We start from the raw sequence: 115,343 nt of genomic DNA, 5'->3' as shown, positions 1-115,343 counted from the left end.
GAGCCGAGCGCCTGCGCCGCCTTGACGGCCTTCGCCTCGGCCGTGGCGGGCCGCACCTTCGCGGTGGTGCTCGCGACCTTCAGCTGGGAGCGGACGGCCTTGGTGACGCCCTTGAGCTTGCCGGCCTTGCTCTCGTGCACCACGAGGTCGCCGCCGAGGACGGGCAGCCCTTCGTAGGTCCGCTCGTAGCGGGTGTGCACGGTGCCGTCGACGTCCTTCGAGACGTCCTTGACGACCAGCTTCTCCTTCGCGCCGAGCTTCAGCTGCCGCGCGGTCTCGGCGGTGGTGGCGCCGGCTGCCCGTATCAGCTCCGCACGCTGGGACGGGGACAGCTTGGCCGGCAGGGCGCCGGGATCGGGGGTGGCATGCGTGCTGCCCGGCCGCGGGGCGGCCGCCGTGCCGGTACCGGCCTGAACACCGACGGCCAGCATCGCCGTGACGGCGACGAGCGCGCCGGTCGCGACGGCGCGTCCATGGGGGGTGCGTCTCACACTGACTCCTTCTGCGGTGGCCGCCGTCTGACGCTGCGGCCGGAGGGGGACCGGGCGGCGAAGCGGCCGTCCGGGCAGAGCGAGGCAGAACTCTTGGAGCGTGTGGGGGGAGACGTACGGGAGGTGCTGGGTGTGCGCGTGAAACGGGTGGTGCGGATGGAGCCTCCGGCCGCAGGGAGTTGGTGCTGTGGGGGTCCGTGCGGCGGTTGCGGGGAAGAGTCCCACCACCGGTGGCTTGTTGTCAGGCTCCGTTCAACTAATTGGCCGGAAACCGTCCGTTGCCCGAAATCCGTGTCCGGAAGCCGGACGGCCCGTGATCGGCGACGCAGGCCGCCCCCGCCCCTTCTTCCCACCGGAAACCGTCGGACGGCAGTTGACGGCCGTCCGGATCGCGGCCCTGTACGGCGGGGGCCCGGGGCGCTCCGGCCCGGGCCCGCCCGGACGCCGGACTCCCCGCGGCAGACGGGACTTTGCACGCCTTGGCTGCGCCAGGAGCGCCACAGGGGGGCACCGGCTCCGTTCGCCGCCACCAGGGAGCCATGGGGGCCGAGTTCGGTCAGTCGGCCCCGTCCTGCCCCACGCTGTCCCGCCACGCCTGATGGAGCTGTGCGAACCGGCCCCCGGCGGCGATGAGTTCGTCCGGCGGGCCGTCCTCGACGATGCGGCCGCCGGCCATCACCAGGACCCGGTCGGCGATGGTGACGGTCGAGAGGCGGTGGGCGATCACCAGCGCCGTACGGCCCTCCAGGACGGTGTCCATGGCGCGCTGCACCGCCCGCTCGCCGGGTATGTCCAGGGAGCTGGTGGCCTCGTCGAGGAGGAGTACGGCCGGGTCGGCGAGCAATGCCCGTGCGAAGCCCACGAGTTGGCGCTGCCCTGCGGAGATGCGGCCGCCGCGCTTGCGGACGTCGGTGTCGTAGCCGTCCGGCAGCGCGGCGATGAAGTCATGGGCGCCGATGGCCTTCGCGGCGCGTTCGATCTCGGCGCGAGTGGCGTCCGGGCGGCCGAGGGCGATGTTGTCGGCGACCGTGCCGGAGAACAGGAACGCTTCCTGGGTGACCATGATGACGGCACGGCGCAGCGCGGTCGTGGACAGCTCGCGCAGATCGACCCCGTCGAGCAGCACCTGTCCCTCGGTGGGGTCGTAGAAGCGGGCCAGGAGCTTGGCCAGGGTGGACTTGCCGGCGCCGGTGGCGCCCACCACGGCCACGGTCGTCCCGGCTTCGAGCGTCAGCCCGAAGCGGGGCAGCACCTCGCCGCCGGTGCGGTAGGCGAAGCGGACGTCGCGGAAGGTGACCTCGCGCCCCGGCCGGCCGGCGGCGACGGGCGGCAGCGCGGCGGACACGGCGGGCTCCGGGACGCCGGGGCGCCGGGCGAGCAGTCCGGCGATCTTCTGGAGGGAAGCGGCCGCGGACTCATAGGAGTTGAGGAACATCGCGAGCCGGTCGATGGGGTCGTACAGCCGGCGCAGATAGAGCACCGCGGCGGCGAGGACACCGAGCGCCAGACCTCCCGTGGCCACGCGGTAGGCACCCCACAGCACGAGCGCGGCGACCGCGGTGTTGGCCACCACTCGGGAGGCGACGACATAGCGCGCCATCTCCAGGAGGCCGTCGCCGTTGAGCCGCTGGTGGCGGTGGTTCAGCCGGGCGAAGACGGCGTCGTTGGGGCGCTCGCGGCGGAACGCCTGCACCGGGCGGATGCCGTTGAGGGTCTCGGTGAACTTCACGATGACGGCCGCCGTCGCCGTGGACTTCGCGCTGTAGACGCGGTGCGAACGGTGCCGGAAGGAGCGCACGAGGAGGGCCAGCGGCCCGGCGGAGACCAGGGCGGCGGTGCCCAGGCCCGGGTCCAGCCAGAGCAGGGTCACGGAGATGTAGACCGTCGACAGAAGGGTCGTGATCAGCTCCTGGAGGCCCTCTTCGAGGAGTTCGCGCAGCGACTCGACGTCCGTGGTGGCCCGGGAGATCAGCCGGCCGGACGTATAGCGCTCGTGGAAGTCCCGGCTCAGCGCCTGACCGTGCCGGAAGATCCGGCCGCGCAGGTCGAGCAGTACGTCCTGGCTGACCCGCGCGGACACTTCGATGAAGCCGAACTGCAGCCCGCCGGACGCCACCGCGCACAGCACCGCCGCCACCGCCACCGCGAGCAGCGGCCCGTGGTCGCCGGCCCGCAGCGCCGGCACCGCGCGGTCCAGCGCGAACGCCACCAGCAGCGGTCCGGCCTGCACGGCGGCCTGCTGGAGCAGCAGCAGGACGGCCACCAGCCCGACCCGGCGCCGGTGCGGGGCCAGCAGGGAGGCCAGCAGGGAACGCGCGGCCCCGGGGGCGGCCGGCGCGTCATCGGCGAGCGCGTCGGGGGTGAGGTCCTCGGGCTCCGGGGGCGGCGGCGCGGGCTGCTTCCGGGGGCCGGGGCGCTCCTCGGGACCGGGGCGCTCCTCGGGGCCGTCGGACGGGCGGCCGGCCGTGGTGGTGGTCATCGGGCGGCCTCTTCCTCGCCGGACATCAGGGTGGCGTACTCGGGGGCGTCCCGGAGGAGTTGGTGGTGGGTGCCGACGGCGGTGATCCGGCCGCCGGACAGCAGCGCCACCCGGTCGGCCAGCAGGACCGTGGACGGCCGGTGGGCGACGACCAGGGCGGTGGTGGTCGCCAGGACCTGGCGCAGCGCCGCCTCCACCAGCGCCTCGGTGTGCACATCGAGGGCGGACAGCGGATCGTCGAGGATCAGGAAGCGCGGCCGGCCGACCACCGCACGGGCCAGCGCGAGCCGTTGCCGCTGCCCGCCGGACAGGCTCAGGCCCTGCTCGCCGACCTGGGTGGCGCCGCCCTCGGGCAGCGCGTCGACGAAGCCGTCGGCCTGCGCCACCTCCAGTGCCCGCCGGAGCTCGACCTCCCCGGCGTCCTCGCCGCCCATCAGGACGTTCTCCGCGGCGGTCGCCGAGAACAGCGTGGGCTCCTCGAAGGCCACCGCGACCAGCGCCCGGACCTCCTCCCGGCGGAGGGTCGCCAGATCCCGTCCGTCGAGGGTGATCCGGCCCGCGGTGGGGTCGTACAGCCGCGGAACCAGCGCCGTGAGCGTGGTCTTGCCGCTGCCCGTCGCCCCGACCAGCGCCATCGTCTCGCCGGGCCGGATGTGCAGGGTGATGTCCCGGAGCAGGGGAGGGGAGTTGGGTGGTGCGTCCGGGTAGCGGAACCGGACGCCGGAGAAGACCAGTCCGCCCGTGGGCGTGGGCGTGGGCGTGGGCGCGTCGGGGGCGGGTGCCTTCGGGGGCGCCACGGCTCCGGCCGGCGTGTCCGCGGCCGTCGTGTTCCCGCCCGCCGCCTCCCGGTCCGGCTCCGCCGGGACCGGTTCGTCCAGCACCTCGAAGTAGCGGTCGGTGGCCGTCGCCGCCTCGTTGCTCATGGCCAGCAGGAAGCCGATCGACTCCACCGGCCAGCGCAGCGCCAGGGCGGTGGACAGGAAGCCGACGAGGGTGCCCGCGGACAGTGCGCCGTCGGCCACCTGGAGGGTGCCGAGCACCAGCGCGGCGCCGATCGCCAGCTCCGGCAGGGTGGTGATGCTCCCCCAGATCCACGCCAGCAGCCGCGCCTTGCGGAGCTCGGACGCACGGAGCGCCCGGGTCAGCCTCCGGAACGCGTCGGCCTGACTGCGGTGGCGGCCGAAGCCCTTGATGATGCGGATGCCGAGGACCGACTCCTCGACCACCGTCGTCAGATCGCCGAGCTGGTCCTGCGTCCGGCGCGCCGCCCGCCCGTACTTCGCCTCGAAGACCGAGCACAGCACGATCAGCGGCGGCACCGGCGCCAGCAGCACCAGTCCCAGCGACCACCGCTGGGCCAGCAGCAGCCCCGCGCCCACCAGGATCGTGACGCCGTTGATCAGCAGGAAGGTCAGCGGGAAGGCGAGGAACAGCCGCACCAGCTGGAGATCGGTCGTGCCGCGCGACAGCAGCTGGCCCGACGGCCAGCGGTCATGGAAGGACACCGGCAGGCGCTGCACATGGTGGTACAGCGCCTCGCGCATCGCCGCCTCGACCCCGGCCAGCGGACGCGCCACCAGCCACCGCCGCAGCCCGAACAGCAGCGCCTCCGCGAGCCCGAGCAGCAGGAGAAGCCCGCCGCCCCGCCACGCCCCGCCCGGATCGCGCGCCGCCACGGGCCCGTCCACCAGCCACTTGAGCACCAGCGGAATGACCAGGCTGACGCACGAGGCGAGCACCCCCACGAACGCGGCGGTGAACATCCGCGCCCGCACCGGCCGGGCGAACGGCCACAGCCGGAGCAGCGAGCGCACGGCGGAGCGCCGGGGCAACTCGGGTAACCGGGATAAGTCGCTTCGGCCGGGAGGGTGCGTCGTCTGCGCGGTATCTGCCATCACTCGCGAGCGTAAGGCGCGGCACTGACAACGCTCATCCGGGTTTCCGCCGGCGGGCCCGCCCCCGCGCCCCCGCCCGTATGCCTCAGCCCGGCACCGCCCGGAACAACAGCACCGACCTCCCGGCCACGGTGACCGGTGCGTCCGCCGCGTACGGCGGTTCCGCCGCGTCCGGCTGCTCCTCCCGCACGGTGTCGACGAGGAGTTCGTACCGCTGCGCCCAGGGCGCTCCGGGGAGGGTGAAGGGTCGCGGCCGGGCGTCGGCGTGGAGCACCGCGAGGAAGCTCTCGTCGGTGATCCGGATGCCCCGGGCGTCGCGCTGGGAGATGTCGTTCCCGGAGAGGTACATGCCCAGCGTGGCCCCCGGGGTGTACCAGTCCTGTTCGGTCATCTCCGTGCCGTCCGCGGTGAACCACGCGAGGTCGCGCAGACCGCCCTGCCCGTGCGGCCGGCCGGAGAAGAACGCCCGGCGGCGCAGGACGGGGTGGGCGCGGCGCAGCGCGATGAGACGGGCCGCGAGACCGGCCAGCGGGCGCCACTCCGGATCGTCCAGCAGCGACCAGTCGACCCAACTGGTCGCGTTGTCCTGGCAGTAGGCGTTGTTGTTGCCGTGCTGGGTGCGCCCCATCTCGTCGCCGGCCACCAGCATCGGCACGCCGGTCGACAGCAGCAGGGTGGTCAGCAGGTTGCGCAGCTGGCGGCGGCGCAGCGCGGTGACCGCCCGGTCATGGGTCTCGCCCTCGGCGCCGCAGTTCCAGGACCGGTTGTCGTGGGTGCCGTCGCGGTTGCCCTCGCCGTTGTCCGCGTTGCGCTTGTGCTCGTAGGTGACCAGGTCGCGCAGGGTGAAGCCGTCGTGGGCGGTGATGAAGTTGACCGAGGCGTACGGGCGGCGGCCGCCCCAGGCGTAGAGGTCGCTCGATCCGGAGAGCCGGTAGCCCAGATCGCGGACATCGTGCTGGGCGCCGCGCCAGAAGTCCCGGACGGTGTCGCGGTAGCGGTCGTTCCACTCCGTCCACAACGGCGGGAAGGCGCCGACCTGATAGCCGCCGTTGCCCACGTCCCAGGGCTCGGCGATCAGCTTGACCCGGCGCAGCACCGGGTCCTGGGCGATCACCGCGAGGAACGGGGAGAGCATGTCGACGTCGTGCAGGGAGCGGGCCAGCGCGGCCGCCAGATCGAAGCGGAAGCCGTCCACGCCCATCTCGGTGACCCAGTAGCGCAGCGAATCGGTGATCAGCCGCAGCACATGGGGCTGGACGACGTGCAGGGTGTTGCCGCAGCCGGTGTAGTCGGCATACCGGCGGGCGTCGGCCGCCAGGCGGTAGTAGCCGCGGTTGTCGATGCCCCGGAGGGAGAGCGTCGGGCCCAGTTCGCCGGCCTCCGCGGTGTGGTTGTAGACGACGTCGAGGATCACCTCGATCCCGGCGTCGTGCAGCGCCCGCACCATCCGCTTGAATTCGCCGACCTGTTGCCCCCGGGTACCGGTCGCGGCGTATCCGGCGTGTGGCGCGAAGTAGCCGATGGAGTTGTAGCCCCAGTAGTTGCGCAGCCCCCGGCGCACCAGGTGGTCCTCGTGCGCGAACTGGTGGACGGGCAGCAGTTCGACGGCGGTGACCCCGAGCCGGACGAGGTGCTCCAGCGCGGCGGGGTGCGCCAGCCCGGCGTAGGTGCCGCGCAGCCGCTCCGGGATGCCGGGGTGGCGCATCGTGAAACCGCGTACGTGCAGTTCGTAGAGGACCGAATCCGGCCAGGGCGTCTTGGGCCGGCGGTCGTCCCGCCATTCGTCGGCCGCGCCCTCCTCCCCGGTGTCGTCGCCGACCACGACGCCCTTCGGGACGTACGGCGCCGAGTCCCGGTCGTCCCGTACGGTGTCGGCGCTCTGCTGCTGCGGCCAGTCGCGGACGTGCCCGTAGAGCTGGGCGGGCAGCGCGGCCCCGGAGCCGGACGTCTCCGCCCGCGCGGCGAAGTCGCCGTCCACGGCCCTGGCGTACGGGTCGAGCAGCAGCTTCGCCGGATTCCAGCGGGCGCCGGACCAGGGGTCCCAGCGGCCGTGCACCCGGTAGCCGTAGCGCTGCCCGGGGCGGACACCGGGCAGGAAGCCGTGCCAGATCTCATGGGTGAGCTCGGTCAGCGCATGGCGCGTCTCGCGCTCCGCGTCGTCGAAGAGACACAGCTCCACGGCCTCGGCGCCGCCCGCCCAGAGGGCGAAGTTGGTACCGGCGAGACCATCGGGGCCGGTGCGGTACCGGGCCCCGAGGGGCGTGGGGCTGCCGGGACGGATGTCCGCAGGTGGGGCGAGTGGTTCGTCCGCCACTGCCTCCTGCTCGGGTGCGCTCGACACGTGCCCGCCTCCTGCGGCTCATGGCTCGGTCGGGCGGTGGGTCCCGGCAGCGGGGACCTCCCAGCGTGCGCTGGGGTCCGGCCGTGCAGGTGTCCGCCCTCCCCGTTGTTCTTCCCGCAACCGGGCGTTGCCTCACGCTTCCCGCGGGAGGCTCCGGGCGCTGCCCCTTCCGCCGGTGACATTCCGTTACGCGACATACCTCCCAAGTAGGGCATCATCCAGCACAATGCGGTATATGACCGCCCATCAGCAGGAACGTGCAGGGGACCGAGCCACGCGCCGCGGCGGCGCCCGGGTACGGGACCGGCTGCCGGGCCCCTCCCCGGCCCGCCGCAGCCGCGTCGCGCTCCTGGTGCTGGCCGGGCTCACCGGGGCGGTGGCGCTGGCCGGCTGCGGGGATCCGGAGACCTTCGTCGGCGGCGGACCGCGCTCCCCGGAAGGGACGATCGGCGTCGTCCCGGACGACGGCGCACACGGCGTACGGGCGGACCGGCGCTTCGAGGTCCGGGTCCCGGCGGGGCGGCTGGAGCGGGTCGCGGTCAGCCGGACCGGTTCCGCCGGCCGGCGGCCCGTCGCCGGGCGGATCTCACCGGACGGCATGGTCTGGCGGCCCGCGTCCGGCCGCCTCCAGCTCGGCGCGAGGTACACCGTCGACGCGGTGGCGCTGGACGGCGCGGGCCACCGCATCGCCCGCCACACCACCTTCACCACCGCCGCCCCCGTCCACCGCTTCGTCGGCCACTTCTCCCCGCAGCGCGACGCCACCGTCGGCACCGGCCTGATCTTCTCGATGGTCTTCAGCCGCCCGATCGCCGACCGCGCCGCCGTCGAACGCGCCGTCCGGGTCGCCGCCCGCCCCGGCGTCGAGGTCGCCGCCCACTGGTTCGGCCGCCGGCGCCTGGACTTCCGGCCCCGGGACCGCTGGCGGCCGGGCACCCAGATCACCGTGCAGCTGCGGCTGCGCGGGGTGAAGGGCGCGCCGAACGCCTATGGGACCCAGCACCGCACCGTCCGCTACCGGGTGGCCCGGGACCAGGTCAGCACCATCGACGCCGCCCGGCACACCCTGACCGTGCGGCGCAACGGCCGGGTCGTGGCGGTGCTGCCGGTCACCGCGGGCGACGCCGAGAACCCCACGTACAACGGGCGGATGGTGATCCTGGAGCGCGATTCGATGACACGGATGGACGGCGACACGGTCGGCTTCGGCGGCGAGTACGACATCCCGGACGTGCCGCACGCCATGCGCCTCACCAGGTCGGGCACGTTCCTCCACGGCAACTACTGGGCGCCGCCGGAGGTCTTCGGCGGTGTCAACACCAGCCATGGCTGCGTCGGGCTCAAGGACATCAGGGGCGGCGGCCCGAACACCCCGGCCGGCTGGTTCTTCGGCCAGTCGATGGTCGGCGACACCATCGTGGTGCAGAACTCCCCGGAGCGCACGGTCGCGCCGGACAACGGCCTCGGTGGCTGGAACATGCCGTGGGGGTTGTGGCGGGCCGGGTCCGCGCTGCGCTGAACCGGCTCCCGTCCGCCGGGACAAGTACCCCGCACCACCCCCGCACTTGGGACTGAACAGTGACATTCAGGGGGAGTTCACTGTCACCGCGGTGTGGTTATCTAACGGCAAGCGCGCGGCTGCCCGCATCCGCGTGCGGGGGACCGCGGGCCGTGCGAGGGGAAAAGGGGCCAGTCGTGAACGTCCAGCCGAATTCGGGGGTGCCGGCCCGCCGGCGTCGGTGGCCGCACGGTGGCGGGGGCCCGCTCGCCGTGCTGCTCGCCGCCACGCTGCTGTTGGTGGCGGGGTGTGGCGGCGATGACGCTGACGGGAAGAAGGGCGGCAAGGCGGCCGGGGACAAGGGTCCCTCGCAGGCCGCCGTGACGATAGCGCCCAAGGACGGCGCGGACGGCGTGGCCACCAGCGGCGCGCTGAAGGTGACCGCCCAGAAGGGCAAGCTCACATCCGTCAAGGTCAAGGACGGCAAGGGCAATGCGGTCGACGGGAAGATATCGGGCGACGGCGCGGTGTGGAAGCCGAGCGGCCATCTGGGCGCCTCGACGAAGTACACCGTCGACGCGATAGCGGTGGACCGTCAGGGCCGGGCGGCAGCCGAGCACTCCGGCTTCACCACCCTCGTCCCCAAGAACACCTTCATCGGCCAGTACAGCCCGGAGAACGGCCAGAAGGTCGGCGTCGGGATGCCGGTCTCGATCCGCTTCACCCGCGGCATCACGCACCCGAAGGCCGTTGAGGACGCCATCAAGGTCAGCGCCGAGCCCTCGGTCCCGGTCGAGGGCCACTGGTTCGGCAACGACCGGCTCGACTTCCGCCCCGAGAAGTACTGGGCGCCCGGCACCAAGGTCACCCTGGAGCTGGACCTCAACGGCGTCGAGGGCCGGCCCGGTGTCTACGGGACCCAGGCCAAGAAGGTCTCGTTCACCATCGGCCGCAGCCAGGTCAGCACGGTCGACGCCAAGTCCAAGCAGATGACCGTGGTCCGCGACGGGAAGAAGATCAAGACCATCCCGATCACCGCGGGAGCCCCGGGCACCGAGACGTACAACGGCAAGATGGTCATCAGCGAGAAGCACCTCGTGACGCGGATGAACGGGGACACCGTCGGCTTCGGCGGGGAGTACGACATCAAGGACGTACCGCACGCGATGCGGCTGAGCACGTCCGGCACCTTCATCCACGGCAACTACTGGTCGGGCCGCGCGGCCTTCGGCACCCGGAACGCCAGCCACGGCTGTGTGGGCCTGTTCGACCAGCGCGGCGGCGGTGACGGGTCCACCCCGGCGGCGTGGTTCTTCCGCAACTCCGTCATCGGCGATGTGGTCGTCGTCAAGAACTCCCATGACGAAACGATCCAGCCGGACAACGGCTTCAGCGACTGGAACCTCTCCTGGGAGAAGTGGAAGGCCGACCAGTAGGCCACCCCGTGGGAGCCGGCGCGCAGGACGGCCGGAAGGCGACCGGGCCCGCTGCACTGTGACCGAGTGCACCGGGCCCGACGTCGTTAACGCGTACTAACCTTCCGGCATGACTGTGAATTTCGAGGTCGCCGACGGCGTCGGCACCATCCGCCTGGACCGTCCGCCGATGAACGCGCTCGACATCGCCACCCAGGACCGGCTGCGTGAGCTGGCCGAGGAGGCCACCCGCCGCGACGACGTCCGCGCCCTGGTCATCTGGGGCGGCGAGAAGGTGTTCGCGGCCGGTGCGGACATCAAGGAAATGCAGGTCATGGACCATGCGGCGATGGTCGTACGGTCCAAGGCGCTGCAGGACTCGTTCACCGCCGTGGCCCGCATTCCCAAGCCGGTGGTCGCCGCGATCACCGGCTATGCGCTGGGCGGCGGCTGCGAACTGGCGCTCTGCGCCGACGTCCGGATCGCGGCCGACAACGCCAAGCTCGGTCAGCCGGAGATCCTGCTCGGGCTCATCCCGGGCGCCGGCGGCACCCAGCGGCTGGCGCGGCTGGTGGGCCCGTCCAAGGCCAAGGACCTGATCTTCACCGGCCGTCAGGTGAAGGCCGACGAGGCGCTCACCCTCGGTCTGGTCGACCGGGTGGTGCCGGCCGCCGAGGTCTACGAGCAGGCGCACGCCTGGGCGGCGCGGCTGGCGGCCGGTCCGGCGCTGGCGCTGCGGGCCGCGAAGGAATCCGTCGACGCGGGCCTGGAGACGGACATCGACACCGGCCTCACCGTCGAACGCAACTGGTTCGCCGGGCTGTTCGCGACCGAGGACCGGGAGACCGGCATGCGCAGCTTCGTCGAGGACGGTCCGGGCAAGGCCAAGTTCCGCTGAAACGACTGGTGTTGACGGGGCATCTGAGGTTTGGCCGGGACGTGCTGCCCCTTGTGGGGGAATGCGGGAAAACTTAATTGTGCCTTAAGGCAACCTTGTTGAGGTCTTCCGCCGGTCCGCCGGAGGCCGGGCGTCATCGCAGGTCAGCGGGTGCGACCCGGAACCTTAACTGCCGTTGGCATATGTCTCGGCGCGGGGAGGGAACCGACGATTCCGGACAGCGGATTCCGTCGGTTCCACCCCCGTGACCGTCAAGTAGCAGCCATGATGGGGGGCATGGCGGGCCTCGAAGGAATGGAGCAGCCGCGGCCGCGGAGCGATCCGGCCGCCGCGCGATGGGGCGTCCCCGACGAGGAGCGGGAGCCGGCGCCGGCTCCCCGCAGACCGCTGTCCGCCGCGCCCGAACCGGGCGGCGAGCCGGCCCTCGGCGAGGTCCGGCTCCCCTCGCGCCCCCAGTCCGCCGGGATCGCCCGCCGGCTGACCGCCGCCGTCCTCCTCAAGCAGTGGTGCCTGACGCCGCAGCTCGCCGAGCAGGCCGTCCTGCTCGTCTCCGAACTCGTCGGCAACGCCGTACGGCACACCGGGGCCCGCACCTTCGGGCTGCGGATGCTCCGCCGCCGTGGCTGGGTCCGCATCGAGGTGCGCGACCCGTCCCGCGGTCTGCCGTGTCTGATGCCGGTGCAGGCGATGGACCTCAGCGGCCGCGGGCTCTTCCTCGTCGACATGCTCTCCGAACGCTGGGGCGTGGATCTGCTCCCCCGTGGCAAGACCACCTGGTTCGAGATGCGGATCGCCGACCGCTGAGCGCCGGGACCGCGGTCCGGCCGGGACCGCGGGCCCGCGACAGGCGCCGGGCCCCGGCGGTGCTCCGCCCGCGCGGTGACCATCCGTAGGATGGGTTGTTCATGCTCGCGCCAGGTACGGAGAGGGAAGGACATGCACCATGTGCGCCGGTCGGCCGCGCTGACGCTGCTGCTCCTCCTCACCATCGCCTTCGGCCCGCTGCTCTGCCGGACCGGCGGCGACGAGGCCTGGCTCGCGGGCCGGGCGGCAACCGCCACCGCGGCCTGGCGGACGGCTGACGTGACACCGGCCGCCACCCCGGACACCACGGGCCCGGCGGACCGGACCACCACCGGGCGGCCGGCCACCGCACACGGCGCCCCGCGGCTCGACTCCGCCGCACCCCTCGCCGTCGCCCAGGCCCCCAAGCGCTGCCAGGGCCGTCATGCGCCCGCGCCCGACGAATCCGCCCCGCTGCCCGCACCGCACCGCGGTGAACCGCTCGCCCCCGCCACCACCGGCGCCGGGCCGCTCACCATGGACCTGCCCGCGCAGTGCGCACTCGCCCGGCCGCCGACGGACAGCGCGTCCGTCACCGACCCCACCGCGCTCCTCCCCGTACTGCGGATATAGGCCGCTCCCCGACGCACCCGGCCTGAATTCCCCCCCGTACGTCTGGAGCTTCCGCATGCCCGTTTCCGCTTCCCCCACCCGCAAACTGGCCGCCATCGGCGCGGTCATCGCCCTCGTCGTCGCCGTGATCGCCATCGCCGTCGCCGTCGGGGCGTCCGTCGAGGGCGACCGCGACACCGGCCGCGGCGACAGCCCGGAGGCCGCCGCCTCCGCCGGTCCCGAGGAGGACCCCGCACAGCAGAAGATGTTCGACGACCTCGCCAAGCGCACCAGCCGCCGCGCGGACGGGGACCCGCTGGCCATCGGCAAGAAGGACGCCCCGGTGGTCCTGGTCGAATACGCCGACTACCAGTGCTCGTTCTGCGGTCGCTTCACCCGCGAGACCCAGCCCGACCTGATCAAGAAGTACGTCGACGCGGGCACCCTGCGCATCGAGTTCCGCAACTTCACCGTCTTCGGCGCGCACTCCGAGCGGGCCGCCCGCGCCTCCTGGGCCGCCGGACAGCAGGGCAAGTTCTGGCAGATGCACGACGAGCTGTACGCCAAGACCCGTAAGGGCGCGGCGCTCGCCGAGGACAAGCTCGTCGACCTGGCCCGCAGCAGCGGTGTGCCCGACCTCGACAAGTTCCGTGCGGACCTGAAGAGCGACGACGCCGAGCGGGCGCTGAAGAAGGACCAGGACGAGGGCTACCAGCTCGGTGTGCAGTCCACCCCGTCCTTCCTGGTCAACGGCCGGCCGGTGGCCGGGGCCCAGCCCTACGAGGTCTTCGCGCAGGCCGTCGAGCAGGCCGCCGAGAAGGCCGGGCACGGGGCGGGGGCCAAGGGAGGCGGCAAGTGAACGACATCGGCTACCTCGCGGCGTTCCTGGGCGGTGCGCTCGCCCTGCTCAGCCCGTGCAGCGCACTGCTGCTGCCGGCGTTCTTCGCGTACTCGCTGTCCACCCCCGGCCGGCTGGTGGCCCGTACCGGCGTGTTCTATCTGGGACTGGCCACCACGCTGGTGCCGCTCGGCGCGGCCAGTACGGCGGCCAGCCGGCTGTTCAACGGCCACCGCGATCTGCTGATCGCGGTCGGCGGCTGGGTCGTCATCGCGATGGGTCTCGCCCAGATCCTCGGCCTGGGCTTCGCCTCCCGCCGTGCCCAGGCCGCCGCCGCCCGGATCACCCCGCGCTCGGCCGTCTCCACATTCCTGCTCGGCTGTGTCTACGGCCTGGCCGGCTTCTGCGCGGGCCCGATTCTGGGCGCGGTGCTGACGGTGACGGCGGTCAGCGGCTCACCGGTGTACGGCGCCTCGATGCTGGCCGTGTACGCGCTGGGCATGGCGCTGCCGCTGTTCGTGCTGGCGCTGCTGTGGGACCGCTGCAAGCTCGGCACCCGGGGCTGGCTGCGGGGTCGCGAATTCACCCTCGGCAAGCTGCGGTTGCACACCACCTCGCTGCTGTCCGGGGTGTTCTTCATCGGTATCGGCGTGCTGTTCCTGCGCTTCAACGGAACCAGTGCGCTGCCCGGAATCCTCGACGCGGACTCCGAGTTCCGTGCCGAGGAGTGGGCGACCCGGCTGGGCAACGGCGTCCCCGACGCGGTGCTGATCGCGGTGGCCGCACTGGTCGTCGCCGGGGTGCTGGCCCGGTTCGCGCTACGGCCGGAGAAGAAGCGGGAGGACGGGGCGGAGTAGCGGGCGGCGGCGGGGCGGGACCCGCGGGGCGGGGGACGGACAAAGCCTCACCTGCCGGTCCTTCCGCGCCCCCGTCCGCCCCGCCGCCCGTGCCCCGTTCCCCGCGCCCCGGGCTCACCGTCCCGGGGCGCTCCCGGCCTCACAGCCACACGTTGTCGTTGACCGAGCCCAGGCCCGTGCCGGACAGCCGCCGGTGGAGGGCCAGCGCCTGATCCTCGGTCAGCGAGGCGACATGGTCCGCGGCGGCCCGCAGCCGGTCGCCGTGCAGCGCCAGCTCCTCGGCGCGGTCCGGCGGCAGCAGCTCGGGCGCGTCATGGCTCCAGCGCAGCAGCTCGCTCACCACCCGCCGCTTGCCGTGCTGCTGGGTGGCCAGCGCCGGGCGGTCGATGACATAGCACCACACCAGCTCCTTGAGCAGATCACAGGCGGCCCGCCGCTCCGGCGGGATCACCAGCCGCGCCCCGTAACGGATCGCCGCGGCGCCGCCCACCTCCAGCTCGATGCCACGGGTGAAGTACGAGATCAGGTCGGCGGTGCGGCGGTTGACCGCCACCGCGTCCTCGTGACTGCCGCTGTACGGGGCGGGTACCGCCAGCCGCTTGCCGATGTCCTCCATCATCACCAGCGCGGCCGCCCGGTCGAAGGCCTCGCCCGCCCGCGCCCGCTTGGCCTGCACATAGTCCAGGAAGCGGCGGGTCTCCCGCTCGGTGTCGCCGCCCGCGGCACCGTCCGGCGGGAACAGCGCGGCCAGCGGGATCAGGCCCGTGCGGTAGAAGTCCTCCACGTCATGGCAGGCGTAGGTGACATCGTCCGCCCAGTCCATGACCTGCTCCTCGACCGGTACGGCGGTGTCCGTACGGCCGGCCCGCACCCAGGAGAACGCTTCCCGGTCGGCGACGTACACGCCCCACTTCACATGCCGCGCCGGGTCCTGGTCGACGGGCGCCCGCTCCCACGGGTACTTCGTGGCGGCGTCCAGACAGGCGCGGGTCAGATGGAGCCCGCGATGCCCCGGGTATTTGTGGGCGGCGAGGAAGGTCAGCACCCGCAGGGTCTGGGCATTGCCCTCGAAGCTGTCCAGCACGCCGTCCGCGAAGTGCAGTTCGTCCATCGTGGCGCGCAGCGCCAGCTCACCCGCGTGTCCGAAGGGCGGATGGCCGATGTCATGAGCCATGCACGCCGCCTCGACGAGTGCCGGATTCGGCCCGCCGTACTGCCGCTCCAGCCGCTCCGCCATCCGCCGGCCGAGCTGCGCCACCTTCATCGAGTGCGTCAGCCGGGTGTGATACGCGCCCAGTTCGGCGCTCGCCACCACCTGGCTCTTGCCGGCCAGCGCCCGCCACTGCGTCGAGTACAGGATCCGGTCGACGTCATGCTCGAACCCGGACCGCTGCCCGTCGTCGGGCACCCGTCGCCGCAGGGAGTGCTGCTCTAGATCCTCATCGCTGTATCTGGCAGGTCGCATGCGCGGATGGTAGTCCTGCCGCGCCCGCCGGGGCCCGTCGCGGGCGCTCGGGCCCGCGCGACCAGGCGTTCCGGCGTCACGGCCAGGGACCTGTGCGACCAGGCGTTCCGGTGTCCGCCCGGGGACCTGCGCCGCCGCTCGCACCGGCCTCACGCGCTGAGGCGTCGGCGCCAGCGTGGATGCGGACGGGCACAGGGGCGGATGTGCGGAGGGTGGGCGTCCGCACGGCGGCGGCGGTCGTTGCAGAGCAGGCACTTCCCGTAGCCCGGCGGAAGAGGATCTTCCGGGTCGCCGTACAACGGGTCGACCGCACCGTGCGGATGCAGGGCGCAGCCGGTCGGGCCGGTCTCCGCGCCCAGTGAACTGGCGGCGGTGAGCGCTTGTCGGAGGACGTCGACGAGCTGGTCCGCGTCGCGCCGGGTGGGGGCGGACTGCAGGGCCGAGGCAAGGTCGGAGGCGGTGGTCAGCGCGGTCTGGAGTTCGCGCAGGTTTGCGTAACCCATGTCCCGGAGCGTAGGCGGACCCACTGACAGTTGATCTTCCGATCGCACTTCGCGGCTTCCCATGGCGGGATGCATGCCCGCTCGGACCCACGATTTAGCACCGGGACGGTGACGGTCCCCTGGCCGGGCCATGACATGACGGGGTGGGCTCGGCGCGAGGCCGCTGCTCCCCCCACCCCCGAACCCACCCTCTCCCCCTCCCCCGAAGGGGGAGAGGGGGAGGGGGCGGGGGAGAGCTTTCGAGGCCGCGCCCCGCACGCTCAAGGCCGCGCCCCGCACCCCTCACAGCGCGGTCCGCCCCGCGAGCACCCCTCCGGGGGCTGCTCTCAGGGAGCGATCGGCAGTGCCCGCTTGTGCTCCGTGAGGCGGTAGCGGCGGACGATGGCTTCGGCGGCCGCGGCGTCGACCGGCTCGCCCTCCAGGAAGTCGTCGATCTGGTCGTAGCTCACCCCGAGCGCGTCCTCGTCCGGCTTGCCCGGGTCGAGCGTCTCCAGGTCGGCCGTCGGCACCTTCTGGACCAGCTCCTCCGGCGCGCCCAGCGCCGCCGACACGGCACGTACCCGGCGCTTGGTCAGCCCGGTGAGCGGCACGACATCGGCCGCGCCGTCGCCGAACTTGGTGAAGAAGCCGGAGACCGCCTCGGCCGCGTGGTCGGTGCCCACGACCAGGCCGTCGTGGGCGCCCGCGACCGCGTACTGCGCGATCATGCGCTGCCGGGCCTTGATGTTGCCCTGGACGAAGTCCTGGTGGTGGGCGTCGCGGAAGGTGAGCCCGCCGTCCAGCGCGGCCTGCAGCGCCGCGTCGCTCGCCGGGCGGATGTCGACGGTCAGCTCCCGGTCGGCCCGGATGAACTCCAGCGCCCGCTGGGCGTCCTTCTCGTCCGCCTGGACGCCGTACGGCAGCCGCATCGCGTAGAACGTCGCGTCGTGCCCGGCGGCGCGGGCCCGCTCCACGGCGAGCTGGCAGAGCCGGCCCGTGGTCGTGGAGTCGACGCCGCCGCTGATGCCCAGGACCAGCGAGCGCAGGCCCGTGGAGGTCAGCCGCTCCGTGAGGAACGTCACCCGGCGCTCGATCTCCTGCCCGGCGTCGAAGGACGCGGTCACCTGGAGATCCCGGGCGATCTCCTCCTGCAGGGCCTTGGACGCCGGGTCGGTCACAGCTGCTCCTCGTGGTGTTCTCGTGCCGCGTCGTGCGGTGGCGGTGACGCGCTGTTCCTGTGCCGCGTACGCAGGGTTCCTTTGCTGTACGCAGCGTTCCGGTGCCGCGTACACAGCGTTTCTCCGTCGCGCGCCTGCGGTTTTGCGGCGGCGCGGAAACAGCGTGCCGGTAGGAAACCTTATGCCGGGTGCGCCCACTTCTTGAGGGCGGCCTTGCTGGAGAAGTCCGCGACGTCCTTGTCCAGCGGCCGGTCGGTGTACTGGTGGATGCGCCACTTCGCCTTGATCCGCGGATGCCCGGCGGTGACGTAGTCGGCGATCCACAGGCCGTCGGCCGCGTAGGAGGTGGTGTCGTGGTGCAGCCAGAAATCGCGGTTGCAGTAGAGCATGACGCGGTGCGTGGGACGCAGCCTCTTCACCGCTTTCAGGAACTGGTCCTTCTGTGCATTGCTCGCATAGGTCCCCTCGCCGGTGCGTTCCCAGTCGCAGGCCAGAATGTCGCCCTGGATGGAGGCGCACTTCTCGACGAAGTATTCCGCCTGGGCGGAGATATTCCCCGGCCACAGAAAGTGGTAGAAACCGACCACGCAGCCCGCTTTACGCGCCTTTGACGCCTGTGCGGACTGGTGCGGGTTGATGTAGGAGCGGCCTTCTGTGGCCTTGACGAAAACGAAGTCCAGCCCCGCGGTGGAATACGAGGTGTTGTAGGAGCTGACATCGACACCGTGCAGCATGAGTGGCCTCCTGCCGGTCGGACCTGCGGATTCGAAGCGTCAACTGCTCGAAGCGCGCACTGCGTTGCCGAGTTCCGGGCCTCCGGTGATCGGCATTTTCGTGATCCGGTGCTGTGATCCAGCGATTCTGCGTTCCGTGCGATTCAGTTTCGTTTCCAGCAGTTCAGCATGTTCTCCACCGGAGACGCCAGAGAGAGGACGGGAAGTTCCTTGTACCGCGGTCAAGTTGGGGCCGTTCCGGTCTCACCGGCCGGAACGGCCCGTCAACCGATGGGCGGCCGTTTCAGCGCCGCAGGGCGCGCCGCAGCAGCCGTCGTGCGCGGGCGCGGGCCCGTCCCACGGCGCGCTGCCACGCACGACGGCCGCGCGTCGACCCCAGTTCCCCGAAGAGGAGTTGATAGCGCTCGGCGATCGGCTCCGGGTCGTAGCGGTGCGCACTCTCCCGCGCCCGCTCGGCCATCGCGCGGCGGCGCTCGGGGTCCTCGACCAGGGTGAGCAGGGCAGCGGTCAGCGCCCGGCCGTCGCCGCGCGGCACCAGCAGCCCGTCCGTGCCGTCGTCAATGATCTCGGCCGGGCCCAGCGGGCAGTCGGTGCTGACGACCGGCACCCCGCAGCGCATCGCCTCGACGAGGGTCATGCCGAACGACTCGGCGTCCGAGGCCGAGGCCACGATCGATGCCTTGGCGAACTCCGCCTCGATCGGTGAGCGTGGCCCGGTCAGCTCCGCCTGCCCGCGCAGCCCGAGCCCGTCGATCAGGCTCTGCAGCCCGTCCCGTTCGGCACCGCCGCCGTGTATCCGCAGCCGCCAGTCGGGGTGCTTGGCGGCGACCGCGGAGAACGCCTCTATCAGCAGGTCGAAGCGCTTGCCGCGGACCAGCCGGCCGGCCGCCGCGATCACCTTCGAGGTGCCCTCGGAGGGCGGTCCGTCCGGCGCCGGCACGATGTTGGGCACCGCCAGGACCCGTACGCCGGGCAGCGGCATCCGTGCGCGGTAGACCGCGGCGTCCGCCTCGGTGGTGGTGACCACGGCGTCCAGCGTCCGGTAGTGGCGGGCGAGTTCGGCGCGGAGCCGTTTGCCGTGGGCGTCGTGCCGCAGATGTTCCTGGGCGATCCGCAGCGCGCGGCGGGGACCGAACCGGGCCAGGTAGACATTGATGCCGGGCCGGGTGCCGATCAGCACGTCCGCGTCGGTGGTGCGCAGCAGCTCCGCGGCGCGCACGTCGACCAGCCGGCTGTACTGGTGGTGCCGCTTCTCGGAGGCCGGGAAGTCCTGCGCGGGCTCCGAGAACAGCGGATCGGCCATGTCCTCGCTGCCGACCCGGGTGTCCACCAGCGGCACCAGCCGCACCCGCGGGTCCACGGTGAAGCGCGGGACCTCGCGGTGCCGCAGCATCGACACGATCTCGACGTCGTGCCGGTCGGCGAGCGCGGCGGCGAGGTTGAGGGTGGTGCGGACGGTGCCGCCGATGGCATAGGCGTTGTGCAGCAGGAGGGTGATCTTCATGCGGTGTGGTGTCTTCCCCGAGGTGTGCCAGTCATTCCGACCGGCCGGTACCCGCGGCCGGTCGGCGCGACCGGCCCGTCCGGCACGGGAGTCACCGTGGCGGCACGGGGTAAGCCGATGGCGTGGCCGGGGTGAGAGACCGGTAAAAGCCGGGGTGAGAGCCGGGTAAGAAAGCCGCCCGCCGCACCGGCCGCCGGTCATTGCGCCGCCGCGGCCTTGGCAGACTTGCCGGGTGACCCACTCCGTACTGCTCGCCGAGGACGACCGCCCCATCCGCACCGCGCTGGAGCGTGCGCTGACCCTGGAGGGATACCGGGTCACCGCCGTCGCCGACGGCATCCAGGCGCTGGCCGCCGCGCACCGCGAGCGGCCGGATGTGATCCTGCTGGACGTGATGATGCCGGGGATCGACGGGCTCCAGGTGTGCCAGGTGCTGCGGGCCGAGCAGGACCGCACCCCGATCCTGATGCTGACCGCCCGGGTCGAGACCGCCGACCGGATCGCCGGTCTGGACGCCGGGGCCGACGACTACGTGGTCAAGCCGTTCGAGGTCGAGGAGGTCTTCGCCCGGCTGCGGGCCCTGCTGCGGCGGACGACGGCCGGCCCGGCCGGGGCGGAGGACGGTGCGGGTGCGGCGGCCGGTCCCGACGCGGCCGAGGAGCCCGGCGGGACGGGCGGGGCCGCCGAAGCGGGCGGGGCGTACGAGTCCCGGGTGGCGGACAGCGGTGTCGTCGAGGCCGCGGATCTGCGGATCGACGGCCCCTCGCGCCGTGCCTGGCGCGGCGAGCGGGAGCTGGAGCTGACCCGGACCGAGTTCGAGCTGCTGGAGCTGCTGGCCCGGAACGCCGGGATCGTGCTGGACCACTCGACGATCTACGACCGGATCTGGGGCTACGACTTCGGGCCGGGCTCGAAGAACCTCGCCGTGTACGTGGGCTATCTGCGGCGCAAGGTCGATGTCCCGGGCAGCCGCCCGCTGATCCACACGGTGCGTGGCGTCGGCTACGTACTCCGGGAGGACTGAGATGTCCGGGCCGCGCGACCGCACCGGGACCGGGCCCCGCGCCGGGCGCCCCCTCCGGGCCCGGTTGCGGGCCCGGCTGCGCTCCTGGCGGCGCGGCGGTTCGGCGGCCTGGCTGCGCACCCGCCGGCCCGCCAGTCTGCGCACCGCCTTCGCGGTGGCGTTCGCCGCCGGGGCCGCCGCGGTGACCGTCCTCGTCGGATTCCTCAGCTACGACGCCGCGGCCCGGCTGGTACGGGTCGATGAGAAGTCGGTGTTCTCGCAGGTCGTACGGGATCTGCGGGTCCAGGTCCAGGAGACGCCGTTCAAGCCCGGCGACTATGCGACCTCCGACCCCGACCACGACGGGCCGCGCGACGAACTCACCCGGCCGTCCCGGACCGATGTGCAGATCCTGGGCGCCGGCGGCCGGATCGTGGAGACCGGGAGCCCGGTGCTCCCGGCAGGTGCCGCGGAGCGCCGGATCGCCGCCGACGAACGGGCCGGCCAGTACGCGGAGCGGGAGGCGGACATCGGCGACGAGGAGTACCACGTCGCCACCGTCGCGCTCGGCGGGGGCCGCGGGGCGGTGCAGGTCGCCCAGAAGTTCAGCGAGACCGAGGACCTGCTCTCCGCGCTCCAGCAGCGCACCGCCCTGCTGGCCGCCGCGGTCATCACGCTGGCCGGAGCGGGCGGCTGGTGGCTGGCGCGCCGGATCACCGGCCGGCTGGTGCGGCTGACCGCGGTCGCCGAGAGCGTGGCGGAGCACGGGCGGCTGGACGTCCCGGTCCCGGTGGCCGGCCGCGACGAGGTGGCCCGGCTCGGGCGGGCCTTCGACGACATGCTCGGCCGGCTGGCCAGCGCGGTCCAGGACCAGCAGCGCCTCGTCCAGGACGCCGGCCACGAGCTGCGCACCCCGCTGACCTCGCTCCGTACGAACATCTCGCTGCTGAAGCGGTTCGACGAACTGCCGCCGGACGCCCGCGAGGAGCTGCTGGCCGACCTGGCGGGCGAGGCCCGCGAACTCAGCGATCTGGTCAACGAGCTGGTGGACCTGGCCGCCGGACAGCGCGATGACGACCCGCTCGCCGAGGTGGGGCTGGCCGAGGTCGCGGAGAAGGCGGCCGCCTCGGCCCGCCGCCGCACCGGCCGCGAGATCACCGTACGGACCGTGCGCCCGGCGGTGGTCGAGGGCCGGCCCGCGGCGCTGCACCGTGCGCTCACGAATCTGCTGGAGAACGCCGCCAAGTTCGACGCGGGCGGCACGGAGCCGATCGAGGTCGTGGTCACCGGCGCCCGGGTCGAGGTCCTGGACCGCGGCCCCGGCATCGCGGACGCCGACCTCACCCGCGTCTTCGACCGCTTCTACCGCGCCGCTGCCGCCCGCGGCCTCCCCGGCTCCGGCCTCGGCCTCGCCATCGTCCGCGAAATCGCCACCGCCCATGGTGGCCACGCCTTCGCCACCCACCGCTCCGGCGGCGGCGCCACCCTGGGCTTCACGGTCAGCACGGGGACGGGGTCGGGGTCGGGGTCGGGAACGGGGAAGGGCCGGGGAACGGGGGCGGGTGCCGGCGACGGTGCGAGGTCGGCGGATACGGCGTAGACGGGGGCTGGTTGAGCGGTTCACCGCAGCGCGCGACGCGGACCGGTCCGGGCAGCGGGGCTGTCCCGGCGCCCGCACCGCGCCGGACGGGCGCCGGCTCCCGGCAGCAGGCCGGGCCCCGGAACCGACCCCGTCAGCGCGTCACCTCGCCCTGGGCCACTTCCACCGTCGTGTGCAGGTCGGCCGCGGCGTCCAGAGCGGACGCGGCGGAGAAGGTGACACAGGCGAGCAGGGCCACGGCGATCAGTCGGCGGCCGGCGGAGCCGGGGCGTATCGGGGGGTGGCCGGGCATCGGCTCGGGCGTCAGCAGGGCGGCGACCCGGCGGGGGACCGGGCCGGTGGTCGCGGCGAGGACGGTGCCGGGGCGGTGCGGCCCCGCAGCGGACGGGGCGGCGGCCAGTGCGGCGCGGCCGATGGCACGGGCCGTGACCCGGCGGTCGCCCACCCGGGACGCGGCCGCCTCATCTGCCCAGCGCTCCAGCGCGTACGCCAGAGGGGCGCGCAGGGAGCGGAGCAGGGGATGGCAGGCCGCGGCCAGCGCGGCGGTGAGCGCGAACAGATGGTGGCGGCCCGCGAGATGGGCGCGCTCATGGGCGAACAGCGCCTCCCGCTCGTCCGGGGAGAGTGCCCGCAGCATCCCGGCGGTGACCACCACCCGGCCCGGCCGGCCCGGCAGCGCATAGGCGTCGGGCGCGGGGTCCGGGAGGACGCACAGATCGCCGGCCGGGGCGTGGGCGTCGGTGGCCCGGCGGGCGGTGCGCAGCTCGGCGCGGTGGCGGCGGGCGCGGTGCACAACGGTCGCCGCGCACGCGGCGAGCGTTGCGGCGGCGGCCCAGGCCGCGGGCACCGTCACGGCGGGATCGCCGCCGAGCAGCGGCGGGGAGAGATGGCCCAGGGCCGCGACCGGGGGCAGCCGGAGGGCCCCGGCGGCCAGCAGCAGAGCGAGCGCGGCGGCCGTACAGGCGGCCAGCGCGACGGCGCAGCCGGTGAGCAGCCAGGCCGCGGCCCGCGGCGGCAGCGACCCCGCCAGCCGGCGGGCGGCCGGCACCGCGAGCAGCGGCATCAGCAGGGGAATCCAAACGGCGAGGATCACGGTCCGGTCCCGGGTCCGGACCGCGGTCCCCGCGGCTCCTCGGGGGCGCCGTCCCCGGCCCCCTCCAGGAGGGCCCGCAGCAACTGCTCGTCCTCACTGGTCAGCTGGGAGACGAAGCGGGCGAGCGCGGTGCCGCGGTCATCCTGCTTGTCCAGCTCACTGCGCATCCGCCGGGCGGTCAGCCCCGCGGAGTCCTGTATGGGCGAGTACGCGAAGCCGCGGCCCGCCCGGGAGCGGGACACCGCCCCCTTGTCGTGCAGCCGGCTGAGGATCGTGGTGACGGTGGTGCGCGCGAGCCGACCGCCCAGCGCGCTCTGCACCCCGGCGGGGCTCAGCGGGCCCTCGGCCGCCCAGAGCGCCGCGAGCACGCTCGCCTCCAGCTCGCCGGCCGGGCGTCGCTGCACGGGTGATGTCTCCGACATGGAACGCCCCCACCTCTTCGTCGTCTACAGTGCCGTAGACCGTCTACGTAACTGTAGTCGGTCGGGCCGGTCGCACGGCAGGCCCGCAACCCATTATGGGAGGGGCCGCCGACATGCCCGTGGCCACCGCATCTACGCAGGTGACAGGGGTCGCACGGGCCGTGCGCGGCGGCGGCTCTCCGCCCCGTGGCCGTCGGCCCGCCGACGCCGTGGCCGGTCTCCCCGCCACCGTCCGGCTCCGCACCGTCGCCCAGCCCCCGCCCACTCGCCCTACGACTCGCACCGCCACCCAACTCCCCGCGACCCCACCGCGTCCCCTGGAGCCCGCGCCGTGACGCCGCCGGGGCCGGAACCGGAACCGGGGCCGGCGGAAGAGGAACCACGGCCGGAAGCGCAGCCGTTCAGGCGGCACCCCGGCGCGGACCGCCGTCCCGGCACCGCCGCGCTCCTCACCTTCGCCGCGGTCTGCGCGATGCTCTTCGCCGCCGCGGCCGTCACCGTGTCCGTACGGCACGGCGCCCCGTTCGCCACCGAAGAGGCCGCCGTTCGCTGGTCCGCCGCGCACCGCGGGGAGCCGTCACGTTCCCTGACCCGCGTGCTGACCGCCACCGGCAGCGGCCCGGTCCCGTACGCGATGGCGGTGCTCGCCGGTCTGCTGGCCGGGCGCCGGGTGCGGGGGCGGCTGCGCGCGGTGGGCTGGGCCGTCCTCGTCCTCGCCGCCGGCCAGGCGATCCGCTACGGCCTGATGGAGCTGCTCGCCCGCCCCCGCCCGCCGGTCGCCGACTGGGCCGGGCCCGCCACCGGGTACGCGTTCCCCTCCGGCCACGCCACCACCTCGGCGCTCGCGGCCGGCATCCTGGCCTGGGGCATCGCCCGACGCGCCCGCCCCGCCGTGGCCCGCACCTGGTGCGCGGTGCTCGCCCTCTGGGCCGCCGGAGTCGGGCTCACCCGCGTCTACTTGGGCGTGCACTGGCCCGGCGACGTCCTCGGCGGCTGGTTCCTGGCGGCCGGACTGCTCGCCCTCGCGCTCCTGTTGGAGCCGTTCGCCCTCCGCCGCCGCGACGGCTCCTGACGGCCGCTCCCGCGCCGCCCCGCCGGGCTCGCGGGCGGCCCGTACCGTCCATTCCCATGAATAGCTGACGATCGGACCAGGTCTTCCCCAAGGCCGCATGGACGCGTCCCGCACCGAGCAGCACTGTCCTGGGCACCGGGACGGCAAGGCAATCCCGCCACGGCGCCGCCCACGAACACGTACCACCGCACCCCCAGAACCCACCACGGCACCAGGAGCACCCACCACCGCACCGCCGGCACGCACCACCGCACCACCAGGGGGAACACACCGATGAACCAGCCGCTCAACACTCCGCCACCTCGCCGGGTCCCCCCGGCCCCGACCGGTCTCGGCGGGTCCGCAGAGCCCGCCGGGCCCACCGGGCCCGCCGTACCCCACAGCCGCTGCCCGGCCGCCGCCGCCAAGGACCCCACACCGTGTGAGGGGCCGCGGGACGCCGCCACCATCGTCGACCGCCATGGCCGGGAGGCGGCCGGCTGTGTCCACCACTGCGCCCGCCTGCTGGCCGGCCTCGAAGGCGCCCGGGTCCACCCCTTCGTCCCCGCGCCACAGGCCCTGGACATCTACTCCCGGGCCCGCGAACTGCCGCCCTTCGCCTGGGAGATCGGCAGATAGTGTCCCAAGTCGCCCGATCGCCCTGCCGTAACGGTACGGTGCCCATCACTGCCACCACCAACAACGGCACGGTGCATCACACGCAGGAACACCAGCCCCTCGCCGGCCCTCTGACCAGGCGTTAGCCGAACGTAAGCGAAGCGTCAGCGGCGTACGCTTGAGTAACATCATCCGACGGGGGCCGCCGGGGCTGCGCCCCGGCCCCTTCAAGTTTGAATGCAACGAGGAGCAACCGTGAACCGCACCTACACCGCCCGCATCCGACGTGTCGCGCTCACCGCGGCTGCCGGGGTGGCGCTCGCGGCGAGCCTCACCGCCTGTGGCCCGGATGACGCGGAGGGCGCGGGCTCGGGCGGCGGTTCCGCGGCGTCCGCCGGGGCCGATGCGCCGTCGGCGAGCGGTGCGCCCGACGCCGGCTCCGGCAGCGGCAAGTCGGCCGGATCGTCCTCGAACGGGGGCGCGTCGGCGCAGGAGAGTGCGTCCGCCTCGGGCGGCAAGTCGGCACCGTCCGGCGACAAGAAGGGCTACGGGCAGGCCTGCGGGGCCAACGACCTGAAGTTCTCGGCCCGTTCCGAGACTCAGGCCGGCGGCTACATCCTGCTGTCCGCCCGCGCCAAGCCCGGCATCACCTGCACGATTCCCAGCGCGCTCCCCTCGATCTCCTTCGGCTCCAAGGGCATTGAGGCGGGCCCCGCCGAGCAGTCGGTCGGTCCGGCCGTCAAGCTCAGCGGTGCCAAGACCGTCTACGCCGGGGTCAACCCCAAGACCACCAACGGCGACAACGGCGTCGAGTTCACGTCCCTGATCGTGGCCATCGGCGGGTCCGACCCGAACCCGGCGAGTGTCTCCACCGGCGCCGTCACCATCGACCGGCCCATCGTCACCAACTGGCACACCGCTCCCGGCGACGCCGTTCCCGGCGACGGCACGGACAACTGACCCAGCTGTCACAGAGGACACAGCCGAGACAGCCGAGACAGCTGACAGTCCTCAAAGGCGACGGCCCCGGCACGGCGAACCCGCCGGCCGGGGCCTGCCAAGTCGCCTCAGCACTCGATGATGTTGACCGCGAGCCCGCCCCGCGCCGTCTCCTTGTACTTGACGTTCATGCTGGCGCCAGCCGCGATCAGGTCCTTGACCTGCGGGTTCAGGGTCATTTTCTTGATCCACTCGGCTGCCGGGGACTTCTCGGGGACAATCCGCGGTTGATCTTGCTCCAGCCATGCGTCCATCGCGGCCAGGCCGCGCCGGCCGGCGCCGGGCATGAAGTGAGCGTAGTGGTCGAGTGTGATCTTCGGCGAGGAGTGTCCCAGCCATGTGGACAGGCTGACGATCGACTCGCCGGCCTCCAGCTGCACGCTGGCGTAGGTGTGCCGCAGGACATGGAACATGTCCTCGCGCTGTGCCGCGTAGACGGGAGTCCGCCGGATCCGGCCGCCGTCCCGGCGGACCTTCTCGCCCACGGCCGTGATGAGACCGGCCGCTGCCAGGGCCGGCTTCCAGCTCCGGTCGTTCCATGTCCGGTAATAGATGCGGTTGCCATGCGACGTCGTGAGCACCAGCTGCACGGTGATCGGCTTCCGCTGCCGGGCCTCCAGGGCGTTGGTCGGGGGCTCCGGGTTCCGCCATGGCAAGGTACATGGGGTGGACGGGAAACGCCGGAAGTGGTCACGCGCTCGAGCAGCGAGGTTGGGGGACAGAGGCACCTCCCGAGTCTTGCCTCCCTTCGGCAGACAGAAGTACGGCCGGCCCTTGCTGTCCCACCGGAGCTGACGCCGAATGCGTACGACGCCCGCCTCGAAGTCGAAGTCCTCTTCGGCCAGGCCGAAGGCTTCGCCTTGGCGCAGACCGAGGCCGAGCCCGAGGTCGACGGCGAACTCGTAGCGGTCCTGGAGGTGGAGGCGGACGGCGTCGACGACCGCCCGTGTCCAGGCCTTCGCCTTCTTCTCTGTACGCCGTGGAGCCTTGACGCTTTTGTGGACCTTGATGGGGTTTCGCAGCAGTCGCTGGTCGTCGACGGCGCTGTAGAGGATGGACGAAAGGTGGCCCCAGATCACCTCGGCCGTCGAGCCCTCGACCCGGGCCAGCAACTCGGCGGCGAACGAGCGCAGCGCGGAGGCATCGATCTCCCGGAGGGCGAAGTCGCCCAGGATCGGGATGATGTGGTTCCAGATGCGGCTGCGCATGGGATCCGCAGTCGACGGCTCGTCCGTCCGGCTCGGCCACCAGTGATCGACGATGTAGTCGGCGAGGGAGATCTCGCCGTCGCGCGGGTCGACGAACTCGCCCCGCTTGGTGTCGGTGTTCGCGGTGGCGAGCCACTGCTTGGCGTCCTCGCTGGTGTCGAAGGCACGGTCCTGGACGCCAGGAATCCCCTTCACGCGGTAGCGCTTGCCCTGCCCATAGCGCGCAGTCCGCTCCCTTTTGCCGGTTCGCTTGTCCGGCCGCTTCTTGAGCCAGCGGTCTTCTATGTAACCGGCCACTCTTGAGGTCCTCCTGAGGTGCGTCGATCTTCAGCACGAGTTGTGTGTTGGTAGCGCTCCCGGCGGCCGGTTCTTATCCCGGGTGCAGAGTTTTTCTTCGCGGGGAGCGCTTTGGCCCTAGGTGTCCCTACCTGCGGACCTTCGATCGACGCTGCGGCTTCTGAGCCAGCGGGTTGAGTGAGCGGTTGGTTCGGGAGTCGGCCTTTTCCTGGGCGTGAACCCATTCATCCAAAGTAGTTATGCGGTACATCACGCGTCGGCCCATACGGAAGCTGGGAGGGCCCTGCCGCCGATGACGCCATACATAGAGCGTGTTGGGGGAAAGCCCCAGATATTCGGCAGCCTTCGGGAGGTTCAAGAAGGCCGACTCGTGCTTTTGGCTGGCCTGATGCATCGCTGGACTCCTGTCCCTGGGAGGTTGAGTGACAGGATGAGAATCCAGAGAAAGTGCGTTTTGGTCGGGCCGGTCTTTTTGTGTTAATGGAGGGCCCAGCTGTGTCGCGAAGGCGCGGCGGCGGATCCTGGGAGTTCTCAGCGGTAGGCACTGACGGCGGTCAGGTACAGACTACCCGCCGCGCCCGCGGTGCTCCCGCCAATCAGGAGGGCGGCGCCGGGGCGGGCGCCCTCGCGCCACGCGACGAACGCGGCCGCGCACCCGAGGTGGAGGGCGGCGGACAAAGCCAGGAGCAGGGCCAGGAGCTGCTGTTGGGTCATCGGGACGATCCGTTTCTCGGGCGGTGGCCCCGCCGGACGGCGGGCCTGGCGGAGACCCTGTCCGTCCGACGGCGTGTCCGGCGAGGTTCTGCGGCAGATCGATCACGCGACGCCCGGGGCGCTGCTCCGGGTTGTTACGCTCCCGGGTGTCCGATGGCGGCCGATCGGACACCCAGCCCGCCCGGCCGGGCCGCAGGCGGTCGGTGAGGAGCGGGTACATGGGTGACGTGTTGGCAGATCTCCGGCGGGTGGGGGAGTTCAAGCGCCGTGCGCTGCGCGACTGTCCGTCGAACCGGGAACTGGCGCGGCTGGCGGAGGTTGCCCCCGGCACGCCGGGCACCTGGCTCGACGGTGCGAACCTGCCGCAGGACCTCGGGAAACTGATCGTCGTCCTCGACGCGATCCGTGCCGAAGCCGCCCACACGGGCGTCCTGGACAGCCCCGTCGACGACTCCGGGAAGACCGCTGCCGAGCTGCTGGATCCCGGGCGCTGGCGCGCGGCCTTCACCGAGGAGCGCGAGCGCCGGGCTGAGGACACCCGGTCGGCGGTCGAGCGCCGGCAGGCGCGGGCGGCCTTGGCGGAGGACGAGCGGCGTGCCCGGCAGGCCGCGCTCGCGGACCGCCCGCGACCGGTCGGGTCATGGAGTGCCCAGCGGCTCGGTGTGCACCCGGCCATCCCCGGGCGCCCTGTCGGCGACGGCTTCCGCGACGGCGTCGGCGGCGGACCGGCCTTCGTCCTGCCCCGCTACGTGCTCCGCCCGCACGATGAGCGGCTGCGCGGCCTGCTGTCGGAGGCGGTGGCGACGGGGGCGCGGCCGAGCCTGATCGTGGTGGAGGGGGGCTCCTGCACGGGGAAGACCAGAACGGCCTTCGAGGGGCTGCGGGCGGCGGTGCCGCCGGACGTCCCGCTGCTTTTCCCGGCGGACGCGGCTGGTCTGCTGGACGTCCTGGCGGCGGAGGCCCTCGGTCCGGGGAGCGTGCTGTGGCTCAACGAGGCCCAGGACTACCTCACCGGCCCGACGGGTGAGGCGGTCGCCGCGGCGCTGCTGCGGCGGCTCGACGGCGAGGGGCCGCTCGTGGTGGTCGCCACGCTGTGGCCGGAGCATCTCAAGACCCTGCGGGACGCTGGCCACGGCAACGGCGGCGGGTTCCGCCACGGCAGTCCCGATCAGCACCGGCTATCCCGCGCGCTCCTCGCCCAGGCCGCGTACGTCCACGTGCCCCGGACCTTCGCCGAAGCCCTGGAGTCCGCCAGGGAACTCGCCTGCGAGGACGGTTCGTTGGCCGTGGCTCTGGACTCCGGCCTCGCCGATCTGACCCAGGTCCTGGCCGCCGGTCCGGATCTCGTCGACATCTACGAGCACCCAGTCGGCGAGGCGGGGCTCCACTGCAGGGCCGTTCTCAGCGCTGCGATGGACGCCCACCGCCTCGGCGTCACCGGACCGTTGCCGCTCGCCTTCCTGGAGGCCGCAGTCCCGGGCTACCTGGACGACGACGAAAGAGCCGTCGACCCCGGGTGGTTCACCCGGGCGCTCGCCCGCGCCCGTACCGTCGTCAAGCAGACCACCAGCCCGCTACAGGACGTCGCCCGCCCGGGCCGGATGGGCGTTGTGTCGGGCGTGGTGCGCCTCGCCGACTACCTGCAGCAGCACGGTGACCGGACACGCCGAACCGTCTGCCCGCCGGCCTCCTTCTGGGACGCCGCGGCCGAGCACCTTGCGGACGCCACGGACCTCCACCGCCTCGCCTACGCCGCCGAGCAGCGGGCGAGGCTGCGCCACGCCGCCGTCCTGTACGCAGCCAGTGCGGACGCCGGGGACCCGTCTGCCCTGTTCGCGCTCGCAATACGGATGGACCGGGCCGAAGACCAGGAGACGGCGCACCGGCTCCTCGAGGCCGCCGCAGCCGCGGGCGACGGGCAGGCGGCGGGCGAACTGGCGTGGCGGCGAATGGAGGCGGGGGAGTCTGCGGAAGCGGACCGGATCCTCCGGGACGCCACTGATGCCGCGCGCCCGGATGCCCTGGCGAGGCTGGCACTCAGGCACGAACTGTCCGGGGACCGAGCCCAGGCCAGACAGCTGTACCTAGCCGCAGCTGAGCTGGGAAACGAGTCCGCGCGAACGTACCTCGATTGGGATGCGCGACGGGAGGCGGATCGGAATGCGGAGCGGCGGGAGGCGTCGGAGCCCTCGCCCTCCGAGGCCGAGGAAACGGCCCTGTTCGTTCTGGACGACGTCGATTCCTATGTGCTGCGCCACAACAGGCCGGACGTCGCTCCGCTGACCCGCTGGTTCCTGGAGTACGGCAATCTGCACGAGCTGCTCGCGGAGGCGCACGAACGTCAAGGCAACCGCGAGGAGGCCGAACGCCTGTACCAGGCGGCCGCCGGGTTGGGGAACCCCAGGGCGTTGCGGAAACTGGCGGAGTGGGCAGCCGAGTCGGGGCACCATGAGAAGGCGGAGCGGCTGTACCTCGCAGCTATCAACACCGGAGACAGCTGGCGGTTCGACCTCGGGGACCTGGCCTCTTCCCGCGGAGAGCTGGTGGACAGCTACGAGCGCCACGGCATCGAGGCCGACGGAACGCTGTCCGAGTCGTGGCCTTGGCCCGTCCCGAGAGCGGTCGATCCTACGACCTCGATCGAAACCGAGCTCGAGGGGTAGGGTCGGCCCGGGTGACAGCACCGCCCGGGTGTACCCGGGCGGTGGCGTCACCCCTGGCGGTAGCCGCGCCGGAGCAGCGCTCGTCATCTGGCTCCACACATGATCGCCCGGACAAGTCCTAGCCGGCTCTGGGCTCAGAGGTCAGTGAATGGCCCAGCTCTTCGTACGGTCGCCGCGTTTCAGAGTGTCCAGCCGGAAGGCGAGCTGGGCAGCTGCCTCACGGTCGCCCTGGTCGGCGCGGCGGATGAAGGAGCCGAGCGTGTGGAGGTCCCGTAGCTCGGTGAGCACCGAGAGCCCTTGCCAGTCCGCGAGGTCGTAACCGTATGCGTCTGAGAAGGCGCGTAGTTGGGCAGGCGTGCGGCCGAAGCGGACGCCCTGGAAGGTGTTGGCGAGGTCAGTCTCCCGCGGGCCGATGGCCGCTTCGTCCCAGTCGCCGAGCCTGGCGGCGTTGCCGTCCCAGAGAGTGTTGCCCGGGTAGGCGTCACCGTGGACCAATCCCCGGCCGAGGCGAAAATCGAGATGCGCGTAGGCGTCCAGGAGTTTGTCGGAGCGGTGCAGTATCCACTCGCGATTGCTGGGCTCAAGGACGGTGCTGGACTCGACGACAGGGCGCAGAGCCAGATGGGGACGATAGGCAGGCAACTCGATGGGGGGCTCAGGGAGCCGGTGCAGTCGGCTGAGCAGACGGCCAAGGTGTTCCGGACCGGGGGGCGGGCCATCCGGCTGTGGGTAGTGCCGCCACAGGGTGATCACGTATCCGTGAACGTCCAAGGGCTGCGGTACATCGAGCGGCTCGGTGACCTCAAGCCCATGGCCGGCCAGCCAGCGGGTGAGGTAGATGGCTCGTTGAATCGAGGCGCGCTGTTCGTTCCGACTGACTCGGACAACGGCGTCGGCCTGGGGCAGTAGATAGACGGACGTGGCGTGGGTACGCAGGGGCGAGAGGCCGCGTGCCGAAAGCCCCCAGACTGTGCAAGCACGTTGTGCAGCACCCTGAGGCGTAATAGATGTTGTGGTCATCGCTCCGACCGTAGCGCGGCCGTGCCGTCGATGACCTGGTAGCCGTGAATGAGGTCGGCCAGCTGCCCGATGGTCCGGTTGCCCTTGAGGTCGGTTCGGCGCATGAGGCTGCCGAGGCGATCCATGGCGCTGCCGAGCTGCCGGATGCGCATCTGCGGGGGCAGGTCCAGGACATGCTGGAGGGCGGTCGTCGCGCCCTCGGGGTCTCCCTGGAGGATGCCGGCGGTGATCAGATCGATATGGGCCAGGGCCTCATCACCGTACGAGCGCTCCTCTCTCGGGCCGCTGCGGTACGCAGCGATTGCGGCGGTGGCGTGCTGGCGGGCCTCCTCGTACATCCCGAGCAGCGTGTAGGTGCCGCCGAGGTAGTAGTCCTGCTTCGCGAGGGGAAAGGTCATCAGGCCGCCGAACTGTTCGACCTCGTCATGGAGCGGTGTCTCCTCTCTGGCATGCCGCATCCGGTCGATCGCGGCCAGGGACAGTTCGTGATCGCCGATTCGGGCCGCCGCGCGAGCTTCGATCGCGGCGATACGGATACGGGCCTCGCCGGCCGGCGCGAGCTGGGCCGCGTGTTCCGTCAGCCTCAGCGCCATCCGATTTTGTGGCGACCACTCGGTGATCAGCGCAGCCGTGCCCGCAGCCCACGCCCGCAGCCCGGTGTGATCCGCCTGTTCAGCGCACATGCGCGCGGTACGGATCTGCGCCATCGCGGATGCCTGTTCGCCGAGGTTCTGTGAGGCGTGCGCGAGGAGCAGGCACGCGGTCCCCGCGAGCATGAACAGCTCGCGGCTCTGCTGGGGGCGCTGGCGGCCTTGCAGGCGGTCGAAGAGCTCATCCCGCACCGTGACGAGCTCGGTGAACAGCGGGAGTAGCGGTGCGTGGACGTAGTCGGTGGCGATGCGGGCGAGAGCGAATCCGAACTGCTCAAGCTCGTCTGTGCTGACATTGCTGGAAGACATGAACGCAGCGAACTCGCTGGAGGACTGCGCCGCCCCTGTGGCGAGTGAGCGCAGGTGATCGGCTTCGTCACGCTCGGGCTCCGATGCCTTGCGCACAGGCGCACTGCCGGGAGCGAGCGGGCGGAGTTCGGCCGGTACATCCAGGGCGTTCAGGAACGCCTGGGTCTTGTCGAGGCGCGTGAGACGACGGGTTCCGGATTCGAGCTGGGATAGGTAGCTCTGGCTGAAGCCGGTGAGGTGAGCGAGGTCGTCTTGTCGCAATCCGGCGTATTGCCGTAGGAGACGGCTCACTCGCCCGAAGTCCATTACTCCGAGGGCTTCTTGGATCCCGGCATCTGACCATATGCGAGTCGGGATTGAGGGAAGACCGGGCTCTGTTGTTGTGGGGGTGCTTCGTGCGCACGCCCCACACAGTTCTCGTTCGTCCGGGTTGTAGCGGCTGAGGCGGCACCCGCACTTCAGGCAACGACGCTCACCGCTCACTGCCCCTCCCGACCTCGATCGACCCATACGGACGCTGATGCTCATGCTGGCATTGCAGTTGCCATATTGCAGCCCAACTTCCCTTATCGCTCCGGTGATATGCGATCTCCAATGCTCGGTGGCAGCGTGTGCCGCCAGCCGTTGCCGAGGCGAATCGACCTCGGTGTGGCAGGGACCTTGGGAGGTATGTCCATGGCGGCGAACCACCAGATAGCGTTCCGCATCCACTGCGAGGAACCGGCGGTTGTCGGCTCCCGGCACACCGGCCGCTGCCGAGTCCGTGGCGGACCCCGGCGGATGGTGTGAGGGCCGGCATGAACATCGCCCTGGCCATGGAGGCCGTCATCGAGCACGCCGAGCTGCAATCGCGGATTTCCCTTTCCGCCGACGACCTGGCTCCCCGTCGGGCCCGTGCATTCACGCGGATGAAGCTCACCGAGTGGGGCCTGGAGGCTCTGGTCGATCGCGCACTGCTCATTGTCAGCGAGCTCGTCACGAACGCACGTCGCCACGGCAGGACCAAACCCGAGGGCCTGTTGGAGGAGATCACCCTGACGATCTCCTACCAGAACGCAGTCGTGGGGATCGAGCTGGAGGACAACTCTCGCCAGCTCCCTGCACCGCGTAAGGGGTCGATCGGCGCGCTCGATGGCCGGGGCCTGCGCCTCGTAGCCGCTGAGGCGGACGCCTGGACCTCATGCCTGAAACCAGACGGCACCGGCAAGCGGGTCCTTGCCTTCTTGCGCTGGCCGTCGACGCCGCCGGCCGTCTGACCGCAGCCAGTCCTCACCACTCAAGCGTCCGATCAGATCTTGGAGCTGTTCGTCATGCCCGCACACTCACCGCCTGCCCTGCTGACCCTCCTTACACCGCGGGAAACCGCGAACCTGGGCCTTGTCGCCGATGGCTTGGGGAACAGCGAGATCGCGGCCTGCATCGGCTTGGCCGAGGACACCGTCAAAGGTCATCTGCTACGCCGACGAAGGAGCGCGACCCGATGACGGCGTCCGGGCTCAGGCGTGCGCTCATCCTCGATCTCGACGGCGTCCTGCTCGATACGCGGCCGGTCATGCGGAAAGCCTGGCGCGAGGTACGCGAACGCCACAGCATCGACGTGCCGTTCGAGGCGTACGAGCAGTACCTCGGCCGTCCCTTCGACGACATCATGGAACTGCTGGGCCTCACCGAGGCAGACCGGATCCACGAGACATACGCAGAGGCATCTCGGCGCTGCTGCGAGCTGGCCCGACCGTTCGATGGTGTGGAGGAAGTGCTCCACGCATTCGCTGCCGCTGACTGGCTGCTCGGAGTCGTCACGTCCAAGCCGTTGGAGCGGGCTGCTCCATTGCTGGCTCGGCTCGGGTGTCCTTTTGCCGCGGTCCGGACTCCCAGCGGCCAGGGGCGGGGTAAGCCGGCGCCGGATCCACTGATGCTCGCGCTCGTTGATCTCACCACTGATCCCGTGTCCGCGGTGTTCGTGGGCGATATGGCGGTCGATCGCGAGTGCGCCCGGCGGGCCGGTGTGCCGTACGCGCATGCCGCCTGGGGCTACGGCGAGCCTGGCAGTCCGGCACCTGAGATCGCGCGTGATCCGCAGGACCTCCTCCGGTTACTCGACACAAGCTGCGAGTCAGGCCCGTTTGTCGCAGGGAGCCTGCTGTGAGCGTCTCGAAGCGGAGTGCCCTCGGCCTCGTGCGAACTTCGGTGGGGGAGCAGGCCGTCTGGGCGCTCGTCGGGGAAGGGTCTCTGCGGCACATGACGGCCTCCTGCATCACCACGCTGGAGTTGGAGGCTCTACCTGTCGACCGAGCAGAGGTCAGCAGCTACGTCGCCGACGTCATGTCCGGCCTGGAGGCGTACAGCTCTCGATGTGCTGAGACGCCGGGTGGTGCCTCGTGGCTGTATGTGCAGCATGTTCCGGTACGGCGTCTGATCACGCAGCTGGTGCGGAAGCTCCTGGCGCTGAGCGCGTGGCCCGAGTTCGCTGCGGCCCCTGGACCCGTGGCCCTTGCTCCGTACGAAGGACTGCTCGGACTGCGGGACAGCAGCTCACGCGAGTACCGCGCCTACACGGTCACCTGGTCGGGTGTCGCGTACGCCCTTGGTGCGCAGGCGTCGCACAATCCGGCGCGCTCTGCTCGGCTGCGACAGCTCACGACTCTCCATCCTGTCCGTGATCTCGCGCATGCCCCGACGCCTTCCGCTGTGTCTACCGCCGAGGTAGTGGCACTTTCCTGGTCATCCCGGCACGCGCAGACCCTGCTGCCGGTGCTGGAGCAACTCGCTCGCGAAGGACGGCCCAGCGTGCTGGTCGATCTCGCCACAGATCCGATGGAGCGCTGCCCCACCCCGGCGGGCGGATCCATCACGCTGTGCTCAGCGCCCCTCGAAGCCCTTACCGCAGCTGGAACGGTACCTGGACTGCATCTGGATACCGAAGAACCCACCGGAGCCGATGGCACGGTCCAGGTCGGTGTTCACACCGTTCGGTTGGACCGACTGGAGCGACTCGCCGCCGCACTTCTGGAAGGAAGTGGCGGGTGTACCCAGCCCTCCTGGCGAGCCGTGGTGCGAGTGGAGGAGTGGTTCCTCGAACTACTCGCCGCGGTACGCCCGCACACTGTGCTGCTAAGCAACGACACCAGCCCGCTCGGAGCCCTCGCCGCTCACGCCGCCGAGCGGCACGGTGCCACCACCGTGACTGTCCAGCACGGGGCGTGGATACCAGAGGCGGTCGCCTGGCCGGCACTCCACAGTCGGCACATCGTGGTGATGGGTGACCGCGACGTTGCCCCGGCGAGGGAGTGGGTTCGGCACCCGAAGGCGGAGATCCACGTCCTGGGGCAGCCGCGCTTCGATGCGCTCGCCGGCCTCGGGCGGGAAGCACAGCATCGCTATCTCCAGAACTTGCTCGGCGCCGGCAACGAATCCGGCCCGGAGCGGATCGCGGTGTGGGCCTGCCAGCCGTTCGGCCCGCAGCGCCTGCAGGCTCAGGCGGACATCATCCTCGATGGTCTGAGGAGGGCCCGGGGGCGCTGGGGGTTGGTCATTGCCCCGCACCCGGCCCAAGGGGGTCGCGTCTTCAACCGCTTGCTGCGGCGGGACGGAGAGCCTCGCATGGCCGTGGCCGACCCGCGCGTTGGAGCGCGAGGCTGCCTGGCAGGTGCGGACGCAGTGGTGAGCGTGTCCTCTACGTGCGGCATTGAGGCCGTACTCCTCGACGTGCCCGTCCTCGAACTGGACCGCCCTGGTGACCGCACGCTCGGTCTCGCAGAGCACGCCGCCGCCCATCGCTGCCGTACGGCTGTCGATGTCGCGGCCGCGCTCGACCTCGTGAGCCGGGGGAGCGCCCGAGTACCGCGAGAAGCGTGCGATGCGGTGTGCCGCTGGCGAGGCCACAGCGCTGCCGACGTCGCCCAGCTCATCATCCGCCGGGCCGAGCCCGACATCGCGCCCACCGACCTAATCGACCACCAGCCCGCGGGCGCCGAGTCCGGCTTCCCCTGGGGCGAGGGAGAAACCATCCGATGACGAACCTATCCGCCGACAACGTCGCCGAACTCTTCACCGGGGCCGTTGCGTTGGCCAAGAACGGGGCGAAGGTCAGTCCACGCGGGATGGCCACTCGCGAGGTCCTGGACCTCAGCATGCGCCTGACCCAGCCCAGGGCACGGCTCCTGTACGCGCCGCCCGCCCGCATCTTGAACCCCGCCTTCGCGGTGGCCGAGACCGTCTGGCACCTTTCCGGCTCCGACGACCCGTGGATCTTCGACTACAACGCGCAGCTGTGGCAGTACGCCGACGATGGCGTCCTCCGCGGCGCGTATGGCCCCAGGATGCGGAACTGGGGCGGCGAGGTCGACCAGATCCACCGTGTTGTGGAGATCCTCAAGGACGACCCCGACTCCCGACGGGCGACCATCCAGCTCTACGACCCGGCTCGCGACACCGTCGGCCACAAAGACGTCCCCTGCACACTCGGCTTCCGCTTCCACCTGCGTCGCGGGCATCTGCACATGTCGACCACGATGCGCGGCCAAGACGTGTGGATCGGCATGCCGTACGACCTGTTCTTCTTCACCACGCTCCACGAGCTGGTCGCTGGATGGCTGGACGCCGACCTGGGCGAAACCCACCACCACGTCGATTCCCTCCACATCTATGAGCGCGACATCGAGAACGCCGAGGCGCTGACCGGCGTGGCAGCGAGCCCCGTGATGCCTGAACTGTCCACGCCGTGGGAGGGGTTCGAGAAGCTCCTCGACCGGGTGGGAACCGGTGGCGAGACGGGACACCCGAGCTGGGATGCCATGGCTGCGACTATGCGCAGTTACCAGCTGTGGAAGGGCGGAGAGCGCGAGCAGGCTTGGCGTAGCGCCGCCGCCATCGACGGGCCGCTCGGCGAGGCCCTGACCGCCTGGTATGCCGAGCTGACTCGTCGCGTCGGCGCCACGCCCGCTTCCGCACCAGCGGGGACGAGGTGACCATCACCGTGGACCACGTGCCGTCCGTCGTCCTGGGCGTGTGCTCCTTCACCCACGACTCCGCCGCCGCTCTCCTCATCGACGGTGAGCTGGTGGGCTTCGTGGAGGAGGAGCGCTTGTCCCAGCAGAAACACACACGTGAATACCCCCGCCAGGCCGTCGGGTGGCTGCTGGAGGAGGCCGGCATCACGCCTGGTGACGTCGATGCCGTCGCGTACAATTTCCAGCCCGTCCGCTACCTTGCCGAGATCCCCTCCGCACTGCGGATGGCCCTGCTGGGTACGACCCGCTCACGGGCCATACCGCGCGCGGCTGGGTTCGCCAAGGTGGCCGTGCGTACCCGGCGTCGCCTGCGGCTCCTCGCGCAGTACTTCCCTGACGCCCGCGTCACCCCCGTACTGCACCACCGCGCGCACCAACTGGCCGCGTTCACTGCGTCGGGGTGGGAGGAGGCGGCTGTTCTCGTCGTCGACAGCCTCGGCGAGCGGCAGACCACCACCACCGCCCACGCTCGACAGAACGCACGCCCACGTGTCCGCATGCTGGAGGAACTCACGGACCCGGCTTCGCTGGGCTATGTGTACGGGGCGGTCACCGAGCACCTTGGCTGGCGGCGCGGCGACGAAGAAGGCACCGTCATGGCCCTCGCAGCGCTCGGCGACCCCGCTCGATTCCGGCACGTCTTCACCCGCGCAGTCCACACCACAGCCACCGGCTTCGCCGTGGACCCGGCGTACTTCCCGCCCCGCGTGCTCACCTCCGGCTACCCACGCACTTCCCCTCGGTTCGTTGCCGAGACCTGCCCGCCCCGGCAACCGGACGAGCCGGTCCAAGACATCCACCAGGACCTGGCCGCCGCCCTCCAGGAGCGCACCGAGCAGATCATGATCCACCTCGCGCGCCGGGCCCGCTTGCTGAGTGGCTCGCGCAGGCTGTGCGTGGGCGGTGGCGTGGCCACCAACTGCGTCAGCATCGGACGGATCAGCGAAGCGGGCATCTTCGACGAGGTCTTCGTCCCGCCGGCCCCCGGCGACGCGGGCACGGCGATCGGCGCCGCGGTCGCCGTGCACACCGACAGCGGCAGCCGACGGCCCTTGTCCGGGATCGCCCGTACCTGCTACCTCGGCCCGTCCTTTCCGGAGCCGGTGCTGGACCTCACCCCGTGGCCCGGACTGAAGCAGAAGCCCCTCGGCGCGGACGCCGCGGAGTTTCTCGCGGACCAGCTGGCCCACGGGATGATCGTGGGGCTGTTCCAGGGCCGCGTCGAGGCCGGCCCCCGTGCCCTGGGGAACCGGTCGATTCTCGCTTCGCCTCTCGAAGCCGGGGTGGTCGATCGGCTGAACGCCACGGTGAAGTTCCGCGAACCTTTCCGTCCGTTCGCCCCCATGGTCGCCGCCGCCGGTGCCGGTGAGTTCTTCACCCTCGGTCAAGACGCGCCGTACATGTCCATGGCTTCCCAGGTGACTGACGCTGCCCGCGAGCGCATCCCCGCGATCGTCCATGCCAACGGCACCGCCCGCCTCCAGACCGTCACCGCGGTACAGAACCCGTTCATGCACGAGGTCCTGGAGGCGTTCGCCCGCCGTACGGGAGTCCCTGTCCTGATCAACACCTCGCTCAACGTCAAGGGAAAACCCATCTGCGGCACCCCGGAGATGGCGTTGGACTGCCTCGCGAACTCCGGGCTCGACGCCCTGCTGCTCGAAGGGCGGTGGATCACCAAGTGAAGATCGGATACAGCTTCTGGGGCTTCCTCGGAAACGGGGTCACCGACACCCCCGACGGAGGCCGCAGCCACCGCCGGCCGTTGATCGACGCGCTTCTCCGGCGTGGTCACGACATCGTGTTTCTGCAGGCTGACCGCGATCGGCTCGAAGCGGGCGACGCTCTCGGCGGCGTTTACAACTTCGACTCCGGCATCCCGGACATCGACGTGCTGTTCCTCGAATGGCGCTGGTCCATCGAAGGACGCAACACCACTGCCTGCGGCACCCAAGGCCACACCTGTGATCTCCACCGTCAGGCGGAGCTGCTCCAGCACTACACCGTTCGGCGCCGTACTCCCACCGTGATCTGGGACAAGGACCGGCAGCTGCGCGAGGACAGCATCTGGCGGCGGATCCGGAACGTCGAGGTGTGCGAGGCCGCGCTCACGCCCAGCCCCGGTGCCCACCGCCTGCTCTTCCCGGTCGACGATGCGCTCCTAGACGGTGCCGACCCAATCGCCCTGGCCAGCGAGGACCGGAGGACCCCGCTCAGTTACGTCGGCAACCAGTACGACCGCGACGACGAGTTCGACCGCTTCTTCGCTCCGGCCGCCGCCCGCTTTGAGCACCGGGTGGGCGGCAAGTGGACCAGTACCGAGCGATGGCCACACGTCACCTTCCTCGGCCGAATCCCCTTCAACGCCGTCTCCCGGCTCTACAGCAGCACACTGGCCACGGTCCTGCTCCTGCCCGAGCGGTACGCCGCGGTCGGACAGATGACCCAGCGGATCTTTGAAGCCGTCCTCGCCGGGTGCCTGCCGCTGGGGCCGGCTGGCATCCGGCACGTCGAGCAATTCGTTCCCGAGGACCTGGTGGTCCAGACGGGCGGCCAAGCGATCCGGCGGATCGAAGATCTCCAGAAGATCGCGGGCAGTCAGCAGCACGCCGAACTGATCTCGGAGTGCATCGGCCGGCTGGAACTGTTCCGGCTCAGCCACCAGGTCGACGAGCTGGAGTCCGTGCTGGACATGGCCACCGCTGCGGTGCCGTCAAGGCAGGGGGCCGCGTGATGAACCGCCTCGCTCGGGCCAGCAGGCCCCGATCATCCGTATGTGTTCCGGCGGCTGGGCCGTCCGGGCACCCGAGCACCTCTAGGCTGGAGCACCATGAAGAAGGTCGCCATCGTCGGCTGCGGAGGCAGTGGCAAGTCCGATCTTGCCCGCAAGCTGGCCAAGATCCTGGATGCTCCGGTGACGCATCTGGATGCCGCGTTCTACGACGACGAGTGGAACGCCCTGCCCATGGAGAAGTTCGCCGAGGTGCAGCGTGGCCTGGTCGCGCAGCCGACGTGGATCATCGACGGCAACTACAACTCCACGCTGCACATCCGGCTGGAAGCCTGCGACACCGTGGTGCTGATGGACGTCTCGACACCGGCTGCACTGTGGGGGATCTTCTCCCGGCAGATCCGGCACGGTGCCGGGCACAAGGGCAACGGGGTGCACAACCGCATCACCTGGGGCGTGATCAAGTACGTGGCGACCTACCGGCGCAAGATGCGACCGCGGGTCATGGCCAAGATCGAGGAGTTCTCCGCCGGGCACGCCGAAGTGGTGCTCCTCACCAGCCGCCGGCACACGCGACGCTGGCTGCAGCAGGTCGCCGCACAGCACACCTGAACACTCCGCGCCCCGAGCGGGGGTACGGCTCGTGATCACCAACCCGTTTCTCGACCCCGACCGGCAGGGCGAGCTGTATGGCCACACGGCCCGGCTGGCCAGCCGCTCCAGCGCGCTGATGCGGGCCAAGACCGCAGGTCGTTTCGTTCCCGAGGCCATCGTCCAGCTGGCTCAGGCGCACCGAGCAGGGGCCGATCGCCGTCTCGACCTGGTAGCGGACATCGGATGTGGTCGGGGCACCAGCAGCCGCGTCCTGGCCAAGCAACTTAAGCCACAGCGGCTCGTGGGAATCGACGCTTCTCCCGCCCTGGTAGCCGCCGCCCGCAGTTGGGCCGGCCATCACCCCGGAACCCAAGTCGACTTCCACCAAGGCGACTTCCACCACCTACCCCTGCCAGACGAATCGTGTGAGCTGGCTGTTGCGGCATTCTGCCTTTACCACTCGCCCGAACCAGGCCGAGCCATCGCGGAAATCGCCCGCTGCCTGGTGCCCGGCGGGCTCGCCGTGCTGGTCACCAAGGCACTCGACAGCTACAGCGACATGGACGCCCTCGTTGCCGCTGCCGGCCTCGACCCACGAGCCGAGCGCCACGAAAGCCTCTATGCCGCAGCGCATGGAAACAACCTCGCCGACCTCACCAAGCCGTCGATGGACGTGGTGGCAGTCGAACACGAGGAGCACCGTTTCGAGTTCTCCGGTCTCGACCACGCCGCCGAGTACATCGCCACCAATCCCAAGTACGACCTCGCACCCGGTCTGTACGGCAACCCGGCCGCCCTGGCCGCCGCGCTCCATGAGTGGCACCCGGACAAGCCGATCACCACCACATCCGTCATCACCTATGTCGTGGCGCGGTCCGAAGAAGGGGGAACGTGATGCCTTTCCAGTTCACCAAGCACTACGAGTCCCCGGCAAAGGCCGCGACCGCAGCCCGTCACTACGCATGGCTCGCCAGCCATGCGAAGCCCCTGCGGCAGCCAGCGCTGACCGTGGTCCGACCGACCAGCCTTACCTTTGAGTACATCGACGGCCGTCACGCCCGGACACAGGACCTACCGCGACTGGCCGAGCTCTTGGGCGACGCGCACGGCGCTGCCTGGGCAAGCGACCTGCACCGAGCACAGCTGGACACGCGGCACGAATTCCGGGACCTCACGCTCTTCGAAGACTTCCGCTCCTGCCGGGCAGTGGCCCTGCGCAACCGGCTGGAACAGGGCTTTCTGCCCGACACATCCGCTCTGAAGGCGATGCTGACGCTGCTGGAGCGCTCCACGGAGGGCCCTGCCGCCTTCTACAAGGACTGCAACCTGCGGAACTTCCTGATCACCGAGGGCGGCACGGTCTTCAGCGTCGACACGGACGACCTCACCCTCGCGCCGTTCGGATACGACCTGGCCAAGCTGATCACGACGCTGATTATGACGCACGGCCCGATCGACCCACCCGATATCGAAGCGGCCCTGAACAGCTACAACCACGCCGCCGCCCGGCATGACGCCCAGCTGGGGGCGACGAGCCGAGAGCGCCTTGGTGACTTCCTCGCACTGCATGCCGTACTGACCGCGCCGTACGCCGGGCGTCACGGCTACCGCTACGGCTGGCTGCGTCAGCTCCGACAAATCCAAGGCACATCATGATCACCACAGAACTCGTCTTCGTCCGCCACGGTGAGGCCCGGTGCAATGTCGACGGTCGCGTCGGCGGACCCGCAACCTGCACCGGGCTCACCCACCTCGGATACCTCCAGGTCCAGAGGGCCGCAGCCCAGCTGGCCGCCGAGCACCGAGCGCAGCCCTTCACCGCGCTCTACGCCGGCCCCCGACTGCGCCTGCAGCAGAGCGGTCAGATCCTCGGGCAAGCCCTCGGCTTGGAGCCCCTCGTTGAACCTGGCCTCGATGGACCCGTTCACGGTGAGGCCGACGGCAAGCCCTGGCACTACGTGAAGACCGCAGCCGACGGTGGACCACATGCCCACCCAGACCAACCTTGGGCCGCGGGATCCGACACTTGGAACGGTTACCTCCAGCGAGCCGAGGCGTTTCTGCACGAACTCATCGCCCGTCACGACGGGGGCCGAGTCGTGTTCGCCGCCCATGGCGAAACGATCCTCGCCGCACACGCCCTCCTACTCGGACTCGGGCCGATGACGGAAGCCGGATTCAACGTTTCCCACGCCTCCGTAACCCGTTGGCAGCACCACCACAACCGGCTCGGCCAGCGCCGCTGGATGCTCGACCGGCACAACGACACCGCCCACCTCGCCGCATTAGCAGCGGGAGCGACGCCATGAGCACAGCGCACGCCGACCCGCGCATCCAACTCGCGCGCCACACGGTCGGAGCTGTCAGCATCGTCGCTGACCCGACGCTCCCACCCCACCTCCTGCAGCTCATTGACACCCGGGGCATCACCTACTTCGCCAAGCAGCACAGAAGCCAGGCCCGATACGTCCAAGAGACGCACGCCTACCTGACGTGGAGACGCCATCTCCAAGACCACGCCCCCGAGTTAGTCGGTCACCAGGACTCGACGCACACCCTCCTGCTCACCGCAGTGCCCGGCCGAAGCGGTGACGCACTGCTGCCCGGTTCGGACGAGGAGGAGCGAGCACACCACGACGCCGGAGCTGCACTTCGCGGTCTCCATCGCGCGACAAACCGTCGTGGCACCGGAGACATGGGAGCCGCGCTGGCAGACCGTCTCCGAAGCTGGGTTGCCAGGGCCGACAGCACGGACCTCCTCTCGGGCACCCAGCGGAGTCTTCTCCTGCAGACCGCGGACGAGCTGGCCGGCACGTCCATGGACAGCGCCATCAGCCACCTCGACTACCAACCCAGAAACTGGCGCGTCGGAGACGGCTTCTGGGCCTTCGACTTCGAGCACATGCGACGCGACGCCCGCATCCGGGACTTCGCCCGCCTCGAGTTCCGCCACTGGCAGGCGGCCCCTCGACTGCGTGAGGTGTTCTTCATCGGATACGGCAGTCACCTCACGGACACCGAACAACGGCTCCTGGAGCGCTTCGGCGCCATCGAAGCCGTCACAGCAATCGTCCGCGGTCACGAACAGGGCGACGCGGTCCTGAGCGCCCACGGGCGCACCGTCCTGTCCCGACTGAGCTGACCGCTCCACCGCCACCCCATCACTGGAGATTTCCGTGTCAGACCGCCACTCCGCCGCAACCGCATCGAGCCCTCGGCGCGCGCTGGTGACCGGCGCGGCCGGCTTCATCGGATCCCACCTCGCGCACGCCCTGGCCCAGACAGGAACCACGGTCATCGGCGTCGACCGCCGCGACCCAGCAAGAGATCAGACAGCCGCCGCCAACATGGCCGCTTTGCACGGCCTCCCGGGCTACATGCACATCACCGCGGACCTCCTCACCTGCGCGATCGATCCGCTCCTCATCGACGCAGACGTGATCTTTCACCTGGCCGGCATCCCCGGTGTACGGCCCTCGTGGGGACCGCAGTTCAACGAGTACGTCAACTCCAACATCCTCGCCACCCAGCGGCTCATGGACGCCGCCACCCGCATGCACGTCCCCAGGCTCGTCGTGGCCTCCTCCTCCAGCGTCTACGGCCCCACCAACGGCGGCGCCAGCGTCGAAGGCGATCACCCCCGCCCGGCCTCCCCGTACGCCGTCACCAAGCTCGCCGAGGAACAGCTCTGCCTCGCCCACGCCTCCCGAGCCGACTGCCCCACCAGCGTCATCGCCCTGCGTTACTTCACGGTCTATGGCCCCCGCCAGCGCCCCGACATGTTCACCCACCGCGCCCTCCGCGCCGCCATGACCGGGGAACCACTGCGGCTGTACGGGGACGGACACCAGCGCCGCGACTTCACGTACATCGACGATGCCGTCGCCGCCACCATCTCCGCTGCGGGCGCCCCTATCGACACTGGCATCGTCAACGTCGGCGGCGGAGCCAACGCCTCCTTGATCGACGTGATCAACATCGCCAACAGCCTCGTCGGCCGGGAGATCCAGATCCACGTCGATAACGCGCACAACGGAGACGTACTGACCACCCGCGCCGACCCCCGCCGCGCCCAGGCCGTGCTCGGCTGGCAGCCCACGGTCGACCTGCCCACCGGCATGCGCGCACAGCTACGAGCCTTGACCCAGCCCGCTCACCGAACGGCCGCCTGACCACCTCGCGACGAGAGAGGAGTTGCTGTGGAGAGCCCAGAGAGAGCCCGGCTGGACGCCTTCTTCCGACGCATCACCGAGCGCTTCCCCGCCGCCGGCCAGGCCACCTCGCTGATCATCACGCACCTGCTCCCCGAACGCCCAGCGTTTCTACGCGCGATGGCCCGCTCGACCACCGTCGCCGCCGTTCTCCCCAAGCCCAAGTCCGTGTGCGAGGACACCCTGGCAGAGGTCCGCCGCACACACGCCGTCCACACCCTCACCCGTGAACTGTTCGCCGATCCGACCAGCGCCCTGGAGTACCTCGAAGACACCGCACCCGGTTGCGACGTGGTCCTTCTCGACATCGGCGGCTACTACGCCCCCAGTCTCGACACGCTGGTCGACAAGTTCTCCGGCCGCATCCTGGGAGTCGTCGAGGACACCGAAAACGGCCACCAGCGATATGAGGCTCTCGGCCAACTGCCCTGCCCCGTGTTCTCGGTGGCTCGCTCCCCGCTGAAGGACTGCGAGGACCACCTCGTCGGGCGGTCCATCGTCTTCTCCACGGAAGCCCTGGTCCGGACCCGAGGGGACATCCTCACCAGCCGCGACGCCTGCGTCATCGGATTCGGAAAGGTCGGCCGCAGCATCGCCCAGACCCTGCGAGCCCACGACCTGCGCGTCGTGATCTACGACAACGACCCCGTCAAGCGGGTGCAAGCCCACGCCCAGGGCTTCCGTACCACCGCCTCCTGCACGGAAGCGATCGACGAGGCCGGCCTCGTGCTGTGTGCCACCGGCAACCTGGCCCTGCGGCAGAGCGACTTCGCAGCCTTGCGCAACGGCGCGTACGTCGCCTCGGTCACCTCCTCCGAGGACGAACTCGAACTCGACGCGCTCGACGACCTCTACCGGCGCACCCCGGTTGGGGAACAGCTGACTCGCTACGACGTGACCGGCCACTACTTCTACGTGCTCGCCAACGGCAACGCAGTCAACTTCCTGCACGGCGCCGCCGTCGGCACATATATCCACCTCGTCCAGGCCGAGATCCTCGCCGCCACGTCCGCCCTCAGCCGTGGCGCGCACGACCCGGGCCTCCACGAGATGCCCTCAGACGACCGCCAGGCCATAGCCGGAGTCTGGCTCGACCACTTCACCAGGTGAACCACATGCCCCCGTCCCGCAGCCACATCCACCACACGACCGAGGCGTACCTTGGGCGCCACCCCGACGAGCGGGAAGCGCTCGCGCCCCTCCTGAGTGCCCTGACGCGCCCGGACGACGCGACCAGCCGGAAGACCTACCCCGGCCACGTCACCTGCAGCGCCATCGTGATCGACCGGCACGACCAGGTGCTACACATCCGCCACAAGATCCTCGACAAGGACCTTGCCCCCGGCGGGCACATCGAGCCTGCCGACACCGCTCTCCCCCGTGCTGCCCTGCGCGAACTGCAGGAGGAGGCCGGTATCCGGCCCAGCGCCGTGGTGCCGCTGATGGGCTACGAAGAAGTCCCACTCGATATCGATGTGCACGAGATCGCAGCCAACCCCGATAGAGGCGAACCGACACACCAGCACTACGACTTCCGGTTCGCTTTCCGGCTTCTCGGCGGCCGGGAGATCCACCTCCAAGCAGATGAAGTCACCGACTACCGGTGGCTGCCCTTCACAAAGGTCACTGCACCGACCATCGCAGCCAAACTCACTCTCCTGCCCAGCTTCACGAGTCTCTGACCTGCCTACCGACCGGAGAACACCGTGGCCGCCACCACAACGAAGTCGAAGGACACCCCGCGCCGGCACATAGCGGTGATCCCATGCCGCTGGGGCGCATCACGATTCCCGGGTAAGCCTCTGGCCATGCTCGGCGACAAGCCACTCCTGTGGCACGTCCACCAGCGATGCCAAGAAGCGAAACATCTCGATAATGCCATCGTCGCCACCGACGACCGTCGCATTGCAGAGACGTGCAGGCGGCTCGACATACCCTGTGTGATGACCGGCGAGCACGCTACCGGTACCGACCGAGTCGCCGAATGTGCCCAGTACCTCGACGCCGACGCGTACATCAATGTCCAGGGCGACGAGCCGTTCATCAACCCGGCCGCGATCGACGCAGTCTCGGAAGCCATCGCCCATCTCGACGCTACTGTTCTAGCGGTCAACGCCTATACGCGCATAACCGATGCCGCAGCTGCCATCGATCACAACGTCGTCAAAGTCGTCGTCAGCACGGCCAACAACGCCCTGATGTTCTCCCGTCAGCCGATCCCGTATCCCCGGAGCGATCAGCCTGTCTACTTCCGTCAGCTTGGGCTGTACGGATTCACGGCAGAAGGACTGGAGATCTTTCGGAACCTGGGCCAGGGGCCGCTCGAACGCGCCGAGGGCGTCGAGATGCTGCGTTTGATCGAGCACTCACGCAACGTACGGATGTTGCCCGTGGTCGACGCTGGCCTTGCAGTGGACACCCCCGAGGACCTCGATCGGGCATGTCTTCTCCTGGGACAGGCGCAGGCCAGTTCGGCCACCTTCTGACAGCCCCGGTCGCCACGCAGGGCAGCTCCGCAGGGCTCAGCGCCGGACCGTCTTGCCGCCTGCGACAACGAGGCGGACTTCGCGCAGCGCACCGAGGTCGGACAGCGGGTCTCCATCCACGGCGATGATGTCTGCACGCTGGCCTTCAGCAAGGCGCCCGGTGTCGGTGATGCCCAAAGCTCGGGCCGCATCCACCGTGGCCATGTCGAGGATCTTGTCGTTGGGAATCCCGAGGTACTGGTAGAACTCCAGGCTGTTGACCAGTTTGTCGAAGACCGCGCGAGTGACTCCGGCATCCGTGCCGGCGATCAGGGGTACGCCCTTGTCGGCCATCCAGCGCATGGAGGAGAACAGGTACTCCGCGCGGTCGTGGCCAACCCGTTCGGCGAACGCCCTCCAGTTGGGACTGGTCGCAGTGCACACGTAGATGCCCTGGGCCTTGATTTCGGCGAGGAGATCGTCCCGGAGATCGAACTCGCCGCCTTCGGTCATCCAGGTGCAGTGCTCGATGGTCTTCACGCCGGCGGCTACGGCGGCTGCAATGCCGTCGGTGCCGTGGGCGTGGACGGCGACGGGCAGGTCGAGGCTCTGGGCTTCCTCGACCACGACGCGCAGCTCGTCCTCGGTGAACTGGTTCTGCCAGATGGCAGGGCCGCCCTTGGTCATTCCACCGCCCGTGCCCATGACTTTGATGACGTCCGCTCCGAGACGGGCATTGCGTCGCACCATCTCCCGGATGGCCTGCTCGCCCTCGACCTCTCCGCCGAAGAAGTTGCAGTGGCCCCCGGGGGATGTCAGCGGTGTTGCCGCCGAAAGGATGCGCGGTCCGGGCAGGGTCCCCGAGGCGATGGAATTGCGCAGGCGGATGGCGAGACCGTTGCGGTCGCCCAGGTCCCGAACAGTTGTTACGCCGCTGCGGACCAGTTGCTCAGCGCGCTTGGCCATGCCTTCCAGCAGTTCCTCGTCGCTGCTGTCCTGGACGGTAGCCACAGGGTCGGCACTCGCATCGAAGATGAGATGCGTGTGGGCATCGATCAGGCCCGGCAGCACGGTGCCGTCCGGAAAGGACACGGTACGGATTCCGTGGGGTGCTAGCTGCTCGAGTTCCTTGCGCGGGCCGACCGCGGCGATCTGGTCGCCACGGACGAGCACGGCGCCATCGGTAACGGTGGTGCCGTTGGGCCCGGTGATGACCCGGCCGGCCGTGATCAAAGTTTCCGTCATGGTGCCGCTCCTCGTCGTGGGGTCGCTTGTCGGGCGGGTCGGGCTGCATGCCCTGGTGTCGGCTACCGCGCGTGTGCGTGCGGCTTGAGCGCATCCGACAGGGAGATCAGCTGCCGTACGTCGGCATCGAGGCTGTCCTCGCCTGGGAGCGCCACGGCAACAGCTTGCTCCGACACTGCTTCGCCGTTGGCCTGGGCGCGCAGCGCGTGTCGCAGGTGGCCCGCCAAAGACGCATGCGGCGTGCCGTCGTTCACTCCTTGCTGTGCCAGGTACGGGCTGATTCGCACCAAGCCGTCCCGGCATTCGATCGCCCGTCGGTAGTAGCGGTAGTGGGTGCCGCGCAGGGACAGGAACTCCCGCCAGCCGCTGGCGGGTACGCGGCTGAGGGCGTCCTGCGGAAATGCCTCGTGCAGTGCTTCCCACAGTGGGCGAAGACGCCGGTACGCCTTGCGGTGACACAGCCAGACTCGCGCGCTCGCCAATCGCATCGCGGCGCCGGAATAGATGACGCCGACGATGAACACTGGGACTGCAAGCGCAAGGAGGCCCTGCGTGCCGTGGTTCAGCCACGCCGGGACGTTCGCACCACGCCATCGTGTGACGTCGATAGCGAGGCGGCCGATGTTGGCCATCACCATGCCGGCCAGGGCCCCCACGGTGAGCCACAGCCCCGTGGACAGCGGGCGGAGGGACATCCGCGCATGCCGCCAGGTCCACCACAGCGCCGCAGCGAGTGCGTAGATCAGGTAGAGAAGCGCGGCCATGAAGAACAAGGCCACGGGCGTTGCCGTCACGTCAGCGGTGGCGAAATCTCGGCCCCTGACACTGACCGGCGTGGCGACCGTCGTCAGTGCGAGGACGGTGATGGCCGATGCCAATGGCAGGGCATCCCATCGGGCCCGTCGGATAGCACGCTCCCGCTCCTCTGCGGAGAAGAGGTAGACGCACATCAGGCAGTAGACCGCGCCGAGCAGCAGGGCGTTCTGCACCAACCGCGCGGATCCTGGGCCCATGAGGTTGTCCACGAGACGGGCCGCGGAATCCAGGCCGAGGGCAAACGAAGCACGGGTGCAGATGAGACACAGGGTCACAGCGCGGAGAGGGAGATCGCGGGGATCCCGGGCGAGCTGAATGAGCTTCCACACCACGGCCAGGTCGAGGATGAAAGCGGAGAAGAGCAGGCCGGTCACAGCCACCCCTGCCGGTCACCGAGGGCTGCCTGCACGCGACGCAGGGAGGGCGTGGAGGCCCGCCGCGGTGCGACCCTGTCCAGAACCGAAGCCCACTCCAAGATGATGGTGGCGACCAACTCAGCCTGACGTTCATGCTCTTCGTCGTACGACGTCCGCCGCAGGAGCCGCTTGACCGATCCTGACGAGAGGTCCGGGACCGCCCCTTTCCACAGCGCGACATCGTCGATTCCTTCGCTCTGGTGGTCCGCCAGGATGTGGCCCACTTCGTGGAGGATGATGTGCCGCTGATGACTCGCGGTGGTCTCCTGCTGGTACAGGATGTAATCGGTGGACGGGGTGGCGATCCACGCACCGAACGGCCCTGGCACCGGCATCGGGTGCGACACCAACCGGATGGGGCGGCCACGCCGCTCCCCTAGCTGCTGGCAGAGCAGGTCCACCTGCAAGGGGGGCTGGATATCAAGGGCTCGCAGTTCACGTTTACAACGCCTGCGAAGCTCTCGCTCTTTCACGGTCAATCTCCCGCACACGACTAGTGTCGCGGCAACAGCACCCCCTCGCCGCGGAATCACGCCGTTGACAGCGCGTCATTCGCGGTGCTCTGCCTGCTCCAACTTGTAGACAACGTCAAGCAGGTCCATTACCTGCTTTCTTCGCGCTTCCGACAGCTCGCCGGCGCGCATTGCCATCAACTTCACATCGCGGTCTTCGAGTGCCTCATCGACCCCCGCGCGCTCGGCTTCCAATTGAGCCAATCGGCCATGGACTTGCCCAGCTACGGCGTCATCGAAAAAGTACGAGATCGGCACACCGAAAAAGTTCGCCAGACCCTGCAGGTGGCGCACGGTCGGGTTGTCCTTCTTCCCCTTCCGTAGCTGCCAGATGTAGCTCATGGAGATGTTGATCCCCGTCTGGCTGATGGCGTTCGCCGCGTAATCGTTGCTGTATTCCCTACCGTCGTCGTCCTTGATCGTCGCGAACAGATGGTTGATCTTCTCCGCCAAAGAGCGGCCTGTCTCCTCGCTCACCACTTCCCCTCCTCTCGCCGAGAGTCCATCGGCCAGCGTACACGAGTGGAGGCTGCGCGGATCGACCCCTTCACCTCAGTTGAGCGGATGGCGGTCCAGGTATAGGGTCCCCATCAGCGTTTTCCACTGAGGTGAAAGATCAGGAGGTGATGGCCTTGTATGTGAGTGAAGATCTTGATCGATTCGAGCGCCAGTGCTCGATGCGGAGCAATCCAGCCTCGATGGCCGGCTTCCGCTCAGGCCGCTCTCGGCGCCCCGATGAACACTTTGCCACCGTTCGCCCGTCGGGCGGGTTCCGGTCGGCCGTGGACAGTCGGCGCAAATCGCACGTTTCGCCCGCACTTGGCGGCGAGGAATCCCGGTGCGAAATCGCTACGACCAGCGCCGCAAGAAGATCGAATTACTTTCAGAGGTTGCACGGGAACTCTGCGCGCTGTGATGGACCCCTCGAAGTTGTTCGTGACCCGTCAGTCCACCTGCAGGTGCGGGTGGCGGAGCGGTGGTGTGGCCTCTCGCTGGGTGTTGTGGAGGACCTTCCAGCTATCTCTGGATCTTGGCGCGGGAACTGCATATGTTGCTGGTCCCTCGGCGGGACAGCCGAAAGGGAAGCCAATGAGCGGGAAGGGGGGAGTGGGCTGAGTAAGCGTCAAATCCCAGATTGCCAAGGGGAATGAAGAAGGCGCCCAGAAGTTAGCAGCTTCCGGGCGCCGAACCCGCCACCCCGAAGGGGGGCGGATACATAACCGGGGCGAGTCGGCTGACCTTTTCGACGAGAACGGCCGTCTCACCTCGCCTACGAGTGAGGAATTCTCGCATGCCCAAGTCCGCGAGCGGAAGGGCCCTCCCTGCCCCGCAGGCCAAGGCCGACGCACCCTCCGCTGACGCCCGCCGGCACCGCCTGGCCGCGCTTCTTGCCGACATGGTGCCCGGAGCCTGCACCATCCGCGTCTCGCAGCGCCAACCCGGCCAGAACTGGCCGAGCCCCTACGCCCGCGCGTATGACGCCCAGGGGCAGCTCATAGCCCTCAGCCGAGCCCAGCGTGTGACGGTTGCCCGCTGGGTGATCCGCGTACACCCCGACGTTTCCTGGGACGAGACGTACGACCTCGACCTGGCCACCGGCACCCTTCGGTTTGCCGCCGCGGTATACGCCGCAACGGGCGGAGGCCGCTGACCATGGCCAGGATCCGCACCATCAAGCCCGAAGCCTTCACCAGCGAGTCGCTCGCCGAGGTGAGCGTCCATGCCGAACGGACCTTCTTCGGCCTCCTCACCCAGGCCGACGACCACGGCCGCTTCCGCGACAACCCGGCCATCATCGCCGGGCTGCTCTGGCCCCTGCGCGCCGAGCACACCCCTGTCCACGTCGAGGACGACTTGCAGCAGCTGGCCGATGCCGGGCTGATCTGCCGGTACACCGGCTGCGACGGCCGCCGCTATCTGCACATCGTCACCTGGTTCGAGCACCAGAAGATCGACAAGCCCTCGCAGACGCGCATCCCCACCTGCCCGGACCACCACGCCACCCAACGCTGCGGATCCTGCAAGGGCACCTGCACCGTGCTCACCGAAAGTCGGGCGAACACTCCCCGAGGACTCCCCGAAACTTCGGCGAAGACTCCCCGCACCCTCGATCGGCCGTCGAAGGCTCCCGTGACGACTCCCACCGTCCGATCCAAGAGCAAGAGCGGCCAGCAGGCGACGCTCGACGGCGCCACCGATGCTCCCAAGCGAACCGCGAAGAAAACCGCAGGTCACAAGCCTGTCAGGGAGGACTCCCCGAAGGCTCCCCGAACCCTCTCCGAAGACTCGGCGCCTGGATCTAGGATCTTGGATCCTGGATCTTCTTATCCTTCGGGGCGCACAGCGCCCGCACCCAGCCCATCGGCGCAGGACCTCCTCGGCGAGTACGTCGCCGCTTGCACGCAACGCCCGCCGGGCGACGTGATCGGCCACCTCGGTCGCATCACCAAGAAGCTCCTGGACGAGGGCATCGCCCCGGAGCACATCCGGGGCGGACTGCAGCGCTTCGCCGCCAACCCCAAGCACCCCAGCGTGCTGACCAGCATGGTCAACGAGGCCATGAACGCCTCGTCGGCCGGTTTGGTGCGGCCGGAATCGCGGTCTAACCTGCCCGGCCACCGGGCCTGGGCCAATCCCGCTGACCCTGCCGCCGCCTACGCCGAGGAGCTGTAATGCGCGACCACGACGCCCAGCCCGTCGGCAGCATCGCCCGCCGCCTGGCCCACATCCTCACCACCCGGGGCATCGACCCGAAGGCCCAACTCACCGATCCGGCCGAGCCGATCCCGGCCCTGCAGGCGGCGCAGGCCCGCATCCCAGCCCGCTACCAGGACGCCGTCGCCGACCACCCCGCGGTCGCCGCCTGGGTCCGCGAGGTTGCCCAGGCCGGACGCCCCGGCCCCAAGGGGGCTCCGGGCATCGCCCAAGGCCGCTCACTACTGATCGTCGGCACCACCGGCACCGGCAAGACCCACCAGGCATACGGCGCCGTCCGGTCTCTGCTCCTCGCCGGGGTCCGGCTGCGCTGGAAGGCGATCACGGCCGCCGACCTGTACGCGGAGCTGCGGCCCCGCCCCGGCCACGACGGCGAGCGGGAGCTGATGGACCTGGCCCGCTGCCCGCTGCTGATCATCGACGACCTCGGGGCAGCCAAGAGCAGCGAATGGACCGAGGAGATCACGATGCGGCTGATCAACCGCCGCTACAACGAGATGCTCCCGACCCTCGTCACCACCAACCTCGGCATGGCCGACCTGCGCGCCCACATCGGTGACCGCGTCGCCTCCCGCCTGACCGAGATGACCGACAAGGTCATCCTCGACGGCCCCGACCGTAGAAGATCCCTCGCAGCCAACCGCCGCAGTTTCGCCGCCGCCATGCCGCCCGCATGCGCCGAACCAGCTGAGCTGGCAGCCCCCATGGCCGCAGCCCCGGCTCGCCGACACAGCCGCTGAGAGCCCGCTCGCGACCGCCGCCACCGGCCCGCCTTACGCACCAACCCCCAGGCCGCGCCTGCCCAAACGCGCCCGGGGGTGAACGGAGACACCCATGAGCACCACCGAAGACCTCACGCCGCGCACCCTCGGCGACATCTCCTGGCACGATCGCGCCGCCTGCCGCTCCACGGTCCACGACCAGGACGACCCGGACCTCTTCTTCCCCGAGCCGGACGAGATGGACCGCATCCAAGCGGCCAAGGAACTGTGCGGCCAGTGCCGCGTCCGCACCACCTGCCTCGACGCCGCCCTCGAAAACGGCGACCAAGACGGTATCCGAGGCGGCATGACCGAAGAGGAACGCCAACCCCTGCATCGCAGGTTCCAGCACCGCCTCGACTACGCCCGCGTCAACGCCACCCTGGCCGGCAGCGACATCCATCTCACCGCCGCCGAACGCCGGGCCGTCGTCCGCGCCGCCTACCAGGCCGGCACCCCGGCTGAAGAGCTCGCCCGGCTGCTCAAGTGCACCAAGGAGCACGCCCAGAAGCTCTACCGCAAAACCCGCCGCCAGATCCGCAACCGGGCGGTTGGCCAGCAGGAGAAGGCCAACGAGGGCAAGCAGAAGCCCAAGAGCCAGACCGCGGTGCTGAAGAAGCCGTCGGCACAGACCCCTTCCCGCGACGACCTTGGGACGGCTGCGTGAATCACATCGCGCCGATACCGGCCCGGATCACAGGCTGGGATCGCGCCGCCATCGTCGCCCTCGGCGGTGCCGGTTGCGCCCTCTCCTACGACGCCCTGCAGCAGATGGCCATCGCCATCCACATCCGCGGATTCCTCACCTACGTTTTCCCCCTGGTGATCGACGGATTCATTGCCTACGGAGTGCGTGGCCTCCTGGTCTTGCGCGCCGCACCGCTTGCCGCCCGCTGCTACGTCTGGATGCTGTTCGGCACCGCGACGGCTGCGAGCATCTGGGCCAACGCCCTGCACGCGGTGCGCCTGAACCAGCAGCAGGTGCAAGGCGCAGGGCTGCGGCTCGGTGACGTCACCGTCGGCATCCTGTCCACCCTCGCCCCGCTCGCCTTGGCAGGAGCCGTCCACCTGTACATCCTGATCGCTCGGCGAGCCGCCGAGCCCGCTGTCCTCGGACACCCGGACACCGTGGGTGTCCGGACTGACCGGGTGACCGCTGACCGCCAGGGCACCCCCGTCGGCCAGGACGAGCACCGGCCGACCTCGGTCACCTCCGGACACCCGGCTGCGCTGTCCGCCCCGGAGACCAACCGCCCGACGGCACCGGTCAGCCAGGGCACCCAGGAGACGGCCGCCTCGGAGGACCTGTCCGGACAGCGGGAGGACCTGGCCGAGCCGGAGCCGGAGCACGATGGCCGAACCGCTGACCTGGACGGACACCCAGCCAGCAGACCCGCCACGGTCACCCTCCTCCATCTGGCCGCCCCGCCCTCCGCAGAGCCGGAGGCTCACCCGGTCACCGATCCGGAAGCCTCGGACAACGACACCCCGGACACCGATCCGGTGACCGACAACCTCCTGCTGATCGCCCGCCGGGCGGTCGCCGAGGCGGGGAAGGCCACCCGCCAGGTCGTCGCGGACGCCATCCGCGGACAGAACCTCCCGCTCGCCAACGACCGTCTGACCGACCTGATGCAGCAGCTCCGCGCCGAGGCCAACGAGGGCTCGGTCACCAGGACGGGCTGACCGAACGAGCCACGCCGAGCGGGTGACCCGGCCTCTCCGTAGCGCCGGGTCACCCGCCCCGCACACCCACACTTCGACTTCTCCACACAGCGGAGGCACCACGATGCGCAAGACATTGGCCACCCACGCCGAGGCCGACGCCTGGATCACCGTGCTTCGCGACCACGGACACCTCCACTGCGCAGAACCCGGGCCCGACGGGAGCTGGACCGTCCAGCGAACCCCGGCAAGCACACCCCGAACCCTCCACCACCCAGTCCTCGCGCTCGACTACGTCGCTGAAATCCTCCGCGCCGTACGCGGACACACGACGGAGACGCCCCGATGACCTCCTCCGAACCGTCCGGCACCACCTCTGAACCGCAGCAATGCCACTGCCTGGCACGAGGCCGAGCAAGCTGTAGCTTCCGAAACTCCTCCGCAGCCACGGGCAGCGGAGGAGTTTCGGAAGCGCATGCCCCCGCCCCAGAAGGGGCGGGGGAGACCCGGCACCAGGGGGTGCCGGGCTCTGGGGCTGCGACCGAGGGCGGACCGCAGCCAGGAGGGGAACTGAACGCGATCGTCGCGACGCGTACGCGCCCTCGCCTGCGCCAGAGCGTGCAACGCGATCAAGTCCGCAGTGTCCGCCTGACCCAAGTCGAACTCGACACAGTCAAGCGCGCCGCCGAAGCCGCCGGCCTGAAGACCGCAGGGTTTCTGGCCGACGCCGCGGTTGCGGTCGCCCAGGCCCAAGGCGGTTCCAGGGCATGGCTGTTGGACCAGCGAGGCCGGGTGGAAGAGCTCATGGCTGCCAGTGCGCAGCTCGCCCGCGTCGGCAACAACTTGAACCAGGTGGCTCGCGTTCTCAACTCCGGTGGCCAGGCCGACCACGTGGACGAGACGGTGGCTCGCGTCCTGCGTGCCGCCACCCGTGTCGAGGACGCCGCCATCGAGATCGCGAGGCGCTGACGGTGGTGCCCGACATCTCCACCGGCAGCCGCACGTACGGACTGCTCAACTACCTCTACGGGCCCGGCCGCAGGGAGGAGCACACCGACCCGCACCTCGTCGCGTCTTGGATGCCGGGCCTTGCCCCCGACCCCGGCCGTGACCCAGTCGCCACGCTCAAGCAGCTCACTGACCGGCTCGACCTCCCCGTCCTCGCGCTGCCGAAGAACCGCCGCCCGGCGCGGCACGTCTGGCACTGCCCCGTACGCACCGCACCCGGCGACCGCCACCTCACGGATGCCGAATGGGCCGAGGTCGCCCGCCGTATCGTCCACGCCACCGGCATCGCCGAGGAGGGCGACGACAAGGCATGCCGCTGGGTCGCCGTACGCCACGCTGACGACCACATCCACCTCGTCGCCACCCTCGTCCGTGAAGACGGCCGGCGGCCGCGCCGTCACGAAGACGGCATCCGCGCCCAGGCTGAATGCCGAAAGATCGAAGCCGAGTTCGGCCTGCAGATCCTCAACGGCGGAGACCGAACCGCCGCCCAGCGCCCCACCAGCGCCGAACGCGCGAAGGCCGAGCGCGCCGGACGAATCGAGACGCCCCGCGAGACTCTGCGCGAGAGCGTCCGCCAGGCCCTGGCCGGAGCCGCGAGCGAGGAGGAGTTCTTCCGCCGCCTCGCCGAGGCCGGCCTTCGCATCGAGAAGCGCATCGCCCCCTCCGGCGACGCCCTCGGATACAAGGTCGCCCTCCCCGGCGACCGCAACCGCGACGGCGAACCCATCTGGTTCTCCGGCTCGAGGCTCGCCCCGGACCTCTCCCTCCCCAGGATCCGCCAGCGCCTCGACGCAGGGCCTCCCGACGGGGACGCACCCCTCAACGACCGCTCCAGCGCACGAGAGCCTCGCACGGCTCGCGCTCGACGCGAAGCAGCCCACGTCGCCGAACGGGCAGCATCGGCACTGAGCGGAGACGACGACGCAGACTCCGCTGCACAACTGGTCGGCGTCGGCGAACTGCTCGATGCGGTCGCCCAGACCTCCCCTGCCTCGACCCGCAGGGAACTCGCCGAGGCCGCCCGCTCCTTCGAACGCGCCACCCGATCCCACACCCGCGCCGAGCACGCCGACAACCGCGCAATCCGCTCCGCCGCCCGCGGCATCATCCGCGCCGGCAACTCCCTCGGCAAAGGCGAGGACGGCGGCGCCACCGCGATGCTCCTGTCCACCATGGTCCTCGTCACCATCGCCGCCGTGCGCTGGCACTCCGCCCGCGGCCACGCCCAGCAAGCAGCCGCTGTCCAACAGGCCGCCCAGCACCTTCGTGCTGCTTACCGGTCCGCTGCCGCCGCCCCCATGAACGCCATGCGCGAGCAAGGCCGCCACCTCCCTGCACCTGTACGGCAGCGGTACGCCGGCACCCTCGAATCCACCCTGCCCGAGCAGGCTGACCGCCTGCTACGCGAACCTGGCTGGGACGCACTGGCCGCCACGTTGGACCAGGCCGAGCGAGCTGGCCACGACCCCGAAGCCCTGCTCCAGCAGGCCATCGAACGGCGTGAACTGGACACCGCCGACAGCGTCACCGACGTACTCGTCTGGCGACTGCGACGCCTGGCCAAGCTGCCCGCGGCGGTGACCCAACCCCATGCGCGTGAGGCTCGAAAGACGCCCCCGGCTGAAGACCGCTCGATCCGGCCAACGCCGAGCATGCCCCCAACTCGCGTGGTGCAGCCCGATCTGCGCGCGCGTTCGCCGAGGCGCTGAACTGCACAGCGAAGGGCTGGACACACAACAGCGGCTGCTGCGAGAGGTGATCACGGAGACAAGAACGAGAGCTACGGATGCTGAGTGAGGACGTCCGAGCCCACTGAACCGTGCCCCGCCGGGCACCCTCGCTGACGATCCGTTGTGTTTCCGGGCCGAGACGCAGCTGGCTGACGAGTACATCCCCGTACCGGGAATGAGTCGAATACGCCCGTCCGGGTGAATGTCGCGCTTATGGGTAACGGCTACCGACTCGAAAACTTCCTGGTCAGTGGCCTATTTCTCGTGAGCAGCGCGGCGCGCCCGGCAGCTCGCCTGCATCTGGGCACTGGCACCTGCAGACATCATCACGTTGTCACACAGGGCTCTCTGTCAAGAACACTCAGTAAAGTGAGATGGAGGAGTGACGGTGCTTGATGCCGTCTTGAGTCGGCGCAGGACCATGCTGGTCAGCGCGGCAATTCGTATGGGGTACGCCTGGACGGTCCGGCGCGATGAACCACGGGCCTGGCGCGAAATCATGAGTATGGCCGGAGTCGTCAATGCGATCCTGGGCCCTGACCGGGAAGCCCTGAGGCCGTCTGAGCTGGTCGATCAACTGTCTCGGTATCCGCTGCGGCGGATTGCCCCTGAGGTGTTCCAGGACGATCCCCTCGGACGGCTGACGGTGCTGGAGTGGGACGAACTGAGCGACGACGTCTACTCCGACGGTTGCTCAGCGATCGTTGAGCTGCTGGAACAGGGCGATCGGGGACGCGGCTGGATGCCCAGCTGGACCTGGCTCCAGCAAGAGATCGTTCAGAACGAGGCATTCCTGAAGATCAAGACCGGTGCGAGCGACGAGGACTACGTGGCTCGGCGGCGGTTCGTGATCGACACACCGGCCGGTCCGCTGGAAGAGATCGCCGATCAATGCTGCGCTTTGGGGATCCAGCCCCCGGTCCGATACGTACCGCTACCGCCCGACCGCGTTCATCAGGGGCGGTATTGGTGGCCGTGTCCAGTGTGCCGGTGGCCCATGCGGGTCAGCGGAGTGGCCGTTCGCTGCAGTTACCCATCACACAACGCTCGATACGCCATCCGGAGCCTGGAGGACGGACGGGGACCGAAGCTCCGGCCAGTCGATGACACAGTCCGCCGCCAACCTGCGGCCCGGCGTGTGCAGTTCGAGGGCGACCGGCGAACAGTGTGCGTGGAACTGCCGGCGTGGCGATTCATCGTCGTGCCTGGGGTTGATGAGCTCGCTCTGTACAAGAAGTGGCACGGCCAGGAGCCTCTTGAGGTCAGCCTGTGGCCTCATCAAGACGCGTATGACCTGAAGTTCGCCATTGCGTCGCTGGGCTGGGCGCTGGCGATCGATCTCAAGGATGTCGCTAGCGCCAGTGCCCTGGCCGACGAGATCTCAAGGAAGCCGCTCGCCGTGAAGACCGTCGTCCTTCCGGACTACCGGGGGATGGCTCAGCGCCAAGAGCTGCAGGATCTGCTGCCTGACTACACCGTGTTGCTCGTCGACGACGTGAACAAGATCGTCAAGAAGAAGCTGGCCGAGGCGAGGCGGGCGCAGTGACCGACGAACGCGATGGACTCAGCGAGCGCGAGAGGAAGCTTCTGCCCCGCCTCGTTGCGTGTGCCTGTGCCTGTGCGCAGGCGTATTTTCCGGCGGACGGCCAGGCAGTCGCTTCGCTGACTGCCGCGCACTTCTTGCTGACCGGGAAGTATGACCGGTGGGACGGTTACGACGACCTGCCCCTGGAAGACCAACTTCGGCTGAGCCGGCTGCTGCACCATCGGCCGAACCAGCTCGCCAACGACACTGCATTCCGTAGACACGCCAGCGATTACTTCGATCAAGGCAATATCCCTGGGTTCCGACTGCTCGACGGCGCAGAGCAGGTGAGCGCTCACCACGGCCTTCCTCCTCGCGACTGTACTGACCGGCTGTTGGCCGAGATGGACACAATCCGGGCCGAGCACGTCGTCCCGAGGCCGATGGCGAAGCCAGGGGAGCACACCCATACGCTGCGTGTGCCCATGGCTGGGCGGCAGAACGCTCCAGTGCTGGCCTACTACACCTTCGAAGAGCACGACGTACCTGCGTCACCCCCTCAAGCCACCCGTTTGAGCACTGCCCCAGAGCTCACCGAGGCAGTGCTCAAGGTCCAGGATTTCTTGCAACTGAACGCTGAGCTCGACGAGCAGACGGCTGCGGCTTTCCGGGTGGAGACGCTTACCCCGTTCTTCCGGCGCATGCGGACTGCGCAGGGGCAACCTGTCGGAGACGCCCTGCGGCTCGACGCGGGACCCACCCGGGTCCTGAGCGCTCCCACAGGGTCAGGCAAGAGCGTCCTGCTCCGTAGTTACGCCTCCTCGGCGGTGCAGGAAGGCCACACAGTGGCTCTGGTGGTCGACACCAACGCGAACGCACTCAAACTCGCGCATGCCATCGAGCAAGACCTGGAACGGTCGGGTATCGCCAAACGCCTGGGCGTGGAAGTGTCAGAGGTGGTCGTCCCACTGATGTCACCGAACAGCTTGATGCAGGAGCTGGAACGGACAGTCAAGGGGAATGAGAACCCCGCGTACGTCGACTGGGTCTTCGCGCGGATCGGCTATTCCTGCCAAATGCCCGCGCTCGCCTCGGTGGACGAGGCCGTGGACACGTGGGTACCGGGTGGAGAGCCCTGCACAGATCTGACCCAGGTGCGTCCAGAGCGGGGCAAGCCTTACCGAAGCATGCCCGCCCCGAAGGTCTGCCCCTTCAAGCAGGGGTGCGGCAAGTTCCGACTGGCCCGCCAAGCGGCCTCGGCCCGGATCATCGTCACTACGCACGCCAATCTCTACGGGGGCCGGATGCACATCCCCTTTGAGCTGGATGACGGGACGGTGACCGAGAACGTCAGCGTGGAAAAGTTCATCATGCGGCACTGCCAGATCGTCCTCGTCGACGAACTCGATGCCTTCCAGTCGACGGTGACGGACCGTTCAGGACGCGGCCTGACTCTGGCCTGGGGAGATCGCGGTCACGATCGCCCCCTGATCGACGTGGACACGCAAATCGTCAGCGCCTTTTACCGCCTGCCCGCAGCCTTGGAGGAACGGGCACGCTCGAACATCTCAGAGTGCCGGCGCCTGGCAGAGACCTACACGATGCACCTGGCTCGGGAAGAGCTGTCCTTGAGTGACCAGCTTCCCGACGAACCGCGCCAGCGGCCGCACCGTCACGGGAGCGCCAGACGATGGATCGTGCCGCAGCGATGGGACGGCTGGCTGGTCAAGCACTTGGACGCATTCTTCGCGAACGATCCAGCCCGGGTTTCCACCGAGCCTGGACCACCGGCCTCTGCAGGGCTGATGTTGCTGGAGGCGGTCTGCGACCGAGGCGTTGCGTCATATCTCCTGCCGGAGCACGTCCGGGAGTTCGCGCACTCAGTACGTGAAATCACGGCAGCGTCAGATGCGGCCGGGATCCTGGAGCATGTGCGCGGTCAGCTGTTCGAGATGCTCACGCCATGGATTCCGTCGGCCAAGACCCGTGCGGCAGTCATCGACCGCTTGGTTCGTAGGAAGTTCCTGGTACCGCTGAGGAAGATGCTGCACAGCTTTGTCCACGATGCTCCACAGCTGAAGCTCGCGGGAGTGCCCGCGGCTGAAGAGATCGCACGGGCACTGGGCGGCTACGAAACCTGGCGTGCAGTACCGCATGGGCCGCTCGGACGGCTCGTGTTCGCATTCACGGAAGACCACAACCCCAAGTCCCCGCACGACACCAAGCTCTGTGTGGCCGCCTTCGGTGGCGACCCCCACAGCTACATCGCATCCCTCGGACAGGTCACTGCTCTTGCCCAAGCGGGGCATCGGCGCGTCGTACTCGGTATGTCGGCAACCGCCTACATGCCCGGCGCGCACCGACATCACATCCACACCCTCCCCTCGTTCATCGTCCCCGATGAGGGCTCCGAGGTGGAGATCGATGCGCGCCCCATTCCAGGGCTGGAGGGCGAACTGATTCGGATCTCGGGTCTGTCCGGCAAAAAGCGACGCGAGGCCACAAGAATGCTCGGCGCGAAGCTCTGGAGTGAGCTATCCCGCGAGCTCGAGGACCTCGCCGCGCAGAACACGCCCGGCGTCCAGGACGCGATCTTGCTTGCCACGACGTCCTACGAAAGCTGCCGTGACCTGGCCGAAGGAATGCGCGCGGCCGGCGCGCCACCGGGCTTGATCGCTGTCGCGGTACGGGCCGACCCCGAGGCCGCAACGGACTCTGCGCAGCAGCTCGACGACCGACCCTGGATCGAGATCGCCGGAGACCAGCTCGAGGAATTCGGCGCCCTTGCCCACGCCCGTATCCTCATCGCCCCTCTCAAACGCGTCGAGCGCAGTCTCAATATCCTCGCGCCCGGCCAGCGTCGCTCCCGCATCGGTTCCATCTGGCTCGCTGTACGTCCGATGTCGATCGTGGACGACCCCGACGAGCTGCTCGCTCATATGGGGGCCCGAGCGTTGGACGACCGCCGTTCCCATGACCGGCCGTGGATCGAGCTGGAGCGCTCCATGAAGGCAGCCGGGTCGTACCTCGACGAACTGCTCAGCAGCCGTCGCTACTTCAGCGCACTTCCCCATCGCGCGAAGAAGGCCATCGCTGCCGAGCTGATCGCCTCCATCATCCAACTGGTGGGTCGTGCCCGACGCGGTGGCACTCCCGGACGACTCCGGCTCGTCGACTACGCGTTCCTGGACCCCAAGGGCAACTCCGACCTGCCCAACCTCATCCGCGAACTTCGCGCCGACTGGGCTCGCACCGGCGAACTCGACGTCCTGCTCACCACCAATGGCGCAGCGCTCCGGGCGTTCTTCGCCTTCGCCGACAACCACAACGTCACCCGCGAATCCCTGGACACCGAATGCTGACCACTCTGGCTTACCTCCTGGACCCCAAGCGCCTTGGCCCCGCGGTGTTCTACCCACTGACCAAAGAATTCGGCCAAGCGTGGAGCCGGCTGCCTCGCTACCGCGACAACGACAGCTCCAAGCCGCTGCGCCCCGCCTACGCCGGGCTGGCCACGGCGCTCTCCGCTGTCACCAACCAGCCGGTCGTGATCATGCCGGATACGATCGACCCACCCGAGGACGATCTCGACGTCCCCGCCGTCCTGGTCACTACCGCCCCCATCAAGCCGCGTCTACTCACCCGAGCCGTGCGGAGCTGGGAACGGCATATCCGAGGCGGCGCTGACGACGACACCCTCGCCCCGCTCCTGGCTCAGGCCGTGAGGACCAAGCGCCAGCTGGGCTCCTTCGTACGCAATGCAGCTTCGGGGCGGCCGCGCGCACCGCAGTGGTTCTATCGGGTGGCCGCTTGGAACTTCGCTGCAGAACTAGCCCGTGTCCCGCTCCAGCTCCCCGGCTCCACTGGCACCCCCGGGCAGCGTCTGAACTGGCTCATGGACACCAACGGCAGCCTGCTCGCCTGGGACCACGTCCTGAAAGGAGAGACCGAGAGGCCGGCCAGGACCGGCTATGCCATGCACAAGCTCGACTTCCGTGTCGTCACCTTGCCCGGCGAGCCCAGGATCGGTATCCATGTCATCCCGACCTTCAGCCGACTCGCCACCCACTGGGCGAGCACTCGCACGGCATTCGTCGCTCGCGGCAAGGAAACGGCGCTGCGCCTGCCCGTCGGCCACCGCCGCACCGAGGAGGGATGGGAGCCATACGTGCGCAACTTTGCCGCCCAGGTCGTCGCAGCCTGCAACGTCGAGGCCATCGAACTCGGCACCAACGAGACCTTGGCGACCATGAGCGGACCGACGCGCGCTCTGGTTCCCGGCCCCACCGAGCACCCGCTCGGCAAGGGAACCGGAACCCGTTTCAACCTCGCCCTCGCGAATCACATCAAGCAGGTGACGGCCAAACTCGCACCGACACAGGTCACCTACGAACGCACCGAGGTGGAGGTCACCCGCACGACGAAGGGGCCCGTAGCGCGCGAAGACCTCGACCACGCACTCAGCGGCACGGGACACGATCGGGTCCGCATCCTCGCCTTGTACGACCACGAGTACACCCGCGAACGCATGGTCACCGCCCTGACCCCTTACCTCGACGAGCCGGACCAGGCAGCAGGCTGGGACGACTACCGAGATCATCGGCTCACCGATCGACTCAGCGTCCAGCTGCGACGCCTGCCCGCTCTGGTCTCCCCGACGTGGGTCAACTGGGCCCACGAACTCGCCTTCCTCAACGATCTCAACAAGACCGCCCTCACCGGCGTGTGGGTAGAGACCATCTGGAACCCCAAAAAGCGCACATCCCGTAGGAACCAGCAACCCGATCGCTACGACCCCAAACGCGATCTCCGCCGGCACTTTCACCAGCACGGCATGGTCTCCCAGTTCATCGCCCAGCGGCCCCGGCCCAAGCCCCGCAGGCCCGAAGACGCGGAGGAGACAACTCCGGGCTTGGAAAATCTCCAGATCTTGGAGGCGGAAGCCGGAGCCCAGCCATCACGAGCAGTCAACGACGGAGAGTCAGCGCCTGAGGAAGGCGAGGGTGCCAAGAAGCCGAAGCAGCACCGCCCGCGCCTCGACTACCCAGCAATCAACGGGCTACGAGATTTGGTCCTCCGCCTTGGCGCCGTCGACCGACGCCTAGCACAAGGATTGCTCCTGGATCGCCCCACAATCCTCGTCGGCCTGCACCTGCGCCAGCAGCGGGTCAGCACGCGGACATTTGGCTCTGCCGACAAAACGCAGATGGTGGAAGTCTTCACCGCCCTGCACACCCACCCGGACCCAGAGCGCCCTTGGCGCATGGAGATGTACAGCCACCGCCACCATGCCTGGCTGCCCCTACCAGAGGGCGAGGCCGCCTTCGGTGCTGGACCCATCGGCATGGACGGGCATGCCCGCCACAAGGAAGGCGCTGAGCTGGTACGCGCCCACGTCAAGGCAGCGCTGCGCATCCTGCCCAAGGAGAGTCCCCTCATCATCTTCATCGACACCGAAGCTGGCCGGACCATCTGGCCTGGCCTCCAGCACGCTCAACTGGGCGAAGGCATGGTCCCTGGGGACGATATCGACGACGGCCGCTCGATCGCGGTCGTCAGTATCAACACCTCGTACGGCGAAGTGCCAACGCCTGTCGATCGCTCCGACGCCCGACGCCGCGATCAGACGCGTCCCGCAGCCCCGGATGACTGGCTCCACCAGCGAGCGACGGCCACGGGCGTGACGAGCTGGTATTTCGCCCAAAAATCCCGCAGTTACGACGGCTTCGGTCAGACCAGCATCAACGGGAGCACCTACACCCGCTTCACCATTCCAAAGGATCTTGAGAAGGCGCTGCTACGCAAGGACTGGCACAGCTTTACCGCCACTCAAATCACCGTCCCTCGGCCAGGAGAGCACAAGCAGGAGGCCCTTGCCGCACTCGCGGCCGCTCTCTGCCATCAATCCCTCGCTTGGGATGCCCGCACCCGGCACCCCGTTCCCCTCCATGTTGCTGGTGCGATTGACCGGAACCATCCCGAGTACCGCGGTGCCAGCTTCGAAGCCGAAGCCGGCGAGGCCAACGAGGGCAACGCGTGACTGTTCTCGGGGGAGTCAGCGGCGGGCGGCAAGGTGTCAGCCATACGACAGGCTACGAATGATTGATCCCCCCAGGGACATCGTGCTGCTCTCGATCTGGTCGGGCTCAGTACCTTTGGTTCGTTCCTGCCCTAGCTCCCCCTATGTCCTGAGTTGGTGGATGGGCAGGTCAGCCCTTGGCCGAATCGGGCCGCTCAGCTAATTGTTCCATCCCACTTGACGCTTTAGGCTCCTTCTGCTGTGCGCTCACAGCGACTTCGGCCTGCACTGTCACGGGGGGAACCGCATGACCTACGACCAGGATTGGGACCGCCGTCTCAATCCCTTCCGCTACAACGCGGACGGCTCGCTCACAGACTCCGCCAAGCGGCAGAACGTGACGATGGAGCTCAACTCCGCTGGGGGTAGCGGAGGAACAGGTGGTGCAGGCGGGCAGGTATCGGTCCAGAAAGCCGTACTGAATAAGGCATCCACCGCGCTGGACGATCTGCGCACCGACACGGACAAAGTGGACCAGAAGGCCATAGATGAAACCTCTGATGCCTCGGCGAGTGCGCTGGATGACTGGCAGTACGGCCTCGGGCTGGACAGCATGCTCAAGCGATGGGGAGACGGGGCCAGCAACCTCAGCGTGATGTTGTCAGATGCTGCCAGCAAGCTGCACAACACCGCCGCGTTTTACATGGACACCGATCACACCGAGAAGTCCAGGATGGACTCGCTCAATGGCCGGAGGAGCTGATCATGGTCACATTCTCTGCTCTCCTCCACACTGATCTCGGGAAGCTGCAGGCTGCAGCGGACGAGTGGAAGTTGCTCCCGAAGAAGTACCAGGGTCTGCAGGAGCTCTTCGAGGCTCGTGTCGCCAAGCCTGTGAAGTCCGGGTGGTCGGGCAACGCAGCTGAGGAAGCGCAAAAGTCCCTCGCCAAGATCAAGCAGCAGTACCAAGGGGCGGCGGTAGAGGCACAAGCCACCGCGACGCTGCTTCGCGATGTACATGCGGAACTCAGTAGTGCGCAGAAAAAGCTTCGCCGGATCATCGATGAGGAAGCGCCGTCGGAGCACCTCGAGGTGCTGGGAGACGGGACAGTTATCGATGTGAAAGAGCTGCCGGATGACTATTTGGGCCCTTCCTACATGAGGCCTGACCAAAAAGAGCGCGACGCGGCGGTCGATAAGATGAAGCACCGCATCGCGAAGGTCCTGCGGGAAGCCACTGAAGCAGACGAAGCTGCGAACTGGGCGATGCGCCAGGACCCCAATGGCAAGAACAACGACTCGTTCAACAAGAAGATCTACACGTCCTTGGACGCGGCGCGGGGAGCTCAGAAGGACTACGCCGAGGCACTCAGGCTCGCCAAGAAGGACGGAGGGGAACTGTCCAACGACGAGCTGGCTCGCCTGGGAAGCATCCTTTCGAAGCGCAAGAACGACATGGTCTTCGCCGAGAAGTTTGCTCTGTCCATGGGCCCGAAGGGAGCATTGGAGTTCTGGCGTGAGGCGTCCGGGCCGGCTTCCGGTGAGAGGGGTCTGGAACGTAACGCCGCTCTCAAGAAGTTGCAGTCGGGGCTTGGTGCCACGTTCGGCATGGCCACCCAGAGCGACAGCGTCGCGATGGACGGCTGGAAAGAGAAGATGCTGGCGCTCGGACCCCAAACGATCCACCCGGACAGCGGTCTAAGCGCCAAGGGCTACCAGCTGATGAGCAGTCTCATGCGAAGCGGTAACTATGACACCGACTTCCTTCACCACTACGGCCGAGATCTCATCAACTACGAGAAGAATGCAAGCAACCATTCGACGACGCCGAAGCTTTTGTGGGCTCCGGACGCCACGATGCCAATGATCGACTACATCGGAGGCCGTCCGGGCGCCGACCCCATGACGGGCTACATGGATGCCCTGAGCAAGAATCCTGAAGCCGCCACCGGCTTCCTCGATCCGGGGGACGATCTACACAAGAACGGCAATCTGAAGTATCTCGTGGATGACCGGGAATGGGTGGAAGACGGTTTCGACAAGAAGACCGGTCAGGGTTCGTTGGCGCTGGCCATCGAAGCCGGCTCCACCGGGCATCAGCCGGGGCAAGAAGACGCGGTCCGTGAGCACACTGAGTCGCAAGCCAGGATCATGCGCGACAGCATCAAAATGCTCGACGGAGGCCCGACGAACGAGACCCTGCCGGAAGGGATGCATCGTCCGATCGCCAATGCTCTGGGCGACTACGTTTCCGACACGCAGGACATGCTTTCGAGCTTCAATGACGAATCAGCGGGTCACTCTGGTGAGAATGCATCGGGGGTGTGGACGGACAAGAAGACCGGACAGGTGCGCATGGCTGTTGATCCAGGGTCGTTGATCCGGGTGATGCGTGGGGCGTCGGATGATCCTCAGGCGTATCACGTGATCCAGGAGGCGCAAACCGCTCACACGGCTCAGCAGTTGGCGGATATCCCTCTAGGGACGAACGCAGAGACGGCCAAGAAGTTGATGGCTGATTCCGTCGTGGCAACGGGAGCCATCGATGCTATCCAAGGCGACGTCATCCTCGATCGCGAGAAGGATGGGCTCTCCGACCATAAGTGGTGGATAGGAAAGGCCGGATATCATGGCGTCGCTGGAATTGTCACCAAAGTCCCTGTCGTTGGCGACGTCGCGGTGCGCCTCACTGATGCGGGTGCTACCGCGTGGCAAGAGCATATGGATTCCGTAACCCATAAGCACACGGCAGAGGAGATCGCGGAGAACACACTTACCGGAAACGCAGCCAAGGGCGGAAAAGCCAGTGTCAACGCGATGGTTGCCAAACTGTACGAGGCGCGAGGAATTGGCGCTGATGAGCCGGACGCGAACTGGGCCCAGAATGAGTTGCGAAGCACTTACGAGAATGGTCGTACCGATGTGCAAGATGCGCTTGGCACCGGAAAGAACAATAACTGATCATGGTTGACGCCACGGAGAAGCGCCGTATCGGTGACCCAGATCCTCGCATCACCCGCCGCGAACGCAAGCGATGGTTGTTCGCTATGGTGATCGTCCTCGTAGTGGTAGTGCCCAGCATCTTCTATTTCACTGGGGCGTATGATCGTTGGCAAGATGGCAGGAGTCTGGCCAATGCTTGCAGGGGAAGCGTTGACACCGCGGAGGCCAAGAAACTGCTCGGGGCTGACCGTCTACGCGGGCATGATATTCAAGTAGATCAGGGAGCTATTCCGCGTGCAGGTCGGCTGCACAAGTGCAACTTCAGTGATCCCGATGGCGACGCATGGCTGTCAGTCGCAATGGACTGGAGCTCCGATGCGGCGGGGTCTCTTCACGACTTCGGTGGCTTTGAGCCGTATGGTGATGTGGGAATGGCAATTCCTCTCGGCCATGGGTGGGAAGGCGTGATGGACGAGGGGCGCTTGGGTAAGGACCTCGTCGCCACTGTCACCATGCCCTGCGCAAATCGTCGTAGCGACCCGCAGCGTTCCTCCTTGATCGTCACGGTGCAAGGGGAGGCCATGCGATCAGTGGAGGGGGCCACCCAGCGCGCTCGTTTTGCCCGCACGACAGTGAAGACGGCACAGAACGCAGCCAAGGCATGGGGATGTGCCGCCCGGCCTGGGGGAGCGATCGGTCGGGTGCCGAACAACACTGCGCATGTGAAAGTGCCGCAGGGTGAGGCCCGCGGAACTTGTGCGGGCATCGCGACCATTGTCCGTGAGAGCGCCACGGACTCAAAGGCGCCAATCGAGAACTGCTACCTTGTCTCGGACTCAGACACCTCCCAATATCGTGTCAGCGCTTTCTACGGCCCGTTCGCCAAGGCGTTGCCAGACCAGCTGGGATATGCGGACGAGTTCGACCCGGGGAAGCCTGCCGGCCGTAAGGGAAGTGGTTTGTGGGCTTCGGCCGAGTGCCCTTCCAGCGGACGGGCGTTGTACATCGCGACGGGGCTAGCCGACACGGATGATCGCTTCGATCCGGACGGCACTCTGGAAAAGTCCGCACTGAAGACGTTCGCCACTCGGTCCGCCAAGCGCCATGGCTGCACTGATCTCAAATTGCCGTGACGGCGCCGCCTAGCAAGGTGACCGTCTCCCTGCCTCACCAGGCAGGGAGACGGTCGTTAGCTGTTCGCTCACCCAAGTGCGGGTAGGTTCTCTGCCGATGCCAGACAGGTCGGGCCCGTGATCCCGCGTTTCGTGTTCAGCCACGTCAACGTCACTTTCAGGACAGATGCGCGGAGTCTAGGCATCGGCCAAGATGCTGGTTGACCTGATGTTCTGATGGCGGGTTAGATGAGTCTGCTCTGTGTGTGGTGTCAGCGCCAGACACAGTTCTCAGTGCAACACCCGGGGGGTTACAGATGGCCGAGGAATACCGAGTTGATCTGAGCGCGCTGCAACAAGTCATCACGCGGCTCAACTCGCTTGCGGACACCATGGATGGGATCGGGGCCACGGCAGAGTATAAGACCGAGTTGCCGGAGGGGTACCTCGGCCGGGGCTTCACCCAGGAGGCCGGGATCCGGATCGCCCACGACAATATGAAGCGGTCCATCGCCGACATGGTCGCCGAGTTGAAGTCGATGATCCGCGAAGTCAGCGAAAACACAAGGGTCGTTGAAGTTGGCTACCACAGTCGTGAGGATGAGATCCGCGAATCCATGGGCTGAGGGGTAATTGCCTACAGCTTGCGCACGCGAGTCGGCACAACGGGAGGAATGAAAGATGGGCCGCGGGGGCGGGGAGACCAACTTTTCAAGCCATACGCTTGAATCGCTGAAGGCCATGGTGCGTGACGCGCAGCCGGACAAGGTCGATGAAATCGCCGACCACTGGATGTACGTACATGACCAGCTGGCCGGCGACGCGCCGGATGGCTGCGTACGAGATCTGCTGGACAAGGCTGTGGCAGATGTCCTGGAGTACTGGCACGGGGCCGCCGCGGATGCTTTCGCCAAGCGGGCGAGAACCTTGAGCAAGAGCCTGAAGAACGGCTCACTGTATGCGAAGAATACGTCACACATCCTGAAGGGCGCGGCCAGCGATCTGCGAGAGGCCAAGCGGTCAGTCACCCAGCTGCAGGACACCGAGAGCGAGAAAAAAGGCGGAAACATCGTCACGGCAACGTTCTCGGCTATCGGGGATGGCGTGGACAAGGTAGGGGACGACTGGTTCGGCGGCGGCCGCGACGACAGCGGGCTGAATCGCGATATTTCCAAGGGAATGAGCGCTGATGAGGCGCGGGCGAAGCATGCCGACTCACTGTCGCGTGGTCGGGAGATCGCCTTGCAGGCAGCCTCCCACATGGAGAAGCTCGGTGCCTCGTACAACGAAAAGGCCAGTCTGTTGGCGGACGCGCCTGCCGTCATCGACAAGCGCAAACGTGTCTCTTCCCCGTCCACTCTTGTCCCGCTGCCCACCGTGCCGTCGGCTAGTGCCTCTCAGTATGCGGCGGGACCACGGAAAGCCAGCACGAGTTCATCAGCTGGAGGCCGCGGTGCCGCAGGCGGAGCCACGGCGCCGGGAGCCTTGAGTTCACCGAACGCGACGCAGACGGGCGGGAGGGCTGATCAAGGCACCTCCCAAGGTGAGACGCATCAGCCAATGCCGAAAGAGCCGCGTGCTGCTACCGCGTTGGACGGCGTGCGTGGTGGCCTGCGCACCCCCACGGCCCCTCCTGCCACAGGTCCAGGTGGACCGGTGGTCGGTGGAACCCCCAACAATCCCGGCGCGGGGCCTGGCGTGCCAGGTGTACCTCCGGGCGGCTGGCCCACGGTCGGTGGGCGTGGCCCGAGTGGCGGGAGAGTTTCGCGTCCCGCCACGCCTGGCGTCGGGAACACGCCTCCTGGAGGTCGTGGGGCCTCGAGGGGGCTCGGTGCTCCGGGTGCCCCTGGACAACAAGGCCAGGCCGGGCGTCCACCGATCGGTGGCGCCGTCGGGCCGGGTGGCTCTGGGAAAGCCGGCAGCCGCGGGCGTCAGGGAGGGCTAGCGCGACGCCCCGGTGGTGTTGTTGGAGAGCCGGCCAATCCTGGAACCGGACGGGGTGCTCAGGGCGGCTCTGGGCTGCATCGCAGTCGTGGCGGCTCCCTGCAGAACGGTTCGGGGGGCGCCTCTCGTGCTCGAGGCCCGATGGGCGTGCCGCCCGTTGGACGGTCCGGGCGGGACGACAGGGAGCGGCGAGGGTCTTCACGTCCCGATTACTTGATCGAGGACGAGGAAACCTGGGCACCACAGCGTGACGTAGTGCCGGGAGTCGTCGGGGTGTCGGACTCTGAGGAGTCCGGTGATACTGACGTGCCGGAAGAGCGTAACCGTGAGGCAGGGCCGGAGAGTTCGGCAGGAAGCGGCAGGGCGTGACGTTCAATCGATGGATGAGAGCGGCAGGTGGAGTCGCGCTCCTTTGCGTGGTCAGCATCGTGCCTGCGGGGTCTCCAGCTGCGGCGGATTCCATTCGCGATCACCAGTGGCCCTTGTCGTCCCTCGATGCGGATGGGATGGCGAAGGTCTCGACAGGCCGGGGGGTGACCGTCGCCGTCGTCGACACCGGCGTCGACGGCACTCATCCCGATCTCAAAGGCAATGTGCTACCAGGTAAGAACTTCCTGAAAGACCAGGGGCGGCGTGCCGACCGTGAATCCGAGAGTTCCCATGGCACCGGAATGGCCTCTCTGATTGCAGGCCATGGCCATGGCCCAGGAGGTACGGGAGGCATCAAGGGGCTGGCCCCTGCAGCGAAGATCCTGCCCCTGCGTGTCACAACGGACGACAGCCACGCAGTTGGAGCTGCAGGCCGGGGCGCTCCCCTCTCGCGAGCTATCCGCTATGCGGCTGACCATGGGGCGTCAGTGATCAATCTTTCCGTGTCCTCTTCCTTCGATATCCCGGGTTTGGAGGACGCTGTCGAGTATGCGCGGCAGAAGGACGCCGTGGTGGTCGCCGGCTCCGGGAATAACGGCGTGGAAACGCCCTACTTTCCCGCGAGTTATCCCGGGGTGATCGCGGTGGGTGCTGTCGATTCATCAGGCAAGACCTGGCAGATGTCCAACTCTGGGCCACACATCCTCCTTTCGGCTCCCGGAGTGGACGTGTACAGCGCGAGCTCGGACCACCAGTACGACGTGGGTACGGGCACATCTGACGCCACCGCCTACGTTTCAGCCGCTGCTGCCCTTCTTCGCTCGAAGTTCCCGAATCTCACCGCGGGACAGATCGCCAACCGTCTCGTGAAGACAGCGGAGTTGCCCGCGTCGATGAAGGGGGCGAAGCTCCCCGACAAGCGCTACGGCTATGGCATCATCCGCCCGTATCGTGCCCTGACCGAAGACATCCCCGTCGGCTCGAAGAACGGCCCACTGCCCTCCCCGCCAGCACCCACATCACCTGCCCCTACGTACTCGCCCAGTCCCAACGCGTCATCTGGCAAGGGCCTTTCGGCATACGTCATCTTGGGTTTCGTCGGTGTAGCGGCGCTTGGGCTCCTGACAGTGTTGACAGTGGTCATTGTCAGGCGCAGGCGCCCCGTCGTTCCGCCGCCGTCACCGTTCGGCGACCAGCCGCCCGGTCCTCCATTCCGGCAGTAAACGGGAACCGTTGGCAACCGTCACCATCAAGCGCCCTCCTCGCGCAACACCCCCTGAATACTCCAAGGGGGAGCTGCAGCTGAAGGGGCCGCCCACGCTGCCCGAGCGCAAGGCCGAGCCTGTTCTCCTGATGCTGCTGCCCATGATGGGCATGGGCAGCAGCGCGGCCTATTTCTTCTGGCCCGGCTCACCGCCGTTCATGAAAGTCATGGGAGCCATCACGGCCGTCTCCGCTGTAGCCATGGGGCTGGGGCAGATTGTGCGCTCTCGTCGAGGTCCGGCAGTGGGCATGCATCATGCGCGTCAGGACTACCTGAAGTACCTGGCGCGTACCCGCGAAGAGGTGCGTAATACGGCGCGCTCGCAGCGCCTGGCCGAATGCCGTGTATTCCCCGAGCCGGGACAGCTGTGGGCGGTGGTCGCGGAACGCAAGCGGCTGTGGGAGCGGCGTCCAGGCGATGATGACTTCGGCCAAGTGCGTGTTGGGCTGGGGCCGCAGACCTTGGCGACTCGCCTCGTGGTGCCGCAGGCGGAGCCCGCAGAGGAGTGGGAGCCGCTCTCCGCAGATGCGCTGCGGCGATTCGTTGAGGCGTACGAGTGCCTTGAAGGGCTTCCCCTGGCGCTGTCTCTGCGGGCGTTCCCGCGGTTGACGATCCGGGGCGATGCCGACACGGTCCAGGGCACTGCTCGGGCGGTGGTTTGCCAGCTGGCGGCGCTGCACTCGCCGGACGACGTGTGGATCGCGGTCGTCACGGCTCCGGGGGCGGTACCGGAGTGGGACTGGATCAAGTGGCTGCCGCACGCGCGCCCAGCCGCGCACGGTAGCGCCGGCGGCCGGGGCGGTTCCCGACTGCTGATCTATTCCTCGCTCGGCGCCCTCGAAGAGGGGCTCCCCGAGGATCTCTCCAGGCGCCCCTCCTGGGAACCGGACGCCCAGCCTCTGCTCGACCGACCGCACGTAGTGATCCTTCTGGATCCCGATCCCGCGACGACGCTTCTCTGGCCGTTCGACCGGGACGGATTTCTGGGCGTGACTGTCATCGAGCTCGAGTCGAGCATCGGCTCCGAGCAGCAGCGCCGCGTGCGCGGAGGCGGGCCCCATGGACGGGATCGTCGACCGGGTCTGGCTGTTCAACCGAATGCCCTCAGCCTGGTCTCCAACTCCGGCTCCGTCTACACGGGCATTCCGGATGCCCTGACCGCAGTAGAGGCCACGGCCGTCGCGCGTGCCCTCTCCCCTCTGCGGACCAGCGACGACGAGGACGAAGACCCGCTGTTGGGCAGTCTCGGTTTTACCGACCTGATGGGTATCGACGACCCGACAACCTTCGATCCCCCCTCGGCGCAGCCAGCTTCGCAAGACCGCTTGCGCGTACCGATCGGAGTCGACGCAGAGGGCAAACCCGTTGTCCTCGACCTCAAGGAAGCGTCCCAAGGCGGAATGGGCCCGCACGGTCTCTGCGTCGGCGCCACGGGATCCGGCAAGTCCGAGCTGCTGCGCACGCTGGTCCTCGGGCTCGCTACCACCCACAGCTCCGAGACGCTGAATTTCATCCTGGCCGACTTCAAGGGCGGAGCGGCATTCGCCGGCCTGGCCGATCTGCCGCATGTGGCCGCGTTCATCAGCAATCTCGCCGAAGACCTCACCCTCGTTGACCGCATGCAGGACGCTCTTGCCGGCGAACTTCTCCGCCGTCAGGAACTGTTGCGCTCCAGTGGAAACTTCGCCAATATCGGCGCCTACGAGAGGGCGCGGACAGCAGGCGCACCGCTTCAGCCGCTGCCCACCCTGCTGATCATCCTGGATGAGTTCAGCGAACTGCTCACGGCCAGACCCGAATTCATCGACATGTTCCTGCAGATCGGACGCATCGGACGCTCGCTCGGTGTGCATCTGCTGCTTGCCTCACAGCGGGTGGACGAAGGCCGCCTGCGGGGCCTGGACACCTACCTTTCCTACCGGCTGGTGATGCGGACCTTTTCTGCAGAAGAGTCCCGGATCGCACTCGGCGCACCGGACGCATACCACTTGCCCAACGTCCCTGGGGCCGGCCTCCTGAGCCACGGGACGGAAGCCCCGACGCAATTCAAGGCCGCATACGTCTCCGGCCCGTACCGAGCCCCGCGGGCCACGGTCGCCGGGCATCGGGCCGACGTTTCACCGATGCTCTTCACCGCCGAGTCCGCCCTGGCCGATCTCGACTCAGCTGTCCCTGGCCAAGAGGCACCCCCGGAAGAGGGTGACGCGACCGGCCCTTCCGTACTGGATGTTCTGGTGGAACGGCTCCAGGACCAGGGGCCACCGGCACAGCAGGTCTGGCTGCCCCCGCTGGAGGATTCCCCTTCCCTTGGAGACCTGCTTCCCCCGCTTACGTCCACATCCGCACGGGGCCTGCAACCTGCCGAATGGCGGGAGATGTCATTGGTCGTTCCGATCGGCATCGCCGACATTCCGTTCGAGCAGCGCCGGGAAATCCTCAGCCTCGACCTTTCCGGTGCGCAGGGTCATGTCGCAGTCGTCGGCGGTCCGCGTTCGGGGAAGTCCACCCTGCTCCGCACCCTCGTCACGACCGTTGTTCTGACCCACACCTCCCGCGAAGTGCAGTTCTACTGCCTGGACCTCGAGGGCGGCGGCCTCTCGTCCCTCGCCGATCTGCCGCATGTCGGGGGTGTCGCTACCCGGCTGGACGCGGCCAAGGTACGCCGGACCATCGCCGAGATACGGGGGATCCTCGACGAGCGGGAGGAGTTCTTCCGGGCCCACCACATCGACTCCATCCGGACCTACCGCGGGCGCCGGGCCGTGGGACATTACCCCGACCACCTCTGGGGGGACGTCTTCCTGGTGATCGATGGCTGGGGCACCTTCAAACGGGAGCACGAGCAGCTGATCCCCGACGTCGAGGCCATGGCCACTCGGGGCCTTGCCTTCGGTGTCCATCTCATCCTTGCCGCCGGCCGGTACAACGAGATGCGTCCCGCCTTGAAGGACCAACTCGGCACCCGGCTGGAACTCCGGATGGCCGATCCCCTGGATTCCGACCACGACCGCAAACGCGCCCGCAACGTCCCCGCATCCCGGCCCGGCCACGGCCTAGCTCGGGGTGGACTGCATTACGTTGCCGCACTTCCCCATGCCGATGGCCTCGACGCCGTGCAAGATCTTTCGGATGGTGCTCCAAGCTCCGCCGATTTGGTCGCGGCCATCGCGTCCAGCTGGTCCGGCCCCGTGTGCCCGCCAGTGCGCATGCTCCCGGACCGCCTGCACGCCGATGCCCTTCCCAAGGCAAGCGAAACACCCGATCTGGGCTTCGCCGTGGGCTTCGACGAATCCGCCCTCGCCCCGGTCTACGTCAGCTTCGACACCGATCCACTCCTTGTCATCTACGGCGACAGCGAGTCCGGGAAGAGCGCGCTTATTCGACTGCTCGCCCGGCAGCTCGCCGAACGGCATCAGCCCCATGAAGCCCTGGCGATCGTCGGCGACTACCGACGCGCACTACACGGCCAACTCCCCCCGGACCACGTGCTGCACTACGCTCCCGCCTCGGCATCCCTCGAAGAGGGTCTCAAGCGCCTCGTCCCGCTCCTTCAAGCGCGGATGCCATCTGCGGAGGTAACCGCCGAGCAGATGCGCGCCCGCAGCTGGTGGCACGGCCCTGAGATCTTCGTCATCATCGACGACTACGACCTCGTCGCACTGCCATCCGGCAACCCCCTCGAAGCCCTGGCCGAACATCTCCCCTACGCCCGCGACATCGGTCTTCGCGTGATCGTCGCCCGTAGCACCGCCGGCGCAGCCCGCACCTCCTTCGACCCGGTCACCCGACGGCTCAAAGAACTCGGAGCAACGGGCATCATCCTGTCGGGAGACCCTGACGAAGGGCCTCTGATAGGCACCACCAAGGCTCAGCCCATGCCACCTGGGCGGGCCCAACTGATCACGCCCCGGCAACGGCCCCGCATCATCCAAATCGGCTGGTACGCCCCCAACTGAGCCAGCGATGTCAGCCGGTCACCGATGTTCTGGTGGCTGGCGCGGCGCAGGCCTTCCCGAACCGCACCCGTACGACAGCGACCTTCACCGACTCGTCCCGCACACCTACCAACTCGCGGACGCTCCAGCGGCAACCCGGGGACCTCGAAAGCGTCGGCGTCTGAGACCAGATTCTGGACCAACTCCAGCGCACCCCGCTCCCGCGGGACAAGGCGATGACCAGCGCAACAAAAGGCTGGACACCGCCAGCCGCTCCTGTTACGGCTGGTTGGAGAGAGACATGGAGACGATGCGGATGCTCAACGAGAACCTTCAGGCCCCGAGAACCGCTCTGCCGGAGACGGCATCCGGCGATGACCCGCTGCTGCGGCTCCAGCAGGAGATGCAGCCCTCCGGCGGGAACATCGGTCTGCGCGCCACCACACACCCCGAGGAAATCCGTATCACCGGGATCACCGTCATGTGCTCCCAGTGCGGCGCACGGCGCGACTGGATGGTGATCTGCCACCGCAATGAGATAAGCATCCGCTGCCGCTGCGCGCACCAGTGGGTCGAGCGCGAGCTGACCCGCGCTGACTACCTGGCGATGATCGGCGAAGGCATCGGCCAGGACTTCCCGAGCCTGGAGGACGCAGCCCAGGCCGCGGGGTACGACGGCACACTGGCTGGCACCTATTTCGCGGAGCCCCGCCCGGAGTGAGGGCTCATTGTCGAGCCGACGTGGGCGGTGTCTATTCTGGGCGCTCCCAATGCTGCAAGCTGGCACGGTCCCTCTGACGGGTAGCACAGTCCATGTGCCTCTGGTGTGGCGACGGGGTGCGAATATCCAGGTAGAGGGAGTACTGGTGGGTGATCCGGCCGACGACCGGTTCCTTGAAAGCGATCTAGTTCGCTTCCTCGTGAAACTCGTGTCCGCACTGGGCACCGGCACGGTACGTACAGAGGCACGTGACGCCCGCAACATGGTGGTCGATCTCGTTGTCGAGGAGCCCGGTCGGGTAACGCTCGTTGAGGTCAAGAAGCCCGTCCCTCAGACACCATCCAGACTGGATGGCATTGCTGCTCAGCTCGGGCACTATGCCCAGGCGGCTCGTGCACAGTGGGGCAAAGGCAGAGAGCTCAAGCTTGTCTTGGCTATCCCCGGCACCCTCGCACCGGACGGGATGCAGTTCCTTGCCGACAAAGGCATCGAGGTGTGGGACGGCCCCTGGATGGCCGCGCAGGCAACCCGGGCTGGCATGGCCGAAGAGGCGGCCTGTTTCGTCAGCGCGGAGTCATTTGCCGAGACCCCCGTGAGCGAGGAGCAGGGCTTTGCGGAACAACTGCGATCCCTGCCAGCGGGCAAGGCTCACTGGGCCGCCTATCAGCGGCTGTGCAAGGACATCCTGGACTACCTTTTCTGCCCGCCCCTGTCGCCCTCCGTCTCGGAGATCAGCGACGGGGCCGCGGTTAACCGAAGAGACCTTATCTACCCAAATTACGCCGACTCCGGGTTCTGGCATTTCATGCGGCGCGAATACCGCGCGGACTACGTGGTCGTTGATGCGAAGAACTATGTCGGTCCGGTCAAGAAGCCGCAGGTGCTGCAGATGGCCAATTACTTGACTCGGCACGGAACCGGGCTCTTCGGAGTAATCGTATGCCGCAAGGGGGCGGATCGGGGCGCTGCCTACACGCTCAGGGAGCAGTGGGTTCTCCATGACAAGTTGATCGTCATACTGGATGATCGAAATGTCCTTCAGATGCTCAACACTCGCCTTGGCGGTAACACTCCGGACGAGGTAGTCCGACAGAAGATCGAGGACTTCCGGCTGAAGATCTGAACGCACGCCCCGCACTGCGGGATGATGATTGCTCACGGTACCGCTTCCCCGGTATGGAGGTCACCGCCCCAGACCGCCTGCCGGCCAGCGCCTACCTGGCACGGTGAACCGGGATTGGATAGAACACTGTGCTGGTGGACTGGGCCAGTCGCAGTGGGCAAACAGTGTTAATACCCCCGTTTTCCGCTTGGCCATGGTCGATCGCGGCGCCCCAAGAGGCCAGAAGGCGGCGCTGGTGCTGGAAGGGCGACAAGTTTTCCGGACTTTAGAGAGCAATAGCCGGTCCATGTCAGATCCCACTCTCCAACATCGATGGCGTGTACGCGCCAGAGAAGTGTCCAGCCGCCCTCTGTGAGTTTGTGGATGGTCGAGGAATCCATCAACAATGCGCGTGGGCCTCCGCTGTCAAACCCGGGGTCTGTCAGGACGAGCTGGTCTGCGCCTGGGGCGATGAAGTCGAGTCGGCGACCGCTCCACTGAAGGCCGAGGCTGTCTACCAGCTGGCGCGTGGGAACTGCATGCTCGCACGGGAGGGCGAACCCGCCACGGATTGGCGGAGCTGCAGAGGTCGAGGGGTAGTCCAACGTCGCAGGAAAACAGAAGGCCCCAGTCACTCCCTGGGCGTTGGTGAACTCTGGTCTGCGGTAGTACTCGGCAATGTATGCCTCGCCAGGCCATGAGTAGTGGAGCGTGCTGTGGTAACGCTCCTGGCGCAGACGGCGCAGAGCCTCCTCTTCGTGCCCACTGCGTACGACGAAGGCATCGATCTCGACAAACGGGTGGATTGGCTGACGTCTTCTTGCTGGCGACGCAGAGCGCCAAATGTCCATCACGGAAGTGGTCCACCTCGGTGCCCGTAGCGCTGGCAGGTCGTCGGTTTCAGCATCGTCGAGGGCGTCGCTCGGGAGGTGGAAGTGCCCGTGGAGAATGAACCATGTTTGTCCGTTCCGGTCTCGTACCACGGGAACTTGTGTGACAGGGACAGGTGGCTGAAGTGGGGGGCCAGTGAATTCTTCCGCGGTGAATGGAACACCCCACCAGTCCCCATGCTTGAGCTGAGTATTGCGACGGGATTGCCAAGCCGCTCCGATAGTTGGATCTGTTCCTCGCTGGTGGTAACGGGCGGCTCCCCATTCACCGGGAGCAGGAGGGCCGGCGGCCTGGCTATGGTGGTACGCCTCTTCGGCGTACCACTCTTGTAGTGCTGATATCAGTGGTTTGGTACGTGCTACCTCGGAAGCCCAACTCTCTCGTTCCGCTACACGAATTTTCCGACGCAAGTGGACCCTCTCTCGTGGCGCCAGCGCACGATACCTGCGCATCACCCACGTCAACCTGGGAACCGGTGACTCTTCCTGGAAAGGACACCAGGAAAGGAGATTGTGCAGTTGGCGGAGCTGCCGCTGGGAAACTGGGAACGGGAATGTACGGGGACGACGCAGCTGGTGGACGGGGAAGGCTGTGGCGGAACTCGGGTGCAGAATCTCGTGCACGGCAGCAACCGCGTCCTGGATCCTCAGGTGGGGACGGCGCTGACAGCGGTTGATCAGTTCGTCCCAGCGAGGGTCAGGTAGTAGGTGCGCAGTGCGGGCGAGAGCGCCATAGGCAGCGAGCCAGCATGCCTCCGCGATCAGGGCATCCTCGTGATCGCCGAATCGGTGGACGTGTTCGTAAGCGATGTCTGGACGGCTTATCCAAAGATCAGCTGTCGTACGGATGCAGGCATCGCGTAGCCCCTCGTAGGGAACGGCACTGAGCCAGATCAACAGGTTGGTGACCTCGCGGACAACCTGATCCGTATGGTCTTGCGTGGTGGCCGCCCAGTGAATGAGCCGGCGCAGGAGCCGTAGGCCGTCGGAGTCATCCAGTAGTTCCAGCACTGGACGCACGAACTGGCGCGCCAGGCGGGTGCGGCCCCAGTTGGACAGATGCTCGTTGAGAAACGCGGTGCCGAGCGGGTGACCGTCGTGCGTCGTGTTCACGAAGACCGAGTACCACGCCCAGGGCGCGGTGCTGGGGTCTTGAATCCGCCGAAGAACGAAACGGTGAGCCGCCTCTCTTACAAGTTTGGGATTCCGGCCTTCCAACGATCTCAGGATCGCGAAAGCGACCTCAGGTGGGACCCGTCGGGGCAGGTAGTCGGTGAATTCCCGCCCGGGATGGACCTGTGGGGTAGCGCCTGCCATCGCGTTGAGCAGCCGCGCGGCGCGATTGGCATCGTCTCCGTCTCCGCTCAACTCCTTCAAGAGCGGGGTCACCTTCCGCGACGGACGCCGCAGACGGAGCAAGTTCGACGCCCGGATGTGTTCGGCGAACCGTTGCACCGCGAACCTGACGCGGGTGGTGTCGGGATCGAGAGCGAGCATGCCGGCTTGCTGCATCCATGCCAGCAGCGGTGCTGGGTCAGCCAGCTCCGGGGCCGCGGTGATGCTCTCACAAGCTGACCGGTATTCAAGCGACTCGTGTTCACCCAATGCTTGGCTGAGTAGCTCGCATGCACGTGTGATCAGCGGAGGTGCAGTCAGCTCTTCTTCAATGCCTAGGTGCTCTGCGTAGTCCGCATTGAGGGTCCGGAGCCATGTTTCAAACAGCTCGCCGATGGAGGGGACCGCGATCGGGCCGCGCTCCGGAGCCGGCGTCCGGTGGAGACAGTGGGCGAGTACTGCCATCAGCAAGGGGCGCCTCAACTCCGAGGTGTCGGGTGGGAGCAGCAGTGGCGGGAGATCGTAGATGTCCTGGTAGGTCTTCCAGGCTATTTGTGGATCTTCTACGCCGGCGTTCCACAGGAAGCCGTACGGGCGATCACGCACCATGTCGATAGCGCGCTCCGGCGCGGGTGGGCGAGTGTCCATGCGAGTGGTTGCGATGAGCGTGACCAGCGGATACTCCTGGACCAGGGCAGCCAACGAAGCGAACGCGATGCGCTTGTCCCCACGCAGACTCCTGATCTCGTTGAGGGCATCGATGGCGAGGACTGCGCGCTGTCCCGTGATCAACGCGTTCATCTCAAGTGCCGCAAGCAGATCTCGAACCGAGTGGTCGTGCGTGCCTGGGGCCGCGCGGCTCGGGAGCTGGTCGTCCCACGTCATATTTGGGTCGAACTCGTGCCCGCATACGAGTGCCGTGGGGGCACCATTCGCGACCCTGGTCTCGACCCAGCTACCTAGCCCGTACGACTTGCCTGTGCCCCAACCGCCTCCTATGAGCAGAGCGCCAGTGGTGCGGGCGCCGAGTGCAGGATCCCCACAAAGGTCCGACAGGAGGCGTGCGGAATCGAGCAAGTCCGTCAGAGCGGCGAGCAAACGACCTGCCGCGCCACGATGTTGAACCGTCATGGATTCGCTCGGGCCAGACTCGCGAAGAGCGGAAAGGACCGCGTCATGGAATCGGAGCATTTCCCCGACCAACATGCCTGCCGAATCGAGCGTCTTAATTATCCCTCGGCGCACTTGACACGGGTCAGTGAATGTCTCGTCCTCAAGCAGACACGCAGTAGCATCGAGGTTGGTGGCACACGCAGCACGCTGCTTCGCTGAATCAGCCCACCATTGCGTGGCCTCAGCCATCTCGGCGGCCGTTTCCACTGGCAAGCCTTTAGTCGCGGGTAGCCAGTCTGCCCAGAGGCGAAGTTCTCGTGCTGCCTCTGTCATACGAACAGCCACGGGGTGGGGATCGTCTACCTCCTCCAAGGTGCGCGAGAGAACTGTCTGAAGGGTTGGAGCTGGAGCCTGCAGCTTCGGCCGTCGGCGAGCGCCCTCGGCTGCGGAGGAAGAGTGCCGGTGGATATCCGTCAACCGCGCGAAGTTGGCATCAAAATAGGCCGGGATCACCTCTGGCGCATGCTTGATGGCAATCTTTTCGATGTCGCTCTTCGTGTAGGCGTAGAACGACATCGGCGTACTGCGATGGCGAGCGATCAAGGCATTCCAGCGCGTCTTCGCTTCCTGCCACCGCTTAATATCGTGTTTCCCGCGGCCACCTGCTGTGAAGTCCTGGGGGACGAAAACCAGCAGAACACTGAGATCGGGATGCTGCGTGAGAGCGGCCTCCACAGACTTGTCGACATCGCGTAGGGCCGAGGCGACTGACGCATGATACTTCGCCTGGATGCCTACCAGGCGTCCGTCAGTCAACCGTGTGCATGCTTCCAGCCCTCCGTCTGGTGGTCGAAGCGCATGGCTGGTGCCGTCCTCAATCGGACCGAAGTCTTCCGCCAGTACGGCAGGAAAAAGATGCACACAGAGACGTTCGAATAGTCGGGAGCGGTCCATCCCGAGGTCGCCGCGGAGCCGGTCGAGATCTACTCCCATCCTCATGCCACCCAAAGGTAGCCCGCCCCTCTGACACCCGGTCCACGTCAACGGCATACCGTTGTCCACAGCTTTCGATAGATGCCGACCAACCTGCTTGCATCCAGGTTGGCAAGTGGTGGGGATGGACTGGCTCGGTGCTGCATGGCGCGAAGGCATGGTCGCTTTGACGACTTCGGTCAGTGATTCAGCGGCGGCCGAGGCGGAGCGAGAACCCGACAGCGCCCTCCAGACAGTGGGGGACCGGCCCTCGGGACGGTGTCCTTATAAGCCGAGAAGGGCTGCCCGGCTTGGGGCAGCCCTGATTTTCTCGGGTCGAGTGGATAGCCGTCAGGCGGATGCCAGGTGGTTGGCGAGGTGCAAGGCATCGGTGGCTACGGTCAGTGCGGCGTGAAGGCCGGTGACCTCGTAGAGCGTGGGGTGGACGATCGGGGTCCAGTCGCCGTGGAGGCTGGGCCAGGTGGCGAGTACGACGGTGGTCGTGGCCAGCCCGAGGAGGGCGGTGACGTCCATGCCGCCGCCGTGGCCGGGCTTCCAGCTCAGCAGGATGGCACCGGGCCGGAGCGGTTCGGGTTCCGGGGCGGTGTCGTCCCACACAACACGGATCGGTTCGGTGGGCTGGTGGGGGACGGAGCGCAAGAGGGCACCGCGTGCCGACGGGGGCATGGGGCGGCGGGCCAGATCGCTGAGGTCCAGGTACGGGTCGGGGTCGATCGCCTTCGCCGAGAGACGCGTAGGGGCGCGGTAGGTCACACGTCCGCCCAGCCCAGCTCGGTGCGAACCTCGGGCGGCAGTACGCCCTTCTGGCCGTTTTCGGCGAGGTACACGGCGCCGTTCGGGCCGGGGATTTCGACGATGCGGCCGATGTAGTGGGAGTGGGGCCAGTCGGGGTTGATGGCGAGGTAGGCGGGCAGGTCGGGAGCGACGGCCTGGAGCTGGTGGATCAGTTGGCGGACGGTGATCTGGTGCGACAAGGCGTCCTCCTGGACGAAGAGTGGGCGGGAATGGGGAGCGAGTGAAGCGTGCAAGGGGCTGGTCAGACCTCTGCGTCGAATTGCAGTAGCTCGCGTAGTACGGCCAGGCCGTTTGACGGGGGGCGGGTCGCGGCGGGAGCTGGTCGGCGCGGTGCCGTTTGCCCTGCTCGGCGGCGTAGGACTTGGTGGACGAGGGACCGCTGGTCCACTGCTTGCAGCTGTACGTCGCGAGGAATCGCTCCCGTCCGGTACATCCCTCGGTGAGTGGTGTATCGCCGGTGGTGTGCCGATGTTTGGAGGGGCAGATGGTGCCGTCGGCGTGATACGCGGTCACGGTGATCGAGTGGCGAGGTATGCGGGACCTCCTGGTCAGATGCAGGCGTAGTAGCGGCTGGGGAGGGAGATGAGGGCGGCGAGGAACCCGGCGACGGCCTGCGCCGGGGTGTCCGGACCGAAGCTCTGGTGCCAGGCGGCTGCACCGCCAGTTCCCTTGACGTTGATGTGCCACAGCTCGCCGCGCGCCGCTGCGGGCCTTTCGGGGAGGAACCCCACGTACACGCGTCGGTCGGGGCTGGAGCAGTGGACGTTGCTGTCCAGGTCGGAGATGACGTCCCACCCCTGGTCCTTGAGGAGGTCGGTCACGGGTCCTACGCAGTGGCAGCCGAGCAGCCGCTCACGTTCGCCGAGGGTGGCGAACGGAAGCGCGGCGGGAGCTTGGAACGGGGCGGTAGCGCTGAGCGTCACGAGTAGCAATCCCTTCGTTGACCTGCGGTTTTTCGCGGCTTCCGTACGTTGACATGGTCTGGGAGGGGGTCTCCAGTCCTGTCCGGCGGTGTGCGTCTGCCGTCGGCGAACTGGCAAGCGAACCGGGTCGCCCATGTCCGCGCATGGGGGAATGAATCGGTCGCCCCAGGAGCTGTTGCGGGGGCGACCGATCGCTGTGGGAGGTTGGGTTGGAGAGCCAGGAGATCCGTACGTACGACGAGGCGGTCGACGATGTGCAGGCCGCGTCGCTGGGCCGGGCCCGTATGGCCGACGGCAGACGAATCGAGCTGACCGTGGACGAGCTGGCGCAGCTCGTCGGCGCCGAAGCCACGGGCGAGCATGACACGGGCCGGCACGGTGCGGCCGATGCCGTCTAACGACGGGGCGAGCGCACCTCGTTACGTGTTCCGGCACTCGTTGTGTGGCCGGCGTTCTGAGTGTCGGTGGGCGGTGCTGGTGTCGACGCGGATGAACGTGCGCGCGCTGCCTCGGCGCGCACGGCCGCAGAGCGGTCCAGGGACCGTGTGAGTCCTTGGGCAAGGTGCCCTTCGGGGTAGGCGTCGATGATGGAGCGGATGGCGTGAAGGCGGGCCTGGTTCGCAGCGTGGGCCTGCCGCAGCTCGGCCGATGAGGAGCTGAGCTGCTGGAGATCGTGGTGGAGCGGGAGATGACCCCGGCGGGTGAGGCTGTGTATCCGTTCCCGGTGCACGGCGACGTCGCTGTAGTCGATGACGAGCGCCGTGCGGATCCGTAGTACTGCTACGAGTGCCGGGTCGTGGGTGCTGCCTTCGCGAAGGTAGTGGTACAGCTCGTCCACGGGGTGTCCCCAGGCGGCGCTGATCAGGGCATCGGCGGCGGTGAGGTCGGATGTGTCAGGCACGGATGGCTCCCGAAGTGGTGATGGATGGCTGATCAGCGAGATCGGCGGTGGCTGTCCTCGCCCGGACGAGGCGTGGAGGCGGGCGGAGAAGTTGGGGTTGGCCTAGCCGGAGCGGGTTTGTGTGGCGAGCGCGAAACGGCAGCGAGGGAACGCGGGTTGGGGACGTGCTCGTAGTGGTTCGCGAAGCGTTCGGCGGCTCGTTCGACGAGGGCCTGCTGCACTTCGAGTGGCTGAGCGTCGACCGCTGTGATCATGCGCGGCGTTGCCGGGGAGAACATAGAGGGCGTGTGGAGGCCGGCAGTGTCGGCGACGAGCCGCAGGGCGTCTGCCTCGATCAACGGAGCCCAGGACGGATGGAGTTCGGTCAGGTCGCAGACGACCTCGCCGCCGCCGACGAGCGCATCGGAGAAGTTCAGTTCCAAGTCGTCCATGAGCAAGGGCAAGGAGTCGAGCAGGGCCTGCACGGCAGCACGTAGGCGGTAACCGAGAGCGTCGTCCACGGCCCAGGGGCCGGAGTCCGGCGTCCTGTGCGTATGGCTGTCCGGAGCGTTCGAGAGGTCGGGGTGCGGCATGGGAGGGCCTTCCGAGGCGGCGGCGGTGGTCATCGGCGGCGGGCGGCATGTGTCGGCAGTGCGGGGCTCGGCCCGCGGGCGGCCATCGCCATCGCCGGGGCGCGGCTGAGGGCGCGATGGCCGGCGGATCGGGCACGGGCTGCCGTTGCGCGGCGGACGTCGAGCGGAGTCGGTACCGGTGGGGGCACCGGCGTCACGCGGGCCGCGGCGAGGTTGCGCTTTGGTATCTCGGCCCCATACCGGGGCACCGGGGTGGGGTCGGCGAGGGCGGTAGCGGTGGCGGCGATCAGGTGCGAGGGAGTGTGGGTGGTGAACGTCGCATGCCAGCTGGAGCGGTAGCCGTCGCGTCCGCCACTGGCACTCCAGCGGTACTGGTAGCCGGACAGCTCAGCCTGATGATCCAGCGTCCCTCGGACATGGTTCATTTCCGCCAGGCCGTCGGGTGCGACGGAGACGCTGAGGTGAGGACCTTTGTCGGTGCGCCAGCCGGCATCGACGAGCGGCTGGAAGCCTCGGTCCCTGCCGGTGCCGCCGTAGAGGTAGGTGTCGTGGCCTTGCGCGTAGTCATGGGCGAGGGCCGTGGTGAAGGCGGTGACGAGTTCCGTGGGCGTGCTGTTGTCGAAGGTGGCCAGCCAGCGGGGCGGGCCGAACGGGTCGGAGTGCACCGCGATCTTCCACAGCGTGGTGTCTTCGCCTTCGGGGAGGTAGCCGAGCCGGATGCGCTGTTCGGGCGAGCTGACGAAGACGTTCGCCAGTTCATCGTGCTGGAGGTGGAACCCCTGGTTGAGCAGCGGCTGGAGGGCGGGGTCACCGGTGAAGGTGTTGCCGGCGAGGTAGACCGGGGAGACGTAGAAGTCCCCGTCAGAAGCGTGGGCGGGCATGGGGAGATCGGATCTCCGGGTGAGGTGTGGGTGTCAGCGCTGACGGCGCGAGCCAGCGATGACGGGCGTGACGGGAGCGGATGCGGCTGGTGCAGGCTGGACTTGGTGCACCGCGTTGGTGCGTGAACTGCGCGCCAGTGCTGCCGTGCTGCGTGAAGTCGCCTGGTCGGGGCGCAGGGGCTGGGGCTCGACCAGTGAGCGGTGGCGGTCGGGAATGAGGAAGGCAGCGCGGACGACGGGCCTTGGGTCGGTCAGGGCGTCGGCCGTGGCGGTAATGAGGTGCTCGGGGGTGTAGCCGCTGAAGTACGCCTGCCAGCTCGGCGTGGCGATGGGGTCGGGACCGGCGGACATCCGCCAGGTTGACTTCTTCGGATCGAGAAGCTCGTCGTACTCGTGGAGCCAGCCGCCGCGTATCCGGTAGGCGGCGTGACCGTCGGGCGAAACCGTACGGAAGGGCCGCGTGCCGCGGACGGCCTCCCACTGATGGCTGGAGAGCACGGTGGCGGGCGTGTGCCCGGTGTAGTGCGTGCCGCCGCTGAGGTAGTCGGCGAAGTTGTTCGGCAGCCCTGCGACGAGCGTGTCCGTGAACGCCGCCACGATCTCTCGGGGGGTGTCGCGGTCGAAGGTGGTGATCCAGTCCGGTACGCCTAGCGGGTCCTCGGCGTACGAGATCGTCCAGCCGCCGTAGTGGCTCTCCATCGCGTTGGCGATGCGTACACGCTGGCAGGGGCTGGTGTAGTACGTGTCGCTGCCGAAGGCCACGACCTTGGTCCAGCCTGCCGCGGAATCAAGGATGTTAAAGACGGCTTCGCCGGTGCCAGGGCCGGCGAGGTAGACGGGGGCGACCAGGACGTCGACGTCCGGGTCGAGGGCGTCGGGGTCGGTGGTGGACATAAGCAACAGCTCCGGGGGGTGGTGCACGGGCGCCTGCGCGGCTCGCACTGGAACGTGCGCGGGCGCCGGTGTGGCGGCGGGGTCTGACGGTGGGCATGTGGATCACCTGGCCCGTGAGGGGTGGGAGAGCTCCGTGACGTGTGCCGGGACACGTGGCTGGGGCGCTGGGGCGTGGGAGAACAACCCCGGGGAGCCTGAGGGGGTTCGTCGTACGGCCGCGTTGGCCCTGGTCGTGCTGGCCGTTGCCAGTGTTGTGGGCTTGTGCTGCACGGCGTCGGATGAGGCCATCGACTCGAAGGCGGACAGTTCCGCGTAGACAGGCTCGAGTGCCTGGGCTGCCGGAGTCAGGGTGTACGCGGCACGGAAGGAGGGGCCGGTGCGGGTCAGGAGCTGATCATCCTGGAGCTGCTGGAGGCGGTAGTAGAAGGAGCCCGTGGCGAGCCCCGATGCTTTGTGCAGATCGCCGTGCGCAAGGGGGCCGTGCTCCGAGAGGGCGTGGAGGACGTCGACCGCCCCCTTGCCGTGCAGCCGGCGCAGGGCGTCCTCGGCCCTCTCCGCCTCGGCGACCGCCGGGCCGCTTTCACCGGAGTGTGAGCGGTGCCAGGAAGCGAGCGTGCGGTGCACGCTGTGCGCGTTCCGACCCGAGGGGGAGACCTCGTAGACCCCGTAGTCCGGTCGGTCCAGCAGACCGTTGGTGTGCATTCGCCGCAGGACCTGCTGCGTGTTCTGGGTGCTGAGCCACGGCAGTGCCGCGGCGATCTTCGTGAAGCGCATCTGGCCGTGCTGCGTGACGGTCTGGAGCGTCCAGGTCGTCCAGCGGGGAGCGAGGCGGTCGATCGCCTGGCTGACGAGCGCGGCGTCGTGCGCCGATATGCGGTGGGCGGGCATGTCCAGTTCTCCGGGAGTCGGTCAGGTGCTGTCAGCGCGAGCGCGCAGAGCGTCCAGCGGGCGCGGGTGAATTCGGGGGAGCGGAGCGGGGCGACGTTGCAGTGGTGCGCAGTACTGCTGTGGTCCGTGCCTGGGGAGCCGGGACCGAGGCGGCCTGTGCGCGGTACGCGGAGCGGCCTTGCTCCCCGGCCGACGGTTCCTCGGCCGGAATCACCGAGCGCCGGTAGGCGCCGGTCAGAGCCTTCAGATGATCGGCGCTCTGGCCGCGACGTTCGACGAGGATGGTGATGTCTGCGCCGATCGAGCCGAGGACCGTGCTGCCCACTCCTTGCTCGATCGCCTGCAACTCCCGGTAAGCGGACCGGGAAGCCTGGACGATTTTGCGGTCGAGATCGTCGACCCTCCAGGCGGCGTCCACGATGAGCGCGGCTATCTGGCCGTGCGGGCTGAGGAAGTTGTGCCGGGCCAGCAAGTCGGCCGGGCGGTCGACGCCGAGAGCATCGGCGACCATCTGTGTGCCAAGTCCCGGCGGGGTAGAGGGGGACATGAACATCCTTCGTGTAGTGGTGCGGTGAGCTGGGGGTCAGGAGCGGGTGCGGCGGGCCCGTGGCTGCGTGGCGGGAGCCGCAGGCGTCTGTGGATGGGCGGTGGCCCGGCCGCTGCTGCCGTGCGGGGAGCGAGCCCTGGCGGCCTGAGCACGACGCCCGAGGGGCTGTGTGGCGGAGGATGCCTCCCGCTCACGCTCCAGTCGGCGGGCTGCGGTGCGGTAGGCGGCCTGGTCTTGGCGCTCGCCGACGGCCAGGAGGTAGATCTCCCTGTTGTGCTGGGAGGAGGCCGGGGCGTCCCGATACTGGATGACCAGCCGCCACCGGGTCTCCGGATCGACGTAGACCTTGTGGCAGCCCGCCAGTTCGCGGTGCAGGGTGGCGCCGCGCTCGTTGCCATGGACCAGGTGCTGCAGTTCCAGCAGGGCCAGGTCACGGATGTCTTCCGGGACGGACCGCAGGTCGGCGAGGGCCTCGGGGTGAGCCGCGAAGGCGTACCGGGCCCGGCTCACGGCGCACTCCGACGCACACGTGCCGGCGCAGCCGACGCCGATCGAGGCGGTACGACGGCAGCCGGTGGCACGGCGAGGCCACCGGAGTTGACCGTCGAGCGGGCACGGGCAGTCTCGGCCCGCAGGCCGACCGCGCCGTCGGGAGCCGGAGCCAGGGGAAGGGGAGTGGATCGCTCCCTCACCCAGGTGTCCGCGGCTTCGACGGAGGGGAAGGCGCCCTCCCGCACCGTGTAGGAGCGGAAGTCCTTGGTGGTCTCTTCGAGGAAGACCCGGTACGGCGCGTGCGCGGAGGCGGGGTGGCTGTCGTGGACGAGGGTGCTGACCTCGATGCCGAAGTCGAAGGAGCACGGGTTGTCGGTGGAGTGGTCCAGGACCGTGTACCGATCGTCTGGGTTGGCCCTGAGCATGCCCTCAAGTCGGGCCGTGAGCACGTCGGCTGGCCGCGGACCGTGGTTCTTGGAGGGCTCCGCCGATTCGGCCGGGCAGCCCTGGCGGATGAGCCAGTTCTGCGCCAGGGGAATTACCGGGTGGCGCTCGTGCGTGAAGTCGAACGTGCGCTGGGCGGCATCCCGGGTGATGTGCAGCGTGACGTACTCCGCCGTACCGGGGATGTCCCAGATCGCAGCGCGGTCGTACAGCAGTAGGTAGGTCTCGCGGCCATCGGCGCTGTGGTGCTCTGCAAGAGGCACGAGCATGTCGTCCGAGAGCGTGACCGAGAGGAAGGCGTCCTCGGTCTGTTCGGTGGCGGGCGTGAAGCCGTCGAGCCGGTAGTCCGGTACCGGGGCGTGGAAGTCGGTCATGTCAGACCTCGGCAGGCTCGGGCGAGGCAAGCAGACGGTGGTTGGGCCGGGCCGGGCTGGTGGTGCACGCACCGAACGGCCCGTCCGGTGTGCGGAGTTGCAGCAGGGCCGGGTCGAGATGGTCGCGGTGCCAGGTGGAGGGGCCGGCCAGGCCGGCCTCGACGTCGGTGAGCTGCTGCCAGGCCAGCCACAGGGCGTGCAGCCGGGCGACCGCCTCGGGGTGTTCGTGCCACTGCTGGCACCACGGGCGGCCGGTGGTGATCTCCCGCCCGTAGACCGGCAGCAGAAGGTGGTGCACCCAGGTCGTCAGTGCGGCGAGTTCCTCGGCGTACGCCGTGCCGTCGAGCGCCAGAATGAAGATGGAAGACGGCCGCTCCGCCCCGGTGGCAGCCGCATCGCTGCCCGCCGAGGGGGAGTCCGGCGTGGCGCCTTCCGCGTGACCGGGCTCGTCGTGTTCGCCGTCCTGCTGGGGTGGCTGTTCGTCGGTGAGCCGGGCGAGCGTCTCGCCCTGCTTGCGGCTCTCCGCGACGAGCTGTGTGACGGTGGAGACGAGGTCGTCCAGGTCGTGGTCCGGTATGCGTACCGGCTCGCTGTCGTGAGCGGGTTCAGACATCGATACCCCTTGGCGTGAACGTGTGGGGTGTCGAGGTTTCGGAGAAAGCAGGGTTTGGCCCTGCCGGAAATTCGGTGTAGAAGCACCGCTCAGAGCTCTAGGCGATGCGGGCAGCCCTGCGATGAAACCGGCACACAGGGACGCTGGCCTTCCGTTCGGGGCTCACGGCGGTGGCACTGCCGTTGTTCCGCATCGTGGTGGCACGCGGACGAGGTCACGGTGTGGCTGATGTTGATCCGCGACGCCGACGAAGGGTGCACCTCGCGGCCGCTCGCCAAGCGCGGGTGTGCTCTTAGGCGGGCGGCTCAGGGCCCGCACCGCCCCGCAGGGAGGAGATGACGAGGCGTCCGTACCGGGTGGTGAGGGCAGCGGCGGTGGCGGCGATCGACAGGCCGAGGGCGACGAGGAGGTGGGCGGCGGACTGGTCGCCGAGGACCTGGAGGACGCTGAGAGCCGTGCCGAGGGGGAGGCCGAGGATGGTGAGGACTCCGAGAGCGCCGCTGATCTGCTGGCTCTCCAGGTTCTGGACCAGTCGGCTGTAGTCCGCGGCCTCGGCCAGTATCTCCGCGAAACGCTCGGGCAGTCGGTACTGAGCCTGGAAGGCAAGAAGTAACTCGTTCGCCGGGCCGTGGGCGGTCAGGTGCTGGCGCCAGTGAGTACTGCGGAAATGCGCGATGTTCCTCTCCAGCGACCCGACCTGGGCAGAAAGATGGGGGCCATCGAAAACCTCGGAGAGTTCGTCGGTGAGTTGGTCGATGTGGTCGCGCTGGAGCGTGCCGAGCAGCAGTGCGTCGAGGTAGACCGTACGGGCGTGCAAGGCTGCGAAGTCGTAGAAGTCGCCCTCGCCGGTGTCGGCGCGGTGACCAAGGAAGGCGGCGCTGTGCCGCAGCACGAGAGCGCTCCAGTCGGCGGAGATGCGCACAGCCTGGTCGAATTCGTCCGCGGCGGCCTCCGGGGCGACAGGAAAGTCGCGTGGCGTGGAACGGGATGCGAGCTGCCACAGCCAGGGGTCGGCAGTAGCCGGGAGTGCTGCCGTGGCCTCAGACCGAAGCGCGGGCGCGTGGTGGGCTTCGGGGGTGAGAAGGGCGATGGTGTATGGGCGGGTGATCGCTAACGCGTCGGTGTCGTCGCGGACCTCGGCTACCTGTCCGAAGAGCTGCTGCGGCGCGAACGGGCCGGTGAGCGGGTCGGGGCCGGCATCGGGCCGATGGCCTATCGCTCGCAGCACTGGAAGCAGTGGTCTGTCGACGGTGAAGTGCAGTACTGCCAGAGCGTGTCCATGGCTCCGTCCAGTGCCGGTACGCAACAGCTCCATGCCCTGCAGCCGCAGCCCGTCGTGGCAGATTGACACCTGCCGATACCAGCGACACGGGCGCCCGGGCGCCCCGTACAGCACTCTGGCGGAGGCGGGTGCGAAGTAGTTCGTCCGGGTGGCGGCATCCGTCCGTCGGTTGCCAGCCTGGAATGGGAAGGGTCCCTCCGGCCAGTCCGGAGTGCGCAGCAACCGTACCGGGAGCACGATCATCAGGATCTGTCGTGCCCCGGAGATAGCCTCCAGATCCACCGTCATCGGTAGTACTCGGCAGGGTCGGGCTGGTCGAGCCTGACTACGAACTCTGCGCCACCGGGGCGGTCTGCGGCCGCGTGGAACCGTACGCGTTCGCCAGTGCGGATGGTGCGGAAGCCTTCGGTGACGATCTGCGTGTAGTCGAAGGTGTAGTAGCGACCGTCGGCTTCGTCTTGGACGATGAAGGCGCCGACCGTTCCGGTCTGTCCTCCGCCGGTGGGCCGGCGGTCGACGATGATGCCGTGCCGCGCGTCGCTCATGAGAGGGTCGCCTCTGGTTCGGTGATGTCCTGTACACAACGGAAACCGACCGCGTTACTGCAGCCACGTTTCCGGTAGATGCCCTTGCTGCTCGCTTGCACAGCGCGCAGCGGATTGTCGTAGCTGCCACCGCAGATGACCGCTTCCCCGGCGTCATCCAGGCTGGTGGAGGTCCACTCCCAGACGTTCCCTGCCATGTCGGTGATGCCGTACGGCGAACGGTTCGCGGCCCTCTCGCCGACCGGGGTGACCCAGGCTCTGCGAAGTGCCTCTTGGGCGAACTCCTGCTGCCAGGCGTGGAAGGTCACCACGGGATGACCGACCCAGGTGTCAGCGCAGTTGACCGGTGCGCCATCCGATTCGTCGCCCCAGGGAAAGAGCCGGCCGTCCGTTCCGCGAGCGGCGGCTTCCCATTCCAGTGCGGTGGGCAGGCGCTTGCCCTCGAAGGCTGCGAACGCGAAGGCGCTCCACCAGCTGACGCAGATGGCTGGGTAGTCGTCGTAGCGGGCATTGCGGTAGTAGTCCGCTTCGCGGAGCCGGTCGGCCCACGGGGTGTGGGTGACGTTGTCCGGCTGGTCGGGGTGGTCCCAGGGCGAGGTGCCATCGGGCCGCAAGGTGTCGAGGAAGCGGCGGTAGCGGCCGACCGTGACGGCGTGGCGGTCGAATCGGACCGCGTGTCGTACGCGGCGTAACAAGAGCCGTTCAGCTGGCCCGACGAGGTGAACCCCAGCGGGAAGGACGCAATCATCGGAAGGGACAGCTGCCGGTATGCGGGCGAGGAAGGCTCTCACCTGCTCGGTGATGAAGGCACCTCCAGGCAGGTCTGCCGCCTCTTCACGACCGCTCGGGGTGGCAAGGAATCGGGCAGCCAGCAGCTCCTGATAGGCGGTATGGACGAAGGCGACCCGGTCCGGACCGGCCGGCCGCAACAGAGGGGCGAGCACGCAGCTGTCGAGTTCGAGACGACCGTCGATGAAGGCGCCAGAGCCAAGGTCGCGGTGCAGTTCGAGGAGGGAGAAGACCGTCTGATCAGCGAGGAAGGCCCTTCCGAAGACTGCGGACAGCCGTTCTTCAGCCTCGGCCTGACCCTGGTCTGCGAGGGTTTTCGTGATGTGTGCGCCGAGCAACACGTCGAGAGGCCGCGGAGAGGCGTGCTGGAGTAGGGCAGCCAGCCGTATCTCCAGCACCGTGGCATCGGGATCCGCGAGCCGTACGAGGTGGAAGTGCGGCACTCGGGCCGGGTCGACTCCGTTCGCGTACATCTGCTCAACCAGCTGCTCGGACCGGGCGGCTCCGCTGTCCAACAGCTGACGGACCTGGGGGGAGTCCGCGAGGAACGACACCCGCGAGCTCATGACCACAGTGGACTCAGCGGAGAGCACCGGGGCCAGATCCGCGAAGAGCCGCAGGAAGCCGGCCGGGCTGGCCTCGTCCACGCCCTCGTCAACCGCGTCCAGGACGCACAACGCAGAACCGGACCGGATCAGGTAGAGGAACAAGTCGTACGCACGGGAGCGGTCCGCCGCCATGCACGGGGACAGCAGGCGTGCGGCGTATTCGGGGAAGGTCTCGTCCCTCGCTTTGAGACTGAGGTCGAAGTAGAAGCGAAACCGGTGTGCGTCGGGGTCCGCGGCCAGCGTTCGGAGCAAGGTGCTTTTGCCGCTGCCGGGACGACCGGTGATCAGAACGTTGGCTTGGCCACGGGCAAGGCGGCCGAGGAGGACGGCTGCGTCCTCGACTGTCTGGATGAGCGGCTCTCCCGTGTGGGCGTCGGTGGACAGCACAGTGGCGGTGACAGCTCTGCGTGGTTCGGCACAGTCCGCGGAGGTCACGTCGGCCAGGTGGGCGGCAATGTCGACGTGCCTGTCGATGAAGCTGTCGTAGCGCACGAGCCGGTAGTCGCGGCCGAGCAGTTCGCGGACGGGTCCGGGCAGCTCCTCGTCCTCACCGGCCTCGTCGAGGATGACGAAGCGGGTGAGTTTGGGCAGACGGGTGCGCAGCAGTTCACCGCCGTTGGAAGTGAGTACGGCGCGTAGATCGTCCACGTCCTGCGAGACCATCAGCTCGACGTACTCCAGGCGCATGCCCGATTCACGGCAGAAGAGCTGGTAGACCGTGTCGGAAGTCAGGACGAATCGCTTGGCCTGACGGTAGCCGAGGGTGATGTACAGCCCGGCGAGGAACTCGCAGCGACGGGCGACCTCGGAATCCATCTGTGGCTCACCGCCCAGCAGGGCGGAACTGCTGGTACTTGTGAACCAGACCAGCACGTCGACCAGTCGGCGTATCGCGAGCAGCCCGTCCTCATCGGAGATGTCGTAGCCATCGTGCGTGGACCGGTTGCGCAGACGACGGATGTCATCCAGAGCGTTCAGGACGGTACTGCTGCGGATATGCGGCTGGCACCGCTTGACCAGGTCATTGAGGGCTCGGCCCGATGGGTCGCCCTCGATGCCGTGGTGCCGCCACAGCTCCTTGAGCAGCTTCTCCGTCAGCTTGCCGACGAGAGAAATTGCGTTCTCCGGATAGCCATCATTGAGGCTGCGTAAGGGACGTTCGAGATCGAGACCGAGGCGGTCAGCGACACGGGAGTGGTCATCGAGCTCGCTGCGGAGCCGTTGCAGTCGTTCGTCCACCGCCATGCTCATCGCCCACCACCCGGTTTCACGCCCAGTACGAAGGCGAAGCGGTCGGGAAAGGTGAGCACCGGCTCCGGATGGGCGGCTCTCATCTCATCGATTCCCTTCTCGATCTCGCTGTCACTGAATGTGGAGAGCACGGACATGTATCGGGCTCGCACCATCCCGATGTACTTCTCGCGATCGAGATGCAACTCATCCTGGACGTAACGAAGTTGGGGTTGCAACCCGGCCGCCCGTAGGTGGCCGACAATGAGCTCGGGGTCGGGTTGGAGTTCAGTGAAGCGGTCAAGCGCCGCTTGGAACAGCGGGTACTCGATGCTGGTCGGCAGCATGACCACGAGTAAACGACCGCCGGGAGCCAGCCGAGCGGCCAGGCCATCCAGGGTGGTGGCGGGATCGGCGACGTGATGCACGGACTCCTTCAACCAGATGGCGTCCAGCTGCTCGTACGGCAACTGGGCGCTTCCAGCAGCGACGTCTTCTGCCGAGGCTGCGATCGGCGTCAGGCCGGCGGGCGGTGGCGTACCGATCTGGGTCAGCATCGCCGGCGACGGGTCCACGCAGAGGATGGCATGCTGTGGGTCGATGATCCGCGCCACCTCGCGTGCGAAGATCCCCGTGCCGCAGCCGATGTCGGCCATGCGGTCACCGGAAGACAGACGCAGGGTCTCGGCGAGGCGTGCAGACATCCAGGTGATGTGGCGCGGCGCAGATCCCCAATGCTCGTCATAGTCGGCAGCAAGCCGCTCGTAATGTCCCTGAACATCCCGCCGCTCCACAGTCCCCCCGCCCGGGTATACGGCTCTGCTGGCCAGCCGTCAGGCTACTCCTCCCGTGACTCCACGAAACCGATCAGCCACAGTTTCAGCCAGAGCATGGTGGCGCCGATCGGCCGCCTGGGTGCAGACCGGCCTGGGCGGCGAAAGAATCTGCAGGGCGCGGGCGGCTTGCTGCGGCACAACGCCATTGCCCAGAGCGACCAGTTGGGCAGGACGCCCCAGCCCCGGGGTGGCGGTCACCCACCCGGGAGCCAGGCCCTGCATCCACTCCACGAACAGCGGGCTCAGGCGGCCCGCGTCATCGGTTGGCCGGGGAGCTGGGCGAGTGGCCGTCTCCCATCGGGCGATGGCGGCGGCATACGGCCCCCACATCTCGGTCCGTCCTCCGCCGACGTCGGCTCCTCGAACAGCGGCAGCAGCACTGTGGGCGACCCCTCGCTCGCGCCCTTCTGTCCCCGCGCCGTGCGTATGGACTGCGCACCGGAGAGGTGTCGCAGCTGGGCTGCTGCTGACGGCAGGGTCAAGTCCCCATTGCCATGCTGTCGGTTCGGCGAGCCCTTGATCTCGTCGGAGGCCACGGGGGTGGGCAGGAGCCACTCGACTTCGTCCGCCAGGTTCGGGCCGTGGCCGCCCTGCTTCCGTTTCGCCGGGTGCTGGCTGCCGCCGTTGGTCGCCAGGTTGCTCGTCGGCGTCTTGAGCAGCGGCGGTCCGCCCGGATGGCCAAGCGGCGAGGAAGACCCGTGCTCGGTGATGCGGGGCTCCGACGTCGGAGGCGCGAAGCACGCACCAGCGTGCATCGAACCGGAGGTCGGCCAGGGAGCCGAGTACGGCACCGAGTGCGCGCACAGCAGACTGGCCTGTGCCGTCTCCCAGACACCACGGGCAGGGTTCCACGTTGCCAGGGGAACCGGCGGGGGAGGACAGCAGCCCTCGGACATTCTCGATCACCACCAGGCACGGGTTGAGGGCGTCGATGGCACGGACGACGTGGTGCCACAGGCCGGACCGGGTGCCCTCAGCCAGTCCAGCGCGGCGGCCTGCGAGCGAGACGTCTTTGACACGGGAAACCGGCCGTCAGGACGCACACTCCGGGGACGTCGGCCCAGTTGACGGTCGTGATGTCGCCGAGGTTGGGCACGGTGGGCCAGTGGCGGGACAGGATCCGGGCCGCCCCCGGATCGATCTCGGCGTGCCAGGCGAGTGTGCCGCCGAGGGCGGCCTGGACGCCTAGGTCCAGGCCGCCGTATCCGGAGCACAGACTCCCGATCAATGGCGAGGTCGGCGGCAGCGTCAGGTCAGCGGGCATGGCGGGGCGTGGGGGTGTCGGCGAGCTGTGTCGGGCCCGGTGCGGGTGCTTGTGGCGGGAGGCGGTAGATCGAGTTTGTCGGGCGGGCGGAGCGGCTCAGTGCAGCCAGGGTGCGTGGTGGGGTGCCGTCCAGCCGGTCTGCTGAGCGCCTCAGTCCGCGGGCGGCGTCTGTGAGGTCGTTGCGTACGGTCCCCGTCCGTTCCTGGGCGATCAGGAAGGCGGCGTGGCGGGCGTCCCGTAGTTCCTTGGTTTCGGGGGCGTCGGCGTAGCGGTGTAGGAAGCCGAGCTGGACGTATGCCTCGGTGTAGTTCTCCGTTGCTTGTCCGGTCAGTGACGCTGCCGAGGTGTAGGCGTAGATGACTGGCTTGAGTTCGAGTCCGGGTTCATTCTCCGCCACGCGGAAGACGACCTCGTCCGAGAGGTCCTTGATCAACCCCGTCAGGGTGGCGAGGTGCTTGGACGCGGTCGGGAGGTCGGGAAGCTCGCGCGGTGTCCGGGGAACGTTGATTTCGGTGCGGAGCTTGTCGAACTCGTGGGCAACGGCGTACAGCTCTTCTCGCTCCAGGCCGGCGCGGCCTGTGTGATCGGTCATGACGGACTCCGGCGGTGGGTACGGTCGAGGACAGCGGGTCGCGAGGCCGCGGTGGATGCCGCCGTAGGGGCGGCGTTTGAGAGGTGAGGGCGGCTGCGCGATCGGGCCGCTTCGATGCGGGCGGCCGGCGGGTCGGCGGCCGGTTGGCCGGCGGCGCTGTGTGGTTCGGGCTCGGTTCCGGTGGCGATACGCCACCGCTGGCGGACTTCCTCCAGCGGCCCAAGTGCGTGGAGGGCATAGCCGATCAGCCGCCCCGGTGCCAGGGACTCGTCGTCGGCCAGCGCCCGCACCTGCCGGGCCGAGGCGGCTGCCGTCCGCACGAGGGAGGCTCGCACGACCTGCTCGCCGACATACTCCGCCGACCCTGCGAACGCCGAGGGGTCACAGATCCGCAGCACCCGTTCGGCATCCAGGGTTCGGTTGGCCAGAGCGCCGCGGCGTTGGGTCTCCCACAGCACGGTCAGCTGGTCGATGGGCTCGCCCCGGTGGTGGAGCGCGCCCAGGGATCGGTAGATCTGCTGATGGCCGGCGTCGGCGAAATCGCCGGGGTGGAGCCAGCCCACGACCTCATCCAGCTTCTTAGGACGTGCACTGAGGCATCCGAGGAGGAACTCCTCATCGGCCAGGAGCTGTTCATCCACCGGCTGTGGATGAGCAGGAGGGGACGGGGCCGACACCGGAGGTGCTACGGGCCGGCGCTCGCCGCCCCAGCGGCGCGCGAGATCAGCCAGCACGTTGGACAGGACATCGGCGTGATGGACCGATTCCTCCACGCCACCGCGGATGGCGTCGGCGCGGGCGGCTTGGTGCAGGCGTGTGGCGTGCTGGGCGACACTGCGGTGGATGGCGCCCTCCAGCACCATCCGTCCGTAGACCACCGCGTGCTCAGGCCGTGGACAGGTTGCTACCAGCGAATGTGCGGAGGAGGCGGTCAGGCCCCGGGTGTGCTTGCTTGCCTCGGCGACCGTGTCGGTCATCCACGACATCGGTACGGGGCCGGCGTCCTGGGCCTTCGAGGCGGGGTGGTCGTCGGACCGGAGCTTGAGCATCGCGGTGTAGATCGCAGCGTGTGCCGGGCGGGAGAAGTGCTCCGGCCGTAGCCAGGGGGAGAGCTGGTCGAGCTGGCCGGGAGCCAGGAAGACTGCTCCAAGGACTGCCTGCTCGGCTTGGACGAGCGGCGTCACCGTTGAACCTCGCGTACGGGAGTGTCGGAAGCTTCGCGTCCGGTGTGCAGATCAGCGACGGCACGGTTGGCGGCGGCCATGTCGGTGGCGAAGCGGTCCAGTTCGCCCGTGAAGGCCGGGTCGGAGGTGAGTACGGCTCCGGAGGGCGATACGAGCCACCAACGGCCGCCGCGGCGTACGACGGGAGCGTCGGCCAGCCGCTCGGATTGGCTGAGCGAAGCCCAGGACGGTGCGGGGTGTGGCATGGAGAGCACCTCGTGAAGAAGGCGAAGGCCGGGAAGCGGATCGGGTGGGCGGCGCGGCGCGAGGGCCGCGCCGCGCGGTCTCGCCCGGGTACGGAGTTGAGCGGAGCCGGTCATGCCGCGGGAGTGAAGTCGTCCTGGCGCAGTGCCTTGGCGGCAGCGCGTTCGCTGATAGCGGCCGTGGCCTTGGCGGACGCGGCGCCCAACTTCTTGGCGTCGCGGCCCTTGTACCAGGGCTTGAGGTCGATGCGTGCGAGGCGGATCCCGGTGGCCATCAACACAGCGGTGCCCTTGGGCATCGCACGGAGCACGTCCAGCGGGAGCACGCGCTCCTGGCGCATCGAGACGGAGGTGGACTTGCCGGACTCGCCGGTGGAGACCGAGACCGTGCGCACGTCGTGCTCACCGCCGAGGCGCGAGATCTTGTCGGCGAAGTCGGCGTCGTCCATGCCCGAGCCGATCACCTTGATCGTCGCGGCGGAGAGCAGCGCGTCCATGCCGGACTGCCCCCAGACCCGAACGCCCTGCTGGTAGGACTGCAGGATCGTCATCGGGATGACCCCGCGGGAGCCGAGATGCGAGTACAGGTCCGGCAGGTCGGCGATCTTGCAGACGTTGGCGGCCTCGTCCAGGATCGCCAGCAGCGGAGCATCCAGACGCCCGCCATCGCGTTCGGCCTGGATGACCGCGGCGCGCATGACGGCGTCGGCGGCTGCAGCGATGATCGCCGAGGCGGACCCGCCGCCGTCCTTCGACAGCAGATACAAGGTGTCCTTGCCGGTCGCGAACGCCTCCGGCTTGAACTCCCGCACCTTCTCAAGGCTCTTGGGCGGGGTGACCCAGGCGGCGATGCCCGGGTCGAGCAGGCAGCTGGCGTACTGCCGGGCGGTTTCGAAGATGCCGTCGCGGGTCTCGACCGCGCCGGCCACGGTGCCCTGGAGCTGTGCGGCGACCGCGTCGAACCCGGCGTCCTGGAGCAGATCGATCGCCGTACGGTCGGCCGGCGAGGCTAGCCAGGTCAGGACGTCCGTGATCGGGCGTCGGGCTTGGGCGGCGGCCAGGAAGAACGCGGTGAGGGTGTTGGCGGCGGCCGTGGACCAGAAGTCGCCCGCGCTCGACTCGTCGACGGAGGCGGTGACGAAGTGCCCGGCGAGCCGCCGGGCCCCGGCGAGATCGCGGGCGTCGGCGAGGATGTCCCACCACATGGTCTGTGGCGCGTGGGCGATCTGCTGCGGATCCAGCGTCCACACCGTCCCGACCTCGGCGCGGGCGTCGACGGTTGCGGTGTAGGCGTCGCGTGCCGCCTTGTTGGAGGTCAGCAGCACGGGGCCGGGGGCGCGCAGGATGGCGGGGATGGCCAGGCCGGAGGTTTTGCCGGAGCGGGGGGCCATGATCGCCAGGATCACGTCCTCCCAGGAGGAGCGGAGTTCGTCCTTGCCCGGCTTGAAGGTGCCCAGCAGCACGCCCCGGTCGTCGGGGGCGATGTCCTTGGGCTTCTTGCCCGCCAGACTGGGGCGCAGGTCGATGGCCTTGGCGGCGATCTGCTTGGCCAGCAGAGGCTCCAGGTCACGTCGGGTGGCCAGCCCCGACGGGCTGTTGCGGAAGCGCAGCCAGACCTTCGCGGCTACGACGGCGGTGGCTATGAGGGCGAGGGCCGGCAGGACGTAGCAGCCGGTGACCAGAGCGGGCTGCGGCAGATGAGGCCAGACCCGCTCCGGGTGGAGCAACGTTTCTTCAGGGTGGTAGGCGGCCCATGGGCCGGAGCCCGCAACGGCGTTGGTGAGGTTGCCGAACAGCCAGGCCAGTGAGCCTCCTGCCATGCCGAGCCCGGCGACGGCGAGCAGGAGGTAGAGGAGGAGGTCGGTACCGGTGGTGGTCGAGGGCGTGCTGGTGCGTGGGGACGACAAGGCGAGTTCCAGGTGGCGCGGCGCGGTGAGAGACGGCGGGGCGGCGCGTTGTTCTGGTGATCACGAGGACTCCTGAAGGCTGTTGAACGAGGTGGTCTACGGGCGGCGGGACGCGGCGGTCTGTGTGCTCGTCGCCGTGTGCGCGTCGGTGGTCGGGCTGGTGGGCCAGCCGGGGTGGTCCGGGCGGCGCTCGCGGATCTCGGCCCATGTGGCGGCGAGCGTGGAATCGCAGACGAGGCGGGAGGCGATGTCGGTGTAGTGGCCCGCATGGAACAGATGAACCATGGCCTGGGTGGCACGGGCCTTCTGCTCCGCCTCGCTCAGCCCCTCGGGCAGGCGCAGGCGGAAGGCCGTGGGCGTCCTTACGAAGCCGCAGGCCAGGAAGATCCGGCGGGCGCAGTTGTTGCGGCAGTCGGCGATGACCGCGCCGCTGGTCGGGTCGCGGTAGATCTCGGCTTCCCGTCCGTACACCTCGTAGAGGGAGGAGATGCAGCGGGACAGGAATCGGCTGATGCGGGACATGGGACGGCCTTTCTGAAGAAGAGCTGGTGGCGGGTCAGGCAGCGAGCTGAACGGTCAGGGCGCCGGCGTAGTGGTCACATGCGGAGCGTGCGTGGAAGGTGTCCTGATGGATCCGGGCCCAGCGCCCGTCCTGGCGGATCACGTTGGCGACGAGATCCACCGAGCGGCGGCCCCGGCGCAACGCGACCCACCGGCAGGCGGCCGTGTCGCCGACGGGCTCGATCCCCGTGGCGGCGACGATGTCCTTCACCAGGGCCTCCCACTGCTCGTCGGACAGGACGCGGCCGGTGTCGTTGACCACGGAGCAGTGCCAGGCGGGACGGGCCGGCCGCCGTCCGGTGCGCTGCTGACGTGCATGGAGAGGCTCATCGAGCAGCCGTGCCAGGTGCGCGAGGGAGAGCGCGCTTGCGGCTTCCAGGTGCGGCGACCAGGCGGCGACGAGATAGGGCTCGAAGCCTTCGTCGCGGTTGGCGTGGAGCGTGGTGAGGAGTGCTGTGGTGTCGGCGGAGCGCCGTATGTGGCAGTCGAAGGACGGATGCACGGCAGAGCCTTTCGGGGGTTAGAAGTGGGGATTTTCGTTCGGCTGGTCGCTCTCGGTGGCGGCGTCCAGCAGCTCGGGCAGGTCGGCGGGGTCGGCGTCGCGCTGGTCGATCCACCAGCTGGCGCGGGTCAGAGGTCGCACCGCGTCCTCGGTGGCCTCCCACTCGGATTCGCTGGTGGTGCCTTCGAGGACGAGGGCGGCGTAGGCGGCGGAGACGAGCTGGTGTCGGCATCGGGTGCCCCAGGCGATGCCGCGGTCCGTGCCTTCCAGATCGGGCATGCGGTACTGCTCGGACCACTCCTGGGCTTCGGCCTGCTCGGCGGCCTGCTTCTTCGCCAGCCACTCGGTCTTCGACTCGGCATCCTCGCCCCGGGCGGCCCGCCAGCAGTCGGTGCAGTCGCGTGCTGAGAGCCAGCGGGCGTAGCCGGCCCGCCGGTCGGCCGACCGGTCAGAGAGGTCGGCCTCGGTGGTGTGTCCGCAGGCGTGGTCGATGGTCCACAGCGTCTTGACGGCCATGACAGGAACTCCTTTTTCTGTACTTCTGGGATCGGAAGGGGTGGTCAGCGCGTACGGCGGGGGCTGGGTGGCGCGGCCGTGGAGCGGGGTCCTTCTCCCGGGGCTGCAGGAAGGTCGGCTGGGCGCTTCGGTGAGGGCGCCACGGCCGCGCGAGCACGGGCGGTGTGCGTGACGGAGGGCACCTCGTACCGCTTCGGGAGCGGAACGTCGGCCAGCGGCGGGGCATCCTGCGGCGTCACATCCGGCATGACCGACAGATCGAGCTGCGCGTCGGCCAACCGGTCGCCGAGGAAGGCAACATGGTGCGCGACCGTGCGCAGGTGCTGGCCAAGTTCCCGGCCGTCGGGGGTGTCGAGTCGTTCGCACCAGGCGGCAGCGGTGTCGATGAACTCCTCCAGATCGCCGACGGCACCGTGGTGCTCATCGAGGATCTGCTCCAGCACATCGGCGACGTCGGCCGAGCGACGCAGCTCGTGCAGCTCGCCGGTCAGCGCGGTCAACGACTGCCCAGGCTGCGTTGTACGTGCGGCCACGCCGTCAGGTGTGGGGACGGGCGGCGGCAGCATGATGCGGGGATCGGCGGCAACGGTATGGCCGGCGTCCTGGAACTCACGGGTGGCGGCGGCCACTGTCCGGACCGCGATGTTGTGCCCGGCGCCCTCCGGCAGGAGATAGACGTCCAGGTCCTGGCTGTAGCGGAAGTGGTGCTTGCGCAGGACCTCGTCCAGGTGCGGCCGGTCATCCGCGACGGCGGCGGCCACACCAAGGTAGGGGTGGACTCCGAAGGCGACGGCGGGCTCGTAGGGCAGATTCATCGGTGGAGACTCCTTCGAGGCAGGGTTGTCAGCGGGCGCGGACCGGCTGCTGGGTCGTGGAAGCCGGGCGGTATGCGGCGGCGACGGCCGGTTGCTGCGGCACTGCGGCGCCTGCGCGGGCCGGGGAGACGGCGGTGGCGGCCTGAGCGCGCTGCATCATCCACAGCCTCGGATCAGGACGCTCGTTGCCGGGCATCGCGTAGAAGACGTCGAACGCGCGGCCGGTGTGTGCCAGCCGGGACTCCACGTACCGCAGATCGCCCTCGCCTTCGATCAGCAGCCCCTCGCGGGTACGTATGTCGGTGCCGACCGCCCACAGCGTTCCGTGGGGATCGCGTGCCTGGTCGTGCACGACGATCCGGGCGGCCCGGATGTCGGCATCGAGAGCGCGGGCGGAAGCGAAGGACGCCTCCCCGACACCAGCACCCCCCACGGCGGAACGATTCTCCGGCCGATCGAGGAGGCTGTGATTGGTGGTGAGCGGAGTATGGGGATTGAGGTCGTATGCCGCGGCAGACGTGACGGTGTACTGCGCGGCACGCAGGGACTGGACCGCCTGCTGTCCACGGCGGGTCGGGTCGCGGTCGGGCTCGGTGAGGGCGTAGAGGTTGCTGCCGGGCAGCCGCTCGAAGCCGACCCGACGCAGCATGTGGTCGGCGACGTGGTTTTCGTGCGAGGCCGCAGCCACGACGCCGTAGCGGTCGTGGTGGCTGACGGTGATGTGCGGACGTGTTTCCGCCACGAGAAGTGCACCTCGCAGAGGTTGGGGCCGTGCGGACGACGAGGATGTGGCCCAAAGACGGGTTTGGTGATGCCGGAAAAATGCGCTAGCGAGGCCGACGGTCATGCCCATGCAGGTCGACCGGCGCCGCGGCGGCGGCGCGCTCCGCTCCAGCCATGACGGGTACCAGTGCGATCACGAGCGGGTACCTGATGGCCACCATTCGTGCGGTGAGCCTCATCCAGAACGCTGAAGGGGCCCGTGGCCAAAGGGATGTGGCTATGGGCGGCGTTGGCCTTCGCGGCGTCGATGTACAGCTGGACGAGCCGACGTGCGGCACGGCGGATGGTGGTCAGAGGCATGGGAATGGATTCCTTCAGATGCTTGGGAGGGGAGGGCGGAAGGAGCCGAAGTGCGGCTTCGGCTCCCTCCGAGGCATGAGCCCGGCCAGCGGATGCGCTCAGGCGGACATCCGGGCGTCTGTATCGAACAACTCGCGTTCGCGCGGGTGGAGAAGATGCTGAGTAATGAACGACCGGCCCGCGACCTTCCACAGGCCCCGGCCCTTGGTGAGGGCGGACACGGCCTGGGTCTCCACGCCGGTCAGCCCCAGCAGGGCTGCGGCGGAGGTGAGTTGGTCGGCTTCCTGGCGGTAGACGATGCGGGTCGAGCAGTCGGTGAGCAGACCCTCCGCCAGCGCCCGGCCCCGGGAGCCGGCATCGCCCGCGGTCAGCAGATCGCTCAGGCGGTGGATCACCATGAGGTTGGCGATGCCAAGACCACGTGAGAGCTTCCACTGGCTCTGCATGCGCTCCAGCAGGGCGACGTGCCGCATGACGCGCCATGCCTCGTCGTAGATCACCCAGCGCCGTCCGCCGGTGGGGTCGGCGAGCGCGGACTCCATCCACGCCGAGGCGCAGGTCATGGCCAGGACGAGCGCGGTGTCGTCGCCGGCCCCGCCCAGGCGGGAGAGATCGATGGACAGCATCGGCGCGCTCGGGTCGAAGGCCACGGTGCTGGGGGCGTCGAACATCCCGGCTAGGTCACCGTGCACCAGCCTGCGCAGCGCGTGGGCGAGGTCTTCGGCGGCGTGTCCGAGCCGGCCGGTCAGCTCGCCGAGCGCACAGTCGAGCCGCTCAGGGGAACCGAGCACGTGCGCGACATCGCCCAGCAGCGGGGTGGTGCCGTTGGCCTCGGCGTGAGCGACGGTCTGGTCGAGCGCCACATCCAAAGCGGTGTGCTCCATCGGATGCAGATCCCGCCGCAGGACCGTCTTCGCGAGAGAGCCGAGAAGAAGAAGGCGCCGCTTGCGGACCTCGTTGGCCCAGTCCTCCTCGCTGACGCCGTGCGGCCTGGCGGGTGCGTCCAGGGGGTTGAGGCGTCCGGGCAGGCCGGGGCCGAGGGCGATGGTCTGGCCGCCCAGCTCCTGGGCGACGACGGTCCACTCGCCCTTGGGGTCGCAGGGGACGTAGATCCGGTAGCCGAAGGCCACGGCTCGCAGGGCGAGGGACTTGGCCAGGGCGGACTTGCCCATGCCGATGATCCCGGCGAGCAGGATGTTCGGATTCGTGAATCCGTCGAGACGCCCGTACAGCGCGAACGGGTCGTACGTAAACGCCGCCTCGGCGTGCACATCGCGGCCGATGTAGATCCCCTGGGCGCCGAGGCCGCCCTCGGCGAGGAACGGATACGCGCCGCTCGCGGTGGCAGTCGTCATCCGGTGGGCGGGGAGCTTGAGACGGCCGCCGCGGGCGGAGTACGGGCCGGGTCGGCCGGCGGCCGGGTAGGTGGCCCGCAGCTCGGGGTCGACGCCCGGTTCGGCACGGCGGGCTTGAGGACGCGCGGCATGGCGGGCCTGATCGCGGGCGGCAGCGAACTGGTCACGAGCCGCGCGGGCGCTGCGGCGGTCGCTTTTGCGGGGGACGAACAGCGGGCTGGCGCTGGCGCGGTCGCGGGTGCGGTTGGACATGACGGGTGCTCCAGCAGGTCAGTGTCGGGTCAGGCCGGTGAACGGGTCGCGCAGATCAGCCGGCGTGTGGTCACGGCGGACATGTGCGGCGGTGGCCAGGTGGCGCTGGCAGATGGTCAGTTCGGGCGCGCCTTCAGGGAGCCGGGACCGGCACGCCTCCCGCGAGCGGGGGCGGCCGGTGCCGGGATGGGCGGCTGCGTGATAGGCGTCGTGGAGATGCTCGGCGGCCTGCCACAGCCGGACCCGGCAGGCTCGCAGGTGATCACCCTCGGCCTCGGCCACCGGAGTGGTGCGGGCGGCGTGGGCGTCGAGCAGGCCGTACAAGGCGGTGAGGTGGGCGTGGAGAGCGTCCAGCTCGGTGCGGTGTGCGGCCACGGGTCCGGCGGGAAGGTTGATCGCCCGGTGGAAGTCGAGCGCCGCGGTGGCGAACGGGACGAAGTCCTCAGCCAGGTCAGGCAGGGGATCGGTCGGCATGGGAGAGGGCCCTTCGGGTGAGCGCGGTGGTGGAGCTGGTGCGCTAGGGGCGGGCCAGCGGGAGGGCGGCGTTGGTGAAGGCTTCGGCCTGCTGCCAGGTCAAAAGCCGCAGATCGAGGAGCGCGGACACCGCAGCCGTCTCGATCGCCGCGCAGGCGGAGTTGAGTTCTTCGTCGGTGTCGGCGCTGACGGTGAGCAGGCCGGTCAGGGCGACGTCGGCGTGGCCGGCGATCAGCTGGCGCTCACGGGCCTTGATGTCGGCGTACTCGACGGAGTCCTCTTCGGAGTCGACCTGGCCCTTGCGCTGTCGCTCGGCCGCATCCGCGATCACCGTGGCCTTCTTGCGCTGCACGTCCTTGAGCGCTGCATCCAGCCCCTTGGGCGCGTAGGTCAGCGACAGCGTGCGGCGTACCCCCGAGGTGAACAGGAGCTGATGCAGGAAGCCGGGGGAGGTTTCGATGCGGGGCCAGTTCTCGATCCAGTACGTGGCGTGGCGGGCCGAGTCCGTCTGGATCCGGTCCGCCTTCTCCACCAGAACGACCGGGCCGGCAGCCGCCGGATCGGCTTGGGGGCGGCCGGCCTCGGACCACTGATCCAGAGCCGCGGACGCCTTCGGGTCGTAGGCGGTGCGGATCACTGCGGCGATCTCACTCGCCCCCAGCCAGCCACCGGGCATCAGACCGGAGTTGCGGGCGGCCTGATCGAAGGTGGAGGTCAGCTGGGACAGAACGGCGAAAGCGCCGGTGAGTCCGCCGCCGGCCTGATTGATCAGACGCCGAGCGGCCTTGAGATCGAGGGCGAGCGCGACGTAAGCCTCGTGCGGGGCTGCGGCCGGGCCGGCGGCGGCCAGCAGATCGCTGTAGATGGGGCCGGCCAGGTGGGTGTCGGCGTTGCCGTGCTCGCTCCAATACCGGTTCAGAGCATCGCCGGAGTCCGGCACGGTCCGCTCCAGCACCTGGACCCGCGCGATGTGACCGGAACGGGACAGGGCAGCCAGGGTGCGGCCCCAGCCTGCGACATTGCTGGCCTGGGTTGCCGGATCCAGCAGGGCGAAGGCACGGGAGGAGACCTTTACCACGGCGGTCAGGGTGCCGTTGTGCGGATCGTGCACTGCACCGAACTGGCCATCAGGTGATGCGGCCACCCGCAGCGAGGCGGCAGTGCCCGGCAGGTGGAGCAGGCCCTCGCGCCGCGGTCGGCGGGAGGGGCGGGCGAGCCAGATGAGCTGGCCCTTGAAACGCCGCAGCGCGTAGCGCAGGGCGATGGGTGCCCAGTCGGCGAGGGACCGTCCGCGGTGGCGGATGAAGACCGCCGCCAGGATGACCGCCCACAGCGGGATGAGCTTGAGCGCACCGGTGACGCCGGCGCGCATCAGCACCCCGAGCAGGGCCAAGCCGGTGAGGGTGACGACGACGAGCTGGGCGACCGAGAGGCCGAGCAGTACACCGCGACGAGAGCGGTGCGGGAACTTCACAGTGGCCGGGCCGTCAGGAACAGAAGCGTCGGGATGCATGGCAAAGCCGTCCTTGGAACGTGGTGAGAAAGAAGGAAGGGGAGACGGGGGCGGGCGGGCCGAGCGCGGCAGGCGCCCGCCCCCGTCAGTTGAGGGCTACGAGCCCGATCCACCCGGTGGCTTGGGGTAGATCCACCGCTGCGGAGTGCTGCCGCCCTGCGGAGGAGGCCCGCTTGCCGGTGGCGGTCCGCTGGGCCGTGGCGCCGGCGGATCCATCCGCGTACCCGCCGCCGAGGCGCCCGGCGTGGACGAAGCTGCTGCCGCGCCCGAGGTGGTCCCCTGGCCGGGGCGCTGGATCAGGGGCTGGCCGCGATCGCCGTCCGTGGGAGGCCGCTGGATCAGCGCCCGGCCCTTGTCGCCCGTGGCGTTGGGGTCCTCGCCGTAGCGGAAACGGGTCTGCTTCGGCTTCCCGCCACCGCCCGAGCCGCCGGCCGGGTCGATGCCGGAGGCGACACCGTCCGTGCCCTGGCCCGGCACCTGCGACGGCCCCTGCGGAGCAGGCGTACCGGTGCCCGCCTGCATGGCGAGCTGGCCTGCGGTCTTGGCCGCACCCGCCGCCACCGTCACCCCGGCGACGCCGGTGCGGTGCAGGTCATCGTGGCCCCCGCCATCAGCGGCCCAGTGGATGAACTTGTAGGTGGCGTACGGGCAGAGCATCACCAGGACCATCACGACGATGCCCGCGATCGCATCCGACAGGGCAGCGAGCCCACCGTGCGAGTCGGACTTGCCCATGGCCGAAACACCCAGCAAGAACACAATCGTCATCAGCAGTTTGCTGACCACCAGGGTGGCCGTGGCCTCGACCCAGCCGCGGCGCCAGCGCCGGGCCACCTCCCAGCCCCCGCCAGCCCCGGCGAAGACCGCCAGCGTGACCAGGACCAGGATGCCGACCTTGCGGGCCACCATCACCGCCCAGTACAAGAACGCCCCGATCGCGCAGCCGAGCGCGATGATCGAGGGAACACCCCAGCCCAGGCCATACATCGCCCCCAGCTCGTTCACCTTGATCATGCGGCGGACCGCATCATCGACGGAACTGTTGGCCGCCTTGAACAGACCCGCACTGAGCGCATCGACCACAGTGATGGCCACCGTGGTACAGGCAATGGCGGCGAAGGCGAAGAAGACGCCCACCATGGTCCCGAACGCCGCCTGGGCAAGGGCACGTTCGTCCCGGCGCCAGGCGGCACGGGTCAGCTGCAGACAGAACGTGCCCACCGTCAGGATCAACCCGATCGGCAACAGCAGCTCGTAGTTGTTCCGGAACCACTCGGCGTTCAGATCGATGGCGGTGGTCTGATCGACCGCCTTGGACGCCAGGTCGGCGGCCGACTGGGCCACCTCGCCCATCGACTTGGCGATCCAGGCACCGATGCCGTCGGTGACCGCCTCGCCGGTGGAGCTGACGACGCCGCCGACGGCATCGCAGACCGTATTCATCAGAGGAAGGTCGCAGGCTCCCATCAGGGCACCTCCTTATCCGGAATCAGGGCGCTCATGGCGCGGCATTGGGCAGGACCGCGGCCAGCGCACAGTTCTGGTGCGGCCGGCACTGGACGGCGAGGGTCATCGAGCGGGCCTCGGCCCCGGCTCCCGAGCCCTTCCAGGCGAGGGACTGCTGGCCGGTGACCGTGACGGCGTAGACGTACGCCTCGGTGATCGCACCGGGATCCTGCGCCAAGGCGGTCTTGAACGCCTGCGGGAAGTGGCCCTCGCCGACGGTGGCGCTCGCATGCTGGCGGTTGTCGTGCAACCGCGACCACAGCACCGGGCTGGGCACCTGGTCGGTGATGGACTTCCAGTCGGCGTACTGCTTCTCGCCGCTCATCCACCGCTTCAGCCCGGCCAGATGCTCGGCCTGCGAGAAGCTACGGGTGTCGTACGTCCACAGGACCTTCGTGGCCGCCTTGGCGAACACGATCGGATCGCTCGTCTTCGGAGGATCCGCGACAGCGACAGGCTTGCCGTCAGTCGCCTCGGGCGAGGGCGACGACTCCTGGGCGGACGTCGATGGCGGGGAGGGCTTGGCCGAGGCCGGGCTGTTCGTACGGTTGAGATACGCGACGAGACCGGCGACGGCCAGCAGCACGGCGAGGATGATGCCGCCGATCAGCGAGCGCCGCAGGACCGAGGCCGGTTCTCCGTACATGCGCTCCTCGGCATTGCGGAGACGTTTCTTCGGCATCAGTGGACCTGCGTTCCCATGGCGGAGAAGAACGCGACGATGCCGTTTGCGGCACCCAGCAGCAGGGCGCATCCAGCGGCGATGGCTGTGCCCTTCTTGCCGTTCTGCTCGGCCTGGTGGCCGCCGCTGTGGTGGCCCCAGGCCCAGACGACTGCGGAGATGACCAAGGCGCCGACCGTGGCGATGATGCCGAACAGGTTGATGCTGCCTATCACGTTCTTCAGGACATCGAGCCCGGGGAGCCCACCCTGCTTCGGTGTAACGCCGGGGTTGTAAGCGAGGTACTGGGCGTGCTGCATGAGCTTCATGGGGAACTCCAGTGCGAATTTGGGCATGCGAAGGCTCGGAAGGGAGGAAGACGAAAGAGGGGGAGAGAGGGGGAGGAAGAGAGGCCGGTCAGACGACTCGGCGCGCGGCGAGGATGTCCGGCCGCCAAGAGGCGAGAGTCGAGATCTTGACCACGTCACCGGACTTCGGAGCCTGCAAAATCAGCCCCTGGCCGATGAACATCCCGACGTGTTCCGGCACCGCTGCTGTGCCGCGAGTGAAGAGCAGATCGCCGGGCTTGAGGGCATAGACGCTGACCGCCTTACCCTCCTTGACCTGCGTGTACGTCGTCCGGGAAATCGACACCCCACCGGCCTTGTACGACGCCTGCATCAACGACGAGCAGTCACAGCGGCCCATCGGGTCCTGACCGCGCGGATCGGTACAGCTGCCACCCCACTGGTACGCAGTGCCAAGCTGACCCAGCCCCCAACGGATCGCTGTGCGAACCGACTTGGGCGCATCAGCCGGGACCTTGTAGCCCTTGGGGACGGACCCGGCCGGGATCGGGCCGAACCCGCTCCCATCGCCTCCCGTCCCACATCCACCAGAAGGGACCTCCGGCTCGGCGTCCTTGCCGTCGTCCTTGCCGGAACCGCCCTTGGCGGGGAGGTCCTTGGCGATGGCCTTCTGGAGCGCCGTGGCCAGCGGTTCCCACTTGGCGTAGGCGTCCGGGAACCCGCTCGCCTGGACCGCCTGCGCGGCCTGGGCGACGGTCATCGACTGCCAGCCCGAGACCTTCAACAGCCCCTCGTAGAACTGCGTCGAGGCATGCACCGGATCCCGGACCTGCTGCGCGGTACCCCAGCCCTGCCTGGGACGCTGCTGGAACAGGCCGAGAGAATCCCGGTCGCCGTAGGCCAAGTTCCGCAGCCCCGACTCCTGCAAAGCAGTCGCCAGCGCAACGATCTGCCCGCGCGGGGGCACCTTCATCGCCACGCCAGTGGCCAGGATCGACTTGGCGTTCGGGATCTGCTCCTTCGGGTTATCCAGCCCCGCAACGGACACAGAACCCTTGCCGCCGCCCTTGAGGATCGACTCCACCTGTTCGGCCACGGCCTTGGCATCCACCGCACCGGCACCACCGGCTTCGCCGCAAGCGGCCTGGGCATTGCTGGCGCCGGCCAAGGCGACGGCGATGGGCGCGATCACCAGCATCGGGGCGAGGACGACACCCCCGGCTATCGCTGCGACCTTCTTCACAGCCCGCCACCGGACGCTCGGCGTATCCAGATATCCGGCTCGGGCGAGGGGCGTGCCTGGGCATGCTGCATCAGCAGCTCCTTACTCGTAGGCAGCGTGGCGCCGGCGTTCTCGTCGAAAAGGCCACCGGCACCACACCGGTTAAACACTCGAAAGTCCCCGAAGGGAGGGCCGCGCGCTTCAGAGCTGCTAACTCCGAAGCGCCAGCCCCTTTATTGCAAGGCGGCAGCCAGCCGCGCTCGTAATCTCAGGCGCCACACGGTGAATTCCTCTATCTCGCATCCGTCAGGGGTTTCACGGGTGCCGAATGGGCCGCCGATTGGACGAGGTAACACGCATCAGCACAGCTCAACAGGGCCGGGACCAGGACCGGTCCTGCGAACATGCCGAGACTGTAGGGACAAAATCCGGCCGCACCAAACGAGCCGCGATCATGAAAGGAACGACCAAGATCACGTCATTGGGTGCGGCCGGAAAAAGGCGCTAACCTCCAGCCCACTGCCCGCCCGGTCAGCCACCTGTGCGGTTGTCCCGAGCAGTTCTTGCACGCATATTCCGTTCCACGGGGGCGTGCATGTGGTCGTCTTCCAGAAAGAGAGATTCGCCGATGTCCTCGTACACCCTGCACCGAGGCGACGCGCTCACCGTCCTGAAGTCCCTCCCGGACGAGAGCGTCGATGCCGTCATCACCGACCCGCCCTATAACTCCGGCGGACGCACCAGCTCCGACCGCACCGCCCGCACCGCACGAGCGAAGTACACCAGCGGCGACGCCCGCCACGACCTCGCCAACTTCCCCGGCGAAAATCGCGACCAGCGCTCCTACCGCGCCTGGCTGACCGACCTGCTCACCGAGGCATACCGCGCCAGCCGCGAACACGCCGTCGTCATGGTCTTCTCCGACTGGAGGCAGGACCCCACCACGTCCGATGCCCTGCAGATGGCCGGCTGGACCTGGCACGGGAAGATGCCGTGGATCAAGCCAGCCTCACGGCCCCGCAAGGGCGGGCCGAAGCAAGACTCCGAGTTCATCCTCTGGGGCGTCAAGGGATCCCTCGACAACACCCGCGACCTCTACCTGCCCGGCCACTACATCGCCTCCCAGCCCCGCAAGGACCGCGTCCACATCACCCAGAAACCCATCGAGGTCATGCAGCAACTCGTCCAGGTCTGCCCGCCCGGCGGCACCGTCCTCGACCCCTTCACCGGCTCCGGATCCACAGGCATCGCCGCACTGAAGGAAGGCCGCAACTTCGTCGGCGTCGAACTCTCCGACCACTACGCCGGCATCGCCGAACAGCGGCTGCGAGGTGCGCTGACCCAGGACGACTTCGAACTCGCTGGGCCCGAGGAGTGACGGTGAGAAGACCGGAAGACGGGCGCAGAACGCAGAGAAGGGGGGGGGGTTGACCCCAACCCGGGGGAAAACCCCCCCCCCCAGGGCGGGGGGGGGGCACACCCCGCCGGCGTGGGGGTGTATGGTGAAGG

At 68.7% G+C, this 115,343-nt stretch carries 104 protein-coding genes (1 of these 104 running past the window's edge); 49 read left to right on the top strand and 55 right to left on the bottom strand.

Annotated features, from left to right (window positions below; translation table 11 throughout):
* The 4 genes from ACFW5B_RS18230 to glgX all read right to left on the bottom strand — a co-directional run.
* On the bottom strand, positions 1–491 hold the start of the coding sequence (locus tag ACFW5B_RS18230; protein ID WP_386440077.1) for a M4 family metallopeptidase. It extends 1,789 nt beyond the left edge of the window; only the first 491 of its 2,280 coding nucleotides appear in the window; the start codon lies at positions 489–491; the stop codon falls past the left edge of the window.
* A gap of 556 nt (positions 492–1,047) precedes the next feature.
* Positions 1,048–2,970 carry an ABC transporter ATP-binding protein gene (locus tag ACFW5B_RS18225; protein WP_386440076.1) on the bottom strand — a complete coding sequence of 641 codons (1,923 nt, stop codon included), beginning with the start codon at positions 2,968–2,970 and terminating at the stop codon, positions 1,048–1,050.
* Positions 2,967–4,865, bottom strand: coding sequence for an ABC transporter ATP-binding protein (locus ACFW5B_RS18220; RefSeq protein ID WP_386440074.1), 1,899 nt, complete (start codon positions 4,863–4,865; stop codon positions 2,967–2,969). Before ACFW5B_RS18220 ends, ACFW5B_RS18225 begins: the two co-directional genes overlap by 4 nt.
* 85 nt (positions 4,866–4,950) lie before the next feature.
* Positions 4,951–7,206: a glycogen debranching protein GlgX gene (gene glgX, locus ACFW5B_RS18215; RefSeq protein ID WP_386440072.1), complete on the bottom strand. Its 2,256-nt coding sequence runs from the start codon at positions 7,204–7,206 to the stop codon at positions 4,951–4,953.
* Between the two features lie 235 nt (positions 7,207–7,441).
* On the opposite strand from glgX, the gene ACFW5B_RS18210 reads away from it, so the two are divergent.
* The 7 genes from ACFW5B_RS18210 to ACFW5B_RS18180 all read left to right on the top strand — a co-directional run bounded on the left by ACFW5B_RS18210 (position 7,442) and on the right by ACFW5B_RS18180 (position 14,107).
* On the top strand, positions 7,442–8,725 hold the full coding sequence (locus tag ACFW5B_RS18210; protein WP_386440070.1) for an Ig-like domain-containing protein: 1,284 nt from the start codon (positions 7,442–7,444) through the stop codon (positions 8,723–8,725).
* A 176-nt stretch (positions 8,726–8,901) separates the two neighbouring features.
* Positions 8,902–10,140, top strand: a complete 1,239-nt coding sequence (locus ACFW5B_RS18205) for an Ig-like domain-containing protein (protein WP_386440068.1) — start codon at positions 8,902–8,904, stop codon at positions 10,138–10,140.
* Between the two features lie 109 nt (positions 10,141–10,249).
* Positions 10,250–11,017, top strand: coding sequence for an enoyl-CoA hydratase/isomerase family protein (locus tag ACFW5B_RS18200; RefSeq protein ID WP_386440066.1), 768 nt, complete (start codon positions 10,250–10,252; stop codon positions 11,015–11,017).
* A 264-nt stretch (positions 11,018–11,281) separates the two neighbouring features.
* Positions 11,282–11,821, top strand: a complete 540-nt coding sequence (locus tag ACFW5B_RS18195; protein WP_386440064.1) for an ATP-binding protein — start codon at positions 11,282–11,284, stop codon at positions 11,819–11,821.
* A gap of 132 nt (positions 11,822–11,953) precedes the next feature.
* The gene (locus tag ACFW5B_RS18190) at positions 11,954–12,433 is read left to right on the top strand and encodes a hypothetical protein (protein ID WP_386440062.1); all 480 of its coding nucleotides are present in this window, start codon (positions 11,954–11,956) and stop codon (positions 12,431–12,433) included.
* Positions 12,434–12,488: 55 nt separating this feature from the next.
* Positions 12,489–13,271, top strand: coding sequence for a DsbA family protein (locus tag ACFW5B_RS18185; RefSeq protein ID WP_386440060.1), 783 nt, complete (start codon positions 12,489–12,491; stop codon positions 13,269–13,271).
* Positions 13,268–14,107: a cytochrome c biogenesis CcdA family protein gene (locus ACFW5B_RS18180; RefSeq protein WP_386440058.1), complete on the top strand. Its 840-nt coding sequence runs from the start codon at positions 13,268–13,270 to the stop codon at positions 14,105–14,107. Before ACFW5B_RS18185 ends, ACFW5B_RS18180 begins: the two co-directional genes overlap by 4 nt.
* 139 nt (positions 14,108–14,246) lie before the next feature.
* Here the strand turns inward: ACFW5B_RS18180 and dgt are convergent, their stop codons facing one another.
* The 5 genes from dgt to ACFW5B_RS18155 form a co-directional block, all read right to left on the bottom strand.
* Positions 14,247–15,572 (bottom strand): dGTP triphosphohydrolase, encoded by a 1,326-nt coding sequence (gene dgt / locus ACFW5B_RS18175; protein ID WP_386440056.1) that lies wholly within the window; start codon positions 15,570–15,572, stop codon positions 14,247–14,249.
* A 149-nt stretch (positions 15,573–15,721) separates the two neighbouring features.
* On the bottom strand, positions 15,722–16,075 hold the full coding sequence (locus tag ACFW5B_RS18170; protein WP_386440054.1) for a hypothetical protein: 354 nt from the start codon (positions 16,073–16,075) through the stop codon (positions 15,722–15,724).
* 326 nt (positions 16,076–16,401) lie between these two features.
* The gene (nadE, locus tag ACFW5B_RS18165; RefSeq protein WP_386440052.1) at positions 16,402–17,232 is read right to left on the bottom strand and encodes an ammonia-dependent NAD(+) synthetase; all 831 of its coding nucleotides are present in this window, start codon (positions 17,230–17,232) and stop codon (positions 16,402–16,404) included.
* 179 nt (positions 17,233–17,411) lie between these two features.
* Positions 17,412–17,966, bottom strand: coding sequence for a GH25 family lysozyme (locus ACFW5B_RS18160; protein WP_386440050.1), 555 nt, complete (start codon positions 17,964–17,966; stop codon positions 17,412–17,414).
* A gap of 283 nt (positions 17,967–18,249) precedes the next feature.
* Entirely contained in the window at positions 18,250–19,470 is a 1,221-nt protein-coding gene (locus tag ACFW5B_RS18155; RefSeq protein ID WP_386440048.1) for a glycosyltransferase family 4 protein, read from the bottom strand.
* A 232-nt stretch (positions 19,471–19,702) separates the two neighbouring features.
* Between ACFW5B_RS18155 and ACFW5B_RS18150 the strand changes: the two genes are divergently transcribed.
* A complete protein-coding gene (locus ACFW5B_RS18150) occupies positions 19,703–20,494 on the top strand; it encodes a response regulator transcription factor (RefSeq protein WP_386440046.1) in 792 nt (263 codons plus the stop codon).
* A gap of 1 nt (position 20,495) precedes the next feature.
* On the top strand, positions 20,496–22,073 hold the full coding sequence (locus ACFW5B_RS18145; RefSeq protein ID WP_386440044.1) for an ATP-binding protein: 1,578 nt from the start codon (positions 20,496–20,498) through the stop codon (positions 22,071–22,073).
* Positions 22,074–22,206: 133 nt separating this feature from the next.
* On the opposite strand, the gene ACFW5B_RS18140 is transcribed toward ACFW5B_RS18145, so the two are convergent.
* Together ACFW5B_RS18140 and ACFW5B_RS18135 are read right to left on the bottom strand one after the other, a co-directional pair.
* On the bottom strand, positions 22,207–23,166 hold the full coding sequence (locus ACFW5B_RS18140; protein WP_386440041.1) for a M56 family metallopeptidase: 960 nt from the start codon (positions 23,164–23,166) through the stop codon (positions 22,207–22,209).
* Positions 23,163–23,588, bottom strand: a complete 426-nt coding sequence (locus ACFW5B_RS18135; RefSeq protein ID WP_386440039.1) for a BlaI/MecI/CopY family transcriptional regulator — start codon at positions 23,586–23,588, stop codon at positions 23,163–23,165. Before ACFW5B_RS18135 ends, ACFW5B_RS18140 begins: the two co-directional genes overlap by 4 nt.
* A gap of 331 nt (positions 23,589–23,919) precedes the next feature.
* On the opposite strand from ACFW5B_RS18135, the gene ACFW5B_RS18130 reads away from it, so the two are divergent.
* The 3 genes from ACFW5B_RS18130 to ACFW5B_RS18120 all read left to right on the top strand — a co-directional run bounded on the left by ACFW5B_RS18130 (position 23,920) and on the right by ACFW5B_RS18120 (position 26,217).
* Complete coding sequence (locus ACFW5B_RS18130) at positions 23,920–24,660, top strand: phosphatase PAP2 family protein (protein ID WP_386440038.1); 741 nt, start codon at positions 23,920–23,922, stop codon at positions 24,658–24,660.
* Between the two features lie 273 nt (positions 24,661–24,933).
* Positions 24,934–25,278 (top strand): hypothetical protein, encoded by a 345-nt coding sequence (locus tag ACFW5B_RS18125; protein ID WP_386440036.1) that lies wholly within the window; start codon positions 24,934–24,936, stop codon positions 25,276–25,278.
* A gap of 234 nt (positions 25,279–25,512) precedes the next feature.
* Positions 25,513–26,217, top strand: a complete 705-nt coding sequence (locus ACFW5B_RS18120) for a hypothetical protein (protein ID WP_386440034.1) — start codon at positions 25,513–25,515, stop codon at positions 26,215–26,217.
* Between the two features lie 107 nt (positions 26,218–26,324).
* On the opposite strand, the gene ACFW5B_RS18115 is transcribed toward ACFW5B_RS18120, so the two are convergent.
* From ACFW5B_RS18115 to ACFW5B_RS18105, 3 genes are all read right to left on the bottom strand, one after another.
* A complete protein-coding gene (locus ACFW5B_RS18115; RefSeq protein WP_386440032.1) occupies positions 26,325–27,761 on the bottom strand; it encodes a tyrosine-type recombinase/integrase in 1,437 nt (478 codons plus the stop codon).
* Between the two features lie 127 nt (positions 27,762–27,888).
* Positions 27,889–28,155 (bottom strand): helix-turn-helix transcriptional regulator, encoded by a 267-nt coding sequence (locus ACFW5B_RS18110; protein ID WP_386440030.1) that lies wholly within the window; start codon positions 28,153–28,155, stop codon positions 27,889–27,891.
* Between the two features lie 137 nt (positions 28,156–28,292).
* Entirely contained in the window at positions 28,293–28,475 is a 183-nt protein-coding gene (locus ACFW5B_RS18105) for a hypothetical protein (protein WP_386440028.1), read from the bottom strand.
* A 218-nt stretch (positions 28,476–28,693) separates the two neighbouring features.
* Here ACFW5B_RS18105 and ACFW5B_RS18100 point away from each other — a divergent pair, with 218 nt between their 5' ends.
* Positions 28,694–31,138, top strand: a complete 2,445-nt coding sequence (locus ACFW5B_RS18100) for a tetratricopeptide repeat protein (RefSeq protein WP_386440026.1) — start codon at positions 28,694–28,696, stop codon at positions 31,136–31,138.
* A 141-nt stretch (positions 31,139–31,279) separates the two neighbouring features.
* Here ACFW5B_RS18100 and ACFW5B_RS18095 read toward each other — a convergent pair whose 3' ends face one another.
* Both ACFW5B_RS18095 and ACFW5B_RS18090 read right to left on the bottom strand, forming a co-directional pair.
* The gene (locus tag ACFW5B_RS18095) at positions 31,280–32,158 is read right to left on the bottom strand and encodes an aminoglycoside phosphotransferase family protein (RefSeq protein ID WP_386440024.1); all 879 of its coding nucleotides are present in this window, start codon (positions 32,156–32,158) and stop codon (positions 31,280–31,282) included.
* The gene (locus tag ACFW5B_RS18090; protein WP_386440022.1) at positions 32,155–33,423 is read right to left on the bottom strand and encodes a helix-turn-helix domain-containing protein; all 1,269 of its coding nucleotides are present in this window, start codon (positions 33,421–33,423) and stop codon (positions 32,155–32,157) included. The genes ACFW5B_RS18095 and ACFW5B_RS18090 overlap by 4 nt, the downstream gene beginning before the upstream one ends.
* 491 nt (positions 33,424–33,914) lie before the next feature.
* Here ACFW5B_RS18090 and ACFW5B_RS18085 point away from each other — a divergent pair, with 491 nt between their 5' ends.
* The 16 genes from ACFW5B_RS18085 to ACFW5B_RS18010 all read left to right on the top strand — a co-directional run bounded on the left by ACFW5B_RS18085 (position 33,915) and on the right by ACFW5B_RS18010 (position 48,148).
* Entirely contained in the window at positions 33,915–34,373 is a 459-nt protein-coding gene (locus ACFW5B_RS18085) for an ATP-binding protein (protein ID WP_386440020.1), read from the top strand.
* A gap of 39 nt (positions 34,374–34,412) precedes the next feature.
* A complete protein-coding gene (locus ACFW5B_RS18080) occupies positions 34,413–34,601 on the top strand; it encodes a LuxR C-terminal-related transcriptional regulator (RefSeq protein WP_386440019.1) in 189 nt (62 codons plus the stop codon).
* On the top strand, positions 34,598–35,263 hold the full coding sequence (locus ACFW5B_RS18075) for an HAD family hydrolase (RefSeq protein WP_386440018.1): 666 nt from the start codon (positions 34,598–34,600) through the stop codon (positions 35,261–35,263). The genes ACFW5B_RS18080 and ACFW5B_RS18075 overlap by 4 nt, the downstream gene beginning before the upstream one ends.
* Complete coding sequence (locus ACFW5B_RS18070; protein WP_386440016.1) at positions 35,260–37,131, top strand: hypothetical protein; 1,872 nt, start codon at positions 35,260–35,262, stop codon at positions 37,129–37,131. Before ACFW5B_RS18075 ends, ACFW5B_RS18070 begins: the two co-directional genes overlap by 4 nt.
* On the top strand, positions 37,128–38,084 hold the full coding sequence (locus ACFW5B_RS18065) for a thymidylate synthase (protein ID WP_386440014.1): 957 nt from the start codon (positions 37,128–37,130) through the stop codon (positions 38,082–38,084). The genes ACFW5B_RS18070 and ACFW5B_RS18065 overlap by 4 nt, the downstream gene beginning before the upstream one ends.
* Complete coding sequence (locus ACFW5B_RS18060; protein ID WP_386440013.1) at positions 38,081–39,811, top strand: carbamoyltransferase; 1,731 nt, start codon at positions 38,081–38,083, stop codon at positions 39,809–39,811. Before ACFW5B_RS18065 ends, ACFW5B_RS18060 begins: the two co-directional genes overlap by 4 nt.
* Entirely contained in the window at positions 39,808–40,860 is a 1,053-nt protein-coding gene (locus ACFW5B_RS18055; protein ID WP_386440011.1) for a hypothetical protein, read from the top strand. Before ACFW5B_RS18060 ends, ACFW5B_RS18055 begins: the two co-directional genes overlap by 4 nt.
* 96 nt (positions 40,861–40,956) lie before the next feature.
* Entirely contained in the window at positions 40,957–41,469 is a 513-nt protein-coding gene (locus ACFW5B_RS18050) for a topology modulation protein (RefSeq protein WP_386440010.1), read from the top strand.
* Positions 41,470–41,500: 31 nt separating this feature from the next.
* Positions 41,501–42,346: a class I SAM-dependent methyltransferase gene (locus ACFW5B_RS18045; protein ID WP_386440008.1), complete on the top strand. Its 846-nt coding sequence runs from the start codon at positions 41,501–41,503 to the stop codon at positions 42,344–42,346.
* Positions 42,346–43,107, top strand: coding sequence for a phosphotransferase (locus tag ACFW5B_RS18040; RefSeq protein WP_386440006.1), 762 nt, complete (start codon positions 42,346–42,348; stop codon positions 43,105–43,107). The genes ACFW5B_RS18045 and ACFW5B_RS18040 overlap by 1 nt, the downstream gene beginning before the upstream one ends.
* Positions 43,104–43,760, top strand: coding sequence for a histidine phosphatase family protein (locus tag ACFW5B_RS18035; protein ID WP_386440004.1), 657 nt, complete (start codon positions 43,104–43,106; stop codon positions 43,758–43,760). The genes ACFW5B_RS18040 and ACFW5B_RS18035 overlap by 4 nt, the downstream gene beginning before the upstream one ends.
* Positions 43,757–44,593: a phosphotransferase gene (locus tag ACFW5B_RS18030; RefSeq protein WP_386440002.1), complete on the top strand. Its 837-nt coding sequence runs from the start codon at positions 43,757–43,759 to the stop codon at positions 44,591–44,593. The genes ACFW5B_RS18035 and ACFW5B_RS18030 overlap by 4 nt, the downstream gene beginning before the upstream one ends.
* Positions 44,594–44,627: 34 nt before the next feature.
* Positions 44,628–45,623 (top strand): NAD-dependent epimerase/dehydratase family protein, encoded by a 996-nt coding sequence (locus tag ACFW5B_RS18025; protein WP_386440000.1) that lies wholly within the window; start codon positions 44,628–44,630, stop codon positions 45,621–45,623.
* 27 nt (positions 45,624–45,650) lie between these two features.
* A complete protein-coding gene (locus ACFW5B_RS18020; protein WP_386439999.1) occupies positions 45,651–46,772 on the top strand; it encodes an adenosylhomocysteinase in 1,122 nt (373 codons plus the stop codon).
* Positions 46,773–46,777: 5 nt separating this feature from the next.
* Positions 46,778–47,344, top strand: coding sequence for an NUDIX hydrolase (locus ACFW5B_RS18015; protein WP_386439998.1), 567 nt, complete (start codon positions 46,778–46,780; stop codon positions 47,342–47,344).
* A 24-nt stretch (positions 47,345–47,368) separates the two neighbouring features.
* Complete coding sequence (locus tag ACFW5B_RS18010) at positions 47,369–48,148, top strand: 3-deoxy-manno-octulosonate cytidylyltransferase (RefSeq protein WP_386439996.1); 780 nt, start codon at positions 47,369–47,371, stop codon at positions 48,146–48,148.
* Between the two features lie 36 nt (positions 48,149–48,184).
* On the opposite strand, the gene ACFW5B_RS18005 is transcribed toward ACFW5B_RS18010, so the two are convergent.
* From ACFW5B_RS18005 to ACFW5B_RS17990, 4 genes are all read right to left on the bottom strand, one after another.
* The gene (locus ACFW5B_RS18005) at positions 48,185–49,372 is read right to left on the bottom strand and encodes an amidohydrolase family protein (RefSeq protein WP_386439995.1); all 1,188 of its coding nucleotides are present in this window, start codon (positions 49,370–49,372) and stop codon (positions 48,185–48,187) included.
* 62 nt (positions 49,373–49,434) lie between these two features.
* Positions 49,435–50,562: an MAB_1171c family putative transporter gene (locus ACFW5B_RS18000; protein WP_386439994.1), complete on the bottom strand. Its 1,128-nt coding sequence runs from the start codon at positions 50,560–50,562 to the stop codon at positions 49,435–49,437.
* Positions 50,559–51,005 carry a hypothetical protein gene (locus ACFW5B_RS17995; protein WP_386440101.1) on the bottom strand — a complete coding sequence of 149 codons (447 nt, stop codon included), beginning with the start codon at positions 51,003–51,005 and terminating at the stop codon, positions 50,559–50,561. The genes ACFW5B_RS18000 and ACFW5B_RS17995 overlap by 4 nt, the downstream gene beginning before the upstream one ends.
* A gap of 147 nt (positions 51,006–51,152) precedes the next feature.
* Positions 51,153–51,593: a helix-turn-helix domain-containing protein gene (locus ACFW5B_RS17990; protein WP_386439992.1), complete on the bottom strand. Its 441-nt coding sequence runs from the start codon at positions 51,591–51,593 to the stop codon at positions 51,153–51,155.
* Between the two features lie 814 nt (positions 51,594–52,407).
* On the opposite strand from ACFW5B_RS17990, the gene ACFW5B_RS17985 reads away from it, so the two are divergent.
* The 18 genes from ACFW5B_RS17985 (at position 52,408) to ACFW5B_RS17900 (ending at position 79,953) form a co-directional block, all read left to right on the top strand.
* Positions 52,408–52,767: a hypothetical protein gene (locus ACFW5B_RS17985; RefSeq protein ID WP_386439990.1), complete on the top strand. Its 360-nt coding sequence runs from the start codon at positions 52,408–52,410 to the stop codon at positions 52,765–52,767.
* Between the two features lie 2 nt (positions 52,768–52,769).
* Positions 52,770–53,789 carry a hypothetical protein gene (locus ACFW5B_RS17980; protein ID WP_386439988.1) on the top strand — a complete coding sequence of 340 codons (1,020 nt, stop codon included), beginning with the start codon at positions 52,770–52,772 and terminating at the stop codon, positions 53,787–53,789.
* Complete coding sequence (locus ACFW5B_RS17975) at positions 53,789–54,571, top strand: ATP-binding protein (protein WP_386439986.1); 783 nt, start codon at positions 53,789–53,791, stop codon at positions 54,569–54,571. Before ACFW5B_RS17980 ends, ACFW5B_RS17975 begins: the two co-directional genes overlap by 1 nt.
* 94 nt (positions 54,572–54,665) lie before the next feature.
* The gene (locus tag ACFW5B_RS17970) at positions 54,666–55,259 is read left to right on the top strand and encodes a WhiB family transcriptional regulator (RefSeq protein WP_386439984.1); all 594 of its coding nucleotides are present in this window, start codon (positions 54,666–54,668) and stop codon (positions 55,257–55,259) included.
* Positions 55,256–56,278 carry a DUF2637 domain-containing protein gene (locus tag ACFW5B_RS17965; protein WP_386439982.1) on the top strand — a complete coding sequence of 341 codons (1,023 nt, stop codon included), beginning with the start codon at positions 55,256–55,258 and terminating at the stop codon, positions 56,276–56,278. Before ACFW5B_RS17970 ends, ACFW5B_RS17965 begins: the two co-directional genes overlap by 4 nt.
* 597 nt (positions 56,279–56,875) lie before the next feature.
* Complete coding sequence (locus ACFW5B_RS17960) at positions 56,876–57,226, top strand: plasmid mobilization protein (RefSeq protein ID WP_386439980.1); 351 nt, start codon at positions 56,876–56,878, stop codon at positions 57,224–57,226.
* 2 nt (positions 57,227–57,228) lie between these two features.
* Entirely contained in the window at positions 57,229–58,977 is a 1,749-nt protein-coding gene (locus ACFW5B_RS17955) for a relaxase/mobilization nuclease domain-containing protein (RefSeq protein ID WP_386439978.1), read from the top strand.
* Positions 58,978–59,386: 409 nt separating this feature from the next.
* Positions 59,387–60,544 carry a hypothetical protein gene (locus ACFW5B_RS17950; RefSeq protein WP_386439976.1) on the top strand — a complete coding sequence of 386 codons (1,158 nt, stop codon included), beginning with the start codon at positions 59,387–59,389 and terminating at the stop codon, positions 60,542–60,544.
* Positions 60,541–63,885: a hypothetical protein gene (locus ACFW5B_RS17945; RefSeq protein WP_386439974.1), complete on the top strand. Its 3,345-nt coding sequence runs from the start codon at positions 60,541–60,543 to the stop codon at positions 63,883–63,885. The genes ACFW5B_RS17950 and ACFW5B_RS17945 overlap by 4 nt, the downstream gene beginning before the upstream one ends.
* Positions 63,879–66,563, top strand: a complete 2,685-nt coding sequence (locus tag ACFW5B_RS17940; RefSeq protein WP_386439972.1) for an RNaseH domain-containing protein — start codon at positions 63,879–63,881, stop codon at positions 66,561–66,563. The genes ACFW5B_RS17945 and ACFW5B_RS17940 overlap by 7 nt, the downstream gene beginning before the upstream one ends.
* Before the next feature lie 286 nt (positions 66,564–66,849).
* Entirely contained in the window at positions 66,850–67,305 is a 456-nt protein-coding gene (locus ACFW5B_RS17935; protein ID WP_386439970.1) for a hypothetical protein, read from the top strand.
* Between the two features lie 2 nt (positions 67,306–67,307).
* Entirely contained in the window at positions 67,308–69,503 is a 2,196-nt protein-coding gene (locus ACFW5B_RS17930) for a hypothetical protein (RefSeq protein ID WP_386439968.1), read from the top strand.
* 2 nt (positions 69,504–69,505) lie between these two features.
* Positions 69,506–70,618: a hypothetical protein gene (locus tag ACFW5B_RS17925; RefSeq protein WP_386439966.1), complete on the top strand. Its 1,113-nt coding sequence runs from the start codon at positions 69,506–69,508 to the stop codon at positions 70,616–70,618.
* A gap of 296 nt (positions 70,619–70,914) precedes the next feature.
* On the top strand, positions 70,915–71,223 hold the full coding sequence (locus ACFW5B_RS17920) for a hypothetical protein (RefSeq protein WP_386439964.1): 309 nt from the start codon (positions 70,915–70,917) through the stop codon (positions 71,221–71,223).
* 1,734 nt (positions 71,224–72,957) lie between these two features.
* Entirely contained in the window at positions 72,958–74,133 is a 1,176-nt protein-coding gene (mycP, locus tag ACFW5B_RS17915; protein ID WP_386439962.1) for a type VII secretion-associated serine protease mycosin, read from the top strand.
* Positions 74,134–74,143: 10 nt separating this feature from the next.
* Entirely contained in the window at positions 74,144–78,130 is a 3,987-nt protein-coding gene (gene eccCa / locus ACFW5B_RS17910; RefSeq protein WP_386439960.1) for a type VII secretion protein EccCa, read from the top strand.
* 280 nt (positions 78,131–78,410) lie between these two features.
* Positions 78,411–78,830, top strand: coding sequence for a hypothetical protein (locus tag ACFW5B_RS17905; protein WP_386439958.1), 420 nt, complete (start codon positions 78,411–78,413; stop codon positions 78,828–78,830).
* A 145-nt stretch (positions 78,831–78,975) separates the two neighbouring features.
* Positions 78,976–79,953 (top strand): hypothetical protein, encoded by a 978-nt coding sequence (locus ACFW5B_RS17900; protein WP_386439956.1) that lies wholly within the window; start codon positions 78,976–78,978, stop codon positions 79,951–79,953.
* A 167-nt stretch (positions 79,954–80,120) separates the two neighbouring features.
* Here ACFW5B_RS17900 and ACFW5B_RS17895 read toward each other — a convergent pair whose 3' ends face one another.
* From ACFW5B_RS17895 to ACFW5B_RS17880, 4 genes are all read right to left on the bottom strand, one after another.
* A complete protein-coding gene (locus tag ACFW5B_RS17895) occupies positions 80,121–84,269 on the bottom strand; it encodes a hypothetical protein (RefSeq protein WP_386439955.1) in 4,149 nt (1,382 codons plus the stop codon).
* Between the two features lie 324 nt (positions 84,270–84,593).
* A complete protein-coding gene (locus tag ACFW5B_RS17890) occupies positions 84,594–85,016 on the bottom strand; it encodes an esterase (RefSeq protein WP_386439953.1) in 423 nt (140 codons plus the stop codon).
* The gene (locus ACFW5B_RS17885) at positions 85,013–85,237 is read right to left on the bottom strand and encodes a hypothetical protein (RefSeq protein WP_386439952.1); all 225 of its coding nucleotides are present in this window, start codon (positions 85,235–85,237) and stop codon (positions 85,013–85,015) included. The genes ACFW5B_RS17890 and ACFW5B_RS17885 overlap by 4 nt, the downstream gene beginning before the upstream one ends.
* A gap of 369 nt (positions 85,238–85,606) precedes the next feature.
* Entirely contained in the window at positions 85,607–85,981 is a 375-nt protein-coding gene (locus ACFW5B_RS17880; protein ID WP_386439950.1) for a DUF317 domain-containing protein, read from the bottom strand.
* Between the two features lie 209 nt (positions 85,982–86,190).
* Here ACFW5B_RS17880 and ACFW5B_RS17875 point away from each other — a divergent pair, with 209 nt between their 5' ends.
* A complete protein-coding gene (locus ACFW5B_RS17875) occupies positions 86,191–86,379 on the top strand; it encodes a hypothetical protein (protein WP_386439948.1) in 189 nt (62 codons plus the stop codon).
* On the opposite strand, the gene ACFW5B_RS17870 is transcribed toward ACFW5B_RS17875, so the two are convergent.
* The 31 genes from ACFW5B_RS17870 to ACFW5B_RS17720 form a co-directional block, all read right to left on the bottom strand.
* Positions 86,376–86,882, bottom strand: coding sequence for a hypothetical protein (locus ACFW5B_RS17870; protein WP_386439946.1), 507 nt, complete (start codon positions 86,880–86,882; stop codon positions 86,376–86,378). The genes ACFW5B_RS17875 and ACFW5B_RS17870 overlap by 4 nt on opposite strands.
* Before the next feature lie 32 nt (positions 86,883–86,914).
* On the bottom strand, positions 86,915–87,454 hold the full coding sequence (locus tag ACFW5B_RS17865) for a hypothetical protein (protein ID WP_386439944.1): 540 nt from the start codon (positions 87,452–87,454) through the stop codon (positions 86,915–86,917).
* A 29-nt stretch (positions 87,455–87,483) separates the two neighbouring features.
* Positions 87,484–88,335: a DUF317 domain-containing protein gene (locus ACFW5B_RS17860; RefSeq protein WP_386439943.1), complete on the bottom strand. Its 852-nt coding sequence runs from the start codon at positions 88,333–88,335 to the stop codon at positions 87,484–87,486.
* A 33-nt stretch (positions 88,336–88,368) separates the two neighbouring features.
* Positions 88,369–89,229: a DUF317 domain-containing protein gene (locus ACFW5B_RS17855; protein WP_386439942.1), complete on the bottom strand. Its 861-nt coding sequence runs from the start codon at positions 89,227–89,229 to the stop codon at positions 88,369–88,371.
* A gap of 102 nt (positions 89,230–89,331) precedes the next feature.
* The gene (locus ACFW5B_RS17850) at positions 89,332–90,117 is read right to left on the bottom strand and encodes a winged helix-turn-helix transcriptional regulator (protein WP_386439940.1); all 786 of its coding nucleotides are present in this window, start codon (positions 90,115–90,117) and stop codon (positions 89,332–89,334) included.
* 31 nt (positions 90,118–90,148) lie between these two features.
* Complete coding sequence (locus tag ACFW5B_RS17845; RefSeq protein WP_386439938.1) at positions 90,149–90,664, bottom strand: hypothetical protein; 516 nt, start codon at positions 90,662–90,664, stop codon at positions 90,149–90,151.
* 36 nt (positions 90,665–90,700) lie between these two features.
* Positions 90,701–91,174 carry a type II toxin-antitoxin system RelE/ParE family toxin gene (locus ACFW5B_RS17840; RefSeq protein ID WP_386439937.1) on the bottom strand — a complete coding sequence of 158 codons (474 nt, stop codon included), beginning with the start codon at positions 91,172–91,174 and terminating at the stop codon, positions 90,701–90,703.
* The gene (locus tag ACFW5B_RS17835; protein WP_386439935.1) at positions 91,171–91,974 is read right to left on the bottom strand and encodes a hypothetical protein; all 804 of its coding nucleotides are present in this window, start codon (positions 91,972–91,974) and stop codon (positions 91,171–91,173) included. Before ACFW5B_RS17835 ends, ACFW5B_RS17840 begins: the two co-directional genes overlap by 4 nt.
* Before the next feature lies 1 nt (position 91,975).
* Positions 91,976–92,587: a DUF4913 domain-containing protein gene (locus tag ACFW5B_RS17830; RefSeq protein ID WP_386439933.1), complete on the bottom strand. Its 612-nt coding sequence runs from the start codon at positions 92,585–92,587 to the stop codon at positions 91,976–91,978.
* A gap of 292 nt (positions 92,588–92,879) precedes the next feature.
* Positions 92,880–93,938 carry a hypothetical protein gene (locus ACFW5B_RS17825; protein WP_386439931.1) on the bottom strand — a complete coding sequence of 353 codons (1,059 nt, stop codon included), beginning with the start codon at positions 93,936–93,938 and terminating at the stop codon, positions 92,880–92,882.
* Positions 93,939–94,153: 215 nt separating this feature from the next.
* Positions 94,154–94,414: a hypothetical protein gene (locus tag ACFW5B_RS17820; RefSeq protein ID WP_362828040.1), complete on the bottom strand. Its 261-nt coding sequence runs from the start codon at positions 94,412–94,414 to the stop codon at positions 94,154–94,156.
* The gene (locus tag ACFW5B_RS17815) at positions 94,411–97,062 is read right to left on the bottom strand and encodes an SUMF1/EgtB/PvdO family nonheme iron enzyme (protein ID WP_386439929.1); all 2,652 of its coding nucleotides are present in this window, start codon (positions 97,060–97,062) and stop codon (positions 94,411–94,413) included. The genes ACFW5B_RS17820 and ACFW5B_RS17815 overlap by 4 nt, the downstream gene beginning before the upstream one ends.
* Positions 97,059–97,835 carry a class I SAM-dependent methyltransferase gene (locus tag ACFW5B_RS17810; RefSeq protein ID WP_386439927.1) on the bottom strand — a complete coding sequence of 259 codons (777 nt, stop codon included), beginning with the start codon at positions 97,833–97,835 and terminating at the stop codon, positions 97,059–97,061. Before ACFW5B_RS17810 ends, ACFW5B_RS17815 begins: the two co-directional genes overlap by 4 nt.
* A gap of 39 nt (positions 97,836–97,874) precedes the next feature.
* Positions 97,875–98,834 (bottom strand): DNA cytosine methyltransferase, encoded by a 960-nt coding sequence (locus ACFW5B_RS17805; RefSeq protein WP_386440099.1) that lies wholly within the window; start codon positions 98,832–98,834, stop codon positions 97,875–97,877.
* A 16-nt stretch (positions 98,835–98,850) separates the two neighbouring features.
* Positions 98,851–99,141 carry a DNA cytosine methyltransferase gene (locus ACFW5B_RS17800; protein ID WP_386439925.1) on the bottom strand — a complete coding sequence of 97 codons (291 nt, stop codon included), beginning with the start codon at positions 99,139–99,141 and terminating at the stop codon, positions 98,851–98,853.
* On the bottom strand, positions 99,131–99,733 hold the full coding sequence (locus ACFW5B_RS17795) for a hypothetical protein (protein WP_386439923.1): 603 nt from the start codon (positions 99,731–99,733) through the stop codon (positions 99,131–99,133). The genes ACFW5B_RS17800 and ACFW5B_RS17795 overlap by 11 nt, the downstream gene beginning before the upstream one ends.
* Entirely contained in the window at positions 99,730–100,917 is a 1,188-nt protein-coding gene (locus tag ACFW5B_RS17790) for a DnaB-like helicase N-terminal domain-containing protein (protein WP_386439921.1), read from the bottom strand. The genes ACFW5B_RS17795 and ACFW5B_RS17790 overlap by 4 nt, the downstream gene beginning before the upstream one ends.
* Positions 100,914–101,162 (bottom strand): hypothetical protein, encoded by a 249-nt coding sequence (locus tag ACFW5B_RS17785; protein ID WP_386439919.1) that lies wholly within the window; start codon positions 101,160–101,162, stop codon positions 100,914–100,916. Before ACFW5B_RS17785 ends, ACFW5B_RS17790 begins: the two co-directional genes overlap by 4 nt.
* A gap of 110 nt (positions 101,163–101,272) precedes the next feature.
* Entirely contained in the window at positions 101,273–103,066 is a 1,794-nt protein-coding gene (locus tag ACFW5B_RS17780; RefSeq protein WP_386439917.1) for a type IV secretory system conjugative DNA transfer family protein, read from the bottom strand.
* Between the two features lie 96 nt (positions 103,067–103,162).
* The gene (locus ACFW5B_RS17775; protein ID WP_386439915.1) at positions 103,163–103,588 is read right to left on the bottom strand and encodes a hypothetical protein; all 426 of its coding nucleotides are present in this window, start codon (positions 103,586–103,588) and stop codon (positions 103,163–103,165) included.
* A 34-nt stretch (positions 103,589–103,622) separates the two neighbouring features.
* A complete protein-coding gene (locus tag ACFW5B_RS17770; protein ID WP_386439913.1) occupies positions 103,623–104,129 on the bottom strand; it encodes a hypothetical protein in 507 nt (168 codons plus the stop codon).
* An 18-nt stretch (positions 104,130–104,147) separates the two neighbouring features.
* Positions 104,148–104,645 (bottom strand): hypothetical protein, encoded by a 498-nt coding sequence (locus ACFW5B_RS17765; protein ID WP_386439912.1) that lies wholly within the window; start codon positions 104,643–104,645, stop codon positions 104,148–104,150.
* Between the two features lie 44 nt (positions 104,646–104,689).
* Positions 104,690–105,460, bottom strand: coding sequence for a hypothetical protein (locus tag ACFW5B_RS17760; protein WP_386439910.1), 771 nt, complete (start codon positions 105,458–105,460; stop codon positions 104,690–104,692).
* Positions 105,461–105,488: 28 nt separating this feature from the next.
* Positions 105,489–106,202, bottom strand: a complete 714-nt coding sequence (locus tag ACFW5B_RS17755) for a hypothetical protein (protein WP_386439908.1) — start codon at positions 106,200–106,202, stop codon at positions 105,489–105,491.
* A 439-nt stretch (positions 106,203–106,641) separates the two neighbouring features.
* Positions 106,642–108,150 (bottom strand): ATP-binding protein, encoded by a 1,509-nt coding sequence (locus tag ACFW5B_RS17750; protein ID WP_386439906.1) that lies wholly within the window; start codon positions 108,148–108,150, stop codon positions 106,642–106,644.
* Positions 108,151–108,168: 18 nt separating this feature from the next.
* Positions 108,169–108,624, bottom strand: coding sequence for a DUF6238 family protein (locus ACFW5B_RS17745; protein ID WP_386439904.1), 456 nt, complete (start codon positions 108,622–108,624; stop codon positions 108,169–108,171).
* 43 nt (positions 108,625–108,667) lie between these two features.
* Entirely contained in the window at positions 108,668–110,137 is a 1,470-nt protein-coding gene (locus ACFW5B_RS17740) for an SCO6880 family protein (RefSeq protein ID WP_386439903.1), read from the bottom strand.
* Between the two features lie 96 nt (positions 110,138–110,233).
* Positions 110,234–111,604 (bottom strand): ATP-binding protein, encoded by a 1,371-nt coding sequence (locus tag ACFW5B_RS17735; protein ID WP_386439901.1) that lies wholly within the window; start codon positions 111,602–111,604, stop codon positions 110,234–110,236.
* Positions 111,605–111,635: 31 nt separating this feature from the next.
* Positions 111,636–112,325, bottom strand: coding sequence for a hypothetical protein (locus tag ACFW5B_RS17730; protein ID WP_386439899.1), 690 nt, complete (start codon positions 112,323–112,325; stop codon positions 111,636–111,638).
* Positions 112,325–112,633, bottom strand: coding sequence for a DUF6112 family protein (locus ACFW5B_RS17725; protein WP_030068283.1), 309 nt, complete (start codon positions 112,631–112,633; stop codon positions 112,325–112,327). The genes ACFW5B_RS17730 and ACFW5B_RS17725 overlap by 1 nt, the downstream gene beginning before the upstream one ends.
* A gap of 88 nt (positions 112,634–112,721) precedes the next feature.
* Entirely contained in the window at positions 112,722–113,855 is a 1,134-nt protein-coding gene (locus ACFW5B_RS17720; protein ID WP_386439897.1) for a C40 family peptidase, read from the bottom strand.
* Positions 113,856–114,462: 607 nt separating this feature from the next.
* On the opposite strand from ACFW5B_RS17720, the gene ACFW5B_RS17715 reads away from it, so the two are divergent.
* Complete coding sequence (locus ACFW5B_RS17715) at positions 114,463–115,212, top strand: DNA-methyltransferase (protein ID WP_386439895.1); 750 nt, start codon at positions 114,463–114,465, stop codon at positions 115,210–115,212.
* Positions 115,213–115,343: the final 131 nt, after the last annotated feature.

Source organism: Streptomyces sp. NPDC058773 (assembly GCF_042746015.1).
GTDB lineage: Bacteria > Actinomycetota > Actinomycetes > Streptomycetales > Streptomycetaceae > Streptomyces.
Note: the sequence above shows the minus strand (reverse complement) of the source record. Positions and strands in the feature narration are given on the sequence as shown.

What these genes read in the sequence shown, in the direction of transcription:
- ACFW5B_RS17740 (WP_386439903.1), bottom strand. Translation starts at nt 110,137, where the DNA reads ATGCATCCCGACGCTTCTGTTCCTGACGGCCCGGCCACTGTGAAGTTC.
- ACFW5B_RS18210 (WP_386440070.1), top strand. Translation starts at nt 7,442, where the DNA reads ATGACCGCCCATCAGCAGGAACGTGCAGGGGACCGAGCCACGCGCCGC.
- ACFW5B_RS17745 (WP_386439904.1), bottom strand. Translation starts at nt 108,624, where the DNA reads ATGCCGACCGATCCCCTGCCTGACCTGGCTGAGGACTTCGTCCCGTTC.
- ACFW5B_RS17850 (WP_386439940.1), bottom strand. Translation starts at nt 90,117, where the DNA reads ATGCCCGCCCACCGCATATCGGCGCACGACGCCGCGCTCGTCAGCCAG.
- ACFW5B_RS17835 (WP_386439935.1), bottom strand. Translation starts at nt 91,974, where the DNA reads ATGACCGACTTCCACGCCCCGGTACCGGACTACCGGCTCGACGGCTTC.
- ACFW5B_RS17860 (WP_386439943.1), bottom strand. Translation starts at nt 88,335, where the DNA reads ATGCCCGCCCACGCTTCTGACGGGGACTTCTACGTCTCCCCGGTCTAC.
- ACFW5B_RS17795 (WP_386439923.1), bottom strand. Translation starts at nt 99,733, where the DNA reads ATGACCGATCACACAGGCCGCGCCGGCCTGGAGCGAGAAGAGCTGTAC.
- ACFW5B_RS17820 (WP_362828040.1), bottom strand. Translation starts at nt 94,414, where the DNA reads ATGAGCGACGCGCGGCACGGCATCATCGTCGACCGCCGGCCCACCGGC.
- ACFW5B_RS18085 (WP_386440020.1), top strand. Translation starts at nt 33,915, where the DNA reads ATGAACATCGCCCTGGCCATGGAGGCCGTCATCGAGCACGCCGAGCTG.
- ACFW5B_RS17895 (WP_386439955.1), bottom strand. Translation starts at nt 84,269, where the DNA reads ATGAGGATGGGAGTAGATCTCGACCGGCTCCGCGGCGACCTCGGGATG.
- ACFW5B_RS17735 (WP_386439901.1), bottom strand. Translation starts at nt 111,604, where the DNA reads ATGGGAGCCTGCGACCTTCCTCTGATGAATACGGTCTGCGATGCCGTC.
- ACFW5B_RS18095 (WP_386440024.1), bottom strand. Translation starts at nt 32,158, where the DNA reads ATGACCACAACATCTATTACGCCTCAGGGTGCTGCACAACGTGCTTGC.
- ACFW5B_RS17760 (WP_386439910.1), bottom strand. Translation starts at nt 105,460, where the DNA reads ATGAATCTGCCCTACGAGCCCGCCGTCGCCTTCGGAGTCCACCCCTAC.
- ACFW5B_RS18040 (WP_386440006.1), top strand. Translation starts at nt 42,346, where the DNA reads ATGCCTTTCCAGTTCACCAAGCACTACGAGTCCCCGGCAAAGGCCGCG.
- ACFW5B_RS18135 (WP_386440039.1), bottom strand. Translation starts at nt 23,588, where the DNA reads ATGTCGGAGACATCACCCGTGCAGCGACGCCCGGCCGGCGAGCTGGAG.
- ACFW5B_RS17920 (WP_386439964.1), top strand. Translation starts at nt 70,915, where the DNA reads ATGGCCGAGGAATACCGAGTTGATCTGAGCGCGCTGCAACAAGTCATC.
- ACFW5B_RS18050 (WP_386440010.1), top strand. Translation starts at nt 40,957, where the DNA reads ATGAAGAAGGTCGCCATCGTCGGCTGCGGAGGCAGTGGCAAGTCCGAT.
- ACFW5B_RS18090 (WP_386440022.1), bottom strand. Translation starts at nt 33,423, where the DNA reads ATGGACTTCGGGCGAGTGAGCCGTCTCCTACGGCAATACGCCGGATTG.
- ACFW5B_RS17925 (WP_386439966.1), top strand. Translation starts at nt 69,506, where the DNA reads ATGGTTGACGCCACGGAGAAGCGCCGTATCGGTGACCCAGATCCTCGC.
- ACFW5B_RS18145 (WP_386440044.1), top strand. Translation starts at nt 20,496, where the DNA reads ATGTCCGGGCCGCGCGACCGCACCGGGACCGGGCCCCGCGCCGGGCGC.
- ACFW5B_RS18125 (WP_386440036.1), top strand. Translation starts at nt 24,934, where the DNA reads ATGAACCAGCCGCTCAACACTCCGCCACCTCGCCGGGTCCCCCCGGCC.
- ACFW5B_RS18200 (WP_386440066.1), top strand. Translation starts at nt 10,250, where the DNA reads ATGACTGTGAATTTCGAGGTCGCCGACGGCGTCGGCACCATCCGCCTG.
- ACFW5B_RS18100 (WP_386440026.1), top strand. Translation starts at nt 28,694, where the DNA reads ATGGGTGACGTGTTGGCAGATCTCCGGCGGGTGGGGGAGTTCAAGCGC.
- ACFW5B_RS18170 (WP_386440054.1), bottom strand. Translation starts at nt 16,075, where the DNA reads ATGGGTTACGCAAACCTGCGCGAACTCCAGACCGCGCTGACCACCGCC.
- ACFW5B_RS17725 (WP_030068283.1), bottom strand. Translation starts at nt 112,633, where the DNA reads ATGAAGCTCATGCAGCACGCCCAGTACCTCGCTTACAACCCCGGCGTT.
- ACFW5B_RS18195 (WP_386440064.1), top strand. Translation starts at nt 11,282, where the DNA reads ATGATGGGGGGCATGGCGGGCCTCGAAGGAATGGAGCAGCCGCGGCCG.
- ACFW5B_RS18075 (WP_386440018.1), top strand. Translation starts at nt 34,598, where the DNA reads ATGACGGCGTCCGGGCTCAGGCGTGCGCTCATCCTCGATCTCGACGGC.
- ACFW5B_RS18185 (WP_386440060.1), top strand. Translation starts at nt 12,489, where the DNA reads ATGCCCGTTTCCGCTTCCCCCACCCGCAAACTGGCCGCCATCGGCGCG.
- ACFW5B_RS17940 (WP_386439972.1), top strand. Translation starts at nt 63,879, where the DNA reads ATGCTGACCACTCTGGCTTACCTCCTGGACCCCAAGCGCCTTGGCCCC.
- ACFW5B_RS17970 (WP_386439984.1), top strand. Translation starts at nt 54,666, where the DNA reads ATGAGCACCACCGAAGACCTCACGCCGCGCACCCTCGGCGACATCTCC.
- ACFW5B_RS18155 (WP_386440048.1), bottom strand. Translation starts at nt 19,470, where the DNA reads ATGAAGATCACCCTCCTGCTGCACAACGCCTATGCCATCGGCGGCACC.
- ACFW5B_RS17865 (WP_386439944.1), bottom strand. Translation starts at nt 87,454, where the DNA reads ATGCCGCACCCCGACCTCTCGAACGCTCCGGACAGCCATACGCACAGG.
- ACFW5B_RS18160 (WP_386440050.1), bottom strand. Translation starts at nt 17,966, where the DNA reads ATGCTGCACGGTGTCGATGTCAGCTCCTACAACACCTCGTATTCCACC.
- ACFW5B_RS18190 (WP_386440062.1), top strand. Translation starts at nt 11,954, where the DNA reads ATGCACCATGTGCGCCGGTCGGCCGCGCTGACGCTGCTGCTCCTCCTC.
- ACFW5B_RS17985 (WP_386439990.1), top strand. Translation starts at nt 52,408, where the DNA reads ATGCCCAAGTCCGCGAGCGGAAGGGCCCTCCCTGCCCCGCAGGCCAAG.
- ACFW5B_RS17905 (WP_386439958.1), top strand. Translation starts at nt 78,411, where the DNA reads ATGGAGACGATGCGGATGCTCAACGAGAACCTTCAGGCCCCGAGAACC.
- ACFW5B_RS17975 (WP_386439986.1), top strand. Translation starts at nt 53,789, where the DNA reads ATGCGCGACCACGACGCCCAGCCCGTCGGCAGCATCGCCCGCCGCCTG.
- ACFW5B_RS18110 (WP_386440030.1), bottom strand. Translation starts at nt 28,155, where the DNA reads ATGCATCAGGCCAGCCAAAAGCACGAGTCGGCCTTCTTGAACCTCCCG.
- ACFW5B_RS17785 (WP_386439919.1), bottom strand. Translation starts at nt 101,162, where the DNA reads ATGCCACACCCCGCACCGTCCTGGGCTTCGCTCAGCCAATCCGAGCGG.
- ACFW5B_RS18065 (WP_386440014.1), top strand. Translation starts at nt 37,128, where the DNA reads ATGACGAACCTATCCGCCGACAACGTCGCCGAACTCTTCACCGGGGCC.
- ACFW5B_RS17930 (WP_386439968.1), top strand. Translation starts at nt 67,308, where the DNA reads ATGGTCACATTCTCTGCTCTCCTCCACACTGATCTCGGGAAGCTGCAG.
- dgt (WP_386440056.1), bottom strand. Translation starts at nt 15,572, where the DNA reads ATGCGACCTGCCAGATACAGCGATGAGGATCTAGAGCAGCACTCCCTG.
- ACFW5B_RS17980 (WP_386439988.1), top strand. Translation starts at nt 52,770, where the DNA reads ATGGCCAGGATCCGCACCATCAAGCCCGAAGCCTTCACCAGCGAGTCG.
- ACFW5B_RS18005 (WP_386439995.1), bottom strand. Translation starts at nt 49,372, where the DNA reads ATGACGGAAACTTTGATCACGGCCGGCCGGGTCATCACCGGGCCCAAC.
- ACFW5B_RS18015 (WP_386439998.1), top strand. Translation starts at nt 46,778, where the DNA reads ATGCCCCCGTCCCGCAGCCACATCCACCACACGACCGAGGCGTACCTT.
- ACFW5B_RS17845 (WP_386439938.1), bottom strand. Translation starts at nt 90,664, where the DNA reads ATGTCCCCCTCTACCCCGCCGGGACTTGGCACACAGATGGTCGCCGAT.
- ACFW5B_RS17765 (WP_386439912.1), bottom strand. Translation starts at nt 104,645, where the DNA reads ATGGCCGTCAAGACGCTGTGGACCATCGACCACGCCTGCGGACACACC.
- ACFW5B_RS17730 (WP_386439899.1), bottom strand. Translation starts at nt 112,325, where the DNA reads ATGCCGAAGAAACGTCTCCGCAATGCCGAGGAGCGCATGTACGGAGAA.
- ACFW5B_RS18030 (WP_386440002.1), top strand. Translation starts at nt 43,757, where the DNA reads ATGAGCACAGCGCACGCCGACCCGCGCATCCAACTCGCGCGCCACACG.
- ACFW5B_RS18225 (WP_386440076.1), bottom strand. Translation starts at nt 2,970, where the DNA reads ATGACCACCACCACGGCCGGCCGCCCGTCCGACGGCCCCGAGGAGCGC.
- ACFW5B_RS17855 (WP_386439942.1), bottom strand. Translation starts at nt 89,229, where the DNA reads ATGTCCACCACCGACCCCGACGCCCTCGACCCGGACGTCGACGTCCTG.
- ACFW5B_RS17775 (WP_386439915.1), bottom strand. Translation starts at nt 103,588, where the DNA reads ATGTCCCGCATCAGCCGATTCCTGTCCCGCTGCATCTCCTCCCTCTAC.
- ACFW5B_RS17935 (WP_386439970.1), top strand. Translation starts at nt 66,850, where the DNA reads ATGACCTACGACCAGGATTGGGACCGCCGTCTCAATCCCTTCCGCTAC.
- ACFW5B_RS17800 (WP_386439925.1), bottom strand. Translation starts at nt 99,141, where the DNA reads ATGCCCGCTGACCTGACGCTGCCGCCGACCTCGCCATTGATCGGGAGT.
- ACFW5B_RS18220 (WP_386440074.1), bottom strand. Translation starts at nt 4,865, where the DNA reads ATGGCAGATACCGCGCAGACGACGCACCCTCCCGGCCGAAGCGACTTA.
- ACFW5B_RS17815 (WP_386439929.1), bottom strand. Translation starts at nt 97,062, where the DNA reads ATGAGCATGGCGGTGGACGAACGACTGCAACGGCTCCGCAGCGAGCTC.
- ACFW5B_RS17715 (WP_386439895.1), top strand. Translation starts at nt 114,463, where the DNA reads ATGTCCTCGTACACCCTGCACCGAGGCGACGCGCTCACCGTCCTGAAG.
- ACFW5B_RS17750 (WP_386439906.1), bottom strand. Translation starts at nt 108,150, where the DNA reads ATGTCCAACCGCACCCGCGACCGCGCCAGCGCCAGCCCGCTGTTCGTC.
- ACFW5B_RS18035 (WP_386440004.1), top strand. Translation starts at nt 43,104, where the DNA reads ATGATCACCACAGAACTCGTCTTCGTCCGCCACGGTGAGGCCCGGTGC.
- ACFW5B_RS17830 (WP_386439933.1), bottom strand. Translation starts at nt 92,587, where the DNA reads ATGTCTGAACCCGCTCACGACAGCGAGCCGGTACGCATACCGGACCAC.
- ACFW5B_RS18105 (WP_386440028.1), bottom strand. Translation starts at nt 28,475, where the DNA reads ATGACCCAACAGCAGCTCCTGGCCCTGCTCCTGGCTTTGTCCGCCGCC.